The 110,630-nt window shown below is 70.6% G+C and carries 113 protein-coding genes, 1 other RNA gene, 1 pseudogene and 1 riboswitch (2 of these 116 cut by a window edge); of the genes and pseudogenes, 58 read left to right on the forward strand and 57 right to left on the reverse strand.

All coding sequences use genetic code 11. The annotated features are described in order from the left end of the window. From cckA to PKE78_RS08225, 7 genes are all read right to left on the reverse strand, one after another. Positions 1-2,326, reverse strand: partial view of a cell cycle histidine kinase CckA gene (cckA, locus tag PKE78_RS08195; protein ID WP_271200384.1) — the 5' portion only. 197 nt of this gene lie to the left of the window's left edge; only the first 2,326 of its 2,523 coding nucleotides appear in the window; the start codon lies at positions 2,324-2,326; its stop codon lies beyond the left edge, outside the window. Positions 2,327-2,471: 145 nt separating this feature from the next. Further along, positions 2,472-3,533: a flagellar biosynthesis protein FlhB gene (gene flhB / locus PKE78_RS08200; RefSeq protein ID WP_271200385.1), complete on the reverse strand. Its 1,062-nt coding sequence runs from the start codon at positions 3,531-3,533 to the stop codon at positions 2,472-2,474. A 10-nt stretch (positions 3,534-3,543) separates the two neighbouring features. Beyond that, positions 3,544-4,305: a flagellar biosynthetic protein FliR gene (gene fliR / locus PKE78_RS08205; protein WP_271200386.1), complete on the reverse strand. Its 762-nt coding sequence runs from the start codon at positions 4,303-4,305 to the stop codon at positions 3,544-3,546. A 22-nt stretch (positions 4,306-4,327) separates the two neighbouring features. After that, positions 4,328-4,594 (reverse strand): flagellar biosynthesis protein FliQ, encoded by a 267-nt coding sequence (gene fliQ / locus PKE78_RS08210; RefSeq protein ID WP_271200387.1) that lies wholly within the window; start codon positions 4,592-4,594, stop codon positions 4,328-4,330. Positions 4,595-4,605: 11 nt separating this feature from the next. Beyond that, positions 4,606-4,920, reverse strand: a complete 315-nt coding sequence (gene fliE / locus PKE78_RS08215) for a flagellar hook-basal body complex protein FliE (protein ID WP_271200388.1) — start codon at positions 4,918-4,920, stop codon at positions 4,606-4,608. Positions 4,921-4,952: 32 nt separating this feature from the next. After that, positions 4,953-5,363, reverse strand: a complete 411-nt coding sequence (flgC, locus tag PKE78_RS08220; RefSeq protein WP_271200389.1) for a flagellar basal body rod protein FlgC — start codon at positions 5,361-5,363, stop codon at positions 4,953-4,955. 21 nt (positions 5,364-5,384) lie between these two features. Continuing rightward, complete coding sequence (locus tag PKE78_RS08225) at positions 5,385-5,768, reverse strand: flagellar basal body protein (protein ID WP_428981246.1); 384 nt, start codon at positions 5,766-5,768, stop codon at positions 5,385-5,387. A 279-nt stretch (positions 5,769-6,047) separates the two neighbouring features. Between PKE78_RS08225 and PKE78_RS08230 the strand changes: the two genes are divergently transcribed. Then, positions 6,048-7,166, forward strand: coding sequence for a flagellar biosynthetic protein FliO (locus PKE78_RS08230; RefSeq protein ID WP_271200390.1), 1,119 nt, complete (start codon positions 6,048-6,050; stop codon positions 7,164-7,166). Between the two features lie 52 nt (positions 7,167-7,218). Then, on the forward strand, positions 7,219-7,959 hold the full coding sequence (gene fliP / locus PKE78_RS08235) for a flagellar type III secretion system pore protein FliP (RefSeq protein WP_428981258.1): 741 nt from the start codon (positions 7,219-7,221) through the stop codon (positions 7,957-7,959). Positions 7,960-8,197: 238 nt separating this feature from the next. Here fliP and PKE78_RS08240 read toward each other — a convergent pair whose 3' ends face one another. From PKE78_RS08240 to PKE78_RS08250, 3 genes are all read right to left on the reverse strand, one after another. Then, positions 8,198-8,428 carry a hypothetical protein gene (locus tag PKE78_RS08240; protein ID WP_271200391.1) on the reverse strand — a complete coding sequence of 77 codons (231 nt, stop codon included), beginning with the start codon at positions 8,426-8,428 and terminating at the stop codon, positions 8,198-8,200. Positions 8,429-8,578: 150 nt separating this feature from the next. Next, the gene (locus PKE78_RS08245; RefSeq protein ID WP_271200392.1) at positions 8,579-9,358 is read right to left on the reverse strand and encodes a Bax inhibitor-1/YccA family protein; all 780 of its coding nucleotides are present in this window, start codon (positions 9,356-9,358) and stop codon (positions 8,579-8,581) included. Positions 9,359-9,502: 144 nt separating this feature from the next. Next, complete coding sequence (locus PKE78_RS08250) at positions 9,503-10,060, reverse strand: L,D-transpeptidase family protein (protein ID WP_271200393.1); 558 nt, start codon at positions 10,058-10,060, stop codon at positions 9,503-9,505. A 147-nt stretch (positions 10,061-10,207) separates the two neighbouring features. On the opposite strand from PKE78_RS08250, the gene PKE78_RS08255 reads away from it, so the two are divergent. Then, positions 10,208-10,894 (forward strand): response regulator transcription factor, encoded by a 687-nt coding sequence (locus PKE78_RS08255; RefSeq protein WP_271200394.1) that lies wholly within the window; start codon positions 10,208-10,210, stop codon positions 10,892-10,894. A gap of 31 nt (positions 10,895-10,925) precedes the next feature. Beyond that, positions 10,926-11,369 carry a cyclic nucleotide-binding domain-containing protein gene (locus PKE78_RS08260; RefSeq protein WP_271200395.1) on the forward strand — a complete coding sequence of 148 codons (444 nt, stop codon included), beginning with the start codon at positions 10,926-10,928 and terminating at the stop codon, positions 11,367-11,369. Between the two features lie 13 nt (positions 11,370-11,382). Here the strand turns inward: PKE78_RS08260 and PKE78_RS08265 are convergent, their stop codons facing one another. Continuing rightward, on the reverse strand, positions 11,383-13,083 hold the full coding sequence (locus PKE78_RS08265) for a bifunctional diguanylate cyclase/phosphodiesterase (protein WP_271200396.1): 1,701 nt from the start codon (positions 13,081-13,083) through the stop codon (positions 11,383-11,385). A 183-nt stretch (positions 13,084-13,266) separates the two neighbouring features. On the opposite strand from PKE78_RS08265, the gene PKE78_RS08270 reads away from it, so the two are divergent. Continuing rightward, complete coding sequence (locus tag PKE78_RS08270) at positions 13,267-13,632, forward strand: hypothetical protein (RefSeq protein ID WP_271200397.1); 366 nt, start codon at positions 13,267-13,269, stop codon at positions 13,630-13,632. 103 nt (positions 13,633-13,735) lie between these two features. Here the strand turns inward: PKE78_RS08270 and rpmF are convergent, their stop codons facing one another. Together rpmF and mtgA are read right to left on the reverse strand one after the other, a co-directional pair. After that, positions 13,736-13,918 (reverse strand): 50S ribosomal protein L32, encoded by a 183-nt coding sequence (rpmF, locus tag PKE78_RS08275; protein ID WP_271200398.1) that lies wholly within the window; start codon positions 13,916-13,918, stop codon positions 13,736-13,738. A gap of 148 nt (positions 13,919-14,066) precedes the next feature. Then, the gene (gene mtgA, locus PKE78_RS08280; protein ID WP_309299096.1) at positions 14,067-14,753 is read right to left on the reverse strand and encodes a monofunctional biosynthetic peptidoglycan transglycosylase; all 687 of its coding nucleotides are present in this window, start codon (positions 14,751-14,753) and stop codon (positions 14,067-14,069) included. A gap of 164 nt (positions 14,754-14,917) precedes the next feature. Here mtgA and PKE78_RS08285 point away from each other — a divergent pair, with 164 nt between their 5' ends. After that, a complete protein-coding gene (locus PKE78_RS08285) occupies positions 14,918-15,847 on the forward strand; it encodes a polyprenyl synthetase family protein (RefSeq protein WP_271200399.1) in 930 nt (309 codons plus the stop codon). A 6-nt stretch (positions 15,848-15,853) separates the two neighbouring features. On the opposite strand, the gene phaR is transcribed toward PKE78_RS08285, so the two are convergent. Further along, complete coding sequence (gene phaR, locus PKE78_RS08290; RefSeq protein ID WP_271200400.1) at positions 15,854-16,441, reverse strand: polyhydroxyalkanoate synthesis repressor PhaR; 588 nt, start codon at positions 16,439-16,441, stop codon at positions 15,854-15,856. A gap of 324 nt (positions 16,442-16,765) precedes the next feature. Here phaR and PKE78_RS08295 point away from each other — a divergent pair, with 324 nt between their 5' ends. Beyond that, on the forward strand, positions 16,766-17,947 hold the full coding sequence (locus tag PKE78_RS08295) for an acetyl-CoA C-acetyltransferase (protein WP_271200401.1): 1,182 nt from the start codon (positions 16,766-16,768) through the stop codon (positions 17,945-17,947). 97 nt (positions 17,948-18,044) lie between these two features. Beyond that, entirely contained in the window at positions 18,045-18,767 is a 723-nt protein-coding gene (phbB, locus tag PKE78_RS08300; protein ID WP_271200402.1) for an acetoacetyl-CoA reductase, read from the forward strand. A gap of 146 nt (positions 18,768-18,913) precedes the next feature. On the opposite strand, the gene PKE78_RS08305 is transcribed toward phbB, so the two are convergent. Further along, positions 18,914-19,327, reverse strand: coding sequence for an EF-hand domain-containing protein (locus PKE78_RS08305; RefSeq protein WP_271200403.1), 414 nt, complete (start codon positions 19,325-19,327; stop codon positions 18,914-18,916). A 164-nt stretch (positions 19,328-19,491) separates the two neighbouring features. Continuing rightward, a complete protein-coding gene (gene phaZ / locus PKE78_RS08310; RefSeq protein ID WP_271200404.1) occupies positions 19,492-21,075 on the reverse strand; it encodes a polyhydroxyalkanoate depolymerase in 1,584 nt (527 codons plus the stop codon). 135 nt (positions 21,076-21,210) lie between these two features. Here phaZ and PKE78_RS08315 point away from each other — a divergent pair, with 135 nt between their 5' ends. From PKE78_RS08315 to PKE78_RS08355, 9 genes are all read left to right on the forward strand, one after another. Further along, positions 21,211-22,551 carry an ActS/PrrB/RegB family redox-sensitive histidine kinase gene (locus PKE78_RS08315; RefSeq protein WP_428981259.1) on the forward strand — a complete coding sequence of 447 codons (1,341 nt, stop codon included), beginning with the start codon at positions 21,211-21,213 and terminating at the stop codon, positions 22,549-22,551. A 135-nt stretch (positions 22,552-22,686) separates the two neighbouring features. Further along, positions 22,687-22,953 (forward strand): 30S ribosomal protein S20, encoded by a 267-nt coding sequence (gene rpsT, locus PKE78_RS08320; RefSeq protein WP_271200406.1) that lies wholly within the window; start codon positions 22,687-22,689, stop codon positions 22,951-22,953. 691 nt (positions 22,954-23,644) lie between these two features. After that, on the forward strand, positions 23,645-24,088 hold the full coding sequence (locus tag PKE78_RS08325; RefSeq protein ID WP_271200407.1) for a rhodanese-like domain-containing protein: 444 nt from the start codon (positions 23,645-23,647) through the stop codon (positions 24,086-24,088). A gap of 65 nt (positions 24,089-24,153) precedes the next feature. Then, the gene (gene dnaA, locus PKE78_RS08330; RefSeq protein ID WP_271200408.1) at positions 24,154-25,629 is read left to right on the forward strand and encodes a chromosomal replication initiator protein DnaA; all 1,476 of its coding nucleotides are present in this window, start codon (positions 24,154-24,156) and stop codon (positions 25,627-25,629) included. Between the two features lie 215 nt (positions 25,630-25,844). Continuing rightward, entirely contained in the window at positions 25,845-26,594 is a 750-nt protein-coding gene (locus PKE78_RS08335) for an electron transfer flavoprotein subunit beta/FixA family protein (RefSeq protein WP_271200409.1), read from the forward strand. 2 nt (positions 26,595-26,596) lie between these two features. Continuing rightward, positions 26,597-27,538: an electron transfer flavoprotein subunit alpha/FixB family protein gene (locus PKE78_RS08340; RefSeq protein ID WP_271200410.1), complete on the forward strand. Its 942-nt coding sequence runs from the start codon at positions 26,597-26,599 to the stop codon at positions 27,536-27,538. 120 nt (positions 27,539-27,658) lie between these two features. Beyond that, complete coding sequence (locus PKE78_RS08345) at positions 27,659-28,540, forward strand: 3-hydroxybutyryl-CoA dehydrogenase (RefSeq protein WP_271200411.1); 882 nt, start codon at positions 27,659-27,661, stop codon at positions 28,538-28,540. Between the two features lie 76 nt (positions 28,541-28,616). After that, a complete protein-coding gene (locus PKE78_RS08350) occupies positions 28,617-28,811 on the forward strand; it encodes a hypothetical protein (RefSeq protein ID WP_271200412.1) in 195 nt (64 codons plus the stop codon). Positions 28,812-29,011: 200 nt separating this feature from the next. Next, on the forward strand, positions 29,012-30,265 hold the full coding sequence (locus PKE78_RS08355) for a GGDEF domain-containing protein (RefSeq protein WP_271200413.1): 1,254 nt from the start codon (positions 29,012-29,014) through the stop codon (positions 30,263-30,265). A 26-nt stretch (positions 30,266-30,291) separates the two neighbouring features. Here the strand turns inward: PKE78_RS08355 and PKE78_RS08360 are convergent, their stop codons facing one another. From PKE78_RS08360 to PKE78_RS08395, 8 genes are all read right to left on the reverse strand, one after another. After that, complete coding sequence (locus PKE78_RS08360) at positions 30,292-30,477, reverse strand: DUF2065 domain-containing protein (RefSeq protein WP_271200414.1); 186 nt, start codon at positions 30,475-30,477, stop codon at positions 30,292-30,294. Next, positions 30,474-31,391 (reverse strand): protease modulator HflC, encoded by a 918-nt coding sequence (hflC, locus tag PKE78_RS08365; protein WP_271200415.1) that lies wholly within the window; start codon positions 31,389-31,391, stop codon positions 30,474-30,476. Before hflC ends, PKE78_RS08360 begins: the two co-directional genes overlap by 4 nt. Next, positions 31,388-32,671 (reverse strand): protease modulator HflK, encoded by a 1,284-nt coding sequence (hflK, locus tag PKE78_RS08370; protein WP_271200416.1) that lies wholly within the window; start codon positions 32,669-32,671, stop codon positions 31,388-31,390. Before hflK ends, hflC begins: the two co-directional genes overlap by 4 nt. Before the next feature lie 160 nt (positions 32,672-32,831). Beyond that, positions 32,832-33,359: a dihydrofolate reductase gene (locus PKE78_RS08375; RefSeq protein ID WP_271200417.1), complete on the reverse strand. Its 528-nt coding sequence runs from the start codon at positions 33,357-33,359 to the stop codon at positions 32,832-32,834. Next, on the reverse strand, positions 33,356-33,727 hold the full coding sequence (locus PKE78_RS08380; RefSeq protein ID WP_271200418.1) for a hypothetical protein: 372 nt from the start codon (positions 33,725-33,727) through the stop codon (positions 33,356-33,358). The genes PKE78_RS08375 and PKE78_RS08380 overlap by 4 nt, the downstream gene beginning before the upstream one ends. Positions 33,728-33,882: 155 nt before the next feature. Next, positions 33,883-34,371, reverse strand: coding sequence for a GNAT family N-acetyltransferase (locus PKE78_RS08385; RefSeq protein ID WP_271200419.1), 489 nt, complete (start codon positions 34,369-34,371; stop codon positions 33,883-33,885). Continuing rightward, the gene (locus PKE78_RS08390) at positions 34,368-35,162 is read right to left on the reverse strand and encodes a thymidylate synthase (protein ID WP_271200420.1); all 795 of its coding nucleotides are present in this window, start codon (positions 35,160-35,162) and stop codon (positions 34,368-34,370) included. The genes PKE78_RS08385 and PKE78_RS08390 overlap by 4 nt, the downstream gene beginning before the upstream one ends. A 99-nt stretch (positions 35,163-35,261) precedes the next feature. Beyond that, positions 35,262-36,965 (reverse strand): methyl-accepting chemotaxis protein, encoded by a 1,704-nt coding sequence (locus PKE78_RS08395; RefSeq protein ID WP_271200421.1) that lies wholly within the window; start codon positions 36,963-36,965, stop codon positions 35,262-35,264. A 106-nt stretch (positions 36,966-37,071) separates the two neighbouring features. On the opposite strand from PKE78_RS08395, the gene ssrA reads away from it, so the two are divergent. The 5 genes from ssrA to PKE78_RS08420 all read left to right on the forward strand — a co-directional run bounded on the left by ssrA (position 37,072) and on the right by PKE78_RS08420 (position 40,166). Then, positions 37,072-37,429, forward strand: a transfer-messenger RNA (tmRNA) gene (gene ssrA / locus PKE78_RS08400). Positions 37,430-37,516: 87 nt separating this feature from the next. Continuing rightward, positions 37,517-38,035, forward strand: a complete 519-nt coding sequence (locus PKE78_RS08405) for an SspB family protein (RefSeq protein ID WP_271200422.1) — start codon at positions 37,517-37,519, stop codon at positions 38,033-38,035. A gap of 102 nt (positions 38,036-38,137) precedes the next feature. Further along, positions 38,138-39,529: a class II fumarate hydratase gene (fumC, locus tag PKE78_RS08410; RefSeq protein WP_271200423.1), complete on the forward strand. Its 1,392-nt coding sequence runs from the start codon at positions 38,138-38,140 to the stop codon at positions 39,527-39,529. Between the two features lie 71 nt (positions 39,530-39,600). Then, positions 39,601-39,795 carry a DUF4169 family protein gene (locus PKE78_RS08415; RefSeq protein WP_271200424.1) on the forward strand — a complete coding sequence of 65 codons (195 nt, stop codon included), beginning with the start codon at positions 39,601-39,603 and terminating at the stop codon, positions 39,793-39,795. A gap of 65 nt (positions 39,796-39,860) precedes the next feature. Further along, positions 39,861-40,166, forward strand: a complete 306-nt coding sequence (locus PKE78_RS08420) for a ribbon-helix-helix domain-containing protein (RefSeq protein WP_271200959.1) — start codon at positions 39,861-39,863, stop codon at positions 40,164-40,166. Positions 40,167-40,172: 6 nt separating this feature from the next. Here the strand turns inward: PKE78_RS08420 and PKE78_RS08425 are convergent, their stop codons facing one another. After that, positions 40,173-43,787 carry an AsmA family protein gene (locus PKE78_RS08425; protein ID WP_271200425.1) on the reverse strand — a complete coding sequence of 1,205 codons (3,615 nt, stop codon included), beginning with the start codon at positions 43,785-43,787 and terminating at the stop codon, positions 40,173-40,175. Between the two features lie 70 nt (positions 43,788-43,857). Beyond that, entirely contained in the window at positions 43,858-45,261 is a 1,404-nt protein-coding gene (locus PKE78_RS08430; RefSeq protein ID WP_271200426.1) for an FAD-binding oxidoreductase, read from the reverse strand. 151 nt (positions 45,262-45,412) lie between these two features. Between PKE78_RS08430 and PKE78_RS08435 the strand changes: the two genes are divergently transcribed. Continuing rightward, positions 45,413-45,889 (forward strand): acyl-CoA thioesterase, encoded by a 477-nt coding sequence (locus tag PKE78_RS08435; protein ID WP_271200427.1) that lies wholly within the window; start codon positions 45,413-45,415, stop codon positions 45,887-45,889. Between the two features lie 59 nt (positions 45,890-45,948). Here the strand turns inward: PKE78_RS08435 and PKE78_RS08440 are convergent, their stop codons facing one another. After that, positions 45,949-46,332 carry a DUF1236 domain-containing protein gene (locus PKE78_RS08440; RefSeq protein ID WP_271200428.1) on the reverse strand — a complete coding sequence of 128 codons (384 nt, stop codon included), beginning with the start codon at positions 46,330-46,332 and terminating at the stop codon, positions 45,949-45,951. Between the two features lie 286 nt (positions 46,333-46,618). Between PKE78_RS08440 and PKE78_RS08445 the strand changes: the two genes are divergently transcribed. Further along, entirely contained in the window at positions 46,619-48,988 is a 2,370-nt protein-coding gene (locus PKE78_RS08445) for an ATP-dependent helicase (protein ID WP_271200429.1), read from the forward strand. A gap of 4 nt (positions 48,989-48,992) precedes the next feature. Here the strand turns inward: PKE78_RS08445 and PKE78_RS08450 are convergent, their stop codons facing one another. Beyond that, entirely contained in the window at positions 48,993-49,580 is a 588-nt protein-coding gene (locus PKE78_RS08450; protein WP_271200430.1) for a hypothetical protein, read from the reverse strand. A gap of 83 nt (positions 49,581-49,663) precedes the next feature. Here PKE78_RS08450 and PKE78_RS08455 point away from each other — a divergent pair, with 83 nt between their 5' ends. The 4 genes from PKE78_RS08455 (at position 49,664) to PKE78_RS08470 (ending at position 53,744) form a co-directional block, all read left to right on the forward strand. Beyond that, entirely contained in the window at positions 49,664-50,518 is an 855-nt protein-coding gene (locus PKE78_RS08455) for an SHOCT domain-containing protein (RefSeq protein ID WP_271200431.1), read from the forward strand. 126 nt (positions 50,519-50,644) lie between these two features. Beyond that, positions 50,645-51,517 (forward strand): 50S ribosomal protein L11 methyltransferase, encoded by an 873-nt coding sequence (locus tag PKE78_RS08460; RefSeq protein WP_271200432.1) that lies wholly within the window; start codon positions 50,645-50,647, stop codon positions 51,515-51,517. Between the two features lie 48 nt (positions 51,518-51,565). Further along, positions 51,566-51,883, forward strand: a complete 318-nt coding sequence (locus PKE78_RS08465; protein WP_271200433.1) for a hypothetical protein — start codon at positions 51,566-51,568, stop codon at positions 51,881-51,883. 46 nt (positions 51,884-51,929) lie between these two features. Next, positions 51,930-53,744, forward strand: a complete 1,815-nt coding sequence (locus tag PKE78_RS08470; protein ID WP_271200434.1) for an aminopeptidase P family protein — start codon at positions 51,930-51,932, stop codon at positions 53,742-53,744. A gap of 168 nt (positions 53,745-53,912) precedes the next feature. On the opposite strand, the gene PKE78_RS08475 is transcribed toward PKE78_RS08470, so the two are convergent. Then, on the reverse strand, positions 53,913-54,356 hold the full coding sequence (locus PKE78_RS08475; protein ID WP_271200435.1) for a DNA polymerase III subunit chi: 444 nt from the start codon (positions 54,354-54,356) through the stop codon (positions 53,913-53,915). Positions 54,357-54,483: 127 nt separating this feature from the next. Beyond that, positions 54,484-55,995 carry a leucyl aminopeptidase gene (locus PKE78_RS08480; protein ID WP_271200436.1) on the reverse strand — a complete coding sequence of 504 codons (1,512 nt, stop codon included), beginning with the start codon at positions 55,993-55,995 and terminating at the stop codon, positions 54,484-54,486. A 214-nt stretch (positions 55,996-56,209) separates the two neighbouring features. Here PKE78_RS08480 and lptF point away from each other — a divergent pair, with 214 nt between their 5' ends. The 6 genes from lptF (at position 56,210) to rsmA (ending at position 63,892) form a co-directional block, all read left to right on the forward strand. Continuing rightward, the gene (gene lptF / locus PKE78_RS08485; protein ID WP_271200437.1) at positions 56,210-57,343 is read left to right on the forward strand and encodes an LPS export ABC transporter permease LptF; all 1,134 of its coding nucleotides are present in this window, start codon (positions 56,210-56,212) and stop codon (positions 57,341-57,343) included. Beyond that, complete coding sequence (gene lptG / locus PKE78_RS08490; RefSeq protein WP_271200438.1) at positions 57,340-58,440, forward strand: LPS export ABC transporter permease LptG; 1,101 nt, start codon at positions 57,340-57,342, stop codon at positions 58,438-58,440. The genes lptF and lptG overlap by 4 nt, the downstream gene beginning before the upstream one ends. Next, positions 58,437-60,983, forward strand: a complete 2,547-nt coding sequence (locus tag PKE78_RS08495) for an LPS-assembly protein LptD (protein ID WP_271200439.1) — start codon at positions 58,437-58,439, stop codon at positions 60,981-60,983. The genes lptG and PKE78_RS08495 overlap by 4 nt, the downstream gene beginning before the upstream one ends. Positions 60,984-61,104: 121 nt before the next feature. After that, positions 61,105-62,025, forward strand: a complete 921-nt coding sequence (locus PKE78_RS08500; protein ID WP_271200440.1) for a SurA N-terminal domain-containing protein — start codon at positions 61,105-61,107, stop codon at positions 62,023-62,025. Beyond that, on the forward strand, positions 62,022-63,050 hold the full coding sequence (pdxA, locus tag PKE78_RS08505) for a 4-hydroxythreonine-4-phosphate dehydrogenase PdxA (RefSeq protein ID WP_271200441.1): 1,029 nt from the start codon (positions 62,022-62,024) through the stop codon (positions 63,048-63,050). Before PKE78_RS08500 ends, pdxA begins: the two co-directional genes overlap by 4 nt. After that, a complete protein-coding gene (gene rsmA, locus PKE78_RS08510; RefSeq protein WP_271200442.1) occupies positions 63,047-63,892 on the forward strand; it encodes a 16S rRNA (adenine(1518)-N(6)/adenine(1519)-N(6))-dimethyltransferase RsmA in 846 nt (281 codons plus the stop codon). Before pdxA ends, rsmA begins: the two co-directional genes overlap by 4 nt. Before the next feature lie 7 nt (positions 63,893-63,899). On the opposite strand, the gene gmk is transcribed toward rsmA, so the two are convergent. From gmk to PKE78_RS08530, 4 genes are all read right to left on the reverse strand, one after another. Next, entirely contained in the window at positions 63,900-64,571 is a 672-nt protein-coding gene (gmk, locus tag PKE78_RS08515) for a guanylate kinase (protein WP_271200443.1), read from the reverse strand. Between the two features lie 5 nt (positions 64,572-64,576). Beyond that, complete coding sequence (locus PKE78_RS08520) at positions 64,577-65,467, reverse strand: YicC/YloC family endoribonuclease (protein ID WP_271200444.1); 891 nt, start codon at positions 65,465-65,467, stop codon at positions 64,577-64,579. A gap of 133 nt (positions 65,468-65,600) precedes the next feature. Further along, a complete protein-coding gene (locus PKE78_RS08525; protein WP_309299097.1) occupies positions 65,601-67,397 on the reverse strand; it encodes an ABC transporter ATP-binding protein in 1,797 nt (598 codons plus the stop codon). 407 nt (positions 67,398-67,804) lie between these two features. Next, positions 67,805-67,987: a YdcH family protein gene (locus tag PKE78_RS08530; RefSeq protein WP_271200445.1), complete on the reverse strand. Its 183-nt coding sequence runs from the start codon at positions 67,985-67,987 to the stop codon at positions 67,805-67,807. Positions 67,988-68,171: 184 nt separating this feature from the next. Between PKE78_RS08530 and PKE78_RS08535 the strand changes: the two genes are divergently transcribed. Continuing rightward, positions 68,172-68,396: a YdcH family protein gene (locus tag PKE78_RS08535; RefSeq protein WP_271200446.1), complete on the forward strand. Its 225-nt coding sequence runs from the start codon at positions 68,172-68,174 to the stop codon at positions 68,394-68,396. Between the two features lie 6 nt (positions 68,397-68,402). On the opposite strand, the gene PKE78_RS08540 is transcribed toward PKE78_RS08535, so the two are convergent. Further along, a complete protein-coding gene (locus PKE78_RS08540; protein WP_271200447.1) occupies positions 68,403-69,773 on the reverse strand; it encodes an NAD(P)H-dependent oxidoreductase in 1,371 nt (456 codons plus the stop codon). 177 nt (positions 69,774-69,950) lie between these two features. Here PKE78_RS08540 and purE point away from each other — a divergent pair, with 177 nt between their 5' ends. From purE to PKE78_RS08560, 4 genes and pseudogenes are all read left to right on the forward strand, one after another. Beyond that, on the forward strand, positions 69,951-70,457 hold the full coding sequence (gene purE, locus PKE78_RS08545; protein ID WP_271200448.1) for a 5-(carboxyamino)imidazole ribonucleotide mutase: 507 nt from the start codon (positions 69,951-69,953) through the stop codon (positions 70,455-70,457). A 1-nt stretch (position 70,458) separates the two neighbouring features. Next, entirely contained in the window at positions 70,459-71,544 is a 1,086-nt protein-coding gene (locus PKE78_RS08550) for a 5-(carboxyamino)imidazole ribonucleotide synthase (protein WP_271200449.1), read from the forward strand. Between the two features lie 174 nt (positions 71,545-71,718). Further along, positions 71,719-71,937: pseudogene (gene rpsU, locus PKE78_RS08555) on the forward strand (30S ribosomal protein S21); the annotation flags it as partial. A gap of 216 nt (positions 71,938-72,153) precedes the next feature. Then, positions 72,154-73,011, forward strand: coding sequence for a tetratricopeptide repeat protein (locus PKE78_RS08560; protein ID WP_271200450.1), 858 nt, complete (start codon positions 72,154-72,156; stop codon positions 73,009-73,011). A gap of 220 nt (positions 73,012-73,231) precedes the next feature. On the opposite strand, the gene thiC is transcribed toward PKE78_RS08560, so the two are convergent. Further along, complete coding sequence (gene thiC, locus PKE78_RS08565) at positions 73,232-75,085, reverse strand: phosphomethylpyrimidine synthase ThiC (protein WP_271200451.1); 1,854 nt, start codon at positions 75,083-75,085, stop codon at positions 73,232-73,234. Positions 75,086-75,168: 83 nt separating this feature from the next. Further along, positions 75,169-75,278, reverse strand: a riboswitch (TPP riboswitch). A gap of 222 nt (positions 75,279-75,500) precedes the next feature. Between thiC and PKE78_RS08570 the strand changes: the two genes are divergently transcribed. Both PKE78_RS08570 and PKE78_RS08575 read left to right on the forward strand, forming a co-directional pair. Then, positions 75,501-76,163, forward strand: coding sequence for a GntR family transcriptional regulator (locus PKE78_RS08570; protein ID WP_271200452.1), 663 nt, complete (start codon positions 75,501-75,503; stop codon positions 76,161-76,163). A gap of 31 nt (positions 76,164-76,194) precedes the next feature. Further along, positions 76,195-76,998: a phytanoyl-CoA dioxygenase family protein gene (locus PKE78_RS08575; RefSeq protein ID WP_271200453.1), complete on the forward strand. Its 804-nt coding sequence runs from the start codon at positions 76,195-76,197 to the stop codon at positions 76,996-76,998. Positions 76,999-77,064: 66 nt separating this feature from the next. On the opposite strand, the gene PKE78_RS08580 is transcribed toward PKE78_RS08575, so the two are convergent. From PKE78_RS08580 to PKE78_RS08640, 13 genes are all read right to left on the reverse strand, one after another. After that, positions 77,065-77,556, reverse strand: coding sequence for a DUF29 domain-containing protein (locus tag PKE78_RS08580; RefSeq protein ID WP_271200454.1), 492 nt, complete (start codon positions 77,554-77,556; stop codon positions 77,065-77,067). Between the two features lie 71 nt (positions 77,557-77,627). Beyond that, positions 77,628-78,302 (reverse strand): phytanoyl-CoA dioxygenase family protein, encoded by a 675-nt coding sequence (locus tag PKE78_RS08585; protein ID WP_346433366.1) that lies wholly within the window; start codon positions 78,300-78,302, stop codon positions 77,628-77,630. Next, on the reverse strand, positions 78,299-79,702 hold the full coding sequence (locus tag PKE78_RS08590; protein WP_271200456.1) for an NAD(P)(+) transhydrogenase (Re/Si-specific) subunit beta: 1,404 nt from the start codon (positions 79,700-79,702) through the stop codon (positions 78,299-78,301). Before PKE78_RS08590 ends, PKE78_RS08585 begins: the two co-directional genes overlap by 4 nt. An 8-nt stretch (positions 79,703-79,710) precedes the next feature. Next, positions 79,711-80,154: a proton-translocating transhydrogenase family protein gene (locus PKE78_RS08595; protein ID WP_271200457.1), complete on the reverse strand. Its 444-nt coding sequence runs from the start codon at positions 80,152-80,154 to the stop codon at positions 79,711-79,713. Further along, the gene (locus PKE78_RS08600) at positions 80,154-81,296 is read right to left on the reverse strand and encodes a Re/Si-specific NAD(P)(+) transhydrogenase subunit alpha (RefSeq protein ID WP_271200458.1); all 1,143 of its coding nucleotides are present in this window, start codon (positions 81,294-81,296) and stop codon (positions 80,154-80,156) included. Before PKE78_RS08600 ends, PKE78_RS08595 begins: the two co-directional genes overlap by 1 nt. 4 nt (positions 81,297-81,300) lie before the next feature. Then, the gene (locus tag PKE78_RS08605) at positions 81,301-81,585 is read right to left on the reverse strand and encodes an aa3-type cytochrome c oxidase subunit IV (protein WP_271200459.1); all 285 of its coding nucleotides are present in this window, start codon (positions 81,583-81,585) and stop codon (positions 81,301-81,303) included. A gap of 315 nt (positions 81,586-81,900) precedes the next feature. Then, positions 81,901-83,274 (reverse strand): ABC1 kinase family protein, encoded by a 1,374-nt coding sequence (locus PKE78_RS08610; protein ID WP_271200460.1) that lies wholly within the window; start codon positions 83,272-83,274, stop codon positions 81,901-81,903. A 129-nt stretch (positions 83,275-83,403) separates the two neighbouring features. Next, positions 83,404-84,045 carry a class I SAM-dependent methyltransferase gene (locus tag PKE78_RS08615; protein WP_271200461.1) on the reverse strand — a complete coding sequence of 214 codons (642 nt, stop codon included), beginning with the start codon at positions 84,043-84,045 and terminating at the stop codon, positions 83,404-83,406. Beyond that, positions 84,042-85,214 (reverse strand): tRNA 2-thiouridine(34) synthase MnmA, encoded by a 1,173-nt coding sequence (gene mnmA, locus PKE78_RS08620; protein WP_271200462.1) that lies wholly within the window; start codon positions 85,212-85,214, stop codon positions 84,042-84,044. The genes PKE78_RS08615 and mnmA overlap by 4 nt, the downstream gene beginning before the upstream one ends. 88 nt (positions 85,215-85,302) lie before the next feature. Further along, positions 85,303-86,169 (reverse strand): hypothetical protein, encoded by an 867-nt coding sequence (locus PKE78_RS08625; protein WP_271200463.1) that lies wholly within the window; start codon positions 86,167-86,169, stop codon positions 85,303-85,305. A gap of 50 nt (positions 86,170-86,219) precedes the next feature. Then, positions 86,220-86,885 carry a flagellar hook assembly protein FlgD gene (locus PKE78_RS08630; RefSeq protein WP_271200464.1) on the reverse strand — a complete coding sequence of 222 codons (666 nt, stop codon included), beginning with the start codon at positions 86,883-86,885 and terminating at the stop codon, positions 86,220-86,222. A gap of 17 nt (positions 86,886-86,902) precedes the next feature. Continuing rightward, on the reverse strand, positions 86,903-88,117 hold the full coding sequence (locus PKE78_RS08635) for a flagellar hook-length control protein FliK (RefSeq protein WP_271200465.1): 1,215 nt from the start codon (positions 88,115-88,117) through the stop codon (positions 86,903-86,905). Between the two features lie 91 nt (positions 88,118-88,208). After that, positions 88,209-88,346 (reverse strand): hypothetical protein, encoded by a 138-nt coding sequence (locus PKE78_RS08640; protein ID WP_271200466.1) that lies wholly within the window; start codon positions 88,344-88,346, stop codon positions 88,209-88,211. Positions 88,347-88,481: 135 nt separating this feature from the next. Between PKE78_RS08640 and sciP the strand changes: the two genes are divergently transcribed. The 6 genes from sciP to flbD all read left to right on the forward strand — a co-directional run bounded on the left by sciP (position 88,482) and on the right by flbD (position 94,031). Further along, positions 88,482-88,757, forward strand: a complete 276-nt coding sequence (sciP, locus tag PKE78_RS08645) for a CtrA inhibitor SciP (protein ID WP_271200467.1) — start codon at positions 88,482-88,484, stop codon at positions 88,755-88,757. Positions 88,758-88,914: 157 nt separating this feature from the next. After that, complete coding sequence (fliF, locus tag PKE78_RS08650) at positions 88,915-90,585, forward strand: flagellar basal-body MS-ring/collar protein FliF (RefSeq protein ID WP_271200468.1); 1,671 nt, start codon at positions 88,915-88,917, stop codon at positions 90,583-90,585. A gap of 4 nt (positions 90,586-90,589) precedes the next feature. Beyond that, positions 90,590-91,621, forward strand: a complete 1,032-nt coding sequence (gene fliG / locus PKE78_RS08655) for a flagellar motor switch protein FliG (protein ID WP_271200469.1) — start codon at positions 90,590-90,592, stop codon at positions 91,619-91,621. A 27-nt stretch (positions 91,622-91,648) separates the two neighbouring features. After that, entirely contained in the window at positions 91,649-92,308 is a 660-nt protein-coding gene (locus PKE78_RS08660; protein ID WP_271200470.1) for a FliH/SctL family protein, read from the forward strand. Then, positions 92,305-92,655, forward strand: a complete 351-nt coding sequence (fliN, locus tag PKE78_RS08665) for a flagellar motor switch protein FliN (protein ID WP_271200471.1) — start codon at positions 92,305-92,307, stop codon at positions 92,653-92,655. Before PKE78_RS08660 ends, fliN begins: the two co-directional genes overlap by 4 nt. A 14-nt stretch (positions 92,656-92,669) precedes the next feature. After that, positions 92,670-94,031: a sigma-54-dependent transcriptional regulator FlbD gene (gene flbD / locus PKE78_RS08670; protein ID WP_271200472.1), complete on the forward strand. Its 1,362-nt coding sequence runs from the start codon at positions 92,670-92,672 to the stop codon at positions 94,029-94,031. Between the two features lie 12 nt (positions 94,032-94,043). Here the strand turns inward: flbD and rcdA are convergent, their stop codons facing one another. After that, a complete protein-coding gene (gene rcdA / locus PKE78_RS08675) occupies positions 94,044-94,574 on the reverse strand; it encodes a protease adaptor protein RcdA (RefSeq protein WP_271200473.1) in 531 nt (176 codons plus the stop codon). Between the two features lie 333 nt (positions 94,575-94,907). Next, entirely contained in the window at positions 94,908-95,108 is a 201-nt protein-coding gene (locus PKE78_RS08680) for a DUF1192 domain-containing protein (RefSeq protein WP_271200474.1), read from the reverse strand. Positions 95,109-95,303: 195 nt separating this feature from the next. Between PKE78_RS08680 and PKE78_RS08685 the strand changes: the two genes are divergently transcribed. After that, positions 95,304-95,999, forward strand: coding sequence for a DUF1013 domain-containing protein (locus tag PKE78_RS08685; protein WP_271200475.1), 696 nt, complete (start codon positions 95,304-95,306; stop codon positions 95,997-95,999). 253 nt (positions 96,000-96,252) lie between these two features. Here the strand turns inward: PKE78_RS08685 and PKE78_RS08690 are convergent, their stop codons facing one another. Continuing rightward, positions 96,253-98,142 carry a propionyl-CoA synthetase gene (locus tag PKE78_RS08690; protein WP_271200476.1) on the reverse strand — a complete coding sequence of 630 codons (1,890 nt, stop codon included), beginning with the start codon at positions 98,140-98,142 and terminating at the stop codon, positions 96,253-96,255. 190 nt (positions 98,143-98,332) lie between these two features. On the opposite strand from PKE78_RS08690, the gene PKE78_RS08695 reads away from it, so the two are divergent. Both PKE78_RS08695 and PKE78_RS08700 read left to right on the forward strand, forming a co-directional pair. After that, positions 98,333-99,127 carry an EAL domain-containing protein gene (locus PKE78_RS08695; protein WP_309299098.1) on the forward strand — a complete coding sequence of 265 codons (795 nt, stop codon included), beginning with the start codon at positions 98,333-98,335 and terminating at the stop codon, positions 99,125-99,127. Between the two features lie 306 nt (positions 99,128-99,433). Then, the gene (locus PKE78_RS08700) at positions 99,434-100,273 is read left to right on the forward strand and encodes a DUF1206 domain-containing protein (protein ID WP_271200477.1); all 840 of its coding nucleotides are present in this window, start codon (positions 99,434-99,436) and stop codon (positions 100,271-100,273) included. Here the strand turns inward: PKE78_RS08700 and mltG are convergent. From mltG to fabD, 5 genes are all read right to left on the reverse strand, one after another. Continuing rightward, on the reverse strand, positions 100,270-101,508 hold the full coding sequence (mltG, locus tag PKE78_RS08705) for an endolytic transglycosylase MltG (protein ID WP_271200478.1): 1,239 nt from the start codon (positions 101,506-101,508) through the stop codon (positions 100,270-100,272). The two genes, PKE78_RS08700 and mltG, sit on opposite strands and share 4 nt — an antisense overlap. 91 nt (positions 101,509-101,599) lie before the next feature. Beyond that, the gene (gene fabF / locus PKE78_RS08710; RefSeq protein ID WP_271200479.1) at positions 101,600-102,865 is read right to left on the reverse strand and encodes a beta-ketoacyl-ACP synthase II; all 1,266 of its coding nucleotides are present in this window, start codon (positions 102,863-102,865) and stop codon (positions 101,600-101,602) included. A gap of 60 nt (positions 102,866-102,925) precedes the next feature. Continuing rightward, entirely contained in the window at positions 102,926-103,168 is a 243-nt protein-coding gene (locus PKE78_RS08715; RefSeq protein WP_261402796.1) for an acyl carrier protein, read from the reverse strand. Positions 103,169-103,413: 245 nt separating this feature from the next. Continuing rightward, positions 103,414-104,151 (reverse strand): 3-oxoacyl-[acyl-carrier-protein] reductase, encoded by a 738-nt coding sequence (gene fabG, locus PKE78_RS08720; RefSeq protein WP_271200480.1) that lies wholly within the window; start codon positions 104,149-104,151, stop codon positions 103,414-103,416. Positions 104,152-104,167: 16 nt separating this feature from the next. Beyond that, a complete protein-coding gene (gene fabD / locus PKE78_RS08725; protein ID WP_271200481.1) occupies positions 104,168-105,124 on the reverse strand; it encodes an ACP S-malonyltransferase in 957 nt (318 codons plus the stop codon). Between the two features lie 165 nt (positions 105,125-105,289). Here fabD and PKE78_RS08730 point away from each other — a divergent pair, with 165 nt between their 5' ends. From PKE78_RS08730 to PKE78_RS08765, 8 genes are all read left to right on the forward strand, one after another. Then, the gene (locus PKE78_RS08730; protein ID WP_271200482.1) at positions 105,290-105,733 is read left to right on the forward strand and encodes a carboxymuconolactone decarboxylase family protein; all 444 of its coding nucleotides are present in this window, start codon (positions 105,290-105,292) and stop codon (positions 105,731-105,733) included. Positions 105,734-105,830: 97 nt separating this feature from the next. Next, positions 105,831-106,241 carry a hypothetical protein gene (locus tag PKE78_RS08735; RefSeq protein WP_271200483.1) on the forward strand — a complete coding sequence of 137 codons (411 nt, stop codon included), beginning with the start codon at positions 105,831-105,833 and terminating at the stop codon, positions 106,239-106,241. A 279-nt stretch (positions 106,242-106,520) separates the two neighbouring features. Beyond that, positions 106,521-106,982: a 30S ribosomal protein S6 gene (rpsF, locus tag PKE78_RS08740; RefSeq protein ID WP_271200484.1), complete on the forward strand. Its 462-nt coding sequence runs from the start codon at positions 106,521-106,523 to the stop codon at positions 106,980-106,982. Continuing rightward, the gene (gene rpsR / locus PKE78_RS08745; protein ID WP_271200485.1) at positions 106,982-107,230 is read left to right on the forward strand and encodes a 30S ribosomal protein S18; all 249 of its coding nucleotides are present in this window, start codon (positions 106,982-106,984) and stop codon (positions 107,228-107,230) included. The genes rpsF and rpsR overlap by 1 nt, the downstream gene beginning before the upstream one ends. 265 nt (positions 107,231-107,495) lie before the next feature. Next, entirely contained in the window at positions 107,496-108,464 is a 969-nt protein-coding gene (locus PKE78_RS08750) for a DUF2232 domain-containing protein (RefSeq protein WP_271200486.1), read from the forward strand. Positions 108,465-108,500: 36 nt separating this feature from the next. Further along, positions 108,501-109,106 (forward strand): 50S ribosomal protein L9, encoded by a 606-nt coding sequence (gene rplI, locus PKE78_RS08755; protein ID WP_271200487.1) that lies wholly within the window; start codon positions 108,501-108,503, stop codon positions 109,104-109,106. 195 nt (positions 109,107-109,301) lie between these two features. Further along, positions 109,302-109,934: a thioredoxin domain-containing protein gene (locus PKE78_RS08760; protein WP_271200488.1), complete on the forward strand. Its 633-nt coding sequence runs from the start codon at positions 109,302-109,304 to the stop codon at positions 109,932-109,934. 178 nt (positions 109,935-110,112) lie between these two features. Further along, positions 110,113-110,630, forward strand: the start of a protein-coding gene (locus tag PKE78_RS08765; RefSeq protein WP_271200489.1) for a replicative DNA helicase. The gene runs 973 nt beyond the window's last position; 518 of the gene's 1,491 nt are visible here — the first part of the coding sequence; its start codon is at positions 110,113-110,115; its stop codon lies beyond the right edge, outside the window.

Genomic DNA, 110,630 nt, shown 5'->3' on the forward strand with positions numbered 1-110,630 from the left:
TCACCACGTCGGAGACGACGAGCTCGACCTCGGCCGCGTGCGTCTCCATCTGCTCCAGCGCCTCGACGCCGGAGCGCGCCTCCAGCACGGTGTAGCCGCGGGAGGCGAGCGCCCGGGCGCCGAAGGCGCGCACGGCGTCTTCGTCCTCGACCAGCAGCACGGTTCCGCGTCCGGTCATGTCCTGCGGCGCCGCGGCGGCCGCGATGGGCTTCGCCTCCTCCGCCTCAACCGGCACGTGGCGCGGCAGGAAGATGCGGAAGATCGCGCCTTCGCCCGGCTCCGACAGCGCGAACACATAGCCGTCGGTCTGCTTGACGATGCCGTAGACGGTGGAGAGCCCGAGGCCCGTGCCCTTGCCGACCTCCTTGGTCGAGAAGAACGGCTCGAAGATCTTGTCGATGATCTCCGGCGGAATGCCCTCGCCGGTGTCCTCGACGTCGACCATCACGTAGTCCGCCGCCGGAAGCCCGCGATAGCCGAAGGTCGGCGCCTCGGCCGCGGTCACGTTGCGGGTGCGCACCGTCACCGTGCCGCCGTCGGCCATGGCGTCGCGCGCGTTGACCACGAGGTTGATGATCACCTGCTCGAACTGGTTGAGGTCGGCCTTCACCAGCCACAGGTCGCGGCCATGGACGAGCTCGAGCTTGACCTTCTCGCCGAGCAGGCGGGAGAGCAGCATCCGCAATTCGGCCAGCACGTCGCCGAGCCCGATCACCTGCGGCCGCAGCGTCTGGCGGCGCGAGAAGGCCAGCAGCTGCCGCACCAGGCTCGCGGCCCGGTTGGCGTTCTGCTTGATCTGCATGATGTCCTGGAAGGACGGGTCGGTCGGCCGATGGTTCGCCAGCAGCAGGTCGGAATAGCCGATGATGGCGGTCAGCACGTTGTTGAAGTCGTGCGCCACGCCGCCGGCGAGCTGGCCGACCGCCTGCATCTTCTGGCTCTGGGCGAACTGGGCCTCCAGCGCGCGCTGGTCGGTGGTGTCGAGCGCGTAGACCACGGCGGCCTCGCCGTCACCGTCGGCGTCGTCGACGCGGGTCACGAACAGGCGGACGGAGCGGCCGCCCTCGCCCGGCAGCGCCGCGTCCACCGGGGCGACGTCGCCCGCGCCGCCGGCGGCCGCCTCGATCGCGGCGGCGAGCGCGGCCTGGTCGCGATCGCTCGCGAGCGCCGACATGATCGAGCGCTCGCCGGCGTCGCCCTTCAGCCGCTCGCCGATCAGCCTCGCGAACGGCGCGTTGGTCCGCAGGATGCGCCCGCGGATGTCCACGGTCGCGATCGCGAGCGGGGTGTTGTTGAAGAAGCGGGCGAAGCGCACCTCCGCCGCCCGCAGCGGCTCGGAGACGTCGGCGCCCGGCCCGCGGTCGAGCACCAGCGTGCGAGAGGCGCCGGGCGTGCCGTCATGGGCCCAAGCGACGGCGTGCAGCAGCCGGGCCGGCAGCGAGCGCCCGCCGCGCGTCTTCAGGTCGACGTCGATGATCTCGGTCGCGACCGCGCCCGGCTTCGGCGCGAGCGCGCCGACGAGCGCGGCGCCGTCGCCGGCGAGGATCTCGCGCAGCGACAGCGCGCCGCCGCCGACCCGCGTCAGATCCTGGTCGAGCCAGCCGGCGAGCGTGGCGTTCATGTAGACGATCGCGCCGTCGCCCTCGGCCGCGAAGAAGCCCGCCGGCGCATGGTCGAGGAAATCGACCGCGTGCTGCAGCTCCTGGAACACGTTTTCATGCCGCTCGCGCTCGCGGGTCACGTCGGCGACCGTCCACACCGTCTCCACGGCGCCGTCGCGGGTGATCGGCCGCACGCCGATGCGGAACCACGCGCCGCGCCCGTCCGGCAGCGTCACGCGGGCCTCCTCGAAGGCGCGCTTGCCGGCGCGCGCCGCCTGCGACAGCCGGTAGATCGCCTCGGCGACGTCGGCGTTGCCCGCGAAGGCGCGCTCCACCGTGCGCACCGCGCCGGGGCCCTCCGCCCGCGTCAGGTCGAGATAGGCGTCGTTGGCGAACACGATGCGCCCGCCTGCGTCGGTGACGAGCACGCCCTCTTCCGCGGTCGCGGCGATCGCGCGGGCGAGATCGTCGCGCGAGCCGCGGCTCGCGAACTGGATCAGACCGACCGCGCCGGCGAACAGCGCGAACACGCCGACGACCGACAGCGCCGCGAGCAGCGCGAGAATCCAAGGCTGCGCGCTCTCGCCCTTGAGGAACGACACCGCGATCGCGGCGCCCACCAGCGCGCCGGCCAGCAGCACCACGAGCCCGATCGAGCCCGAGCGCCCGCTGCGGTCGATCGGCGGCTCGGCGGACATCGGCCCTCCTTCGGCGACGCTGCTCATGGGAGATCTCGTCTCAATCGCGTTCCGGACCGGCGCCACGCCGACGATTCGTTCGGTCGACGACCCCGCGGCGACCATGCGGCCCCTGCGGCGCCGTTGCAAGAAGGCGTAGGCGCCGTGGGTCGTGGCGCGTCCTGGCGCTCCCTCACCGCCGCTTCCTGCGCATCACGAAGCCGATGACCTCGGCGACGGCCTTGTAGTGCTCGGCCGGAATTTCGCGATCGATCTCGATCGCGGCGTGGAGCGCGCGGGCGAGCGGCGGGTTCTCCACCACCTCGACGCCCGCCTCCTCGGCGATCTTGCGGATGCGGAGCGCGAGCGCGTCGACGCCCTTCGCCACGCAAAGCGGCGCGTTCATGCCCGGCTCGTACTTCAGCGCGACCGCGTAGTGCGTCGGGTTCGCGATCACGACCGTCGCTTTGGGCACCTGCGCCATCATGCGCTTGCGCGAACGTTCGCTGCGGAGCTGGCGGATCCGGGCCTTGATGTGCGGATCGCCCTCCTGCTGCTTGTGCTCCTCCTTGATCTCCTGGATCGACATCTTCAGCCGTTCGTTCCAGCGGCGGCGCTGCCAGATGTAGTCGGCGAGCGCGATCACCGCGAAGACGGCGACCGCCGACACCAGCACGTCGAGCGACAGCGTCTTCAGCGCGCCCAGCATCAGCGCTGGATCGGCGTCGACCAGCGCCGAGACCCGCTGGCGCTCGGGCCAGATCACCATCCAGATCACGACGCCGACGATCGCAAGCTTCAGCAGGCCCTTGAGGAAGTTGACGAGGCTTTCGACCGAGAACAGGCGCTTGAAGCCCGACAGAGGCGAGATCTTCGAAAGCTTCGGCGTGATCGATTCGGTCGAGAACACGAAGCGGTGCTGCACGAGATTGCCGCCGATCGCCGCCGCCATCAGGCAGAGCACCGGCAGGGCGAGCGCGGCGGCGACCGAAAGGCCGACGCCGCCGGCCATGGCGGTGAGGGAGACGCCGTCGGTCCGAAAGCTGTGCGCGTCCGACAGGAACCGCGTCAGCGTCGCGTTGAGGCTGGAGATGGCGCCGTCGCCGAACACCGAGAGCGCGAGCGTCGCGGCGGCGAGGCTGAACCAGGTGCTGACCTCCTGGCTCTTGGCGACGTCGCCGCGCTTGACCGCGTCGTCGAGCTTCTTCTGCGTCGGTTGTTCGGTCTTTTCGCCGCCTTCGTCCTCCCCCGCCACGCCGGTCTCCTCAGCCGCCGGACAGGGCGCGCAGCGTCGCGCCCATGTCGCCGAGGAAGACGCTCATGATCAGCCCGATGACGAGCAGGAGCAGGACGAAGCCGCCCGCGATCGACAGCGGCGTCGCGATGAAGAACACCTGGAGCTGCGGCATCAGCCGCGACAGCACGCCGAGCCCGAGGTTGAACACCAGACCGAAGACCAGGAACGGCGCCGAAAGCTGCACGCCGATGCGGAAGGCGTCGGCGACGCCTTTGAGCGCGAGCTGCGCGGCGTCGCCGGTCGGCGGGATGACTCCGGGGCGAAAGGCATCGTAGCTGCCGGCGATGGCGCCGATCGCCAAGTGATGCAGGTCGGTCGCGAAGATCAGCGCGACGCCGGTCAGGGTCAGGAAGGTGCCGATCAGTGCGCCCTGCTGCCCTTGCGTCGGATCGACGGTGGTGACGAAGCCGAGGCCGAGCTGGTTCGCGATCACGAAGCCCGCGACCGACAGCGAGGACATCACCAGCCGCGCGACGATCCCGAGCACGAGGCCTACGGCGATCTCCGCGGCGAGCAGGCCGAGCAGGCCGACCGGATCATTGGGGTCGATCGCGTACATCGGCCGGGCGAACGGCCAGAACACGAAGGTCAGCAGCAGCGCGATCGTCAGCCGGAAGCGGGCCGAGACGTTCTCCTCGCCAAGCGCCGGCATCAGCATCACCAGCGCGCCGACGCGCGCGAAGATCAGCGCGAAGGCGGCGACGTCGGCGGGGAGGAGATCGATCGTCATCGCGGCCCTTCGGCGGCGCCCGTCAGCCGCCCGAGGCGATCCGCCCCGCCATGCGCGCCATGTGGCCTGCGAGCGCGTCGCCCATGAAGGGTAGCGCGAGAATCATCGCCGCGAACAGGGCGAGGATCTTCGGCACGAACACGAGCGTCATTTCCTGGATCTGGGTCAGGGCCTGGATCAGCGAGACCGCGACGCCGACGATCAGCGTCACCGCCATCAGCGGGCCGCCGACCAGCAGGATGGTCCAGAGCCCGTCGCGGGCGACGTCGAGCACTTCCGCGGCGTTCATGGGGGCGGCCCTCAGATCGGCATGCGCATGACGTCCTCGTAGGCCGCGATCACCTTGTCGCGGACGCTGACGAGGGTCTCGAGCGCGAGCTCGCTCTCGGCGACGGCGGTGACGACGCTGACGACGTCGCCCTTGCCGGAGACGGCCGCGAGCGCGCTCTGCTCGCTCGCCTTGCCCTGCTCGACGACGCCCGCGAGCGCCTGCTGCAGCATGTCTCCGAAGCCGCCCTCGCCGGCCGCCGCCGGCCCGGCGCGGCCGGAGCCCTGGCCGGACGCGATCCCGGCGAGATTGGCGTAGGCGCTGGCGGCCGCGGCGGGAGAGGTCATGGATCAGGCTCCGGGGTGGGGCGAGGCGGGGATCAGGCGCGCAGGATGTCGAGGGTGCGGGCGATCATGCGCCGCGCCGAGCCGACCATGTTGAGGTTGGCTTCGTAGCTGCGCTGGGCTTCGCGCATGTCCATCTGCTCGATCAGCGGGTCGACGTTCGGCAGCCGGACGTTGCCGGAGGCGTCGGCCATCGGGTTGCCGGGCTCGTGGCGGACGCGGAAGTCCGAACGGTCGCGCTCCACGCGCCCCAGCGCGACCACGCGGGCGTCGAGCTCGCGGTCGAATTCCGAGGTCATGGTCGGCACCTTGCGGCGATAGGGATCGCCGCCGGGGGCCGCGGCCGCCGAATCGGCGTTGGCGAGGTTTTCGGCGATGACGCGCATGCGGCCGGCCTGGGCCTTCAGGCCGGAGGCGGCGACGCCGATCGCGCGGGCGAGATCCATGAGCGAGCTCCTCGTCGTCCGTCAGCGCTTGCCGATGGCGATGCGCAGCAGGCCGAGGCTCTTGCCGTAGAGCGTGGCGGCCATCTGGTGGTCCATCTGGTTCTGGGCGGCCTTGGTCATCTGCTCCTCAAGCACCACGGCGTTGCCGTCGGGCGTGCGCTCGAACGAGCCACGCTCCTCGGCGCGGCCGCTCGCGGACGCCGAGGCGAGCGTCAGATGCCCGCGGTTCGTCAGCGCGACGCCGATGCCGCTCTCCTGCGCCGGAAGCGGCGCAAGGTCCTGCGCCCGGAAGCCGGGGGTGCTGGCGTTGGCGACGTTCTCGGCCAGCACGCCCTGCCGCGCCGAATGCCACTGCATCTTGTTCTTCAGCGCGGCCAGCAGCGGAGGTTCGATCGACCCGGTCACCGATGATCTCCCGCTTCGGGTCCAATGGAGCGGAGGCCTTACGCCGCCGCGAGGGCTGAAGGGCGGTTCGCGAATTGCGCGCGCCGCCCGGCAAAATCTGCCGCGCCCATGGTTAATGGACTGTTAAAGACGTTAACTTTCCGTTCACCTTGATCGTGACTTTGTCTATGACGGTTGCGGCCGCGTCGGTCTTGGTGCTCCGGGCGGCCGTCGGCGAGCGACGCCGTGCGGGTCCTCACGGCGCCCGGACCGCGCTTCTGAGATCGAGGGAAAGACCGCGTGCTGAACCAGATTTTCGGCGTCGAGATTCCGGCCCCCGTCGGCTTCATCCTGCTTCTGGTCGCGTTGATCGCCGTGGTGCTGCTGTGCGCCTGGCTGATCCGCAGCTTCGGCGGCAAGCGTCTCGGAGGCTCGGCCGCGACCGGCCGCTCGCGGCAGCCGCGGCTCGGCGTGCTCGACGTGCTTGCCATCGACGGGCGCCGCCGCCTGGTGATCGTGCGCCGCGACAACGTCGAGCATCTGGTGCTGCTCGGTGGCCCGAACGACGTCGTGGTCGAGAGCGGCATCCTGCGCACCCCCGCCGGCTCCGGCCAGCGGGAGCCGATCGCCTTCCCGGCCGAGACGCGGTCTGCGCCGCCGCAGCCGGCGCCCGCCGCCGCACCCGTCCGCGCGCCTCAGCCCCAGCCGGAGCGCGCCCCTGCGGCGCCCCGCGCGCCCGAACCTCCCCGCGCGGCGCAGCCCGCCCCGACGCCGGCGAAGGCCTCCGAGGCCCCGCCCGTCGCTCCGCCCACGCGCGAAACCCCGAAGCCGCAGGCCCCGGCCGCGCCGACCGTGGCACCTGTGGTTCGCCCGGGCGCTGCCGCCGCTCCCGCAGCGCCGCGCCAGGCTCCTCCGGTCGACGCTCCGACGCCCGCTCCGGCGCAGCCGGCGGCCCCGAAGCCCCAGCCCGCCGCCGCCGCTCCCGTCGCCTCCGCGATCCCCGCCCCTGCCGTGCAGCCCGCCGCCGCCGCGCCGCGGTCGAGCGAGATCGCCGACCGGCTCGCCGCTGCGCTCAAGCGCCCGGTGACGCCGGTCAACGACGCGCCGAAGACGGCGCCGGCCGCGCCCAAGGTCGAGGCGCCCAAGGTCGACGCGCCGAAGAGCGACGAGCCCAGGCCGGCCGCAGCCGCTGCGCCCGCTCCGAGGCCGGCCGCTCCTGCCGCCGTAGCCGCCGCTCCGGCGCTTGCAGGCCCCGCTCCGGCGCCGGCCGCCCCGAAGCCCCCCGCCCCCGCCGTGAAGCCGGAGCAGCGCGCGGCGCCGGCGCCCGCGCCGAAGACCGACGACGAGGATCCCCTCGCCTCGCTCGAAGCCGAGATGGCGAGCCTCCTCGGCCGGGACCTGAGCAAGCCGCAGCCGTGACGACGCCCCGAACCACGGCACCGGCGCTCCGCCGCGCGGAGCCGTGACGGGAATCGCGAACCGCGCCACGGCCGCGGTCGCCTTCGGGTTCGCGCTGGCGCTCGTCGCCGCGCCGGGAGCGGCGCTCGCCCAGTCGGTCACGCTCGATCTCGGACAGGGCGGCGGCGTCAGCGAGCGGGCGCTTCAGCTCGTCGCGCTGATCACGGTGCTGAGCCTCGCGCCGTCGATCCTGATCATGGTGACGTGCTTCACCCGCATCGTGGTGGTGCTGTCGCTGCTGCGCACGGCGATCGGCACCCAGACCGCCCCACCGAACACCGTCGTCACGGCGCTGGCGCTGTTCCTCACCGCCTTCGTGATGGCCCCGACCTTCCAGGCGGCCTACGACCAGGCGATCGCGCCGCGCCTCGCCGGCCAGATCGACGACGCCACCGCCTTCCAGCGCGGCGTCGCGCCGTTCCGCACCTTCATGCTGGCGCATGTGCGCGAGAAGGACCTGGCGCTGTTCCAGGAGCTGTCGCGCGAGCCGACTCCGGAAGGGCCGGAGGCGGTGTCGCTCCGGGTGCTGGTTCCGGCCTTCATGATCTCCGAGCTCCGGCGCGCCTTCGAGATCGGCTTCTTGCTGTTCGTGCCGTTCCTCGTCATTGACCTCGTGGTGGCCTCGGTGCTGATGTCGATGGGCATGATGATGCTGCCGCCGGCGATCGTGTCGCTGCCGTTCAAGCTCATCTTCTTCGTGCTGGTGGACGGCTGGAACCTGATCGCGGGCAGTCTGGTGCAGAGCTACGGCTAACGCCACGCCCTGTCAGTTGAAGCGCGGCGTCATGGTCCGGCTTGAACGGACCATCCATGCCCGGCGTAAAGCTCGGCGCCCACGGTGGGTCCTCCGGTCAAGCCGCAGGACGACGAGCGGATACGGCGGCGCTCCATCGGCGGCCGCGATGCGGCCCGGTTTCGCCACACGCCGTTGAACGACGCTCCCCACGCCCGCGCAAAAAGGCAGCCCGCTTGGCGCCGGGAACCCCAGACGCTCAGTCGTCGGCGATCCAGCCCCGGCGGCGGGCGTGGCGGATCTCGTCGCGCGGGGTGACGGAGCCGATCCTGCGGTCGGGCACGGCGACCGGCCGGGAGCCCGCCAGCGCGTCGTAGTCCTCATAGGTGTCAACGGCGAGCATCGCGGCGTAGAACGGCGCTCGCGGGTCGTCCCGCTCGGCGTGCTCCCGCAGAAGCGCCTCCTTCACGCGGATGAAGCGGCCGCTCAACGGACCCTGGCCTCCCGACATCTGGCTCCCTTCTACCCTCGGCCCCGGCGCGCACGCGAAGAATCCCGCCGAACGCAAAGAGCCCCGGCGTCGCCGCCGGGGCCCCTCGCAACCTCCGGCCTCAGGAAAGACCGGAAACCGTCGAACCGATCACTCGCGGTTGCCGAACAGCGACAGCAGCATCGTGAACAGGTTGATGAAGTTCAGGTAGAGCGACAGCGCGCCCATGATCGCCGACCGGCTGAGCGTGTCGCCGTCATAGCCGCCGTAGTAGCTTTCCTTGATGCGCTGGGTGTCATAGGCGGTGAGGCCCGAGAACACCAGCACGCCGACGACCGACACCACGAACTGCACCATGGTCGAGCCGATGAAGATGTTCACGAGGCTCGCGATCACGATGCCGAACAGACCCATGATCAGGAAGGTGCCCATGCCCGACAGGTCGCGCTTGGTCGTGTAGCCCCAGAGGCTGAGCGCGCCGAAGGCGGCCGCCGTGATGAAGAACACGCGCGCGATCGAGGCGCCGGTGTAGACGAGGAAGATCGACGACAGCGACAGGCCCATCAGGCCCGCGAAGACGTAGAACGCGATCTGGCCCGCCGCCGGCGACATCTTGTGGAGACGCGCCGACAGGAAGAACACCATGCCGAGCGGGGCGAGCATGACGACCCACTTCAGCGGGCTCGCGAACAGCGCGTAGCCGAACTGGGTGAGCTGCATGCCGCGCGCCGTAGCGACCGCCGAGGCGGGGTCGCTGGTGACGGAGAGCATGAACGCGCCGATCGCGGCGAAGCCCGTGATGGCGAGGCCGAGCGACATGTAGTTGTAGACGCTCAGCATGTAGGAGCGCAGACCCTGGTCGACGACGGCCGACGTGGTCGCGCCTCCGACAGCCGTGCGGCCCCAAGCGTTGCGTTGGAAGTCGGACATAGTCTGAGTTCCTCAATGATCCTTCAGAACCGCCGCACACCGGCGATCTCTTGGGCGATGATATGGTGAGGGCCGGCGCGCGCACAAGTTCGCGAGCCCCCGGTCGTGCTGACATCTTCGTCAGGTCGACGCCGCGGGCGCCGGTCAGTGCTGGCGGCGGCGCGGCCTCGGCGGCGCGCCGACGCGCAGGACCGTGCCCGGCCCCATGAGCGCGATCAGCCGGCGGAGCTTGCCGGGCGCGACCGCGACGCAGCCCGCGGTCGGCGTGAAGCCGGGCCGAGCGGCGTGCAGGAAGATCGCGCTGCCGCGGCCCTGGCGCGCCGGGCGGTCGTTCCAGCCGAGCTCGACCACAAGGTCGTAGAGGCCGTCGTCGCGCCACATCCGCTCGTGGGACGCGGCGAACGGCGTCCGCACGAGGCGGTTGTAGAGCCTGTGCCCAACGGCGTCGCACCAGCCGTCGTCCGGGCGGATGGCGCGGGTCGGGGCGGCCGTCGACGGCCGCCGTCCCCGGTCCGGCCGCCAGAACACCCGCCGCACGGCGAGATCGCCGCGCGGCGTCGCGCCGTCGCCCTCGCGCTTGTCGACCACGACGCCGGCCGGTCCCAGCGCGCAGGGCAGGACGAACGCCCCGGCGGCGAGTCGCCCCCGCGCCCGCGCCCCGGGCAGCGGCCGGACGGCGATGATTCTAAGCGGATGTCGCATGGCGGGATCGGGTCGTGGCGGTCAGAATGGCGTGAGGCGTGGCGTGATCATGCCCGGCGGCGGCCCGTTCACCTTGCCGAGCGCGGGGTACGTGCTCTAGTTCACGCGGCAGTAACGCGGCGGAACTGCATCGGAGATGACCCCTGAATGGCCACCAAGCGCAAGATACTCGTAGTCGATGACGACGCCGATCTCCGCGGCGAGCTCACCGAACAGCTTAACCTGCACGACGAGTTCGAAGCGGATTCGGCCGAAACGGCCAGCATTGGTCTGGCCAAGGCGCGCGCGGACCATCTCGACCTCGTGCTGATGGACGTCGGCCTGCCGGACATCGACGGTCGCGAGGCGGTGAAGATGATGCGCCGCGACGGCTTCCGCGGGCCGGTCATCATGCTCACGGGGCAGGATTCCGACGCCGACCAGATTCTCGGCCTCGAGGCCGGCGCCAACGACTATGTGGCAAAGCCGGTGCGCTTCGCGGTGCTGCTCGCCCGCATCCGCGCCCAGCTCCGCAGCCACGAGGCGAGCGAGGACGCGGTGTTCGCGGTCGGGCCCTACACGTTCAAGCCCGGCGCCAAGATGCTGGTGACAGACAAGAACGGCCGCATCCGCCTGACCGAGAAGGAAACCGCGATCCTGCGCTACCTCTACCGCGCTGGCCCCGCCGTGGTCGGGCGCGAAACGCTTCTTCAGGAAGTCTGGGGGTACAATTCGGGCGTGACGACTCACACGCTCGAAACGCACGTTTATCGGCTAAGACAGAAGATCGAGGCCGATCCGTCGAATGCGCGTCTGCTCGTCACGGAGGCCGGGGGCTACAAGCTCGTTCCCTGAGACGAGCTGACGACGCGCGTGCGGGGTTCGATTGGCGCTTGAGGACGACATCCGGACGCTCGGCCGCACGCCTTTGCTCGACGAGCTCGGTCGCGAGGCGCTGAGGCTCATCGCGTTTTCCGCCGACCGGATCGACCTCGCCGACGGCGCCGTGCTGTTCAGCGAGGGCGATGACGCCCCGGGCGCGTTCGTCGTGGTGTCCGGGTTCGTCCGGCTGACGCGGTCGAACGGCGCCAGCCGGCGCGTCGGCGAAGGCGCTCTGATCGGCGAACTCGCCCTGCTGTGCGAGACCCGCCGGCCCGCGACGGCTGCGGCCGAGGGGCCGGCCACGGTCTACCGGATAGCGCGCACGCTGTTCGCTCGGCTGTTCGACGAATATCCGGAGCTGGCGCGCAAGCTGCGCGCCAGGATCGCGGCGCGGGTGACGACCAACGCCGAGGACCTCAAGGCGATCGAGGCGGCGCTCCGGCGCTGAGGCCTCAGCCGCGTCACGCCCGCTGCGGCGCGGCGTCCGACCGCAGCGACGGCGCGGCGAGCAGCGAGCCCTGCAGATAGGTCGCGCCCCAGGCGGTCAGCATCTCGGCGACGGCCTCCGTCTCGACCTGCTCCGCCACCGTCTCGAACCCGAGTTCGCGCGACAGCGCCAGCAGAGCCCGGACGAAGGCGCCGCTGTCGGCCGAACGGCCGAGATCGCGGACGAACGACCCGTCGATCTTCACCAGGTCGATCGCGAGCTCCTTCAGCGCCTTGAACGAGGTGTGGCCGGTGCCGAAGTCGTCGATCGCGACCTTCACGCCGAGCGCCCGGAGCTCGGCGACGAAGCGCGACGTGGCGACGAGGTCGGCGATCGCCGCGGTCTCGGTGATCTCCACCATCATCCGCTCGGCGAGATCGGGGCGCAGCGTGAACCACGAGGTCAGCGCGTCCATCCAGCTTTCATCGTTGGTGGTCGACGCCGAGATGTTGACCGCAAGCCGGATGTCAGGGTCGGCCGCGAGCTTGCGGATCGCGAGGTCCAGCACGCGGTGGTCCAGCATGTGGACGATGCCGACCTCCTCCGCCGCCTCCACGAGCGGGCCGCCCGAGATGATGTCGCCGCCGTCGGTGCGCACGCGCACCAGCGCCTCGCTCCAGACCGCCTCGCGCGTGTCGGCGCGGAACACCGGCTGGAACGCGAGCGCCACGCGATGGGCGTTGAGCGCCGCCACCAGTTCGTCGGCGAGCCGCACATGGGCGCGGCGCGCGGCCTCCCGCTCGGGATCGGGCGCGTAGATGCTGAAGCCGGAGGGAGCGGCGCTCGCCCGGTTGAGCGCGGTGCGGGCGCGCGACACGAGCTCGGCCGTGTCGCGGGCGTGGCGGGGCGCGACCACGGCGCCGACCGCGACCCGCACCGAAACCGGGCCGAACTCCGTCGCCATCGGCTCCTCGTTGACGGCGGCGAGCAGGCGGCGGCCGGCGACCTGAAGGTCGGCGGCGTCGCACTCCTGCAGCACCACGCCGAAGGTCGAGGTCGAGAACCGGCCAAGCGAATCGCCGCCGCGCATGGCGCCGCGAAGCCGCCGCGCGACCTCGACCACGGCGCGGTCCCCGATGTCGAAGCCGTAGGCGTCGTTGATGGCGCCGAGATTGACGAGCGCGGCGAGCGCGAAGGACGAGGAGGTCTGCATCCGCGCGCCGGCCGCAAGCGCGCTCGCGGCGATCTCGATCAGCCGCGCTCGCGCGAGCTGCCCGGTGAGCGGGTCGAACCGCGACATGGCGGCGACCTCGGCCGGTCGCTCCTGATGGTCGCCGAGACGCCGCACCACGCCGACGACGCGTTGCGGACGGCCGTCGGCCCCGGCGTACCAGCGCCCGCGATCCTGGAGCCAGAGCCGCTGCGCCCGCCCGCCGCGCAGGAGCGGGTACTCGATCTCGAACGGAACGCCGGCGCCGTCGTCGGCCTGCGAGGCGCCGAACACCGCCGAGCGGCGGGTGGTCAGCGCCTCGGGGTCCAGCAGGGTTTCGAAACGGGCCGCCTCGTCGATACGGACCGAAGGCGGCAACTGGAGCAGATGTCGCGCATTGGCCGTCCACTCCAGGCGGTCGGACGCGACGTCCCAGTCATAGGCGGCCTCACCGACGGCCGACAGCGTGTCCTCGAGGGACAGCGGCCGGGCGTCTCGGGTCGCGGCCGTTTCGACATTCGGCATTCGATCGACCCATGACTCGCGTGGACGAAGAATCGCTGCCCTGGACTCTAACGAAACTTCCTCTAGCTTTCCTGCAGGTGATCGCGGCGCAAGCCAAATGGTTTATGTTCGGTTAACAGATCTGCGGTCAGGCGAGGAATTCAAACCTCACTCAAAGTATGACAGACGTCCGGTGGTGAATTGATGCTGATGATCAGCGGCCCATCTGGTGTGACCCGGCCCGCCCGCGTGGAGCGGCCCCGCAAGGCCGCCGACGCCGCGGACCACGGCGTCGAGCCCGTCTCGCCATCGGAGGACGCGCCGGCGACCCCGAAATACGGCCGACGCGCGACCGACGCGCCGACGCCGGAGGCCCGCCCGACGGCCTCCCCCGAGCCCGCCGCCCCCCGCTCCTACGCGCCGCTCGTCGCGCAGCTGATCGCGGGCAAGCTCGGCGTTCCGCAGACCCGCCAGCGTCGCCGCGGACCCGTCGCGGACGCCATCACCGCCTATCGCCGGACCCGCCGCGCCGTCGCGCGCGCGCCGCACGGGTTCGAAACCAAGGCCTGACGGCGCTTCGCCAAAGCGCACGCAAAAAAGCCGGCCCTCGGCAGGGCCGGCTTTTTTGTCGATGGCGCGAAGTCCTGAACGGAGCCGCCTGCAGGCGGCCGGGTCAGGCCTCCTTCGGCGTCAGGATCTGACGGCCGCGGTACATGCCGGTCTTCAGGTCGACATGATGCGGGCGGCGGAGCTCGCCGGAGTCCTTGTCCTCGACATAGGTCGGGGACTTGAGCGCGTCGGCCGAACGGCGGAAGCCGCGCTTCATCGGGGAGGTCTTTCGCTTCGGAACGGCCATAGTCAAAAACTCCGTCGGATCGGGCCGCAGCGCTCACGCGCGCGCAAAGGTCGTTGGGCGGGGCGCTTTCGCCTCGCCGTCAAGCGCGGGCTTATAACGGCATCGCGACGCGAACGCCAGAGCCAATCCCGCGACGCCCGCTCGCAGGCTATCGCGCCAGACAGCCGGTAAGCGCGGCGGCCGCTCGCGCCCGCCGCACGATGACCGCCGCGTGCGACGACGCCTGACGGTTCGGGCGCCGCGCGTCGCGGACGATCGGGTTCGGCAGCGCCGCGGCCATCACGGAGGCTTCCCGCGCCGTCAGCGCGCGCGCGCTCTTGCGGAAGGCCCGCCGCGCGCCGGCCTCGGCGCCGAACACCCCGTCCGGCCCCCACTCCGCGATGTTCAGATAGACCTCCATGATCCGGCGCTTGCTCCAGACCAGCTCGATGCCCTGGGCCAGCACGATCTCCAGCGGCTTGCGGAGGTACGGCGCGCCCTGCCAGAGGAACAGGTTCTTCGCGACCTGCATGGTGATGGTCGAGGCGCCGCGCCGCGGGCCGTTGTCCCCGCCCTCGCCGAGCACGAGCCGCACGGCCGCCCAGTCGACGCCGCCGTGCTGGCAGAAACGGGCGTCTTCGGAGACCACGACGGCCCGCGGCAGCGTCGCCGCGATCTGGTCGAGCGGCATCCAGACGCGTTCGACCGGCCTCAGCGTCAGCCAGCGCGCGACCATCAGCGTGGAGACCGGCGGAACGACCGCGTAGACGAGCGTCAGTACGAGCGGCGCCGCCGCGAGCAGCGTCAGGGCGATCGCGACGAACCGCAGCCATGGCGTCCTGCGGCCCAGCCTCAACGGCCCCCCGCTCGATATCGACGCCATCGGCACCCGTCGCCTCGTGAGAGCCGCAATGTAGCAGAGCGGAACCGCCGCGCCACCGGCCGACCATCGTGATGACGCCGACTTGACGAGGCCGCGCCCTTGAGGCACGGCCGGGCTCCGCACACGAGGTCTCCCCCATGGCCCACTCCGCCGTCGAGCGCCGGCTGTCCACGATCGCAGCGTCCGTCGAGGCCGCGCTCGACGGCGTCCTGAGCCTCGAGGCCGGCGCGGGCGAAACCGCCCGCCCCGCCCGGCTGGTGGAGGCCATGCGCTACGCCATGCTCGGCGGCGGCAAGCGGTTGCGGCCGGCCCTTGTGGTGCTCACGGCCGAGATGCTTCGCGCCGACACGGCCGGAGCGCTGCGGGCCGGGCTCGCGGTCGAATGCGTCCACGGCTACAGCCTTATCCACGACGACCTGCCGGCGATGGACGACGACGCCCTGCGGCGCGGGCGCCCGACGTTGCACCGCGCCTTCGACGAGGCCACCGCCATTCTCGCGGGCGACGCGCTGCTGACGCTCGCCTTCGACCTGCTTGCGGCCCCGGCGACCCATCCGGACGCGCAGGTCCGCATCGGCCTGGTCTCGGAGCTGGCGCGCGCGGCGGGCGTCGGCGGCATGGTCGGCGGGCAGATGCTCGATCTCGCCGCCGAGGGGCGCTTCTCGGGTGCGCCCGCCGAACCGCAGGACGAAGCCGCGGTGCTGCGCCTGCAGGCGATGAAGACGGGCGCCCTGATCGCGGCGCCGATCGTGATGGGGGCGGCGCTCGGCGGCGCGACGCCGGAGCAGCGCGTGGCGCTGGCCGCCTACGGCCGCGCGCTGGGGGCGGCGTTCCAGGTCGCGGACGACCTGCTCGACGTAGAGGGCGAGGCGGCGACCGTGGGCAAGGCCACGGGCAAGGACGCCGCCGCCGGCAAGGCCACGCTGGTGGCCGCGCTCGGCGTCGACGGCGCGCGGCGGCGCCTCGCGGACCTCACCGCGCAGGCTGGCGACGCGCTGTCGCCGTTCGGCGCGGACGCGGAGGGTTTGCGCGACCTCGCGCGCTTCGTGGCCGAGCGCCGCGCCTGACCGGGCCTAGCTGTTCGAACCCGCGACCTTGTCGAGCCGGGCGCGCATCTCCGCCATCTCGCGACGAAGCTCGTCGAGATCGAGGCTCGGCTTCTCCTCGCGCGCAGGCGTCGCCTGCTCCGGCGTGGAGGTCGCCTCCGTCTGTCCGGGGAAGGCGGTGAACATGCGGAACGCGCGCTCCATGATGGCGACGTTGGTCCGCATCTGCTCCTCGACCGCGGACTGGAAGGTCGCGCCGCCGAACGTCCCAAGGCTCGCGCGCATCTTGTCCTGGTCGCGCGTCAGAGCGCCCATCGACAGCTCCAGATACTTCGGCACGATGCTCTGGATGCTGTCGCCGTAGAACCGGATCAACTGCCGCAGGAACGTGATGGGCAAGAGATTCTGGCCCTTGTTCTCCTGCTCGAAGATGATCTGCGTCAGCACCTGATGGGTGATGTCGTCGCCGGACTTGGCGTCGACGACGTGGAAATCCTCGCCCTTTTTCACCATCGCGGCGAGGTCTTCGAGCGTGACGTAGGTGCTCGTGCCGGTGTTGTACAAACGGCGATTGGCGTACTTCTTGATCGTAATCGGATCGGTCGTGCTCGGCATATCGCCCTGATCTCCGCGCGTCTGGCGGCCTTTTTCTTCGGCTTCTTCGGCGTTCCTCCCGCGGCGCGGCACGCTCAAGCCGGCCGAGGCCCTTGGACGATAAGGCGATAATGAGGCGTCGGCTAGATTTTTGTGCAGTGCGGAGCCTTCAAGCCCGCTCTATGCTCCGAAAGGCTTAGTCGTCCAACGCCGCCGCTAGTCCATTCGGCGATTCGCGAGGCGAATCGACCTAGGTCGTCTTGACGTCGCGAACGGCGGCTACCGATAACCAGCACTCTTTCGGCCGTGCAGCGCGGTCGGCATCGAACGTGCGGAGGACTGAACATGGCCGAGACCGACGTCGTGATCGTGGGCGCAGCCCGCACCGCGGTCGGCGCCTTCAACGGCGCGCTGAGCTCGCTCCCCGCCCATGAACTCGGGAAGATCGCCATCAAGGCGGCGCTGGAGCGCGCCGGCGTGGAGCCGGGGGAGGTCTCCGAGACAATCCTCGGGCAGGTGCTGACCGCCGCGCAGGGGCAGAACCCGGCCCGGCAGGCGTCGATCGCGGCCGGCATCCCGATCGAGGCGGCGGCCTGGGGCATCAATCAGGTGTGCGGCTCGGGCCTGCGCGCCGTGGCGCTCGCCGCCCAGGCGGTCGCGCAGGGCGACAGCGCCTTCGTCGTCGCCGGCGGCCAGGAGAGCATGAGCCAGTCCGCCCACGCCGCGCACATGCGCTCGGGCACGAAGATGGGCGACGTCAAGTTCATCGACACGATGATCAAGGACGGCCTGTGGGACGCCTTCAACGGCTACCACATGGGCACAACCGCCGAGAACGTCGCGCAGAAGTGGCAGATCACCCGCGAGCAGCAGGACGAGTTCGCGGTTGCCTCGCAGAACAAGGCCGAGGCGGCGCAGAAGGCCGGCCGGTTCAAGGACGAGATCGCCCCGGTGACGATCTCGTCGAAGAAGGGCGACGTCGTCGTCGACCAGGACGAGTACATCCGCCACGGCGCGACCCTCGACAGCGTCGCCAAGCTGCGCCCGGCCTTCTCGAAGGACGGCTCGGTGACCGCCGGCAACGCCTCGGGCATCAACGACGGCGCCGCCGCGCTGGTGGTGACCTCGGCGTCGGCCGCGGCGGCGAAGGGCCTGAAGCCGCTCGCCCGCATCGTGAGCTGGGCGCAGGCCGGCGTCGACCCGTCGGTGATGGGCTCCGGCCCGATCCCGGCCTCGCGCAAGGCGCTCGAGAAGGCCGGCTGGTCCATCGACGACCTCGACCTGATCGAGGCCAACGAGGCCTTCGCCGCGCAGGCCTGCGCGGTGAACAAGGATCTCGGCTGGGACGTCTCGAAGGTCAACGTCAACGGCGGCGCGATCGCGATCGGCCATCCGATCGGCGCGTCGGGCGCCCGCGTGCTGGTCACGCTGCTGCACGAGATGATCAAGCGCGACGCCAAGAAAGGCCTCGCCACGCTCTGCATCGGCGGCGGCATGGGCATCGCCCTGACGGTCGCCCGCGACTGAAGACGCCCTCGCGATAGCCGGCCGCCACGGCGGCCGGCCGGTTCCTTCACGGGCGGGGACAACGCCCGAACCCATTGTGATTCCTGGGAGGCATGACATGGCACGGACGGCGCTCGTCACCGGCGGCACGCGCGGCATCGGCGAGGCGATTTCCATCGCCCTCAAAAAGGCCGGCTACAACGTGGCCGCCACCTACGCGGGCAACGACGAGAAGGCGAACGCCTTCAAGGCGGAGCACGGCATCGCCGTGTTCAAGTGGGACGTCGCCGATCCGGACGCCTGCGCGGCCGGCGTGGCCCAGGTCGAGGCCGAGGTCGGCCCGATCGACGTGCTGGTGAACAACGCCGGCATCACCCGCGACTCGATGTTCCACAAGTCCACGTTCCAGCAGTGGCGCGAGGTTATCAGCACCAACCTCGACTCGATGTTCACGATGACGCGGCCCGTGATCGAGGGCATGCGCGAGCGCGGCTTCGGGCGCATCATCAACATCACCTCCATCAACGGCCAGAAGGGCCAGATGGGCCAGGCCAACTACTCCGCCGCCAAGGCCGGCGTGATCGGCTTCACCAAGGCGCTGGCGCAGGAAAACGCCAAGAAGGGCGTGACCGTGAACGCCATCGCCCCCGGCTACATCGCGACCGAAATGGTGATGGCGGTGCCGGAGAAGGTGCGGGACTCGATCATCGCCACGATCCCGGTCGGCCGCCTCGGCGAGAGCGACGAGATCGCGGAGGCCGTGGTCTATCTCGCCGGCGAGAAGGCCGGCTTCGTGACCGGCTCCACGCTGACCATCAACGGCGGCCAGTACATCGCCTGACGCCCGCCGGCCCTTTGGGGGCCGGACAAACGAAACGGCCGGGTCTCCCCGGCCGTTTTTTGTCCGCAGCGCCATGACGCGCGGCGCGGCGGCGGTGGACCGATCCCTGGATCCGCGGACAGCGAAGCCCGACCGGCCGGAACCGCTTACTTGACGATCATCACGACCACGCCGCGGCCGGCCTTGGAGTCGAGCTCGGCCGCCGTGAGCTTGCCGTCCTTGTTCTTGTCGGCGGCGTTGAAGCGCTTGCGGGCGATCGACAGCCACTCGTCCATCTCGAGCGTGTCGTCGCCGTCCTTGTTGGCGCGCTTCCAGTCGGCCGCGGACAGCCGGCCCTCGGTCTCGTCCGGCTCGAGGGTCGAGTCGCCGTCCGGATTGATCTCCGCGTAGAGCTTGCTCGCGAGGTGGATGACCTCGGCGATCTCGAGCGTGTCGTCGCCGTCCTTGTTGTAGGTCTTGAGGACCTCGGCGCCCGTGACGGTCTTGGTCTGGGCGTAGGCGGGCGCGGCGACGAACATCAGAGCGGCTGCGCCCATGACGAGGCGGCTGGCGGTCTTCATCTTGGCTCTCCAAATAATAATAAGATCAACGGCTCAGCACATCGACGTCCGTTGATGCACCACGCTGCTCTAGCTGGCGCGGCAAAATAAGAAAACAATAAAAAATGGGACTCATCCCCTTCGCGCCTTCCGGACGACGGCGAAGGGGACCAAATCGGCTGGCGTCAGTCCGACCGCGCGAGATCCGACGCCTGTTCGACCCACTTGTCGCGCGCGATGCGTCCAGGCGGCGTCATCTTCGCGTCGAGAGCCTCGCGCTCCGGGCCGTCGAGCCGGGCGATCTGCCAGAAATGGAAGATGCCCTCCTCGTTCAGCAGCTTCTGCAGCTTGGGGCCCACGCCGGCGATCTTGGTGAGGTCGTCGGCCGGACCCTTGGGCTCATCCAGCCGCGCCGGCTCCGCGGTCTTCGCCGCCTTGGCGGGGCGGGCGAGGCCCGGCTCGTTCGACAGGATAAAGTCGTGAATGCGCGGCGCGATCTCGGAGCGGAAGCGCGAGCCGTTGAACACGCCGTAATGGCCGACGCGCTCCTGGAGATAGTGCACGCGCTTGTCGTCGCTGAGATTGGAGCAGAGCTTGTGCGCGGCCTTCGTCTGCCCGACGCCCGAAATGTCGTCGCGCTCGCCCTCGACCGTCATCAGCGCGCAGCGCGTGATCTTCGAGCAGTCGACCGGCTTGCCGCGATGGGTCATCTCGCCCTTCGGCAAGGCGTGGCGGATGAAGACCGTGTCGACCGTCTGCAGGTAGAACTCGGCGGTCAGGTCCATCACCGCGAGGTACTCGTCGTAGAACTCGCGGTGCTTCCCGGCGTTGTCGCCGTCGCCGTCGACGAGATGGTTGAAGAATTCGGTGTGCGCGGTGACGTGCCGGTCGAGGTTCATCGACACGAAGCCGGTGAGCTGCAGGAAGCCGGGATAGACCTGCCGCATCAAGCCCGGATTGGGCCAGGGCACGATGGTGATGACGTTGCGCCGGAACCAGTCGAGGCCGCGCTCGTGGGCGAGGTCGTTGACCGCCGTCGGATTCTCGCGGGTGTCGATCGGCCCGCCCATCAGCGTCATGGAGCGCGGCACGTAAGGATCGTTCTCCGCCTCCATCCGCGCGATCGCCGCGAGCACCGGCACCGCCGGCTGGCACACCGCCATGACGTGGCAGTCGCCCTTCAGGAAGCGGAAGATCGAGATCAGGTAGTCGATGTAGTCGTCGAGGTCGAAGGCGCCGTCCGACAGCGGCACCATGCGCGCGTCGGTCCAGTCGGTGATGTAGACCTCGTGGTCCGGCAGCATCGCCTCGACCGTGCCGCGCAGCAGGGTGGCGTAGTGCCCCGACATCGGCGCGACGATGACCAGGTTCGGCTGCTTGCGCGCGTTCGCTCTCCGATTGCGCTCGAAATGGACGAGGTCGCAGAACGGGCGGCTCCACACGCGCTTCTCGGTCACCTCGACGCGCTCGCCGCGCGCAAGCGTGGTCGGAAGGCCGAATTCAGGCTTGCCGTAGCGTCGGGTGGCGCGCTCGAACACCTCGCAGAGCGCGCTGACCTTGCGGCCCCAATCCGTATGCGCGATTGGGTTCGCGGGATTCTTGAAGTACAGCTTTCCGGCGTCGGCGAGGGCGCGGGCGGGACCAAGGGAGGACTGCGCCGCCTCATAAAGCCAGTAAAGCGGCAGGGAGGTCGCCGATCCGCCCCAGTCGGCGTAGACGGGCGCGCCGCCGAACTCTCCGATTCCGCTTTCCTTGGAGCTGCGTGGCATCGGTAAACCCTCGCCGATTGTGCGGCGCATCATAGCGTCGGAGCCTCAAGATTCCGCTGATCTCGCGTCGCGTCAATGGGCCCATCGTCTGCGGCGTCGCAGCGTAGCCTCCTCCCTGAAAACCGGAAAGCCCGCCTGGTGACGTTCCCCCTCTCTCCCCCGCGCGATCGCCTGCTGAACCAGCACCAGCTCCGGCTGGACACGCTGATCCGTCTGCGCTGGCTCGCGATCGCGGGCCAGAGCGTCGCGGTCGTCGCCGTGCATGTGGCGTTCGGCTTCCCGCTCCCGCTCGCGGCCTGCTTCGCCTTTATCGCGATGTCGGCGCTGCTGAACGTGGTTCTGCGGCTTCGCTACCCGGTGAGCCACCGGCTGTCGCCGCCCGCCGCCTGCGCGTTGCTCGCTTACGACGTGCTGCAGCTTGCGGCGCTGCTGTTCCTGACGGGCGGGATGGAGAACCCGTTCTCGATCCTGTTCCTCGCGCCGGTGATGATCTCGGCGACGGCGCTCCCGCCTCAAACGACCGCCATTCTCGGCGCCCTGGTCATGGGTTGCGCCACGATCCTCGGCGTGGCGCACCTTCCCCTGCCCTGGACGGCTCCGCAGCCGCTCGAGATGCCGTTCCTTTATGTGGCGGGGATCTGGACCGCGCTGTTGCTCGCGCTCGGCTTCATCGGCGCCTATGCGTGGCGCGTCGCGGAGGAGGGCCGAGAGCTCAGCCAGGCGCTCGCGGCCACCGAACTCGTGCTCGCGCGCGAGCAGCATCTGTCCGCGCTCGACGGGCTGGCCGCCGCCGCCGCCCACGAGCTCGGCACCCCGCTCGCCACCATCGCGCTGGTGTCGAAGGAGCTAGAGCGGGCGCTGGCGCCGGGGCCCCACGCCGACGACATCGCCCTCCTGCGCGAGCAGGTCGCGCGCTGCCGCGAGATCCTGAAGAAGCTGACCTCCCTCGACGAGCACGGCGCCCCGTTCGACGTGCTCTCCATGAGCCACCTGCTCGAGGAGATCGTCGCTCCGCACCGCAATTTCGGCGTCGCGTTCGAGGTCGCCCTCACCGGCGACCCCGCGATCGCGCCGCGGTGGCGACGCAATCCGTCCGTGCTTTATGGACTGGGCAACATCGCCGAGAACGCGGTCGACTTCGCCAAGGAGCGCGTGCGGCTGGCGGTGCGCTGGGACGACGATGAGGTGGCGATCGAGATCGCCGACGACGGTCCGGGCTTCGCGCCGGAGGTGATGACCAAGATCGGCGAGCCTTACATCTCCACCCGTTCCGACAGCCACGTCCATGACGTGGAGGCCGGCGGGCTCGGGCTCGGCTTCTTCATCGCCAAGACCCTGCTGGAGCGGTCCGGTGCTACCCTGGTGCTCGGCAACGCGGCCCCCCCGGCCTCCGGGGCCGTGGTGCGCGCGATCTGGCCGCGGGCGCGCTTCGCTGCGGTCGCGGACGCGACCGGCGCGATCGAGCGCCATGCGTGATCCCCGCGCCGTTGACGGCGCCGGCGACTGTTGCTAGGAGACCGGCTCCGCGGCGGGCGAAAGCTCGCCCACAGACGTTCGTCGACGCGCCCTCAGAGCCGCGCGTCCACCGCAGATAAAAGGAACGAGACGCCCATGGCCAACACGCCGTCGGCCAAGAAGGCCGTTCGCAAGATCGCCCGCCGCACCAAGGTGAACGGCGCGCGCCGCAGCCGGGTCCGCACCTTCCTCCGCAAGGTCGAAGAGGCCATCGCCTCCGGCCAGCCCGAGGAAGCCAAGACCGCTCTTCGCGCGGCCGAGCCGGAGATCATGCGCGCCGCCCAGAAGGGCGTGCTGCACAAGAACACCGCCTCGCGGAAGGTCTCGCGCCTCGCGGCTCGGGTGCGCTCGCTCAGCGCCTGATAACGACGCTTCCACGTCGCTCGAAAACCCGGCCATGCGCCGGGTTTTTTCGTTTGTGACCCTTTTGAGACGCAGGGCTTGATCGTCGCGGCGCGCGCGAATCCGTATTGACTCGCGGATTCCGGAGCTTCCCGCCGCAACCGCTTCCAGCGTCGATTGATGAGCAGAAAAAGCTTTTCGTTTTCAAACATTTACGGGCAAGTCGCGTGGGAGCCCCCGGAATCTGAAGCTGCGCCGATGTGAATCACAGACAGCGCAAAAAGAATCTCGCGGCGCCCTGTGCGGAGGCGCGGGGCGCGACGTCAATTCGATTTTGCTGGCTATGCAGAGGTTTGAGCAAAGCGGTCCGGCGCCCATGGCGACGGCGTCATCCGATTCGCGCCCGCGCCGCGCCGATTCGCAGCTCCCCCACCCGTTGCGCGCCCTCGGACCCCTGTGTATCTTCCAAAGCCATGGAGAGACGCCGCAACTACTTCTTCCCCGCGGACGAGGATAAGATGGCGAGCTTTCAGAGAAACAGCGACGGCGGGCTTTGTTTCGCAGTCGTCTGATTCATTCTCAGTAGTAAAACCTCATACCAATGCACCGGCGTATCAGCGGCTTTGGCGCTAGCGATAACACGCGCCTGGCGTAAGCGTATGCGCAACCTGGACAGAGAGGCGCTCGGCGCACTGCCGGCGAAGAGATTTCTATGGTCGAACCGCGCGGATCCTATGCTGGCGACGTCGCTCCGCGCGACGCCTGGGAGAGCCTGGAAACGGACCCCGCCGCAGCCCTGGTCGACGTCCGCACCAGCGCGGAGTGGTCGTTCGTGGGCGTGCCGGACCTGTCCCCGGCCGGCAAGCGCGTGCTGCTTCAGGAGTGGCAGCGCTTCCCGTCGATGCAGATCGATCCCGGCTTCGCGGAGGCCGTGGCCGAGACGCTGAAGTCCGCGGGCGCGACCGAGGACACGCCGGTCTACTTCCTCTGCCGCAGCGGCGCGCGCAGCCAGGCGGCGGCCGCCGCGCTCGCAGCCCTCGGCTGGACACGCGCCTACAATGTCGCCGGCGGCTTTGAAGGCCCGCTGGACGGCGAACGCCGCCGCGGTTCGGTCGCCGGCTGGAAGGCCGACGGCCTTCCCTGGGTCCAGAGTTGAACGCCGTCGCGTCCGCCGTCCGTCACTCATCTGATCGCCGCACCGAAAATTCCCGGAGATGTCCGATGCTTCCTGCGCAGTCCGAACGTTTTGCGGCCGCGTCTCCGGCGATTGGCGATGACGAGGGCCACGAGGCGGCCTGGCGGCGGGCGACCGCGCGGCTGCGCGCGGAGTATGGCGACGACGTCTATCTCAGCTGGTTCGGGCGCATCGCGCTCGACCGCGTCGAGGACGGCGTGGCGCATCTGACGGTGCCGACCCGCTTCCTTAAGAGCTGGATCCAGTCGCATTACGCCGACCGGATCACCGTGGTGCTCTCGGAGGAGGCCCCGGAGGTCGACCGCATCGCGCTCGGCGTCCGGGTCGCCGCGCCCAAGCTCGCCGCGAGCGGCGGCGACGTCATCGTCGCTCCCGCCCCGCGGATGGAGCAGCAGGAGGAGCGCGCCTCGGCCCCGATCCCGACGGGCTTCGCTCAGTCGCGCGACGGCCAGCAGCGGCTGACCGGCTCCCCGCTCGACAAGCGCCTCACGCTCGACACCTTCCTCGTCGGCCGCTCGAACCAGCTCGCTCACGCCGCCGCGCTTCAGGTGGCGAGCGCCAAGGCCGGCGATCCCGTCACCTTCAACCCGCTCGTGATCCACGCCGCGGTCGGCCTCGGCAAGACCCACCTGCTGCAGGCGACCGCCCACGCGGTCGAGGCGACGGGCCGGCGGGTCATGTACCTCACGGCCGAGAAGTTCATGTTCGACTTCGTGGCCTCGCTCAAGGCGCAGACCGCGCTGACCTTCAAGGAGCGGCTCAGGGCGATCGACCTCCTGATCATCGACGACCTGCAGTTCCTGCAGGGCAAGACCGTGCAGCAGGAGTTCGGCCACACGCTGAACGCGCTGCTCGACGGGCGCCAGCAGGTGATCGTCGCCGCCGACCGGGCGCCGTCCGAGCTTGAAAGCGTCGATGAGCGCCTGCGCTCGCGCCTCGCCGGCGGCCTGACGCTCGAGATGGGCGCGCTCGACGAGGGCCTGCGCGCCAAGATCCTCGAAGTTCGGATCGAGGCGGCCCGACGCCTGCATCCGAAGTTCGACGTGCCGGCCGACGTGGTCGCCTATGTCGCCCGCATCATCACCGCGAACGGCCGCGATCTCGATGGCGCGGTCAACCGGCTGCTCGCCCACAACACGCTGACGGGCGCTCCGATCAGCGTCGAGATGGCGGAGACCGCTCTGCGCGACCTCGTGCGGCAGGTCGAGCCGAAGCGCGTGAAGATCGAGGACATCCAGCGGATCGTCGCGCGGCACTACAATGTCAGCCGCGCCGACCTGCTGTCCTCGCGGCGGACCCAGACCGTGGTGCGTCCGCGCCAGGTCGCTATGTACCTTTCGAAGCAGATGACGCTGCGCTCGCTGCCCGAGATCGGGCGGCGCTTCGGCGGTCGCGACCACACCACGGTGCTGCACGCCGTGCGCAAGATCGACGAGCTGGTCAAGACCGACATCGCGCTCAGCGACGAGATCGAGCTGCTGAAGCGGATGCTGCTCGACTGAGGCCTCGGCGCCGGCCGCGCCCGTCGTCCCTTGCGCCGCGGCCGGCGCGTTTTCTCCAAGCGCCTCTTTGACTTTCGGATCAGATCGACCGCCTTTCGGCGCGTTGACTTCGCAGGCGCCGCACCCCTACTGTCCGCCCCGGTCAGCGGCGCGCCACCCTCGATCTTCGGCGCGGCCCAGCGGGCATCGGCAGCGAATCCGAGGTGAACGACGCGATGAAGGTTCTCGTCCCGGTCAAGCGAGTGGTCGACTACAACGTGAAAATCCGGGTGAAGCCGGACGGGTCGGGCGTCGAGCTTGCGAACGTCAAAATGTCGATGAACCCGTTCGACGAGATCGCGGTCGAGGAAGCGCTGCGCCTCAAGGAGGCCGGCAAGGCGACCGAAGTGGTGGTCGTCTCCGTCGGTCCGGCCCAGGCGGCGGAAACCATCCGCACCGGGCTCGCCATGGGCGGCGACCGCGGCATTCTGGTGAAGACCGATCAGCCGACGGAGCCGCTCGCCGTCGCCAAGATCCTCGCCAAGATCGTCGAGGAGGAGAAGCCGGGCCTGGTCGTGATGGGCAAGCAGGCGATCGACGACGACTGCAACCAAACCGGACAGATGCTCGCGGCCCTGCTCGGCTGGCCGCAGGGCACCTTCGCTTCGAAGGTCGCGCCCGGCGGCGAGAGCGTGGAGGTCACCCGCGAGGTCGACGGCGGTCTCCAGACCGTGTCGCTCAAGCTGCCGGCGGTGGTCACCACCGACCTGCGCCTGAACGAGCCGCGCTACGCCTCGCTGCCCAACATCATGAAGGCGAAGAAGAAGCCGATCGACGAGAAGTCCGCGGCCGATCTCGGCGTCGACCTCACGCCGCGGCTCGAGGTGCTGAAGACGACCGAGCCGCCGAAGCGGCAGGCCGGCGCCAAGGTCGGCTCCGTCGCCGAGCTCGTCGCGAAGCTCAAGTCCGAAGCGGGAGTGATCTGACCATGGCGACCCTGCTCCTCGCCGACCACCACGAGGACCACCTCGGCGACGCCACCGCCAAGGCGCTGACCGCGGCCAGGGCGCTCGGCGCGCCCGTGCACGTGCTGATCGCCGGCAAGGCCCCGCGCGGCGCGGCGGACGCCGCCGCCAAGCTCGAGGGCGTCGAGAAAGTGCTGCTCGTGAACGGCGAATCCTACGGCCACGGCCTCGCGGAGCCGTTCGCGGAGCTCATCCTCGGGCTGATGGGCTCCTACGACGCGCTGGTGGCCTCCTCCTCCACCACGGGGAAGAACATCCTGCCGCGCGTCGCCGCCAAGCTCGACGTGATGCAGATCTCCGACATCACCAAGGTCGAGGGCCCCGACACGTTCGAGCGCCCGATCTACGCCGGCAACGCGCTCCAGACGGTCAAGTCGAAGGACCCGAAAAAGATCATCACCGTCCGCACGGCCTCCTTCGCGCCGACCGGCGACGGCGGCTCGGCCACGGTCGAGGAAATCTCGGCCGCGGCCGACCCTGCGCTGTCGAGCTTCGTGGGCGAGGACCTCACCAAGTCCGACCGGCCGGAGCTCGGCTCCGCCAAGGTCGTGGTCTCGGGCGGGCGGGCGCTCGGTTCGGCCGAGAAGTTCAAGGAGGTGATCGAGCCGCTCGCCGACGCCTTCGGCGCCGCGATCGGCGCGAGCCGGGCCGCGGTGGACGCGGGCTACGCGCCCAACGACCAGCAGGTCGGCCAGACCGGCAAGATCGTAGCCCCCGAACTCTATGTGGCCCTCGGCATCTCCGGCGCGATCCAGCATCTCGCCGGCATGAAGGACTCGAAGGTCATCGTCGCGATCAACAAGGACGAGGACGCGCCGATCTTCCAGGTGGCGGATTACGGCCTGGTGGCCGATCTCTTCACGGCGGCGCCGGAGCTGCAGGCGGAGCTAGCCAAGGCCAAGTGACGAGCCGCAGCGCCGGAAGAACCCTTTTCCGGCGCTGGTTTTGTGCGTTGCAATAACTATACTGATCAGGTGCGCCGTATGTGGCGCGCCAAGACACCAAGAAACGGCCAGGCGGATCACATGGCGACGGAGATTGGCAGGATCGGCGTGATCGGCGCCGGCCAGATGGGCAGCGGCATCGCGCATGTCTGCGCGCTCGCAGGCCTCGACGTCTCCTTCAACGACATCGACCAGAACCGGATCGCCGCGGCGATCGAGCGGATCGACCACAACATCAAGCGCCAGGTCGGCAAGGGCGCCGTCACCGACGCGGACCGCGCGGCCGCCCTCGCGCGCATCCACCCCGTAAGCTCCTACGCCGACCTCGCGGACTGCGATCTGGTGATCGAGGCCGCGACCGAGGACGAGCAGATCAAGCGCAAGATCTTCTCGGAGCTCTGCCCGACGCTGAAGCCCGAGACGATGGTCGCGACCAACACCTCGTCGATCTCGATCACGCGGCTCGCCGCCTCGACCGACCGGCCGGAGCGCTTCATCGGCATTCATTTCATGAACCCGGTCCCGGTGATGCAGCTCGTGGAGCTCATCCGCGGCATCGCGACCGAGGACGAGACCTTCGACAGCGCGCGCGCGCTGATCGACAGGCTCGGCAAGACGGTCGCCGTCTCGGAAGACTTCCCGGCCTTCATGGTCAACCGCATCCTGCTGCCGATGATCAACGAGGCGATCTACACGCTCTACGAAGGCGTGGGCTCCGTCGACGCCATCGACACCGCCATGAAGCTCGGCGCCAACCACCCGATGGGGCCGCTGCAGCTCGCGGACTTCATCGGCCTCGACACCTGCCTGTCGATCATGCAGGTGCTGTACGAGGGGCTCGCGGACAGCAAGTACCGCCCCTGCCCGCTGCTGGTGAAGTATGTGGAGGCCGGCTGGCTCGGGCGGAAGACGCAGCGCGGCTTCTACGACTACCGCGGCGCCGAGCCGGTCCCGACCCGCTGATCGATCGCTCATCACGTTAGCTTCGCGTTAATCCGGGCGCCTCAAAATCCTTCCCCACGCCGTGAGGAGGGACGCCATGGAGATCGGTTCGCTTGCGGCCTCCGCCGTCGCCACGTCGGCGCAGCAAACCCGCGACGGCTTCACCATCGCCGCGCTCAAGATCGCCAACGAACAGCAGCAGGCGGTCGCCGGTCTGGTCGCCCAGGTGGCCGAAACGGTGAAGGCCCAAACGCCCGACGGCGTCGGCCGCCTGCTCGACGTCAGCGCCTAGCTCGCGGCTGGGGCCGGCCCGGCGTCGTTCCGACGCCGATCCCACCGCATGACCGAGCGACGCCCGCGCGTCGCGCCCTTCGGCCGACCACGCTTGACGGCCGCGCGGCCGACCGTCGGCGGCTAACCCTGGGACGTGGCCCGCCGTTTGCTCAGCCGCAACGGGCGACCAGACGTAAACAGGCGGCCATGACGGATCGCATGACGAGATCGGAAGCCGAGGAACGGGCGGCGCATCGCGACGCGGTCCCGTCGGATCCGGGCTTCGCAGAGGCGATCGAAGCTCTCACACGCGTGCGGACGCGAGAGCTGCGCCTGCCGCCCGCGATCCACGCCGCGTTCCGGCAGGCGACCTGGCAGAGCCGCAAGAAGATCATCCGCGCCTGGCTGGTCTCGATCGCGCTCCTCAACGCGCTGTGCCTTCCGCTCGACCCGCTGCTGGCCGACGAGCAGGCCCTCGGCGCCTTCGCCGCGGCGCGGTTCGGGCTGACCATGTTCCTGCTGGCGGCGGCGTGGCTGATCCACGCCATGGCGAAGCCGGGGCTCGAGGGCGTGATCATGATCGCCTGCTGCGCGGCGGTCATGGTCGTCGCCGGCGCGACCGGCCTGCGCTACGGGCCCGAACTGACGGAGCGCTACATCGTCCACGCCGCCTTCGTCGCGGGCAGCGGCGTCATGGTCACGCGCATCGCATGGCGCGACACTCTTATCCTGACCGGCGTCTCGATCGCCCTGTTCTGCGGGTTCCTGCTCCAGATCCCCGATCCCCCGCTGTCGATGAACGCGGCGGCGCAGATGGCGCTGTTCTATGGCGGCGGCCTCGCAGGCCTCACCTTCGCGCGCCGCGCCCACGACCGGCTGCACTACCGCGTCTTCGTGCTGACGATGAGCGAGCGGCTCAAGATGCGGGAGATCGAGGCCATGAACAGCCGGCTGTTCGCCATGGCGCGGACCGATCCGCTGACCTCGCTGTCGAACCGGCGCCATTTCGACGAAGTGTACGGCGCCCTCAGGATCGGGGCCGACGAGCGCTCGACGATCGGTCTGTTCATGATCGACGTCGATCGCTTCAAGCAGCTCAACGACGAACTCGGCCACGCCGCCGGCGACGAACGGCTCGCGGCGGTCGCCGGTCTGATCCGGTCGGAGCTCCGGGAGGGGGTCGACTTCGTCGCGCGTTTCGGCGGCGAGGAGTTCGTCGTGCTGCTGCCGGACGTCGTGCTTGAGGAAGCCCGCGCGATCGCCGAGCGGGTGCGCGCCAGCGTCGAGAACCGGGCGCTTCTCAATCCGGGCGGCCTCGCGGGCGTCGTGACGGTGAGCATCGGCGTCGCAGCGGCGCCGCCGGGGCGGCTCGAACGCCTGGTCGAGGAGGCGGACGCCGCGCTCTACGCGGCCAAGCAGCGCGGCCGCAACCGCGTCGAGCTGGCGGCGGGAGCCGCCGTGGAGACCGCCTGACGCCACGGCGGCCTACGCCCTTCCCGTCATCCCCTCACGAACCAGACTACGACGAGCCCGATGACGGCGCAGCCGACGCCGAGGGTCCGCAGCGCGCCGTCGTCGGTCTCGAGAATGTGGGCGCAGGATCTCTTCGCCGCCGCGGGAAAGCCCGCGAACAGGACGCCCTCGATCACGAGCACGAGACCGAGGGCGGCGAAGAAGTCGATCATTGCGGCGCGGGCGTTCCAGCCGGCGCCGCCGGCCGGGCCGGCGCGGGCAGGCCGCCCGACTGCTCGAAGAAGCGGAAGAAGGCGCTGTCGGGCGCCAGCACCAGCCGGGTGCCGGACCTCATGCTCTTCTCATAGGCGTCCATCGACCGGGAGAACGCGAAGAACTCCTGGTTGGCGCCGAAGGCCTCCGCGAGAATGCGGGTCTTCTCGGCCTCGCCCTCGCCGCGCAGAACCTCGGCGTCACGGTTCGCCTCGGCCACGATGACCTGCGCGTCGCGATCGGAGCGGGCGCGGATGCCCTGCGCCTGCTCGGCGCCGCGGGCGCGGATCTGGGCCGCCTCCTGCGCGCGTTCGGACTGCATGCGCTCGAACACCGCCTTGGAGTTCTGCTCCGGGAGGTCCGCGCGACGGATGCGGACGTCGACGATCTGGATGCCGAACCGGTCGGCCTCGCGGTTCGCCTGGTCCCGGATTCGCGCCATGATCTGGTCGCGCCGGTCGCGCACGATCTGCTCGAAATTGTTGGAGCGGATGGCTTCCAGCAGTGCGTCGGTCAGAACGTTGGTGAGACGGGCGTTCGCCTGCTCGATCGTGCCGACCGCCTGCCGGAACCGCAGCGGGTTGGTGATCCTGTAGCGAGAGAAGGCGTCGACCACGAGACGCTTTTGGTCGTTCGCGGTCGCCTCGCGCTCAGGCAGGTCAAGATCGAGGATGCGCTTGTCGATGCGCACCACCGTCTCGATGAACGGCACCTTCACGTGGAGGCCGGGCTCCGTGACGGTGTCGACCGGCTGGCCGAAGCGCAGAACGATGACCTGCTCGGTCTGGGCGACGGTGTAGAGCGCGCTGTAGCCGGCCACGAGAGCGGCGACCGCGACGAAGGCGAGGAAGCCGCCGAGAATGTTGCGGTTCACTGGTTCGCTCCCCCGCCTGCCGCGCCTGCGCGCGGCGCCTGCTGCTGGCGTTGCTGTTGCTGTTGGCCGCCGAGTTGGTCGAGCGGCAGGAAGGGCACCACGCCCTGGCCCGAGGCCTTGGGATCGATGATCACCTTGTCGACCGCGCCCATCACGCGCTCCATCGTCTCGATGAAGATGCGCTCTCGGGTCACTTCCGGCGCTTTGGTGTACTCGGTCACGACCTGCGAGAAGCGCGAGGCCTGGCCCTGCGCTTCGGCGACGGTGGCGGCCTTGAAGCCTTCGGCCCGCTGCAGCGTCTGGGTCGCCTGGCCGCGCGCTTCCGGCACGATGCGGTTGGCGTAGGCCTGCGCCTCGTTGGTGAGGCGGATGCGGTCCGCCTGCGCCACCTGCACTTCGCGGAAGGCGCCGATGACCTCGCCAGGAGGCGCGATCTTCTGGAGCTGGACCTGGGCGATGTCGATGCCGGCGTCGTAGCTGTCGAGCGTCTTCTGCATCAGCTCGCGCACGGCCGCCGCGGTGACCGCAGCCGACTGCACCTCCTCGGGCTTGCGCACCGGCTCGACCGGCGGAGCGCCGGGCGTGGTGGGCTGCGCCGTGACGTCGGTCTCGGGCGTGCCTTCGGTGAGGATCTGCTGCAGGCGCGACCGTCCCACCACCTCGCGCATCGCGCTTTCGGCGACCGCCTTGATGGTGCTTTCGGGGTTTTGAAGGTTGAACAGGTAGGCCGCCGCGCCGCTCGGGCGTCCGGCGGCCGGGTCGGCCGGCTTGATCATCCACACGACCGAGAAGTTGACGTCGACGATGTTCTCGTCGCCCGTCAGCATCAGGCTTTCCTGAGGCACTTCGCGGCTGGTGGGCGAGCGCGCGCTGCCGCTCGCCGCGGTGCGCATGCCGACCTCGATCGAATTCTGGGTCGTGACCTTGGGCGTCAGAACCGTCTGTATCGGGTAGGGCAGATGGTAGTTCAGGCCGGCCTGGGTGGTGCCGGTGTAGCGGCCGAAGGTCAGCACGATGCCTTCCTCGTCCGCCTCGACCCGGTAGAAGCCTGAGACGGCCCAGGCGACCACCGCGACCGCCACGAGCGCGAGCACGCCGCGGCCGCTGCCGCCGCCGCCGGGCAGCACGCTGCGCAGGCGTTCCTGGCCGCGGCGGATCAGGTCCTCCAGATCGGGCGGGTTAGGCCCCCCCTGCTGCTGGGGACCCTGCCCCCACGGGCCGCCGGGCTTGTTGCCCCACGGTCCGCCGCCGCCACCGCCACTCTGGTTGCTCCAGGGCATCGAACGTCCTTTTGGCTGGCGGTCCCGAGGGAGCCGCACGACCTCACGAGCCGCGCTTATAGGCGACCGCTCCCCGCCATTCAACGCGAAGAGACTCTTAGCGCCACGCGAGGTGGCGCCGCGCTCGCGCGAAATCAATCCTTCGCGACGACGCAGCCGATCACGAGCGCTTCAGCCCGCGCTCGCGCACAAGGTCCCGGAAGGTGAAGGCGAACTCGTCGCGCGGACCGGCGGCGTGCGCTTCTCGGAAGGTCTCGCGCCATTGCGCGGGGTCGTAGTCGGGGAACAGCACGTCTCCGTCCGGGGCCGCGTCGATCTCCGTCAGCCGCATGCGCTCGGCGAGCGGCAGCGTCAGCGCGTAGATCTCGCCGCCCCCGGCGCTGATGATCTCTTCCGCGCCCATCTCCTCCGCGAGCGCCTCGGCGAGGCCGAGCGCGTCCTGGAGGTCGTGGGCGACGTGGACGCCGGGCTCGCTGAAGGAATGGTCGCGCGTCAGCACGATCGTCTGCCGGCCGGGGAGCGCCCGGCCGATCGCCTCATGGTTGCGGCGGCCGACGATGAGCGGCTTGCCCATCGTCACCGCCTTGAACCGCTTCAGGTCGCTCGAGATCCGCCACGGCATGTCGTTGTCGCGACCGATCACGCGGTTGCGGGCGACGGCCGCGACGATGACGATCGGGAGGGTCAATTGATCGGGCGGCCGCGCAGGCAGAGCGGCGTCCAGAGAGCCTGAACCGTGCGCGTGTCGTCGGCGCCGAGCGTCTCGATCGCGGCGTCGCCGGCGTTGTAGCGGTAGACAAACCGCACCAAGCTCGGCTTGTCGCGGCCGACATAAATCGTCGCCTGGCCGCACACGGCCTCGTCCTTGCCGTTGGTGCGGCGGCGGAAGTTCTCGAAGCCGAAGCGCGCCGGCTGTCCGGCGTAGGCCGACTTCAGCTTGGCGCGCAGCGTCTCTTCGGTCTGCGCGAACAGCTGCGGAGTGCTCTGCGCCAGCGCGACCGTCGCCCCTGCCATGACCATCACCGCGGCGGCCGCGGTCCGTGCCCAGAAAAACATCGTCGTCCGTCCTCGCCCTCGCGCGATCTCGCGCGACATCCCTCGCCGCGGTCGCGGGTCGAGTCGCCGCCCGCCCGCAACGTTCTTTCGCGATACACGTTCCGATCCTTCGCCGCCATGGCTTAAGGCTCGCCTAAGCGTCGCGTGATCGGCTCTCACCCCCGCCTCGCGCGGCCGAGAGCCGCCAGCGCCTCGCCGTCGAGCCTGTAGCCGGTCCAGCCCTCGACCGGGCGCGCGCCGAGCCCCTGATAGAACGCGATCGACGGCGCGTTCCAGTCGAGCACGGACCATTCCAGCCGACCGAGCCCCCCGTCGCGGCAGCGTTCGGCGAGACGCGCGACCAGGGCCTTGCCGAGGCCCCGCCCACGGAACTCCGGACGCACGAACAGATCCTCGAGATAGATGCCGTGCCGGCCGCGGAAGGTCGAGAACGTGTAGAACCAGACCGCGAAGCCCGCCGGCGCGCCGTCCCATTCGACGATCTCGCAGAACGCGCGGGGCTGCGGCGCGAACAGCGCGGCGGCGATGTCCGCCTCGGAGGCTTCGACCTCATGGGTCAGCTCCTCGTAGACCGCGAGCTCGCCGATCAGCGCGTAGACAAGGCCGGCGTCCGAGGGGACGGCGGCGCGAAGCGATGCGCTCACACCGCCACCGGCGCCTTGATGGCGGGATGGGGGTCGTAGCCCTCGAACGCGACATCGTCGAAGCGGACGTCAAACACCGATCGCACGGCCGCGTTGAGGCGCAGCTTCGGCAGCGGGCGCGGCTCGCGCGCCAACTGCTCGCGGGCCTGGTCGAGATGGTTGAGGTAGAGATGGGCGTCGCCGAGCGTGTGCACGAAATCGCCCACGGCGAGCCCGGCCTCATGGGCGACAAGGTGAGTCAGCAGCGCGTAGGACGCGATGTTGAACGGCACCCCGAGGAAGACGTCGGCCGAGCGCTGGTAGAGCTGGCAGGACAGCCGGCCGTCGGTCACGTCGAACTGGAACAGGCAGTGGCACGGCGCGAGCGCCATGGCCGGGACGTCGGCCGGGTTCCAGGACGAGACGATCAGCCGGCGCGACGACGGGTTGCGCTTCAGCTCCGCCAGCACGTCCTTCATCTGGTCGATGGTCCGCCCGTCGGGGGCGGCCCAGGAGCGCCACTGCCGGCCGTAGACCGGACCGAGCTCGCCCGAGGCGTCGGCCCACTCGTCCCAGATCGTGACGCCGTTCTCCTGCAGGTAGCGGACGTTGGTGTCGCCCGCGAGGAACCACAGCAGCTCGTGGACGATCGACTTCAGGTGCAGCTTCTTCGTCGTGACGAGCGGAAAGCCTTCCGTCAGGTCGAAGCGCATCTGGGCGCCGAACACCGACAGGGTGCCGGTGCCGGTGCGGTCGTCCTTGCGGACGCCCTCTTCGAGGATCCGCCGGAGAAGGTCGAGATAGGTCTGCATGCCCGGGCCGTGGCGCGTGTGTCAGCCGGGGCACCATAGCACCGAGGGCGTCCGCGTCAGCGGGCGCCCTCCGATGCGTCCACAGCTCTCGCGCCGAGGTCAGGCGGCGCGCACCTCGTGCAGGAAGTCATCGACCTCCTTGCCGAGCTGCGAGGACTGCTGGGCGAGCTCGCCCGCCGCGATCCGGAGCTGGCCGGCGCCGGCGCCGGCCTGATCGGCCGCGATCCGGACCTCGTCCATGTCATGGCTGACGCGCTGCGTGCCGCGGGCGGCCTCGCTGACGTTGCGCGCGATCTCGTTGGTGGCGGCCTGCTGCTCCTCCACCGCGGCGGAGACGCTGGTCGCGATCTGGTGCACCTCGCCGATGGTGACGCCGATGCCCTCGATCGCCAGGACGGTCTCGCGGGTCGCGGCCTGGATCGCGTTGATCTGCGCCGTGATCTCCTCGGTCGCCTTGCCGGTCTGGCCGGCGAGCTGCTTGACCTCGGCCGCGACGATCGCGAAGCCGCGGCCGGCCTCGCCCGCGCGCGCCGCCTCGATGGTGGCGTTGAGCGCGAGCAGGTTGGTCTGCTCGGCGATCTCGCGGATGAGCTGCACGAACTGGCCGATCTTGTTCGAGCCGTCGACGAGCTGACGCACGCAGGCGTGAGCGCTGTCGACGTTCGCCACCGCGGCGGAGGCCGCCTCCGTGGTGCGGGCGACCTGCGAGCCGATCTCGCCGGCGCAGGCCGCGAACTCCTCGGCCGCGGCCGCCACCGCGTTGACGTTGGCCGCGGTCTCGTTGGCGACGGCGAGCACGGCGCCGGACTGCGCGTTGGTCTGGTCGGCGTTGGCCGCGAGCGAGCGCGAGGTGACCTCGAGCTCCTGCGCCGCCGCCGCAAGCTGCTGCACCAGTTCGCCGACGCTGCCCTGGAAGCGGCCGGCGAGCCCGTTCATTTCGGCGCGGCGGCGCTCGACGCGCGTGCGCTCGTTTTCCGCCTGTTCGCTGCGCATGCGCTCGGCGTCGCGCATCTCGCGGGCGAACACCTCCATGCTGCGGGAGATGTCGCCGACCTCGTCCTTCGAGGCGCGGGCCGGCGGCAGATTGAAGTCGCCGGCGGCGAGCTTGCCGAGCGCCGCGGCGACCTGCTGCAGCGGAGCGGCGATCTGCCGGTTAGCCATCACGCCGGCGATCGCGAGCGCCAGGCCGGTGCCGCCGAAGGCGACCAGCAGGATCAGGGTGAGCCGCTCGGAGTAGAGCGCGTCGGAGCGCTCATGGACTTCCGCGACCGCCTTCTGGCTCCGCTCGGTCATCGCGTCGACGCTGGCCTGGAACGCCCGGCGGTTTGCGCGATTCGCCTCGTTGTTGCCCTGCTCGTTGGCCGCCTGGGGCGAGACTTCGACGCCAAGCCGCGCGGTCTCGGTGCGGAAGGTCTTGAACCCGGCGGCGCTGGCGGTCACGGCGTCGAACAGGCCGCGGTCGGCCTCCGGCACGGTCGGCGCCCAGCTCGCCAGCAGCGCGTCGATGTCGGCGAGGCCGGCGAGGATGCCCTCGCTGAATTTCTTGGCGTCCGCCGTGCTGTCGGCGCCGTAGACGCCGCGCGATTCCATGACGACGCGCGTCACCAGGCGGTTCAGCCGCTCGCTGTTGAGCGCCTGCTCGGCCGCATTCTTCACGCCGTTGAGCGAGTCCTCCATCGCGCGCAGGGACGACAGGCCGATGGCCGCCGTCAGCAGGGCGACGACGCCCAATCCGCCCACCAGCATGAAAATCTTCGACCGAATGCGCACGACCGTCTGCCCCCTGCCGCGGGTCCCGCCCAAGCGCGGACTCCGGTGCGCGCAGGCTAGCGCCACATCCTTAAGAATTGATCGACGGTTGAAAGACCTCGTTAGCGAAAACGATCCGCGGGACCTGCGACGCGCTGGGGGGCTTTCGGTCCGCCGCCCACGCGCCTATATTCATCGGCGTCGGGCTTGCCCGACTATGGTGATAAACGGTCGCCGCAATAAACCCTTCGGACCCGGGGGCAGCACCCGGCGCCTCCACCCAAGCCCATGGTTCGCCGTGGGTTTCGGCGGGGGCGAAACAGGATCGACGGGGGCGTAAAGGGCGAGCTTTCCCCCGGCATGGCACCGCCGTTATCGGGCTCAATCTATAGTTGCCAACGACAACTATGCTCAGGTTCGTCTGGCCGCGTGAGCGGTCCGATTGACCAAATTCAAGTCCTAAGGGGTTAGCTCTTTTAGGCGGGGTTCGGAGGTACCTGGCAACAGAAACCTCCACTTCTCCTTATGCGCCGGCGCCCCCGAATTTCCGCCTGCGACAGCCGGCGTGGTGTTTCCCCGGCGTCGAATCCGGTTATGTGGCAGACATGACGACCGAGCAGACGCCGCCCGCCCAGGACTTCATGCGCTATGATCTGCTGACGCAGAAGGCGCTGCGCGGCGTCGTGCGCGACGTGCTGTCCCGGGTCGCCCGCGAAGGCACGCCCGGCGAGCACCACTTCTACATCTCCTTCCGCACCACCGATCCGGACGTGAAGCTCTCGAACCGCCTGCGCGAACGCTACCCTGCCGAGATGACGATCGTGCTCCAGCACCAGTTCTGGGACCTCGAGGTCACGGACTACGGCTTCGAGGTCGGCCTGTCGTTCGGCGGCGTACCGGAGAAGCTCGTGGTGCCGTTCGAATCAGTCACCGGCTTTTTCGACCCGTCGGTCCAGTTCGGATTGAAGTTCGACAATCCGGACGCGATCGAGAGCGAGGACGCGGTCGAGACCGACGCCGAGAAGCCGACCCAGGCCGCGGCGGAGCCGGACGACGCCGCCGGAACGACCGCCGCGGACGGCGGCGCCGAAGTCGTAAGCCTCGACAAGTTCCGCAAGAAGTAAGCCTCCCCCGCATGGCGTGACGCAGCGCGAAGGCGCGTGCTAAGCACCGGACCGCGGCGCGTTGACGCGCCGATCCGGTCCAATCAGCACGAGAGCCGCGCCATGACGTCGACCCGCACCGAGACCGACAGCTTCGGGCCGCTCGAGGTCCCCGCCGACAGGTATTGGGGCGCGCAGACCCAGCGTTCGCTGCAGAACTTCAAGATCGGCGGGGAGACCATGCCGAAGCCGCTCATCCGGGCGCTCGGCGTGGTGAAGCGCTCGGCGGCGCTCGCGAACCGCGAGCTCGGCGTCCTGAAGCCGGAGCTCGCCGACGCGATCGCGAGCGCGGCGCAGGAAGTGATCGACGGCAAGTTCGACGACCACTTCCCGCTGGTGGTCTGGCAGACCGGCTCCGGCACCCAGTCGAACATGAACGCGAACGAGGTGATCTCGAACCGCGCGATCGAGATCCTGGGCGGCGAGCTTGGCTCCAAGACGCCGGTGCATCCGAACGACCACGTCAACATGAGCCAGTCGTCCAACGACACCTTCCCGACCGCGATGCACATCGCCGCGGCCGAGGAGATCGAGAACCGGCTGATCCCCTCCCTGAAGCACCTCGAAGACGCGCTCGACGCCAAGGCGAAGGCGTTCGAGCACATCATCAAGATCGGCCGCACCCACACCCAGGACGCGACGCCTCTGACGCTCGGTCAGGAGTTCTCGGGCTACGTCGCGCAGATCCGGCTCGGCGTCGCGCGCGTGAAGGAAGGGCTCCAGCACCTCTATCCGCTGGCCCAGGGCGGCACGGCGGTCGGCACCGGCATCAACGCCAAGATCGGCTTCGCGGAAAAGTTCGCGGAGAAGGCGGCCGAGATCACCGGCCTGCCCTTCGTCACCGCGCCGAACAAGTTCGAGGCGCTCGCCGCCCACGACGCCTATGTCTACGCCCATGGCGCGCTGAACGCCGTCGCCGCCGGACTGTTCAAGATCGCGAACGACATCCGCTTCCTGGGCTCCGGTCCGCGATCAGGCCTCGGGGAGCTGATCCTGCCGGAGAACGAGCCGGGCTCGTCGATCATGCCGGGCAAGGTCAACCCGACCCAGTGCGAGGCGCTGACGATGGTTTGCGCTCAGGTGTTCGGCAACAACGCCGCCGTGACCTTCGCCGGCAGCCAGGGCCATTTCGAGCTCAACGTGTTCAAGCCTGTGCTCGCCTACAACATGCTGCAGTCGATCCGGCTGATCGCGGACGCCGCGGTCAGCTTCGCCGACAACTGCGTGGTGGGGATCGAGGCCGACGAGACGCGCATCGCCGACCTGATGGGCCGTTCGCTGATGCTGGTGACGGCGCTCGCGCCCACCATCGGTTACGACAACGCCACCAAGGTCGCGAAGACCGCGCACAAGAACGGCACGACGCTGAAGGAGGAGGCCGTCAAGCTCGGCTTCGTCACGGCCGAGGAGTTCGACCGCGTGGTGCGCCCGGAGACCATGATCCGCCCGGGCTGAAGCGCGGCCATCGGGCGCCGCGCCGTCTCGGCGCTCGATTTCCTGCGCGCGGGCGTGTAAAACGCGCCGCGATGGCTGACATCGTCAATCTGCGCCAGGCGCGCAAGCAGCGGAAGCGGGACGAGAAGGAGGCGGGGGCCTCCCAGAACCGCATTCGTTTTGGCCGCAGCAAGGGCGAGAAGGCCGCTGAGACGGCGCGGCGCGAGCAGGCGGCGCGGCTTCTCGATGGGCACCGCCGAGAGAATGGGGGCGACGCAGACGCATGAACCGGGTTTCCGAAGCCATCGATCTCGCCGAAGCCAACGCCCCGCGCGCAGGCGAAGGCATCCTGATGACCGACCTCGGCGCCGCCGCCGGGCTCCCGGACGCCGGCTTCGTCGGCGGCGAGGTCTCGAGCCCCGACATCGTCAAGCGGTCGATCGTCGTCGCCGGCCACAAGACCAGCGTCAGCCTCGAGGACGCCTTCTGGCACGCGCTGAAGGACATCGCGCGCGAACGCGGGCAGTCGCTGCGCAGCCTGGTTGCGGAGATCGACGCCGGACGCAAGGGCGGCAACCTCTCATCGGCCGTGCGCCTGCATGTGCTTGACCACTACCGCCGCCGGGCGGGCGCCGCGGCGAGCGTCGCCGGCGTCTGAGCCGCCTCAGCGAAGCTGCGGCGGCGGAGCGCCCGTCAACGGATCGGGCGACGCCGCGGCCCCGCCGGGCGGGGTGATGTCGATCGCGGGGGGCAGCGCCGGTGCCCCGGGGCCGGTCTCGGGACGCTGCGGCGCCTGAAGCGCGGCGCGGGCGCGTTCCTCCGCCTCGCGCCGCCGCCGGTCCTCCTCGGCCCGCGCGCGCTCCTCGTCGGCGCGCCGCTTCTCCTCCGCCCGCCGCTTCTCCTCGGCCGCCGCCCGTTCGCGCGCGATGCGGGCGCGCTCGCGCATCTCCGCCTCCATCGCCTCGATGCGCCGGGTTTCGCGCTCGACCGCCCGCACCGACAGCCAGCCGGTGAGCGCGGTCGCGTCGATCCGCCGTTTCGGCGTCGCGAGCGGCCCTTCGAAAATGACCGTCGCGGCCTGCGGGGCGTCGAGCCGGCGGGGCGCCACGCCGAGCGTCGCGTCGAGCGTGAGCCGCGACAGATCGAGGCTCGTCGCGCCGCCGAGCCGCGCCGGCCCCCCGCCGTCGTCCAGCGCGCCGGTGCGGACCACGCCGCCGGAGACCGTGAAGGGCGCCGACGCCCGCGCGAGGACGAGATCGCCGCCCGCGAAGGCGCGGTCGAGTTCGGCCGCGATCTTCGCCGCCTCGAGCGGCAGGCCGGCGATCACCCTGGGCTCGATCCGGTCGAGGGCCGCCGGGTCGAGCCTGCGCACCACGCCGTCGCGCAGCGAAATCTGGCCCGCGCCGGACAGCGTCGCGACGATCGCCCCGAGCGTCCGGCCGGAGCCTTGGACGTCGGCCGCGACGTCCAAGGCTCCGGCGACGGGAGAGGCCGGCGCGGACAGACCTGCGAGCCGCTCCACACGTGCGCCGGTCAGCGTCGCCCGCAGCGCGACGGTCGCGTTGGCGTCGGGCCGCCCGACGTCGAGCGACGCGTCGAGCCGGCCGCCGGCGAAGGCGGCGGAAAAGTCGCGGATCGCCATCGAGCCGGGCCGGGCCCCGAAGGTGAAGCGCGCCTCCGTCGCGGCGCGGCCGGGCGCGAGATCCACGGATTTCGCCGTCACCGCGACGCTGCCCGCGAGGCCCTGGATCGGCGAGGGGCCGAACGGCTGCGACGGCCAAACCGGGCGCTTGGCGCCGGCCGCGGGCGCGAGCGCGTCCGGCGACAGCGCGACGCCGAGGATGGCGGCCAACGGCAGCTCATTGAACGCCAGTTCGCCCTCCGCGCCGCGGCGCGGATCGCTCGGGGCGGACAGCCGGCCGGAGACCGCCCGGCCCGCGATGGCTCCCTTGAGCCCGTCGAGCGCGACGCCGTCGCGGCCGAGCGAGACGCGCGCCCCCAGCTCGACGGGAATCGCAGGCGCCGCGCCCGGCACGAGCCGGCCCAGCGCCTCCAGCGCCCCGGTGACGTCGCCGGAGGCGAGCGTCGCGTCGGCGGCAGCGGTCCAGGCTCCGCCCTCCGCCGCGGCCGCCTCGCCGCGCCCGGCGAGATCGAGGCCGAGCGCGCGCACGCGGGCTTCGCCCGCCATCCGCCGCGCCGGAACGCCCTTCAGGCTCAGGCTGATCTCGCCGCCCTCGGCCTGCGCGACCGGGCTGAGCGCAAGCCCTGCGAGCGCCGCGAGCCGGCGGCCGTCCGGGCTCGTCAGCCGCGCCGTCAGCTCGGTCTCGGCGTCGGGCGAGAAGGCCGGCGCGGCGTAGCGCGCCTCGATCGCGCCGCCGGCGAGGCCGCCGGTCACGGTCGCCGCGCCGCCGTCCTCGGCGATCGTCACGTCGATCGACAGCTTCACCGGCGCGAGCGCGGACGACCGCGCTTCGATCGCGGCCACGGCCGGCTCCGGCAAACCGGCTGCCCGCGCGAGCGTGAGAAGGCCGCGGAGATCGACGCCCTCGATGTCGAAGGCGAGATCGCCGTCCTGCGCGCCCGCCGCGATTCGGCCGGCGCCGGACACCTTGACGCCGCCGGCGTCCCCGACGAGCAGCTTGCGGACGTCGAGCCCGTTCCCGTCGACGGTGGCGTCGATCTCGACGTCCTCGAAGGCCACGCCCAGCAGCCTCAGCGCCTTCGCGTCGAGCGCCAGCATCAGGTCGACGCCGCCGCCCCCGCGCGCCGCCGATCGGATCAGCCGGTCGAGCCCGAGCGCGTCGAGATCCAGCCGGTCGGCGCTGAGCGCAGCCTCGACGCGCTCGCGTTCGCCCCGCTCCGCCGCGCGCCAGGCGATGCGTCCGGAGCTTGCGGCGCCGTCGGCCGTCACGCGGGCGTTCTCGACGGTGAGCCCGCCGATGCGCGCGGTGACGTCGCCTTTGACGGCGAGCTTGCGGACCGCCGCCCGCCCGCCGGCCGCGCCGCCTTCGAGCCACCGCCGGAAGGCACCGAGGTCGCCGGTCGAGAAGTCCACGGACCCTGCGAAGCCCGGGGCCTGCCCCATGAAGGCGATCGCGCCGCGGGCGCCAAGCGCGGCTTCGCCCGGAAGCTGCGCGCTCAGGCGGCCGATCCGCCAGGCGCCGTTGTCGCTGACGAGTTCGGCGCGCAGCCCGCGCACCACGTCGCCAGCGAGCAGAAGCCCGCCGAGATCGAGCGTCACGGCGCCGTCGAGCGCGGGATGCGCCACAGGTCCCAGCCGCTGCAAAAGCGCCTCGATCCGCGCGGCCGGCCCGCCGGCGCCGAGGTCGAGGCTGCGGTCGAGATCGATCTGGCGGGAGGCGAGCGCGAGATCGAAGCGCGGCGCGGGGCCGAGCGTCAGCGCGCCCTCGCCGCCGAGCCGGACCGCCCGCTCGTCGGGGCCGTAAACGGCGTCGATCGCCTCGAACCCGAGCCGGGCGGGATCGCCCGTCACCTTCGCGGCGAGCCGCCACGGCGGGGCCTTCGCCGCCGCCTGCTCCGGGGTTTCGCCCTCCCCCGGTCTCGGGGCCGGCCGCGCGACCACCGCCTGACCCTCGAAGCGCGGCTTCGCGCCGACCGTCAGAAGGCCGTCGGCGTCGAAGGTCTCGGGTCGTCCGTCGATCGTCGCCGCGAGCTTGAGCCGCAGCGCGCCGGCCGCGTCGGCGCGCCCCGTCGACAGCTTCAATGCGGTCCTGCCGAGCGGCGTGGCCGCCGCGCCTTCGAAACGGAACGGTCCTTTGAGCGAACCGGCCTCGGCGATCCCGGTCAGCCCGGTCACGGCGAGGCGGCCGGCCGGCGCCGCGACGTCGATCCGACCGTCGACGATCTCGGCCCGCTCCAGCGCGATGCTGGTCTCCTGCGCTGCCGAGGCGCCGCCGGGCCACTTCACCGCGCCGTCGGCCCCGACCGTCAGCGACAGCCGCGGCCGCACGATCCTGACGCTCTGCGCGACCACGTCGCCGCGGAGCAACGGGCCGACGCCGAGCGTGATCTCGATCTCCGCGGCCTGAAGCCGGGCGTCCGCCGCGCCCGCCGCCACGTCGCGAAAGCGCACATAGGGGCTCGGCAGCAGCCGCGCGTCGACCGCGCCGGACACGGTCACCGGCGCGCCGACGATCCGGCTCGCCTGCCGCTCGAAGTCGGCGCGGTAGGAGTCCCAGTCGACGAACCACGGCCCCACCAGCGCGGCGACGAGCGCAAGCACGAGCGCGAGCCCCAGTCCGGTGAGGGTGTTGTTCACGTGAAAGCCTATGTCCGTCCGGCGTTTGGCGGCCGCCCCGCGCGGGCGATCTTATATGCCGCGAGGCGGCTCAAGGAGTCACGATCTTGCCGGGATTCATGATGTTCAGCGGATCGAGCGCCCGCTTGATCGCCCGCATGGCGTCGAGCGCGCCGCGCCCGTGCTCGGCCTCGAGATACTTCATCTTGGCCTGTCCCACACCATGCTCGCCGGTGCAGGTGCCGCCCATGGCGATCGCCCGCTCCACCAGGCGGCCGAGGAAGGCTTGTCCCGTCGCGACCTCCGCGGGGTCCGACATGTCGAACAGCGGCTGGCAGTGGAAATTGCCGTCGCCCACATGGCCAACGATCGGCGAGACGACGCCGGAGCGCGCGATGTCGCGCTTGGTCTCCGCGACGCATTCGGCGAGCCGCGAGATCGGCACGCAGACGTCGGTCGGCACGCAGCGCGCGCCCGGACGCAGCGCGAGCGCCGCCCAGAATGCGTCGTGCCGGGCCGCCCAGAGCCGGGTGCGGTCCTCCGCCCGGGTCGCCCAGTCGAACGGCCCGCCGCCGAGCTCGCCCGCGATCTCGCCGAAGCGGGCGGACTGCTCCTTCACCCCCTCCTCCGTGCCGTGGAACTCGAGGAACAGCGTCGGGACCTCCGGCAGCGCGAGCTGCGAATAGAGGTTCACGGCGCGGATCTGCACCTCGTCCAAGAGCTCGATGCGCGCGACCGGCAGCCCCGACTGGATCGTCGCGATGGTCGCGTCGCAGGCGGCCTCCACGGTCGGGAACGGGCAGACGCCGGCCGCGATCGCCTCTGGAATCCCCTGAAGCCGGAGCGTCAGCTCGGTGATCACGCCGAGCGTGCCCTCCGCGCCGACCAGAAGCCGGGTCAGGTCGTAGCCGGCCGAGGACTTCCGCGCCCGGCCGCCCGTGCGGATGATCTCGCCGGACGGCAGCACCGCCGTCAGGCCCAGCACGTTGTCCTTCATGGTGCCGTAGCGCACCGCGTTCGTGCCGGAGGCGCGGGTCGACGCCATGCCGCCGAGGCTCGCGTCCGCGCCGGGATCGATGGGGAAGAACAGGCCCTGGTCGCGCAGATTCTCGTTCAGGCGCTTGCGGGTGACGCCGGGCTGGACGACCACGTCGAGATCCTCGGCGTGGACGGCGACAACCGCGTCCATCCGCGCGGTCGAGATCGACACGCCGCCATAGGGCGCGTTGACGTGCCCCTCGAACGAGGTGCCGGTTCCGAACGGCACCACCGGCACGCCATTGCCTGAGCAGACCGACACGATCTCGGCGATCTCCTCGGTCGTCTCGGGAAACACGACCGCGTCCGGCGGCTGCGGCTCGACCCAGGTCAGGGTGCTGGCGTGCTGCTCGCGCACCGCCTGCGAGGCGGAGAACCGCGGGCCGAACCGGGCGGCGAGACGTTCAAGCGCGGCGCCGAGCGCATCGGCTTCGGGACGGGCGGCGAGAGCGGGCATGGGAGCGGACGGAATCCTTTAAGGCGACGCCACGGGCGGCGCGACCATAGGAGCATTCGCGCCCGGCCGCGACATCCGGCCCGCGGCTCGCTTTCGCGCGGCCGCTGTCGTAACCCTGCGGCGCCGATCGCAGTCCGAAAGCCCCGACCGCATGACCGACCCCGCCTTCGTCACCCCGCCGCTCGCGATCGAGACCTCCTATCTCGACCACAACGGCCACGTGAACATGGCCTATCATCTGGTGCTGGCGGACACGGCGCTCGACCTCGCCTTCTCGGCGTTCAAGGCCGGGCCGGAGTTCGGCCAGCGCGGCCTCACCACCTTCGCGGGCGAGATGCATGTGCGCTACCTCGCCGAGATGAACTTCGGCGACGAGATCGTGGGACGTGTCATCCTGATCGAGTCCGACGCCAAGCGGGCGCGCTGGGCGGTCGAACTCGTGCGCCGGCCGGACGAGACGGTGGTGACCACGGTCGAGGGCGTGTCGCTCGTGGTCTCGCTCGAGACGCGGCGCGTCGCGCAGTGGCCGGACGACGTGCGCGCGCTGATCGAGGCCACCGTCGAACGCTGCCGCCCGGCCGCGGCGGAGCTCGACTGGCTTGGCCGCTCGGTCGGAATGCGCCGCTGACGCAAAAACCCCGCGCCGTGGGCGCGGGGTCTGTGTTCGGCCGATCGGGGCCGTTCAGCTCATTCGACGACTTCGACCACCTGGCGGTCCTCGTCGACGATGTAGCGCTTGTCGTTGACGATAGTGTAGCTGTAGTCGCTGTCCGGCACGCGATAGACCTCGACGGTCTCCGGCAGCGGCTTACCCACGACGACTTCGCCCTGATAGACGACGGACGGGCGCTGCTCCTGAACGACGTAGGTGCGGACCTGCTTCGGCGGCGCGATCAGGGTGCCGGCCACAGCGCCGGCGACGCCGCCGACCGCGGCGCCTACGGGACCGCCCACGACTGCGCCGGTGACCGCGCCGCCGGCGGCGCCGGACACCGTGCCTTCCTGAGCGAAGGACGCGGCCGGGACGGCGAGGGCGAAGGCGGCGCCAAGAACGGCTGTGCGGATGCGCATGGACTGAAGTCTCCTCATGTTGATCGGCGAAGCAACGCCGCGCACGTGGATTTGGTTCCTTGCCTCAGTGCGATTCTGCTTCCGATGAAAAGTTACGGGAAAGCGCAGGCGACGACGTCCGTGCCTTTACATGAGCGAATGCTTCCCAAGCCGCTTGTCCGCAGGCGCCAGCGCCCTAAGCGCGGCGCGCGCTCGCATTTCGGACCTTCCGGCGCCATTTTGTTCTCCTAGACGATTTGAGTCGCGCAGCGGCTCGCCGCGCGTCCGTCCGGAGCTTATCGACGCCTTGTCCGACTTCCACGACCGCCCGTCCGACGACCTGACGCTGCCCGCGCCCCGCGCCGGCGGGATCGCCGCGCGCGCGTCCGCCGCGCTCCGTCCCGCCGGCGCGCCGGATTATCTGCAGGGCTTGAACCCCGAGCAGCGGGAAGCGGTGGAGACGCTCGACGGCCCGCTGCTGGTTCTGGCCGGCGCCGGGACGGGCAAGACCCGCGTGCTCACCACGCGCATCGCCCACATCCTGGCGCTCGGAAAGGCGCGGCCGTTCGAGATCCTCTCGGTCACCTTCACCAACAAGGCCGCGCGCGAGATGCGCGAGCGGGTCGGCAAGCTGCTGGGCGAAGTGGCCGAAGGCATGCAGTGGCTCGGAACCTTCCACTCCATCGGCACCCGCATCCTGCGCCGCCACGCCGAGCTCGCCGGCCTGTCGTCGAGCTTCACGATACTCGACACCGACGACCAGATCCGCCTGCTGAAGCAGGTGCTCGCCGCCGAGAACATCGACGACAAGCGCTGGCCGGCGCGCCAGCTCGCCTTCGCCATCGACGGCTGGAAGAACCGCGCGCTCTCGCCCAAGGACGTGCCGGCGGGCGAGGCCCAGAGCTTCGCGGCCGGCCGCGGCGCCGAACTCTACGCCATCTACCAGGCGCGGCTGAAACAGCTGAACGCGGTCGATTTCGGCGACCTGCTGCTGGAGCCGATCCGGCTGTTCCGCGACCATCCGGACGTGCTGGAGCAGTACCACCGCCGGTTCAAATACATGCTGGTGGACGAGTATCAGGACACCAATGTCGCGCAGTACCTGTGGCTGCGGCTGCTGGCGAAGGGCTCGACCAACCTCGCCTGCGTCGGCGACGACGACCAGTCGATCTACGGCTGGCGCGGCGCGGAGGTGGAGAACATCCTGCGGTTCGAGAAGGATTTCCCGGGCGCGAAGGTGGTGCGGCTGGAGCGCAACTACCGCTCCACCGGCCACATCCTGAACGCCGCCTCCCACCTGATCGCGCACAACCAGGGCCGGCTCGGCAAGACGCTGAGGCCGCAGACCGAGCTCGGCGAGAAGGTCACGGTCGCGGGCGCCTGGGATTCCGGCGAGGAGGCGCGCCAGATCGGCGACGAGATCGAGGCGCTGCAGTCCAAGGGCCACAAGCTCGACGAGATCGCGATCCTCGTCCGCGCGTCGTTCCAGATGCGCGAGTTCGAAGAGCGCTTCATCACGCTTGGCCTGCCCTACCGCGTCATCGGCGGCCCACGCTTCTACGAGCGCGCCGAGATCAGGGACGCCCTCGCCTATCTCCGCGTCGTCGCGAGCCCGGCGGACGACCTCGCCTTCGAGCGGATCTACAACACCCCGAAGCGGGGCCTGGGCGACGCGGCGCTGAAGCAGATCGTGGAGGTCGCGCGCGCCGAAGAGATTCCGCTGCTGGAGGCCGCGCGCCGGCTGCTCGACGGGCCCGACCTGAAGCCGAAGCCGCGCGCGACCTTGAAGGAGCTGGCGCAGTCGTTCGATCGCTGGTCGGGGCTCGTCGACAAGATCCCCCACACCGAGCTCGCCGAGCAGGTGCTGGAGGAGAGCGGCTACACCGACATGTGGACCAAGGACCGCTCGGCGGAGGCGCAAGGGAGGCTCGAGAACCTGAAGGAGCTGGTGCGCTCCATGGAGCCGTTCGAGAACCTGCGCGGCTTTCTGGAGCACATCTCGCTCGTCATGGACGCCGACCGCGGCCCGAGCGAGGACGCGGTCACCATCATGACGCTGCACGCCGCCAAGGGGCTCGAGTTCGACACCGTGTTCCTTCCGGGATGGGAGGAAGGCCTGTTCCCCCACCAGCGCTCGCTCGACGAGAGCGGCCGCGCGGGGCTGGAGGAGGAACGCCGCCTCGCCTATGTCGGCGTCACCCGCGCGCGCAGACGGGCGAAGGTGTGGTTCGCCTCCAACCGGCGCATCCACGGCATGTGGCAGTCCTCGATCCCCTCGCGCTTCCTCGACGAGCTGCCGGAGGCCGACGTCGATGTGATCGAGGCGCCGGCGACCTTCGGCGGCGGCGGAATGGGCGGCTCCTATGGCGCGAGCCGCTTCGACCGCGCCGAGCCATTCAAGTCCACCTACGACACGCCGGGCTGGCGGCGCGCGCAGGAGAACCGCGGCCCCGCCTCCCCCGGCCCCGGCGCCCGCCGCGGCGGGCCGGTGACAATCGAAGGCGAGCTGGTCGCATCCTCGACCGCGACGTCCGCAGGTTTCCCGACGGGCGCCCGCGTTTTCCACCAGAAGTTCGGCAACGGCACCGTGGTCGAGGTCGACGGAAACAAGCTTACCGTCGCCTTCGACAAGGCCGGCCACAAGCGCGTGGTGGACAGCTTCGTGAAGGCGGCTTGAGCGTTCACCGTCGGCGCGGCCGCGGATCGAACCAAGGCGCGGGCTCGCAGAGCCTCCCAAGCTCGGACTTAAGCTCGGCGGGTGCGCTGAAGTGGTAAAGTTCGATCCGATCGTCGTGCGACAGCTTTACGATCGTTCGGGTTTTGTCCGTTTTGAGCAGCGTGTCCCAGCCAAGATAGAGCGCGACCGCGATAAACTCGCGCAAATCTGCGCTTTCGCCCCGGCCGAAGAGATGGCCCGGCGCCTCGCCCAACGTTCGGGTCGCGCCATGAGCCGTCCGCCATGCGACGTATCGGCTCCAGTCGGGGCGGACGACGTTTTCGCCGGTGTGATCGCCGAGCGCTCGGCGACAGACCCAAGCGGTGCATGTCAAGAAATCACCGAGATGAACTACGAGCGCGCCGGCGATCTCTTCGGCGTTTCGGACGCGGCTTTGGTAGCTGAAGGCCGACCAGCTCATGCGGCTCGCGGCTCGGGAACCGTCGATCAAGCCGTCTTCATCAAAGCCGCGCTTTCGGAACTCGGCTGCGGAATCGGCTTGTAAAAGAAACGAAACCATCAGCTTTTGAAAGATCGTTGCGCTCGTCATCATGAGGCCGATCAAGGCTGGCCACAAGCGTGGCGATCCGTGGGTTCGTGGCCCATATGACGTCGGACAACCGAGGGACTTCCACGATGCACGCGCTCTGGACTGACGAGGCCTCGACGGCCATCGGCGAGATCGCCCGGCGGCACGGATTCTCCGACGAGGCCGGCCGTGCGATGGCCGACGCGCTGTCCGCGGGCTCCGGGTCCATGGCGCAGTTCGGCCACCATGAGCTTGGCGGCATGGGACAGTGGTCGCGCGGCGGCATGCTGATGATCGGCGACATGTTCAACCACGGTCTGAAGGCGCGCGTCGGCGGGCTCGCCGACGACCTGTCCGCCGCCATGGCGAGCGGCGCGATCACGGCTCGGCGGCCGGCGCCCGGACAGTCGTCCCTGGGCTTCGCCAACTGGTGGCCCGAGGAACTCGGCGTCCCGTCCGCGACTGGCGCGCAGAACGGACAGCGCTACGCGGTGTTTCCGGGAACGGGACGGCTTGCGATCGAGCGCGACGGCCGGGTGCGGATCTATGACGTCGGGGACCACAACATCGGCGGCGCCGGCCAGCAGCAGGGCGGCGGCGACAGCCTGAGCTTCTCGACCGACCGCGGATCGATCGGCGTGCACGATCTCCGGGAGGTCGGCGCGGCGACGGTCGAGCCGGACCGGGCCGCCGACGTCGCCCCGTCGCCGAGGTCGGAGCCTGAGCCGCAGCCGTCGTTCGCGCCGGCCCCCTCGACACCGTGGACGCGCGAAACCGAAGGCGCCGCCGCACCGGCTCCCTCCGCGCGTCCGGACGAGCTTCGGACGGCCGCCGCGCGACCGTCTGACGCGGCGAGCGACCCGATCGAGCTGATCCGCAAGCTCGCGGCCCTCAGGGACGCCGGCGTGCTGACCGACGACGAATTTCAGGCGAAGAAGACCGAGCTGCTCGCGCGCATCTGAGCGTGCGGCCGTCGCGCCCGGATCGCGCGCCGCGGTTTCCCATCGCGGGCGGACCGGCTATGGCTCCCGCACAAGGCCGGGACGCGCTGTCACGGCTCCGCGCACGCGCTGAAGGTCCCACTTCCCATGTCCACCCCCCTCGTCCGCCTGCGCCTCGACGAGGCGACCGCCAAGCGCGTCGCCGACGTGCTGGAGGACGCCTTTCCGTTCGGCGAAGCCTCGATCGCCGCCTTCGAGGTGACGAAGGACGACTGGTCGGTCGAGGTCTATGGCGGCCCGGAGGCGACGGCGGACGAGCTCGCCGCCGCCCTGCGCGAGGCGCTGGGACCCGAAAGCGCCGGCCTGCGCATCGAGGCGGACGCGATCGAGGAGGCCGACTGGGTGGCGAAGAGCCTCGCAGGCCTCGCGCCCGTGCCCGCCGGCCGCTTCGTGGTGCACGGCTCCCACGACCGCGACAGGGTCCCGGCCGACGTCATCGGCATCGAGATCGAGGCGGCGCTCGCCTTCGGCACCGGCCACCACGGCACCACCCGCGGCTGCCTGCTCGCGATCGACGAGCTGCTGACGGAGCGTCGGTTCGAGCGCGTGCTCGACCTCGGCTCCGGCACCGGCGTGCTCGCGATCGCGATCGCGCTGGCCCAACAGTCGCCCGTGCTCGCGACCGACATCGACGAGACCTCCGCCCGCATCACCGGCGAGAACGCCGAGGCGAACGGCGCCGGCGCCTTCGTGGAGTCGATCCACGCCACCAGCTTCGACCATCCGGCCTTCGCCGAACGCGGGCCGTTCGACCTGATCGTCGCGAACATTCTCGCCGGCCCGCTGGTCGAGCTCGCGCCCGACGTGAAGCACCATCTCGCGCCGGAGGGCCGCGTGGTGCTGTCGGGGCTGATGAACCACGAGGAGGAGCGCGTGCTCGCGGCCTATGTGGCGGAAGGCCTCGCGCTTGTGGGATCTCGCCAGCTGGAAGGCTGGTCGACGCTGGTGTTCAAGGGGTGAGCCGCGCTCTCGCCCATGATGCGCTAAGCATGAAACGCGGGATCTGAGATGAGCGCCAAGCCGAAGCGCGGTCCCGAACGCCGGGTGATGTATGTGGAGAACAAGAACGGCACGATCGAGGGCGTCGGCGCCCGGATCGGCTGGGTCGAATTCTCGAAGTCGGGCCAGACGATCTACTATCGCGGACTGATGCTGCAGAAGGGCGTCGTGCCCCGCGGCAACTGCTTCGACGTCGTCACGGGCGAGACGTACTGGGTGTCGGACGTCAAGAAGCGCGGCTCCAACGCGCATCCTGATAACCCCAACCTTGAGGTTGAGGTCGATCCCGACGCCTTGGACGAGTATCGAAGGATCCGATCGAGGTGACCGCGTACGGCTCCGCCGTCATCGATCATGCGCACGGGCTGACCTCATGTTCGAAGCGAAGTTCCAGACTTTCGACGAGACCGCCGATCCCTCGCAGGGGGCGCCGCGCCTCGCCGCGCTCAGGGCGAGGCTGGCCGCGCAGGGGCTCGACGGCTTCCTGCTGCCCCGCGCGGACGAGCACCAGAACGAGTACCTGCCGCCCTCGGCCGAGCGCGTCGCCTGGCTCACCGGCTTCACCGGCTCGTTCGGCTTCGTGGCCGTGCTCGCCGACCGCGCCGCGCTGTTCGTGGACGGGCGCTACACCGTTCAAGCGCGGACGCAGGTCGACCCCGCCGCCTTCACGGCCGTGAACGTGAGCGACACGCCCCCGGGCGAATGGCTGAAGCGGAACCTGAAGGCCGGCGCTCGCGTCGGCTACGACCCGCTGCTGCACACCCTCGAGGGGCTGGAGCGGCTGGAGAAGGCCGCCGAGCACGCCGGCGCCGAGCTGGTCGCGATGCGCGAGAACCCGGTCGACGCAATCTGGGCCGACCGCCCCGCCCCGCCGCTCACGCCCGTCGTGGCCCACGACCCCGCCTTCGCCGGCGAGACCGCGGAGAGCAAGCTCGGCCGCATCGCCGAGGAGCTCGCCAAGGCGCGGGCCGACGCGCTGCTGGTGACGGACGCCCACGCGCTCGCCTGGGCGTTCAACATCCGCGGCGGCGACGTCGCGCACACGCCGCTGCCGCTCGGCTTCGCGCTGATCCCCGCAGAGGGCCGCGCAACCGTGTTCCTCGACGGCCGCAAGCTCTCGAACGCGGTCCGGGCCGAGCTTGAAACCCTGGCCGAGGTGGCGGAGCCCCAAGCGCTCGACGCGGCGCTGGAGCGGCTGTCGGGCAGGACGGTTCGGGTCGACGCGTCGTCGGCCGCCGCCGCCTTCGGCCGCAGACTGGAGACCGCCGGCGCGAAGCTGCAGCGTGGCCCCGACCCGATCGCGAAGCTCAAGGCGGTCAAGAACGCCGTCGAGATCGAGGGCGCGCGCGCGGCCCAGCTCCGCGACGGGGCGGCGCTCTGCCGTTTCCTCGCCTGGCTCGACGCCGAGGCGCCGAAGGGGACGCTGGACGAGATCGGCACCGCGGAAGCGCTCGAGAGCTTCCGCCGCGAGACCGGGCTGCTGAAGGACGTGTCGTTCCCGTCGATCTCGGCGGCCGGCGAGCACGCCGCGCTGCCGCACTACCGGGTGACGCGGGCGAGCAACGCGCGGCTGACGCCGGGCTTCTACCTGATCGACAGCGGCGCGCAGTACGAGGACGGCACCACCGACGTCACCCGCACCGTGGTGATCGGCTCCGCGACCGAGGAGATGAAGGACCGCTTCACCCGCGTGCTGAAGGGGCATGTCGCGATCTCGACCGCGGTGTTTCCAAAGGGCGTCTCCGGCGCGCAGATCGACGCCTTCGCGCGGCGGCCGCTGTGGGAGGCGGGCCTTGACTTCGATCATGGCGTCGGCCACGGCGTCGGCTCGTACCTGTCGGTGCACGAGGGGCCGCAGCGCATCTCGAAGCTCGGGACCACGCCGCTGGAGCCCGGAATGATCCTCTCCAACGAGCCCGGCTACTACCGCGAAGGCCATTACGGCATCCGCACCGAGACGCTGGTGCTGGTGGAGCGCCGGGCGATTCCCGGCGCCGAGCGCGAGATGTACGGCTTCGAGACCCTGACGCTCGCGCCGATCGACCGCCGCGCGATCGCTCCCGGCCTGCTGACGGTGGAGGAGCGCGGCTGGCTCGACGCGTACCACGCGCGGGTGCTGGCGGAGATTGGGCGCCTTGTGGACGCCGAGACGCGGGCTTGGCTGCAAGCCGCCTGCGCGCCGCTGTAACGGGCGAGGCTGACGCGCGGCGGCGCCGTCCCTTGTCCCGGCCTTGAGCCGGGACCCAGACGCGCCGCGATCGACAAAGATGCTCGACGACCGGATGCGGTTCGTTTTGCGACGCCGGCGGCTCTGGATCCCGGCTCGAGGCCGGGACAAGGCGTCGAGCCCCCCGCGCTACGCCTGCTTGCGCCAGCGGCCGTCGTCGTCCTGCCGCCAGTAGGTCAGCGCGTGGCCGGCCTCCTTCAGCGTCTTCCACTGCGCGCGGGCGGCGTCGACGGCGTCGGGGTCGTGGCCGTCGAACATGATCAGCGCGCGCTCGTAGGCGCCGAGGTCCGGCGGCGCCGCGCCGTCCACCAGCACGCGCACGGCTGCGCCGTTGGGATTGCGGTCGGAGGTGGTGAGCCAGACGGTCTCGTCGGCGCCGTCCGCCTCCGCGCCATGGGGCAGGAAGCTTTCGTCGGCGTAGGTCCACAGCGCGTCGTCGAGCGCCGCGACGCGCTCGGGCGCGGCGGCCTGCACGACCACCTTCCACTTCCGCTCCAGGCACTTCTCCAGCAGCGCCGGCAGCGCCTTGGCGAGCGGATGGGCGGTGAGGTGGTAGAAGAGGACTTCGGTCACTTCGGCCCATCCGTCATCCCGGACGGCCGTCAGGCCGAGCCGGGATCGTCGCCAGGAAGAGGCGCGTCAGGCGGAGGACGATCCCGGCTCTCGGCTTACGCCTCGGCCGGGATGACGACCAGGCCGTTCACTCCTCGTAGTAATCCTTCACGAGCCGGTCGAGCAGCCGCACGCCCCAGCCCGAACCCCAGCTGCGGTTGATGTCGCTCGCGGGGCTGCCCATGCCGGTGCCGGCGATGTCGAGATGCGCCCAGGGCGTGTCGTTGACGTGGCGCTTCAGGAACTGGGCGGCGGTGATCGAGCCGCCGTGGCGACCGCCGGTCTGCTTCATGTCGGCGAACCTCGAGTCGATCAGCTTGTCGAACTCAGGGCCCATCGGCATGCGCCACACCTTCTCGCCGGTGGCGAGGCCGGTCTTGTAGAGGCGCTCCGACAGTTCATCGTCGTTCGAGAACAGGCCGGCGTTGTCTACGCCGAGCGCGACGAGGATCGCGCCGGTCAGCGTCGCGAGGTCGACCATGAACTTCGGCTTGAAGCGGTCCTGCACGTGCCAGAGCACGTCGGCCAGCACGAGCCGTCCTTCCGCGTCGGTGTTGATGATCTCGATGGTCTGGCCGGACAGGCCGGTGATGATGTCGCCGGGGCGGTAGGCGCCGCCGTCCGGCATGTTCTCGACGCAGCCGATCGCGCCGATCACGTTGACCTTGGCCTTGCGGGAGGCGAGCGCGTGCATCAGGCCGACGACGCAGGCGGCGCCCGCCATGTCGCCCTTCATGTCCTCCATGCTGGCGGAGGGCTTGATGGAGATGCCGCCGGTGTCGAAGATCACGCCCTTGCCGACGAAGGCGACGGGCTGCGCCGCCTTATCCTTCGCGCCGTTCCAGCGCATGATCGCGACCTTGCTCTCCTGCACGGAGCCCTGGCCGACGGCCAGCAGCGCGCCGAAGCCGGCCTTCCTCAGCTCCTTCTCGCCGAGGATCTCGACCTCGACGCCGAGCTTCTCGAGCGCCGCCGCGCGTTTGGCGAACTCGGTCGGCGTCAGCACGTTCGGCGGCTCGTTCACCAGCGTGCGGGCGAGCTCGACGCCCTCGGCGAGGCCCTCCTTCAGCTTCCAGGCCTTCTTGGCCGCGGACTCGTCCCCGACGGCGAACGTGACCTTCGCGAGCCGGCCGCGCTCGTCGTCCTTCTTCTTGGTCTTGTAGACGTCGAAGGCGTAGTCGCGCAGCCGGACGCCGAGCGCGATGTCGGCGACCGCCTCGGCGGCGAGAGCGCCTTCCGCCGTTTCGGCGATCACGGTGACCTCGGTCGCGCCCGAGGCGACCCTGCCGCGGATCTGGCCGCCGAGCTTGACCCAGTCGGTCGGCTCCTTGCCGTCGCCGAGCCCGACGACGATCAGCCGCTCGACCCCGTCGAGCGCCGGCGCCAGCAGCTCGAAGCCCGAGCCCTGCGCCGCCTTGAACCGTTCGGCCGCAGCCGCACGGCCCAGCGCGTCGCGCGCCGGCGCGACAGCCGCGGTCGTCGCGGGACCGAAGGCGAGGTCGGGGCCGGCGAGCGCGACCACGACGCCCGAGACGTCGGCGTCGGGCTTCTGGAACGCGATCTTCAGCGCGCCGCTGGGGGCGTCCGCGGACTTGGCCATGGGGACGAAGGCTCCTTGAGAAACGAAGGCGGGCGGAGGGAGGCCCGTGGGCTAAGCGTCGGCGTCACATCTATACGACAGGTCCGCCGCCTTCCAGCGTCCGCGACCGCGTCGCGCAGACGGCGCGCTTGCGTGGACGCGCGATCCGGCCTTCAAGTGAACGTGGGAGACGCGTTCACGGCCGCCGCGGCGGCCGTGCGCCTGGTCAGACGGTATGCCGCTTGTCGAACGCTACATCTTCGGGCTGACGGCCAAGGCCTTCATCGGGATCCTCGTGATCCTGACGGCCGTGATCTGGACCACGCAGGCGCTGCGCGAACTCGACCTGGTCACCGCCAAGGGCCAGACGATCTGGATCTTCTTCGCGATCACCGGCCTGACGATCCCGTCGCTTTCCGTGATTCTCGCGCCGGTCGCGCTGTTCGGCGCGGCCGCCTGGGCGCTGAACCGGCTGAACGGCGATTCGGAGATCGTGGTGATGAGCGCGGCCGGCGTCGGTCCGGGCCGTCTGCTGCGGCCGCTGCTCGTGCTCGCCCTGATCGTGTCGATCTTCGTCGGGCTCATGAGCGTGTGGGCGATCCCGGAATCGCTGCGCCTGCTCCGGACGCAGCTCACCCAGGTCCGCGCCGACGTGGTCGCCAACATTCTGCGCGAGGGCCAGTTCACCCGGATCGAGAACAACCTCGTCGTCCATGTCCGCGAGCGCCGCGGCGGCGCGCTGCTCGGCATTTTCGTGCAGGACGCGCGCGACGCGCCGCAGGAGGTGACCTACCTCGCCGAGCGCGGCCAGATCGTTGAGGAGCGGGGCTCGACCTTCCTCGTGCTGGAGGACGGTTCCGTGCAGCGGCGGGAATCCGCGGCCAAGGACCCGGCGATCGTGGTGTTCCAGCGCTACGCCTTCGACCTCTCGCCGTTCACGGGCGCGAGCGAGGTCACGTCCTATAAACCGCGCGAGCGTTACACCTCAGAGCTGATGTCTCCGGACGCCAACGACAGCGCCTACAAGGCGCAGCCGGGGCGCTTCCGGGCGGAGCTTCACGAGCGGCTGGTCAATCCGCTCTATCCGGTCGCGTTCATGCTCATCGCCTTCGCCGCCCTCGGCCGCCCACGGACGACGCGTCAGAGCCGGGCGACCGCGATCCTCGCGGCGATCGGGGCGGTGGCCGCGACCCGCATCGCCGGGCTCGGCGTGACCAATCTGCTGGTCTCCAGCGCCTGGGCCGTGGCCGCCGTCTACGCGCTGCCGATCCTCGCCGGCGCGGCGGCGCTGGGCTTCGCCTTCCGGCGGCCCCGCGCGGCGGGTCCGCGCTCCGGCGCATCCGGCGCGGTCACGGCGGCGCGCGCATGAGCACGGGGGTCAACGCCGTCACCGGCACGCTCGCGCGCTACCTCGCGGCGCGGGTCGCGACGACGATCGTCGCGGTGATCGCGGGCTCGCTGCTGCTCGTCTTCGTCATCGACTTCATCGAGTTGCTCAGGCGCGCGGGCGACGCCTCCAACGCCTCGATCGCGACGATCGCCAACCTCTCGCTGCACCGCGTGCCGGCGATCGTGGAGCGGGTGCTGCCCTTCGCCGTGCTGTTCGGCGCCCTCGGCGCCTTCGTCATGCTGAGCCGCCGGCTGGAACTGGTGATCGCGCGCGCAAGCGGGGTCTCGGCTTGGCAGTTCCTGACGCCCGCGGTCGCGGTGGCGACGCTGGTCGGCGTGGTCGCGACCGCGGCTTTCAACCCGATCGCCGCGCACATGCAGGACCGCGCCGAACGCATGGAGAGCCGGCTGTTCGGCGCCGGCGGATCGACCTCGACCCAGGCGCGCTGGATCCGCCAGCGCAGCATGGATGGCCAGGCCATCATCCGCGCCAGCTCCGCCTCGAGCTCCGGCGTCACGCTGAACGGCGTGACCGTGTTCAGCTTCACGCCCGACGGCGAGTTCCGGGAGCGAATCGAGGCCCGCACCGCGCGGCTCGTCGCCGACGCATGGGACCTGGACGAGGCGCGCGTCATAGCGGTCGGGCGCGAGCCCCAGGTGCTGCCGCGCTACCGACTCGCGACGAATCTCTCCGCCGCGCAGGTGCGCGAGACCCTCGGCGCGAAGACCATGGTGGGCTTCTGGAACCTGCCCGAGGCCATCGCGCTCGCAAGCCGCGCCGGGCTTTCGCCGCTCCGGCACGAGCTTGAACTGCAAGAGCTTCTCGCCCGTCCGGCCCTCTTGATCGCGATGGTGCTGATAGCGGCGACGGTCGCGCTGCGCTTCTTCCGCTTCGGCGGCGTGGCGCGGACGATTCTCGGTGGCGTGGCCGCAGGCTTCGTGCTTTATGTCGTCACCGAGTTCGCCGACGATCTGGGGGCGGCGGGCTTGATGCATCCCGTTGCGGCGGCCTGGCTGCCCGCGATCGTCGGATGTCTTATGAGCGTCACCGTGTTGTTGAATCAGGAGGACGGATGACGCTCGCTACGCGCCGCTCCGCTCTCCATCGCGCGCGGAAGGCGCGGCCTGTCGCCGTGCTGACGTCCCGCATCGCAGCGCTCTCGCTTCTTGGCTCCGCCTCGCTGCTCGCGCTCGGCGCGACCGCGTCCGCGCAGGTCGCGAACGAGTTCATCCCCGCCCCGCCCAAGCAGCAGAACGCCAAGTCGCGCGGGCTGCCGAACGCCCTCGGCGGCGGCGCCGTGGTCGACGGCGGCTCGCTCCAGCGCCGCGATCCCAACGCGCGGATGCTGATGGAGGCGAAGGAGCTCGTCTACGACTACAACACCGAGGTCGTGACCGCGGTCGGGCCGGTCGACATCTACTATGACGGCCGCGCCCTGCAGGCCGAGCGGGTGATCTACGACCAGAAGAAGAACCGCGTGCGGGCGGCCGGCAACGTCAAGCTCACCGAGCGCGACGGCACCATCGTTTACGCCGACAGCCTCGACCTGACCGACGACTTCCGCGACGGATTCGTCGATTCGCTGCGCGTCCAGACCACCGACCGGACGCGCTTCGCCGCGGCCCGCGGGCGTCGCGAGGAGGGCAAGCTCTCGGTGTTCGACCGCGGCGTCTACACCGCCTGCGAGCCCTGCCGGGAGAACCCCGAGAAGCCGCCGCTCTGGCAGATCAAGGCCAAGCGCATCATCTTCCGCGAAGACGAGAAGATGGTCTATTACGAGGACGCCACCTTCGAGCTGTGGGGCCATCCGATCGCGTGGCTGCCGTTCTTCTCGCATCCCGATCCGTCGGTGAAGCGCAAGTCCGGGTTCCTCGCGCCGAGCGTCGGGCACGCCTCCGACATCGGCTACACGATCGAGACGCCGTACTTCTGGGCGATCGCGCCCAACATGGACGCGACGCTGTCGCCGATGTTCACGTCCAAGCAGGGCGTGATGATGAAGGGCGAGTTCCGGCACCGCCTGATCGACGGCGCCTACTCGATCCGGGCGGCCGGCATCCACCAGCTTGACGCGGACGAGTTTAACGACAAGCTGGATTCGTCTGACCCCAACAGCCTGACGGTCGGTCCCGGCGACAAGAAGAACCGCTGGGCGTTCTCGACCGAAGGCCGGTTCGACATCAACGACAAGTGGGCGTTCGGCTGGGACGTCAACCTGTACTCGGACAAGTGGGTGCGCGGCGACTACAGCCTGTGGGGCAGCAGCCGCACGGCGGTCTCCACGCTCTACCTGCAGGGCCAGGGCGACCGCAGCTGGTTCGACCTGCGCGGCTACCATTTCTACGGCATGACCCGCTTCGACCGGCAGGACCGCCTGCCGAACGTCGCGCCGGTGCTCGACTACAACTACGTGTTCGAGGATCCGGTCCAGGGCGGCGAGCTCGCCTTCAACCTCAATGCGACCAGCCTCTACCGCGAGGAGAGCGAGTACCGCCGCGGCCGTCTCGGCGTCGGTCCGCGCAACGACGTCGCCGTGATCGGCGCCGCGGGCACCTACAGTCGCCTCTCCGCCGACGCGCAGTGGCGCCGCCGCTTCATCGACCCGATCGGGCAGGTCTGGACGCCGTTCGCCTTCGTGCGCGGCGACCTGATCTACACGAACCCGGACGACGACGCCCGGCTCGGGCCGTTCCTCGACAATGGCCAGGACGCGCTGCTGCGCGGCATGGCCGGCGTCGGGCTCGAATACCGCTACCCTTTCGTCGCCCAGAGCAGCTACGGCACCCACCAGATCGAGCCGATCGCCCAGATCCTGCTGCGTCCGAACGAGACCAACATCGGCGACCTGCCGAACGAGGACGCCCAGAGCCTGACCTTCGACGACACCACGCTGTTCGCCTGGGACAAGTTCTCCGGCTACGACCGCGTCGAGGGCGGCAGCCGCGCCAATGTGGGGCTGCAGTACACGCTGACGACGAACAGCGGCGCGATGTTCAACGTCATGTTCGGCCAGTCCTATCACCTGTTCGGCCGCAACTCGTTCGAGAAGGGCGGGCTCGACGCCACCCGCACCGGACTCGATTCGGGCCTTGAGACCACGCGGTCGGACTACGTCGCCGGCTTCACGATCGTGCCGACCACGAACTTCGCGATCGGCACGCATTTCCGCCTCGACGAGGACAGCTTCGCGGTGCGCTCCGCCGAGATCGAGGGCCGCGCCACGCTCGACCGCTTCCAGGCCAACGTCGCCTACGGGCGCTACGACAGGCAGGCCAAGCTCGGCTACGACGACATCCGCGAAGGCGTGCTCGCCGGCGCCCGGGTGTTCGTCACCAAGGACCTCTATGTCGGGGGCGGCGCCCGCTACAACTTCGACCGCAACGAATTCGACCGCACCCAGGTCGGCTTCGGCGTCAACAACATCCAGGACTGCATCTCGCTCGCGTTCGACTACATCCGCGAATACGACGTCGACACCAGCGCGAGCCGGCTGGACTCGATCGACCACCGGTTCCTGCTGCGGGTCGATCTGCGGACGCTGGGCTCGGTCAGCGCCTCCACGAGTTCGTCGTCGGACGTCTTCGACAGCGAATCCAGCCGCGCCAACACCCTTCAGTGAACGGCCCCGACGGGCGTCGCGGTTGACGCAGGCGCCGTCGCGCCGGAAAAAGACGCCGTTGCTGCGCGTGGTTTCGTGGGGAGGCCGCGCGACGCCGGGGATCAAGTGGGACCGCCTAGCCATGTCGACGCGTCTTCGTCTGTTCGTCGCCCTAGCCTGCCTGGCCGCCGCGGCCGCGCCCGCCCGCGCCCAGTCGGTCGCGGTGGTCGTCAACGGCCAGCCGATCCTGTCGAGCGAGATCAAGAGCCGGGCGGCGCTGATCGCGCTCGCCGGCGGCGGCAAGGGCGGCGGCGTCGCGGCCGCCCGCGATGAGCTGATCGACGAGAAGCTGAAGGTCGCTGAGGCGAAGCGCTACGGCATGGAGGCGAGCGACGCGCAGGTGGACGCCGCCTTCGCCTCGATCGCGCAGCGCACCAAGCTCACCCCGGCCCAGTTCACGCAGGCGATCGGCCAGCGCGGCGTCAGCGCGCAGACGCTGAAGAGCCGGCTGAAGGCGGAGATGACCTGGGCGATGCTCGTGCGCCGCAAGTTCGCGGCGCAGGCCGCCGCCCGCGAAAAGACCGCCATCGCCTCCGCCGCCAACCGCGGCGGCCAGATCGACAACCGCGCCATCCAGTACACGCTGCGCCAGGTGATCTTCGTGCTGCCGAAGGGCGCGACCGAGGCCCAGGTGAACCAGCGCCGAACCGAGGCCAACGCCGCCCGCGCCCGCTTCCCCGGCTGCGACCAGGCGGTGCAGTTCGCGACCAGCCTGCGCGACGTCGCCGTGAAGGAGCCGGTGACGCGCTCCTCCGCGTCGCTCGGCAAGGAGCTCAACGACAACCTGTCCAAGGTCAAGCTCGGCTCCCTGACCGCGCCGGAGCGCGGCGAGCAAGGCCTCGAGATGATCGCGGTCTGCGAGCGCAAGGACATCGCCGACGACAACATCCTCCGTCGCCAGGCCATGGACGACACCGGCGGCAAGGAGCTCGAGGAGCAGGCGAAGAAGTATCTGCAGCAGCTCAAGTCGCGCGCGATCGTCCAGGTTCTCAGCCAGGGATGACCGCGCCCGCCGACCTCGGCCGTCCGCTCGCGCTCAGCATGGGCGAGCCGGCCGGGATCGGACCGGACCTGGCGCTCAGGCTCTGGAGCGAGCGCCGCGCCCGCGCGACGCCGGCCTTCGCCGCGCTCGGAGACCCCGCGGTCTACGCGGAGCGCGCCGCGCTGCTCGGGATCGATGTCCCGATCGCGGAAGTCGAGCCCGAGGCCGCCGCCGCCGTGTTCGCCGAGCGCTTCCCCGTGACGCCCGTCGGCCGCCGCTGCCGCGCCGAGCCCGGCCGCCCCGACCCCCGCGACGCCGAGACCGTGGTCGCCGCGATCCGGGTCGGCGTCGAGCTGGTCCACGCCGGGCGCTGCGCCGCGCTCGTCACCGCGCCGATCGCCAAAGCCCCGCTCGCCGAGGCCGGCTTTCCGCATCCCGGGCACACCGAATATCTCGGCCATCTCGCCGCGACGCTGTGGGGCGCGCCCGCCCGCGCGGTCATGCTGCTGTGGGCGGAGGAGATCGCGGTCGTGCCGGTCACGGTGCATGTGCCGCTTAACCAGGTTCCGGCGCTCCTGACCGAAGACGAGATCGTCGAGACCGGCCGCATCGTCGCGCGCGACCTGCGCCGGCGCTTCCGCATCGACGCGCCGCGGCTCGCGGTCGCCGGCCTCAACCCGCATGCGGGCGAGAGCGGCCTGCTCGGCCCCGAGGACGAGGCGGTCGTCGCCCCGGCCGTCCGCCGGCTGAAGGCTGAGGGGATCATGGCCACCGGCCCGCACTCGGCCGACACCATGTTCCACGCCGCGGCGCGCGCCCGCTACGACGCCGCGCTCTGCATGTATCACGACCAGGCGCTAATCCCGGTGAAGACGCTGGCGTTCGACCGCGCGGTGAACGTGACGCTCGGCCTGCCCTTCGTGCGCGCCTCGCCCGACCACGGCACCGCCTTCGACATCGCGGGCACGGGCGTCGGCGATCCCGCGAGCCTGCTCGCGGCGCTCGTCCTCGCGCGGCGGCTGTCGCGGGAGCCGGCGCTCGCGTGAGCGCGATCGACGATCTGCCGCCGTTGCGCGACGTCATCCAGCGGCACGACCTCGCGCCGAAGAAGTCGCTAGGCCAGAACTTCCTGCTGGACCTCAACCTCACCGCGCGCATCGCCCGCACCGGCGGCCGCCTGGAGGGCGTGACGGTGGTCGAGGTCGGGCCCGGCCCCGGCGGCCTGACCCGCGCGCTGCTGGCGGAGGGCGCCGGACGGGTCATCGCGATCGAGAAGGACGCCCGCGCGCTTGGCGCCCTCGCCGAGATCGCCGCGCGCTATCCCGGCCGACTCGACGTGGTCGAGGGCGACGCGCTCGAGGTCGACATGGGCGCGCTCGCGGGCGACGGCCCGGCGCGGGTGATCGCCAACCTGCCCTACAACGTCGCGACGCCGCTGCTGCTGGGATGGGTCGCGGCGGACCGCTGGCCGCCTTGGTGGGACGGGCTGACGCTGATGTTCCAACGCGAGGTGGCCGAGCGCATCGTGGCGCGGCCGGGCGACGGCGCCTACGGCCGGCTGGCGGTGATGTGCGGCTGGCGCTGCGAGGCGAAGATCGCCTTCGACGTGAACCCGCAGGCCTTCACCCCGCCGCCAAAGGTGGTGTCCTCCGTGGTGCGGCTGGAGCCGAGGCCGCAGCCCCTGCCCTGCGCGGTCAAGGCGCTCGAAACCGTGACGCAGGCCGCCTTCGGCCAACGCCGCAAGATGCTGCGCCAGAGCCTGAAGAGCCTCGGCGACCCTTCGGCGCTGCTCGACGCCGCCGGGATCGAGCCGACCCGCCGGGCCGAGGAGATTCCGGTCGAGGGCTTCGTCGCGCTCGCCAACGCCTGGGTCGCGACGCGGGCCTGACCGGCCGTCAGATCAGCGTCTCGGCGAGTTCGGCCGCCAGCCGGTTGGCGAACTCGCCGGTCTCCACGCGACGGGAGCGCCGAAGCCGCTCCGCCTCGAGGATCGAGCGGATCTCGTTGAAGCAGCGATCGAGGTCGTCGTTGATGACGACGTAGTCGTATTCGGTCCAGCGCGCGATCTCGACCGCCGCGTTCCTCAGCCGGCGCAGGATCACCTCGGGGGCGTCCTCGGCGCGCCTCTCCAGACGGTGGCGCAGTTCGGCCGCGGAAGGAGGCAGCACGAACACGCTCGCTACGTCGTCCGGCATCGCCTCGCGCGCCTGCAGCGCGCCCTGCCAGTCGATGTCGAACAGGATGTCCTGTCCGCGGGCGAGCGCGTCCTCCACCGGCTTGCGTGGGGTGCCGTAGCTGTTGCCGTGCACCGTCGCCCATTCCAGCAGTTCGCCCGCGTCGCGCATCGACTCGAACTGGCGCTGGCTGATGAAGTGGTAGTGGACCCCGTCGATTTCGCTGCCGCGGCGGGCGCGGGTCGTGACCGAGATCGAGACGTTCAGCCCCTCGGCCTTGTCCATCAGGGCGCGCGTCAGCGTGGACTTTCCGGCGCCCGACGGCGACGACAGCACGAGCACGACGCCCCGGCGGACCATATCCTTCTTGGCGACTGCAGGTTCGCTCGTCATCGCGCTCACTCCACGTTCTGGACCTGCTCGCGGAACTGCTCGACCACGGCCTTGAGCTCGAGGCCGATCGCCGAGAGGCTGCGGTCGTTGGCCTTGGCGGACAGGGTGTTCGCCTCGCGGCCGAGCTCCTGCGCCAGGAAATCGAGCTTGCGGCCGACGGCGCCGCCCTCCTCCAGCAGCTTGCGCGCCGCGGCCACGTGGGCCGCGAGCCGGTCGAGCTCCTCGCGGATGTCGGCGCGGGAGGCGAGCAGCGCCGCTTCCTGATGGAGGCGGTCGGGGTCGAGCGCGGGACTGGCGCCGAGCAGCGCGGCCACCTGTTCGGCGAGCCGGGCGCGCACCGCCTCGGGGCCGCGCGCGGGGCAGGCGTCGGCGCGCGCGGTGAGCTCGGCGATCGACGACAGCCTTTCGGCGAGCACGGCGTCGAGCGCCGCGCCCTCGGCGGCGCGCATGGCGGCGAGCTCGTCGAGCGCGCGTTCGAAATCGGCGAGCGCCGCGGCTTCGAGCGCCGCGCGCTCCTCCGGCGATTCGTCCGCCTCCACGAGCTCGACCACGCCGCGCTGCGCCAGCAGGCCGTCGATCGTCGGCGGCGCGGCGTCCGGCAACCGGGCCGCGATCGCGGCCGCGGCGGCGAGCACCGCGGCGAGCGCCGCCTCGTTGACGCGCGCCTCCACGGCCCGCGCGGAGCCGGCGAAGGTCAGCGTCGCATGAGCGGTCCCGCGCTTGAGCCGCGCGGCCGCGGCGGCGCGGGCCGCCGGCTCGATGGCGTCGAAACCCGGCGGGGTGCGCAGCCGCAGGTCCAGCCCCTTGGCGTTGACGCTGCGGATCTCCCAGGTCCAGCGGGCGTCGCCGAGCCCGCCCGAGACGCGCGCGAAGCCTGTCATGCTGGCGATCGGCATGGGCCGGGGGTCCTTCGGTCGGAAGCGCACCGGAACGATGGCGGGATAGGCTTGTGGACCGCGGCCGCAGCCCTCGTCAATCGCGGGTGGCGACCGCCGAGCCCCGAGAGCCCGCGCAGCCGCCGCCCGGCCGTCAGGCCGCGACGACCTCAGCCAGTTCCCCGGTCTGGCGCTCGAACAGGCGGCGGTAGATCCCGCCATCGCGCGCGACCAGCGCGTCGTGGTCGCCCTGCTCGACGATCCGGCCGGCGTCGAACACCAGGATGCGGTCCATGGCGCGCACGGTGGACAGCCGGTGCGCGATGACGACCGTGGTGCGGCCGACCATCAGCCGCTCGATCGCCTCCTGGATCGCCGCCTCCGATTCCGAATCGAGGCTCGACGTCGCCTCGTCCAGAATCAGCACGGGGGCGTCGGCGAGGAAGGCGCGGGCGATCGCGACCCGCTGGCGCTCGCCGCCCGAGAGCTTGACCCCGCGCTCGCCGACCAGCGTGCCGTAGCCCTTCGGCAGCTTCGAGATGAAGCCGTGGGCGTTGGCGAGCCGCGCCGCGCGCTCGATCTCCGCCATCGTCGCGCCCGGTCGGGCGTAGGCGATGTTCTCGGCGAGCGAGCGGTGGAACAGCGTCGGCTCCTGCGGGACGATCGCGATCTGCGCCCTGAGCGACGCCTGCGTCGCCTGCGCGACGTCCTGCCCGTCGATCGTCACCCGGCCGGCGGTCGCGTCGTAGAGGCGTTGGACCAGCTTGACGAAGGTGGTCTTGCCTGACCCGGAACGGCCCACGAGACCGACCCGCTCGCCGCCCTCGATCACGACCGAGAGGTCGCGGTAGAGCGGCGTCGCGTGCCCGGAATAGTGGAACGTCACGTTCTCGAACGCGATCCGCCCCTGCCCGACCACGATCGGCGCCGCGCCCGGCCGGTCCTCTACGCCGACCGGAACGCCGTGCAACTCGACCAGCTCCTGCAGGTCGTTCACCGCGCGCTGAAGGTCGGCGACATGCATGCCGACGTCGCGCAGATAGCCGTGGATCACCGCGAACATCGTGAGCAGGAAGGCCGCGTCGCCCGCGCTCGCCTGCCCCGTCCACCACAGCCAGACGCCGAGGCCGAGCGTCGCGGCGCGCAGCAGCATCAGGATGAGGTTCTGCAGCACGCCGTTCCAGGTGCCGCGCCGCCAGGTCCGCGTCGTCCGCCGACTCCACTTGTCCATGACGAAGCCGAGCCGGCGCTCCTCCCGCGCCTCGGCGCCGAAGGCCTTCACCACCGCGTTGCAGGTGACGGCGTCGGCCATCACGCCGCCGAGCCTCGTGTCCCAGGCGTTCGAAAGCTGCGCCGCCGGCGCGACCCACAGCAGCGAGATCGAGACCGTCGTCGCGACATAGGCGACGGCGCCGACGAGGGTGACGAAGCCCATCAGCGGCCAGTGCGCCGCCAGCACCGCGGTGGATGCGACCAGCACCAGCAGCGATGGCGCGAGCGCCATCAGCAGCAGGTCGTTGAACTGGTCGATGGCCCACATGCCGCGCGTGACCTTGCGCACCGTGGAGCCCGCGAAGCTGTTCGCGTGCCAGTCGGTCGAGAGCCGCTGCACCCGCGCGAAAGCTTCCGCCGCGGCGTCCCTCATGATGGTCTGCGTCATCGGGATGACGGTCATGAAGGCGAGCGCGCGGAAGCCCGCGATCATCGCCGACAGCGTGACGATGGCCGCGAACGACCACAGCGCGGCGTCGAGCCCCGCGTCGCGGTCGGCGCTCGCGAAGGCGTCCACCAGCCGCCCCGCGAACACCGGGATGGCGACGTCGGCCAGCGTCGCGAGCGCGATCGCGCCGGCGATCAGCCCCACGCGGCCGGGCTGGCGGGCCCAATGCTCGAAAACGAAACGCATGGAGCGCGCGAACGGCGCGTCCCTGAGGGAAGTCGAAACGGTCATGACGGCTCCCGGCCGCGCGAGGACGCGGGCCGGCTCCTGAAACAAAGCGCGGAGGCGTGCATCCGCGACGGCGACGTGCCGACGCGGCTATCACGCCACGCAGTGAAACATCACGGATGAAGCGAAGGAAATTCGGCGGGCGCCGCGGCGGGCCGCGCGCAGATCTGGCCTAGCGGCGGGGCGGCCGGCCGGAGGCGGCGAAGGCGATGATCGCTGTCATGCACGTCCCTCCAGACCAAAGGTTCAAGCCGAATGGCTACGTAAATACCCGTAAGCGAATCGCTCCGCAAGCCGCGCCGCGCGCGATCCTCGGGACCTGTCGCCATTATGCATCAGACATGAAAACGCCGCCGGCCCTGCAGGTCGACGGCGCATCGTAGCGAAGATGAGTGGGGCTTCGTGGAAGGCTAGTGGACCGTAGCCGCCGTTGGGGCCAGCCTTACGATCTCATCCTTGATCCGCAATTTCTTGCGTTTCAGCGTCGTAACCTTGACATCATCCGTATTCGGATGAGCGAGTTCCAGTTCAATCTCACGCTCGATGGCGCGATGCTTCTTCTCCAGCTCAACAAGATGCGACTCGATGGACATGAAGCACGTCTCCCTCGTCTGGTCTTGACGTCATGAGCATGTCACGAACGACCGGCCCTGTCGAACCTTCTTGCGCGTCGACTTTAGATCACACTTGCGCGACTCCCAGGCCGCCCTTGCCCGGCGCCGGCCGCCCGGCGATACTCCGCCGGAACGGCGCGTGGCGTGGCATGGACGGGGGTCGATGGCGAGACGGGAAGACGACGCGCGGGCCGAAGAGCTGGCGGCGCGGGAAGAGCTTGCCCGCCTGAAGGAGGAGCACCGCGATCTCGACACCGCCATCGAGGCGCTCGAGCGCGTCGGCGCCGGCGACCGGCTGCAGATCCAGCGCCTGAAGAAGCGCAAGCTGGGGCTCAAGGACCGGATGTCGTTCCTCGAGGACCAGCTCACGCCCGACATCATCGCCTGACGGCGGTCACTCCGCCGCTTTCGCCGCGCCGGCCGCCCAGCGCTCCATCGCGCGGCGCGTCGAGACGGCGATCCCGTCCCCGATCGCGACGTCGTCCCAGCCGAGCACGGCGCCTTCCGCGACGTCGCGGACAAGCCGCACGCCGTGGGCGAGCCCGATCGGCAGCGCGCCGCGCGCGAGCGAATCCTCGGCCCGCATCAGCTTGCCCCAGACGGTGAAGCCGCCCTCGCCGTCGAGCGTCTCGCCGGCGCGGAGCGGCTTCTTGGCGCAGGCGGCGACGTCGGCGCGGAAGCCGGTCGGGGCGCCGGTCGCCTCCCCGCGCAGCGCGGCCGCGGCGACGCTGACGCCGAGCTCCAGCCCGATCAGGTGCGACGGCCGGTGCAGCGAGGCGTAGCGGCCGGACGGATCGACGCTGACCCCGTACTCGCGAAAGCACCTGCGGGCGTAGTCGCCCCGCGGGCCCTCGTCCGCCGGCTCGAACACCACATAGACGCCCCAGCGCAGGTCGTTCATGACCTGCCGCCCGTCGCGCTCCAGGCTCGACACCACCTCCACCATGCCGGCCTCCTCCAGCACGCCGCCGGCCGCCCGCGGCCTCAACGTCTGGGCGAGGTCGTGCGCGCCGCAGGGCGGAAAGGCGAGTCCCTCCTTCGGAGCCTTGAGCCCGGTGGCGTTGGCGATCGCCGCCATCTCGATCGCCGACTTGGTGCCGTCGAGGAAGGAGTTGAACATCTGCGCGTTCATGCCCGCGCGTTCCGCCTCCTCGGCCCTGAGGCCGTAATGGTCCCACACCGTGTCCGGCGTCGAGGCGTGGTAGGCAGGCAGGTACTTGGTGCCTTTGCCCGCCGCCACGACCCGGAAGCCGCAGGCCTCCGCCCAGTCGACCATCTCGCAGACCAGCGCCGGCTGGTCGCCATAGGCGAGCGAGTAGACCAGGCCTGCGCGCGCGAACGCGTCGGCGAGATAGGGGCCGGCGAGCACGTCGGCCTCGACGTTGACCATGACCATGTGCCGGCCGTTCTCCGCGGCGAGCAGAGCGTGGCGGCAGCCGGCGGCGGGGCTGCCGGTGGCGTCGATCACGACGTCGAGACCGTCGGCGCGGATCAGCGCCTCGGAATCCTCGGTCAGCATCACGCCGCCGCCCTTGCGCGCCGCCTCGAACGAACCGGCGACGGCGGCTTCGGCGTCCCAACCGGTGGCCGCCAGCGCGGCCTTCGCCCGCGCCACGGAGAGATCGGCGATCCCCATGAGGTGCAGCCCCGGCGTCGTGCGGACCTGCGACAGGAACATGGAGCCGAACTTGCCGGCCCCGATCAGCCCGACCCGGACCGACCGGCCTTCGGCGGCGCGGCGGCGCAGCTTTGCGGCGAGGTTCATCGACGCATCCTCCCTTTTCGACGTTTCCCGCGGACGCCTCTGCGGGCGGCTCGCACGCCCGAGCAGACCCGTCCCGGCCCGCCGCGTCAACGCGCCACGATCCTAAGGCCTGCTTGCGCGCAGGCGCCGCGGCGCCTATCGTCCGGCCATCCCTTCTCACGCACGGAGCTACGAACGATGGTCGCGGAAGACCGCGCCGAGGCGGCCCCTGTCGCCATCGTCATGGGCAGCCAGTCCGACTGGGCGACCATGAGCCACGCCTCCGAGACGCTGAAGGCGCTCGGCGTGGCGCACGACGCGCGCATCGTCTCCGCGCACCGCACGCCCGACCGGCTGGTCGCCTTCGCGAAGGGCGCGAGGGACGAAGGCTTCCGGGTCGTCATCGCCGGCGCGGGCGGCGCCGCCCACCTGCCGGGCATGGTCGCGGCGATGACGCCGCTGCCGGTGTTCGGCGTGCCGGTGCAGTCGCACACGCTGTCCGGCCTCGACAGCCTGCTGTCGATCGTCCAGATGCCCGCGGGCGTTCCCGTCGGCACGCTCGCGATCGGCCGCGCCGGCGCGGTCAACGCCGCCCTGCTCGCCGCCTCCGTGCTCGCGCTGACCGACGCGGGCCTCGCGGAGCGGCTCGACGCCTGGCGCGCCGCCCAGACCGACGGCGTGGCCGACCGGCCCACGGAGTCCTGACATGACCGAGACGCCCCTCGCCCCCGGCGCCACGATCGGCATTCTCGGCGGCGGCCAGCTTGGCCGCATGATCGCGCTCGCCGCGGCCCCGCTCGGGCTCAAGGCGCACGTGTTCTCGCCCGATCCGCACAGCCCCGCCTTCGACGTCGCGGCCGAGCGCACGATCGCGAACTACGACGACGAGGCCGCGCTCGCGCTGTTCGCCGACAGCGTCGACGTCGTGACCTACGAGTTCGAGAACATTCCGGCCGCGACCGCGGAGCTGGTGTCCTCGCACAGCCCGCTTTTCCCGGACGCCCGCGCGCTCGCGACCACGCAGGACCGGCTGACCGAGAAGACCTTCCTGCGCGACCTCGGCCTGCCGACGCCCGCTTTCGCGGAGGTGCACGACCGCGCCAGCATGGCCGCCGCCGTCGGCGCGATCGGCCGGCCGGCGGTGCTGAAGACGCGCCGCTTCGGCTATGACGGCAAGGGCCAGGTGCTGGTGCGCGAGGGCCTCGGCCTCGACCAGGCGCTCGCCATGATGAACGGCCAGCCGGCGATCCTCGAGGCCTTCGTGCCGTTCCGCGCCGAGGTGTCGGTGGTGGCGGCGCGCGGGCGCGACGGCTCGTTCGCGGCTTTCGACGTGGTCGAGAACCGCCACGAGAACCACATCCTGCGCTCCTCCCACGTCCCCGCGGCGATCAAGCCGGAGACGGCGGCCTCCGCTGTCGCGATCGCGCGCAGGATCGCCGACGCCTTCCAGTATGTCGGCGTGTTCGCGGTCGAGATGTTCCTTGTCGAAGGGCCGACCGGCGAGAAGGTCGTCGTCAACGAGATCGCGCCGCGCGTCCATAATTCCGGCCACTGGACCATCGAGGGCGCCGAGACCAGCCAGTTCGAGCAGCATGTGCGCGCCGTCGCCGGCTGGCCGCTGGGCTCGACCGCGACACGCGGCCGGGTGGTCATGACCAACCTGCTCGGCGCCGAGGCGAACGGCTGGCGCGAGCTGCTGGCCGAGCCCGGCGCGGCCGTCCATCTCTACGGCAAGGGCGAGCCGAAGCCCGGCCGCAAGATGGGCCACGTCACGCGCGTGACGATCGGCTGACGCCTCGCGCGCATAAGGCCTCGATCCGCGTAGACAACCCCTGAGCCCTCTGGTAAACGCTTCGCCGACGATGGCGGCGTTCGCACACCAGCGGGCGTCGGCCTTTTGTTTTTTGCTTCCGGCGCCGTCCGCGGCGACCGTCCGCCCAGAGACAAACGCTACCCGAGGCACGACGTGCAGGTTCTCGTCCGCGACAACAATGTCGACCAGGCCCTGAAGGCCCTGAAGAAGAAGATGCAGCGCGAAGGCATCTTCCGCGAAATGAAGCTCCGCGGTCATTATGAGAAGCCGTCCGAGAAGAAGGCGCGTGAGAAGGCGGAAGCCGTCCGTCGCGCCCGCAAGCTGGCCCGCAAGCGCGCGCAGCGCGAGGGCCTGCTGCCGATGAAGAAGAAATGATTCGCTGAGGGCGACCGGCGCCGGCTTCCGGCGCTTGACGTCTCGCGACGTGACTGCGATGCGCCCGTTGGATCCGTCCGGCGGGCGTTTTTGCGCCTTGAGGGACACGCTCCGGCCCGCGCCGCCGGCAGCAGGGGCTGCGGACGCAATCTCGCCGCAATCCGCCTGTGTCTGACGGCTCTTGGGCTTGGCGCGCGGTAAGGTGGTGAGGACATGCAGGGTTCGGGTTCGGGCATTCTGGCGCGCCGCGGCGCGTTTCTCGTGGCGATGCTCGCGCTCGCCGGCTGCGAATCCATGGGCCCCTCGGCCGCGACGCTCGAGCCCGAGGCCTACGCCGCCCGGCAGAGCGACCTCGGCTCCCTGACCCAGGTCGTGCAGTCGAACCCCGGCGACGCCGAGGCCTGGAACATGCGCGGCTCCGCCTACGCCCGGCTTGGCCAGTACGACAACGCGATCGGCGACTTCAGCCAGGCGATCCGCATCAACAGCGGCATGGCCAAGGCCTACGCCAACCGCGCGCTCGCCTTCCGCTCGCAGAACAAGACCGCCGAGGCGATCGGCGACTACAACCGCGCGATCGAGGTCGACCCGAACTACAGCCCGGCCTTCGTCGGCCGCGGCAACCTCTACCGCTCGACCGGCCGCACCGACGCCGCGCTCGCCGACTTCGACCGCGCGATCGAGCTCGACCGCAACAACGCCCAGGCCTGGCACAACCGCGGCCTGATTCATCAGGCGCAGGGGCGCCACGACGACGCGATCGACGACTTCACCAAGTCGACCGCGATCGCGGTGACGGCGCCGGAGCCCTATGTCGGCCGCGGCATGAGCTATCTCGCGCTCAACGACGCCGCGGCGGCGCTCGACGACTTCAACACCGCGCGCACGCTGAACCCGAAATACATCGACGCCTGGATCGGCCGCGGCCTCGCCTTCGAGCGCCAGAACGAGCTGCTGAAGGCCCGCGCCTCGTTCGCGCAGGCGCTCAACATCGACCGCAACGACAAGCGCGCCAACGAAGCCTTCAAGCGCGTCGGCGGCGTCGCGGGCGCGACCTACACCGAGCGCTGAGCGGTCGGCGCCGCTGAAGAAAAAAGAAGGGCCGGAGCGACGCTCCGGCCCTTCTTTTTTCTGGCTCCGACCTGCCGACGCGGCGCGCGACCGTCATGCCCGGCGAAGCCGGGTATCCACGACTTCCGAGGACACCGACTTCGGCGCCGAAGTCGTGGATGCCCGCAAAGATGCGGGCATGACGGCGTGGATCCGCGCGCCGGCGGAATCGGCGCGCGGCTTACTCCGCGGCGTCGACGTAGAGCTTGCCGCCGCCCTGCAGGAACTCGGCCGACTTCGCCTTCATACCCTCTTCCGCCTCGAAGGTGACGTTCTGGGCGCGGACTTCGGCGCGCAGGTCCTGCGTGATCTTCATCGAGCAGAACTTCGGACCGCACATGGAGCAGAAATGCGCCACCTTGTGCGCGTCCTTCGGCAGCGTCTCGTCGTGGAAGGCGCGGGCGGTGTCGGGGTCGAGCGAGAGGTTGAACTGGTCCTCCCAGCGGAAGTCGAACCGCGCGCGGCTGACCGCGTCGTCCCGGATCTTCGCCGCCGGATGGCCCTTGGCGAGGTCGGCCGCATGGGCCGAGATGCGGTAGGTGATGACGCCGGTCTTGACGTCGTCGCGGTTCGGCAGGCCGAGATGCTCCTTCGGCGTGACGTAGCAGAGCATGGCGGTGCCGAACCAACCGATCATCGCGGCGCCGATGCCGGAGGTGATGTGGTCGTAGCCCGGCGCGATGTCGGTGGTGAGCGGCCCGAGCGTGTAGAACGGCGCCTCGCCGCAGACGGCGAGCTGCTTGTCCATGTTGGCCTTGATCTTGTGCATCGGCACGTGGCCGGGGCCCTCGATCATGACCTGGCAGCCCTTGTCCCAGGCGATCTTGGTGAGCTCGCCCAGCGTCTCCAGCTCGGCGAACTGCGCGGCGTCGTTGGCGTCCGCGATCGAGCCCGGCCGCAGGCCGTCGCCGAGCGAGAACGAGACGTCGTACTTCCGCATGATGTCGCAGATGTCGCCGAAGCGCTCGTAGAGGAAGCTCTCGCGATGGCCGGCGAGGCACCAGCGCGCCATGATCGACCCGCCGCGCGAGACGATGCCGGTGACGCGGTCCGCCGTCAGCGGCACATGGGCGAGGCGCACGCCGGCGTGGATGGTAAAGTAGTCAACCCCCTGCTCGGCCTGCTCGATGAGGGTGTCCTTGAACACCTCCCAGTCGAGCTTCAGCGGATCGCCGTCGACCTTCTCAAGCGCCTGGTAGATCGGCACCGTGCCGATCGGCACCGGCGAGTTGCGGATGATCCAGGAGCGGATGTTGTGGATGTTGCGGCCGGTGGAGAGGTCCATGACCGTGTCCGCGCCCCAGCGGATCGCCCAGACCAGCTTCTCGACCTCTTCCGCCGCGCCCGAGGTCACCGCCGAGTTGCCGATGTTGGCGTTGACCTTGACCAGGAAGTTGCGGCCGATCGCCATCGGCTCGAGTTCGGGATGATTGACGTTCGCCGGGATGATGGCGCGGCCGCGGGCGATCTCGTCGCGCACGAATTCCGGCGTCACGAACTCCGGGATCGACGCGCCGAAGCTGTCGCCGTCGGCGTGGCGGACGCCGGCGCCCTCCAGCGCCTGCTCGCGGGCGAGGTTCTCGCGGAACGCCACATAGACCATCTCCTCGGTGATGATCCCGGCCTTCGCGAACTCGTACTGGGTCACCATCTGGCCGTTCGCGGCCTCGCGGATGACGCGCGTCGCCGGGCACGGAGCGACCAGCTTGTCGGCCGAGACGTTGCCGTTGTCCTCCGGCTTCACCGCGCGCCCCGGGGCGATGTCGAGCCCGCGCTTGGCGATCCAGTCTTCGCGCACCGGCGCCAGACCGGCGGCGAGGTCGATCGCGACGTCGGTCTCGGTGTAGCGGCCCGACGGATCGTAGACCCGCACCGGCGGCTCGTTCGGATCGCTGAGCGTGATCTCGCGGAACGGCACCCGAAGCTCGGGATGCGACTTCGGCGAGGCGTAGACCTTGCGCGAGCCGAAGATCGGCCCGGTGGTGACGCTTTCGGGCGCGGCCTTGGCGTCCTTCGGCGGAATATGGACGTTCATGGGGATCCCCTCCTCGATGTTCTCGTTCGGGAGATCCGGGGTGTCGCGAAACGTCTGGGAGGCGTTCGGCAGCTTGCGCCGGCTCGGCCTTCGGTTCCCGTCCCTTCGCCGGCATGACCCGGATCAGGTTCTAAGGGATCGGCGTGCCGCCATCTCAGCCCCGCATCGCAGCGGGACGCCCCTCGGACCGGGGCCGAGGTTATGAGCTTGGAATCGTTCTGTCGAGCCCGGAGGCGCCGGCGTCGCGGCGTGCGCTCGCCGCGTCCCGCCCCTCTCCGCGTCCCGCCCCCCTCCGTCACTCCGGCCTCCGGGTTACGCCTTCCGCCCCCTACCCGCGCCTCCCTCGCGCGCGAGCCGTTTGCCAACCGCGCTCCGTCGAGTTAATATTTTGGAATTCCGAATTCGGAATTCTGATATGCAGCCACTTGCGACCTCGCCGAACCTGATCTCGCAGACCTATGACCGCATCCTCGAGGCGATCGTCGACCGCAGCCTGCCGCCGGGCGAGCGCATCCGGCAGCATGAGCTCGCGGAGCGGCTCGGCGTGTCGCGCCAGCCGGTCAGCCACGCGCTCCACCTGCTGCGCGGCCAGGGCCTGCTCGCCGACAGCGGGCGCAAGGGCTTCCAGGTGACGCCGCTCGACGGCGTCCGCATCCGGCAGCTTTACGAGGTGCGCGGCGCGCTCGACGCGCTCGCGGCCCGGCTCGCGGCGGAACGCGGCGCGGACGGCGCGGCGCTCGAACGCGCGCTCGACGCCGGGGCCGCCATCACCGCGCGAACGCCGCTCGCCGAGCAGATCGCCCGCGACGCGGACTTCCACCGCGCGCTCTATCGGCTCTCGGGCAACCCGGCGATCGAGGAGACGGTCGGCCCGCAATGGCCGCACATGCGCCGCGCCATGGCGACGGTGCTCGCCGATCCCGACCACCGCGCCCGCGTCTGGGCCGAGCACGCCGCGATCGCCGATCGCGTGCGCGCCAGAGACCCGGACGGCGCGGAGGCCGCGGCGCGCGACCATGCGCTCGGCGCGGGACGAACCATGGAAGAGCGGCTCAGCACGCTGCGCGACGCCGCATAAGCCCGAACACAAGCAGCGGCAGGAGGAAGCGATGAAGCTCACAGAGGACCAGCTCGCGCAATTCCACGAGGACGGCTGGCTGTTGCTGCCGGACCTGTTCACGCCCGAGGAGGTGGACCTGCTCCGCCGCGAGGCGGTCGCGATCTACGACGAGCACCGCCCCGAGGTCTGGCGCGAGAAGGACGGCGCGCCGCGCACCGCCTTCGCCGCCCACACCTACAACGAGGCCTTCCGCCTGCTCGGCGCGCACCCGCGCATGATCCGGCCCGTCGAGCAGGTGTTCGGCGAACATGTGTATCTGCACCAGTACAAGATCAACGCCAAGTCCGCCTTCACCGGCGCGGTCTGGCAATGGCACCAGGACTACGGCACCTGGAAGCGCGACGACGGCATGCCGGAGCCGCGCGCCATGAACATCTCGATCTTCCTCGACGAGGTGATGCCGATCAACGGCCCGCTGATGCTGGTGCCGAAAAGCCAAACGGCCGGCGACCTGAAAGCCAGCCACGACCTCGAGACCACCTCCTACCCGCTCTGGACGCTGGATGAGGAGACGGTCACTCGGCTGGTCGCGGAAGGGGGCATCGTGGCGCCGACGGGCCGGCCCGGCAGCATGCTGATGTTCCACGGCAATCTGGTGCACGGCTCCGCCGGCAACATCACGCCCTACCCGCGCAAGATCGTCTATCTCACGCTCAACGCCTGCTCCAACTACATCCGCACGCCGACGCGGCCCGACTTCATCGCGCACCGCGACTTCGCGCCGATCCAGTGCGTCGAGGACGACGCCCTCGTCCGGCTCGCGCGGAGCCAGAGCCGGCAGGCGGCGGAGTAGGAGTTGGCGCACGAAGCGCCGCCGACGGCGGAGCCGGAACGTCGGACTAGTGGCCGCCGGCGTCGCTTACGAGAGGATCGCCGCGGCCAGCTTCGCCGCCGTGGCCCTCGGATCGAAATCCTCGGATGCGACGCTCTCGAACGTCACGGGGCAGGTCTCGGGAAACAAAGGCAGTATTTGCCCCCGGTCCGCGAAATCCGCCCTCGCTTCCTTCACCGCCCGACGCCAGACGGCGTCCATGTCGATCCGGCCGCGCATGGACGGCGCGAGCCGATCGATCATATCGCTCTGAAACGTGCGAATCTCGCCAAGCCAGTGAACCACCGGATCGGCGTCGCCGTCAGCGGCGATCTTCACCAGATGACGGAGAATGTTCCGCAGGTGACTGCGGACCGTATCGAACTCCGACCGCCCCACGCTCTCGATCTCCTCGGCGACGTTCTCCAGATCGAGCTCGTTCGGCAGGCCGCGCGCCCGTGTCTTGAGGTCGCGCAGAAGCGCGGCCTGACGTTCGGACCAGAGCAGGATGTCGGCATCGTAGTCGGCGACGTCGCTCATGACGCGGCTCCTCGACCGGAAATGTCGCGTTGGACCTTTGGAAAAGCAAGCTTGGGCCACTGCCCGCGCGGCTACTCCATCGCCCAGCGCAACGGCGGCGGAAGCGGCTCCGGGGCGTAGTCGACGTGCAGCACGCGCCGCGGTGAGGTCGACCGGGAGCGTCCCGAGGCATGGAGAGCGAGTAGCCGCATGGCGAGCACGTCGCCGGCCTCGCCGGTCGCGATGAGCTCTGGCGCGGCCTTCGCGCGATCAGCGACCTCGGCCGCCGGAACGCGCCCGAGACGATGGGAGCCGAGCGCGATACTCACCGGCCCCTGATCGGAGCCGCATGGGTCGACGAACAGCCGCAGCGTCAGCATGCCGTCGAGAAGCTCCGCCGGCGGCTCCACATGAACGACGCCGCCTTTCACGCTCCAGGGCCCGTAGCCCTCGACGTCGCGCCGCTCGGCGACCGCGATCGTGCGGTCCTGATGCCAGGGCGTGATCCAGTTGTCGGCCGCGGTCTTATCGAATTGCACCACCCGCACGGGTCGCATCTCGCGTCCCGAAAGCGCCGTCGCCAGCGCTCCGAGCGCGCCGGCGGGAGCGATCAGACGTTCGATCGCGCTACCGGGAAGGGAGCCTCGCGTCCCGCGGAGGCCTTCCGTGAACTCACGCGCGATCCCGGCGATCTCGTCGCCGGAAACGACACGGCGGACGACGCAAGCGCCGTCCGCCGTCAGTTGCTCGCGAAGACCCGAGCTCACAGACTCTTGACGATGGCCTCGGTGACCTTCTTCGCGTCGCCGAACAGCATCATGGTGTTGTCGCGGAAGAACAGCTCGTTCTCCACGCCGGCGTAGCCCGCCGCCATGCCGCGCTTGATGAAGAGCACGGTGCCCGCCTTTTCCACGTCGAGGATCGGCATGCCGTAGATCGCCGAGGTCTTGTCGGTCTTGGCCGCCGGGTTGGTCACGTCGTTCGCGCCGATGACGAAGGCGACGTCCGCGCCCGAGAACTCCGAGTTGATCTCGTCGAGCTCGAACACCTCGTCGTAAGGCACCTGCGCCTCGGCGAGCAGCACGTTCATGTGGCCCGGCATGCGGCCCGCCACCGGATGAATGGCGTACTTCACCTCGACGCCTTCTTCCTTCAGCTTGTCGGCCATCTCGCGCAGCGCGTGCTGGGCCTGCGCCACCGCCATGCCGTAGCCCGGCACGATGATGACCTTGGACGCGTTCTTCATGATATAGGCCGCGTCCTCGGCCGCGCCCTGCTTCACCGGGCGCTGTTCGCCACCGCCCGCCGCCGCTCCGCCGCCGGCCGCGGCGTCGCCGCCGAAGCCGCCGAGGATGACGGAGATGAAGCTCCGGTTCATGCCCTTGCACATGATGTAGGACAGGATCGCGCCCGACGAGCCGACCAGCGCGCCGGTGATGATCAGCGCCAGATTGCCGAGCGTGAAGCCGATGCCGGCCGCCGCCCAACCCGAATAGGAGTTGAGCATCGACACGACCACCGGCATGTCCGCGCCGCCGATCGGGATGATGATCAGGAAGCCAAAGGCGAGCGAGGCCAGCACGATGAGCCAGAACACGAAGTGGCTCTCGGTCAGGCAGAACACGATCACGAGCACCACGATCAGCGCCGCAAGCCCGGCGTTGATGAGGTGGCGCATCGGCAGCAGGATCGGCGTGCCGGACATCCGGCCGTCGAGCTTGGCGAAGGCGATCAGCGATCCGGTGAAGGTGATCGCGCCGATCGCGACGCCGAGCGCCATCTCCACCAGCGATTGGACGTGGATCGCGCCCGGAAGCCCGATGCCGAAGGCGTCGGGGGCGTAGAGCGCCGCCGCCGCCACCAGCACGGCGGCGAGGCCGACGAGCGAGTGGAACGCCGCCACGAGCTGCGGCATCGAAGTCATGGCGATGCGCTTGGCGGTGAGCGCGCCGATCGCGCCGCCGACGCCGAGGCCGGCGATGACGAGGACCCAGCCGCCGACGCCGTGCGGCGGCGAGACGAACAGGGTGGTCAGGATCGCGAGCGTCATGCCCGCGATGCCCATGGCGTTGCCGCGCCGCGAGGTCGCCGGGCTCGAAAGCCCCTGCAGCGACAGGATGAACAGGACGCCGGCGATGAGGTAGAGGATCTGGACGAGGTCGGTCATCGGTCCCGTCAGCCCTTCTTCTTGTACATGCCGAGCATGCGCTGGGTGACGAGGAACCCGCCGAAGATGTTGATCGAGGCGAGCACGAGGGCGACGAAGCCGAAGCCGCGCGCCCACCAGGGACCGGAGCCGCCGGCGAGGTCGACGCCGACCGCGAGCAGCGCGCCGACCACGATGACGGAGGAGATGGCGTTGGTGACCGCCATCAGCGGCGTGTGCAGCGCGGGCGTCACGCTCCACACCACGTAGTAGCCGACGAACACGGCGAGCACGAAAATCGCGAGCCGGAACACGAACGGGTCGATCACCCCGCCGGACGCGCCGTGCAGCGCGGCGCCGGCGGCGTCGGCGATCTGGTCGGCGTAGCCCTGAGCCGCGGCTGCGGCTTCGCGGGCGGCGTCGGCCGCGGCCTGAGCGCGGTCCGCGGCTTCTTCGGGAGACAGGACGGCCATCAGTTCGCCTCCGCCAGTTTCGCGATCGGATGGATGACGGCGCCGTCGCGGGTGAGCGCGGTCGCCTTGACGAGCTCATCGTCCCAGTTGACGGCGAGCTCCTTGGTCTCTTTGGAGATCAGAGTCTCCAGGAAGGACGACAGGTTCTTGGCGTAGAGCGCCGAGGACGAGGCGGCGAGACGGCCGGGAACGTTGAGGTGCCCGACGATCTTGACGCCGTCGATCTCGACGACCTCGCCCGGAACCGCGCCCTCGACGTTGCCGCCGCGCTCGACCGCGAGGTCGACGATCACCGAACCCGGCTTCATCGACTTGACCATCGCCGCCGTCACCAGACGGGGCGCCGGACGGCCCGGGATGAGCGCCGTGGTGATGACGATGTCCTGCTTGGCGATGTGGGCCGCGGTCAGCTCCGCCTGCTTGGCCTGGTACTCGGCCGACATCGGCTTGGCGTAGCCCGCCGCGGTCTCGGCCTGCTTGAACTCCTCGTCCTCGACCGCGATGAACTTGGCGCCGAGCGAGGCGACCTGCTCCTTGGCGGCCGGACGGACGTCGGTCGCCGAGACGACCGCGCCGAGACGGCGGGCGGTGGCGATGGCCTGGAGGCCCGCGACGCCCGCGCCCATGACGAAGGCCCGGGCCGGCGGAACGGTGCCGGCGGCGGTCATCATCTGCGGCATGGCGCGGCCGAACTCGGCCGCGGCGTCGATCACCGCGCGGTAGCCCGCGAGGTTCGCCTGGCTGGACAGCACGTCCATCACCTGAGCGCGGGTGATGCGGGGCATCAGCTCCATGGCGAAGGCGGAGACGTTCGCGGTGGCGAGCGCCGCAATGGCGTCGGCTTGGCCGTAGGGGTCCATCGTGCCGATGACGAGCGCGCCGGGCTTCAGGCCCGAAAGGCTCTCAGGGGTCGGGCGGCGCACCGTCAGCAGCACGTCGGCGCCGGAGAGCGCGTCGGCGCGCGAGGCGGCGATCTGGGCGCCGGCCTCCTCATAGGCGGCGTCGATGACGCCCGAGCTGAGGCCTGCGCCCGTCTCGACGCTGATCTCGGCCCCGAGGCCCTTCAGCTTCTTGACGACGTCAGGCGTCAGAGCGACCCGAGGCTCGGCCGGGTCGAGTTCCTTCGCAACGGCGATCTTCATCGGTTCAGACGATGTACCAGAGCGCGACGACCAGCAGCGCCGACAGGCCGATCGGAAGGATGGTGCCCTTCTCGCTCAGCGCGCCGATCACGCCGCCGACGATCGACAGCACCACGCCGAAGCCGCAGAGCCACCAGTGGCCGGTCGTGCCGCCGATCGCGAGCGAAATGACGATCAGAACCGCCATCGCCGTGCCGATCTTGGAGAGCTTCATCACGGCGGCGTAAGTGCGCTCATGCTCGGCGTAGTCGTTGCCTGTAGCGGTCGCGTATTCCGTAATGCCGGCCATGATGTCGGTCCCTCTTTGCGTTCTAATCGGCGCTTGGACTTCCGCATTTATCGGAAACGCCGAGGGGTGGCAATTCCCTTTCAGCCTCTGGCATGCCAAATACCAAAAATCTTCAGACAAGCTGAACTGCTGATAATTGAGGCTTTTGAGCGGACTCCCTGAATCTCCAGCGCCGTCGCTCGCGCCCCGCTTCGCGGGCGCAGCATCGCCATCGCGAATGGCTTATGCTGCGGGGCGGAAAACCACGGCGAAAGCGCCCCGTCAGCGTCCGGTCACCGAGACCTGCACGGCGGCGGACCGCACGCGCGAGAACCGTCAGGCTCGATCCGTGAGGCCCGCGGCCGCCATCGCCTGCGCCTGTCGGGCGGCGACGCGTTCGACCGTGAAGTCCGCGATCGCGTCCTCGAACAGACGGCGGAAGTTGAGCTCCGCCCTCAGGTGCAGGAACACGCCGCCGAGGCCGATCGCGGCGCGGTCCATGAAGACGAACTCGCGCGGGATGCGGATCGGGCCCTTGCGCTTCAGCTCCTGATGCACGCGGAACGCTTCGGCCCGGCCATAGGCGCCGGGCGACACGCCGTCGGCGATGGTGCGGACGCGGTCGTCCAGCAGCGGGCCGTAGATGAAGCGCGCCCAGATGTTGAGAACGTCGATCAGCTCGCGCTTCAGGCCGCGGAAGCCCCAGGTCTCGTAGGCGTGGACGACACGCTGCTCGTCGCCGTCGCGCAGGCCCTCGTAGAGATCGACCACGCCGCCGACGAAGGCCGGCGGGAAGATGCGGACGCAGCCGTAGTCCAGCAGGTTTACGCCTTGCGGCTCGCCGCCCTCGTCGAAGGCGGCGTAATTGCCGAGGTGGGGGTCGCCGTGGATCACGCCATGGCGCGAGAACGGCCGCCACCACGCCTTGAACATCGCGACGGCGAGCCGATTGCGGATCTCAAGCGAGGCCTCCTTGTGGACGAGCAGCCGCCGCCCCTCCAGCCAGTCGAGCGTGAGCAGCCGGCCGGTGGACAGCTCGCTCCAGACGCCGGGCACGCGCACCTCCGGCGTGTCGTTGAGCATCAGGCGGTAGAGCGCGGCGTGCTTCGCCTCGCGGCGGTAATCGAGCTCCTCGCGGATGCGCGCGCCGATCTCCTCCACGATCTCGGAGGTGTCGATCGCGCCGTCGAAGCGGCGGCGCAGGTCGAACAGCAGCGCGAGCTGGCCGAGGTCGGCCTCCACCGCGGAAGCCATGTCCGGGTATTGCAGCTTCACCGCGAGCGGGGAGCCGTCCGGCGCGGCGGCGCGATGGACCTGGCCGAGCGAGGCCGCAGCCGCCGGCTCGCGCTCGAACGAGCCGAAACGGCTCAGCCAGTCGGGCCCGAGCTCGGCCGCCATGCGCCGGCGCACGAAGCCGTAGCCCATCGGCGGCGCGTCGGACTGGAGCTGCGCCAGCTCTTCCGCGTATTCGGGCGGCAGGGCGTCGGGAATGGTGGCGAGAAGCTGCGCCACCTTCATGATCGGCCCCTTCAGCCCGCCGAGCGCCGCGGCGAGATCCGCCGCCCTGCCCGCCCGCCCCGTGGCGCGGCCGAGAAGCTGGGACCCGGCGATCCGGGCCGCGACCCCGCCGACATTGACGCCCACGCGCGCATAGCGCGTCGCGCGGGCCGTGAAGCGGTTGCGTTCGAGATCGCGGTCGGACGGGGGCATGAAGGGCTTTCGGTGCGGGGCGGTCCAAGCGCTAAAGGTGGGATGCGAACGCGCGGTTCCCAATCACTTGGACGATATCCGCCCCGCCTTCCCGGTCCGGGATCGGAGAGCCGGCCGGCCCCGGCCGCGTCACCCCGCCCGCTTGATGCGGATCATCTTGAAGAACGGCGCCGGGAAGATCGACGTCACCTCGACGACGCTCATGTCGGGAGTCGTCGCGGCCCAGGCGGCGAGGCGCGAGACCTTGAAATCGGTGGACCAGCCGACCGTCTTCACGATCGGCGCGAGCGCGGTCTCGATCTTCATGAGCGGGCCGTCCTCGGCGCCCATCTTGGACGCCACGACGATCTCACCGCCCGGCTTCAGCACGCGGCGCATCTCCGACAGCGCGGCCTCGGGGTCCGGAACCAGCGTGATGACGAAGGGCACGGTGACGGCGTCGAAGGTCGCATCAGGCAGGCCGAGCCGGCAGGCGTCCATCACCGAGAGGCCGCGCACCTGGGTCAGGCCCTGCGCCACGACCTTCTCGCGCGCCTTGGCGAGCATATGCTCCGAGAGGTCGACGCCCACGACGCGCGCCGTCGGCGGGTAGTAGCGCAGCACGAGGCCCGTGCCGACGCCGACCTCGAGGATGTCCGGCCCGCAAGCGGCGGCGGCCGCGGCCGCCTTCTTCTGGCCGTCGGCCAGGAACCGCACATAGACCTTGTCGTAGAATTTGGCCCAGACTTCGTAGGCCTTCTTCTGCCCGGCAAGATCGTACTGAACGCTCATCGCGCCGCCTCGCTGACCGACAGCGCCGGCGCGCGGACGCGCTCCGGAGCCCGGATGATCCCGCCGCCGAGAACCCGGTCGCCGGTCGCGTCGTCATAGAACACGCAGGCCTGCCCCGGCGCGACGCCGCTCTCGCCCGCGAGCAGCTCGACCTCGGCCTCGCGGGGGCCGAGCGCCCTGATCCGCGCGGGCGCCGCGGGCCGGGTGGAGCGCACGCGGGCGCGCGCCGCGAGCCCTTCCGCCGGCAGGTCCCCGAAGGCCCCGTCGCCGAGCCAATTGACGTCGCGGACGCGGACGACGCGCGTCTCCAGCGCCTCGCGCGGGCCCACCACCAGCGTCTTCGCCGCGGCGTCGATGCGCACGACGTAGAGCGGCTCGCCGACCGACAGCGCGAGCCCGCGCCGCTGCCCGACGGTGTAGCGCAGCACGCCCTCGTGGCGCCCGAGAACGCGGCCGTCGAGATGGACGATCGGGCCGGGCTCCGAAGCGCCGGGCTTCAGCTTCTCGATCACGTCGGCGTAGCGGCCGTTCGGCACGAAACAGATGTCCTGGCTGTCCGGCTTGTCGGCGACGATCAGGCCGAGCTCGCGGGCGATCTCCCGCACCTCCGCCTTCGGCAGCCGCCCGAGCGGAAAGCGCAGCAGGGCGAGCTGCTCGGGCGTCGTGCCGTAGAGGAAGTAGCTCTGGTCGCGGTCGGCGTCGGCGGGGCGGAACAGGCCGCGGCCGCCGCCCGGCAGCGCGCGGCTCTCGATGTAATGGCCGGTGGCGAGCGCCGCGGCGCCGAGCTGCTTCGCGGTGTCGAGCAGGTCGACGAACTTGACGGTCTGGTTGCAGGCGACGCAAGGAATCGGCGTCTCGCCGTCGAGATAGCTCTGCGCGAACGGGTCGATCACCGCCTCGCGGAACCGGCTCTCGTAGTCGAGCACGTAATGCGGAATCCCGAGCGTCTCGGCCACGCGGCGGGCGTCGTGGATGTCCTGGCCCGCGCAGCAGGCGCCCTTGCGGGCGGTCGCCGCGCCATGGTCGTAGAGCTGCAGCGTGACGCCGACGACGTCGTAACCGCCGCGCGCCAGCAGCCCGGCGACGACCGAGGAGTCGACGCCGCCCGACATCGCGACGACGACGCGCGTCACGGCGGGCGGTCCCGGCAGTTCGAGGTCGACGGTCATCCGGCGGACAGGCTCGCATTCGTTCGTTGCAGGCGGCGGACCACCTCTTATCTGGCGACGTCCTATGAAGGAAGCATGTCGCTTCGCCTCACCGGGCGCGCACCAGCCGCACGGGCTCGAACCCGGCGCGCTTCTTCCAGGTCAGCAGCCCCTCGCCGCCGTGCTCGGCCGCGCCGTAAAGCACGACGCGGACGCCTGCGGCGAGCGGGTCGCCGCTCTCGATCAGCCAGCGCATGATCTCGACATGCAACAGCCACATGACGCCGGCCTCGAGATGGTCGGCGTGGCCCATCAGGTCGGTGTAATGCGCGAGCTCGCCGACGCGCGTGAGCTTCATATAGGCTACGAGGCGCTCGTCGACCGTGACGGCGCCCTGCATGTGGCCCGGCTCCGCCACGAACACGCCGAACCACAGCGACCAGCGCTCCGGGTTCTCCGGCGCCTTGAGGCGGATCGGACGCATAGCGGGCGGGGCGATGTCCTCCGGCGCCAGGAACCAGTAGTCGAGCACGGGCCCCGCCGCCCGGACGGGCGTCGAGGTCTTCACGCGGTGGATGTCGTAGACGTGGCGGCGCAGCGGGAAGCGGTGGAAGGCGTAGCCGGCCTTCAGCGCCTTCCTCACCTTCGGCAGCGTGCGCGACGAGCGCTTGCGGAGCGCCCGCTCGAACGCGGCCATGTCCTCGAACCGGGCGAGATCGACCGCCATCGGCGTCAGCCTGAGCCGGCGCGCCAGCGGCCCGGCGCCGCCGACCGGCTCCACATAGCGCCCGACGATGTCCCTCGCGCCTCCCTCGACGGGACCGCTCGCGCCCTGGACGTCGACCAGGACGACCGGAGGCGCCTGCTCGCCGGCGACAAACGCCGCGAGGCGCGCGCGGCGTCTGCGGAGAGCGATCAGCGGCTCTCCGACGCCATGATAGAGCGCCATGACCGGCGCCTTCAGCCACTTCGCCATCGCCAAGAGCTGTCGCCGCTCGGCCGCGCCGAAGCAAGAGCGGAAGAAGCCTAGTTCGCCGCCGCGGTCCTGATGTGCTTCAGCGAGGACAGGGGCACGCGCAGGTCGCCGATGGTCAGCACCGCGGTCCCGGTGGTGAGGTCGACGCCGTCGACCGTGCCGGCGATCTCGGACGTCACCGAAACCGTCGATCCCGCCGCGTCCTTCGCCGTGACGACGATCGAGTAGAGCCCTTCCGGAGCGTCCGCGCCGGACGTGGTCTTGCCGTCCCAGGTGAAGTCCTGGTCGCCATAGTCGAGGTCCACCGTCCGGGTCGCCACCAGCGCGCCGCTGGCGTTGCGGATCTCGACCGTCGCGCTCGCGGCGGAAGGGGCGTTCAGCTTCCAGGTCGCGGCGCCGTCGTCGAGCAGCGTGGTGTCGCCGTCCGCCGTCACCGACTTGCCCACGAGGCCGAGCGCGGTCGCGGCCTGCGAGGTCTGGGTCGCGGCCAGAAGGGCGCCCAGCGTGTCGTTGGTCTGGAGCTGCTGCTCGACGCCAGCGAACTGCACCAGCTGCTGGGTGAACTGGTTGGTGTCGAGCGGGTCGAGCGGGTTCTGGTTCCTGAGCTGCGTCGTCAGCAGCGTCAGAAACGTGTCGAAGTTGCTCGCGAGCGTCGACCGCGACGTGGTGGTCGCGGATGTCGCGCTGGTCGAGCTGCCGGTCGCGTCGACGGGCATGGCGGTCGTTCCCTTCTTCAGACCCGAAGGTCGAGCGCCGAGGCGGACCGCCTCATCGCGGCGTAGGCGAGCGGAGCCGCAAGCGCGGCGCCCTCGTCGATGGCGTCGTTCCGGCCGGCCGGCGCGAGCGAGGCCGCGCGCTCCCGCGCCCAGCCGCCGCCGTCGCGCAGTTCGAAGGCGAGGCCGTCGCCGGCGAGCTGGAAACCGGCCTGCTGCAGCGAGCGCGCAAGCTCGCCGGCGTCCTGCTTAAGCATCGCCAGCGTCTCCGGCCGCTCGACGACCAGCCGGGTCGAGACCTTGCCGTCGCTCGCGATGTCGAGCCGGACGTCGATGCGGCCGAGATCGCCGTCCTCGAGCTGGACGTCGAACCGGGTGCGGCGCGCGCCGGAGGCCGCGGGCGCCGCCTGCGTCGCCGCGACCACGGCGGCGGACACCTGCGCGGCGGCGCTCGGCGCGGTCTGCGACGACGCCTGAACCGCCTTCGCGGCGGTCTCGAAGCCCGAGGCTCCGGTCGGAATCTGGTCCGCGATCTTCGCAGCCTGCCCGGCCGCGCTTCCGCCGCCGGACGCGCCGTCGTCCTGGGCGGAGGCGTCGTGATCGCTGGAGGCCTCCGCGACCGGCTTGGCGGCGGCTTCGATCTCTGGGGCAAGGGCGTCGGCGTCCGCGGAGGCGTCGGAACCTGCGGATGCGGGCGCCGGCGGCGACGGCTGGGCCGCCGCGGCGATCGGGACAGGGGACTGCGCCACAGGCTGGCTCGCGGCCGGTTTGGTCGGGCTGGTCACGGCGTCGGCGACGTCAGGCTGACCGGCATCGTCGACGGCCTGCGTTCCCGCCGCCTCGATCTCGTCCACGAAGCCGCCGACCACCTTCAGGACGACGGGGGCGGACGCCGCCGCATTGGCCGTCCGCTCCGCTGCGGCGGCGCCGGACGTCTGCGGCTTCACGACCGCCGTCTCGGGAGCGGGCCGGGCCTCCTTAGCGTCGCCGGCCGCCGGTTCGGCGAGCGCGAGCGTCGGTCCGGCGCTTTCGCCGGCCCCCTCGCCTCCGGCGGCGTCGGCCGGCGCGGGCAGGATCGCCGACTGCGCCGCCACCAGCACGGCGGCCGGCGACGACCCGGCCTCGTCGCGATCGGAAAGCTCATCGATAGACGAATTCGATTCGGCGCCGGCGGTGGCGGACGCAGGCCCCTCCGCGGTCTCCGACGCCGCCAGCACGTCCGCGAAAGCGCCCACGGTCCCCGACGCCGGCGTCGTCGGGGCAGGCGCGGCGGTTCTGGGAGCGGCGGCGGAGACGGCGATCATGAGCGAGGGGCACCCGGGTGGTTCAGTCCCAACTCGCAATCCGCATGCCACCGGAGAATCCAACAGGATCAACGCGCAGGCCTTCGCGGCGCCCGGCGTTTTCTGCCCTTCGGCGGAAAATTTTGCCCGCCTCCAAGTGACGTTGCAGCAGGTCAGACATCACCATTCGTTAGTATTTGAATTACTTCTCATTAACGATTGGAAATCGGTCGAAATCATCTTTTCCGCTTAGCCAAATGTTAAATCGGGACGCCTAACGTTGCTACAGACGGGTCAGATGCGTGTGAGAGTACCGATGACCGAAATGCAACGTGGACGCGCCAAGTATGTGATCGGGCCGGACGGAAGTCCGCTCACGGTCGCCGACTTGCCGCCGTCCGACACAAAACGGTGGGTGATCCGGCGCAAGGCCGAGGTCGTCGCCGCCGTGCGCGGGGGGCTTCTCAGCCTTGAGGAGGCCTGCCAGCGCTACACGCTGACGGTCGAGGAATTTCTTTCCTGGCAGGCGTCGATCGACCGCCATGGCCTCGCAGGGCTCCGCACCACGCGCATTCAACAGTATCGCGCCTGACCGCATAAAGTCTTCGCGTACGTCCGCGCCGGCCCTCGTGGCCGGCGCCATCGTTTCCGGCGCCCTCTCAGGCGGGGCATTAACGACCCGTTTACCATGCGCCGGGCAATTCTTGCCGGGTGGCGCCGGTTCGCAGCGCCCTTTCGGGAGAGGCTCGTTGGGCGGCGCCGTTGCATTCCTGCGTACGTTCGGGCCGGGCCGCATCGCCGCGATGCTGGCGGTCGCGATCGCCCTGATCGGGTTCTTCGCCTTCACGATCGTGCGGTTCACGCAGCCGCAGATGTCGCCGCTGTTCAGCGACCTGTCGCTGCAGGACTCATCGGCCGTGATCAAGGAGCTCGAGCAGCGCGCGGTGCCTTACGAGCTGCGCCAGGACGGGGCGTCGATCCTTGTGCCGAAGGAGCAGATCGCCAAGCTGCGCATGGGCCTCGCCGAGAAGAGCCTGCCCGCCGGCGGCGGCGTCGGCTGGGAGATCTTCGACAAGAGCGACGGCTTCTCCGCGACGAGCTTCGTCCAGAACGTCAATCACCTGCGCGCGCTCGAGGGCGAGCTCGCACGGTCGATCCGCTCGCTGAACCGGGTCGAGGCCGCGCGCGTCCACCTCGTCATTCCGGAGAAGCCGCTGTTCGCACGCGACGCGCCGCAGCCCTCGGCCTCGATCGTGATCCGCGCGCGCGGCGAGCTCGAAGGCGGCGAAATCCGCGCCATCCGTCATCTCGCCGCCTCCGCGGTGCAGGGGCTGAAGCCGGAGAAGGTGTCGCTGGTCGACGAGAGCGGCCGGCTGCTCGCCGACGGCTCCGGATCGGAGGACGGCGCGGGCGGCTCCGGCGACGAGCGCACCGCGACGCTGGAGCGGCGGCTGCGCGAGCGCGTCGAGGCGATCGTCGGACGCGTCGTCGGGCGCGACCGCGCCCGCGTCGAGGTCCGCGCCGAGATGGACACCACCAAGTCCACCGTCACCGCCGACAGCTTCGATCCGGAAAGCCGCGTCGTCCGCTCGACCCAGACGCGGGAGGAAAGCTCGCAATCGTCGGAGGCCGGCGACCAGGCCGTGACGGTCGGCGCGCAGCTGCCGAACGCGCAAGGCGCCGCCGCCGCGCAGAGCCCGCAGAACCGCGACGCCTCGAACAAGACCGAGGAGGTGGTCAACTACGAGATCTCGCGCACCACCCGCACCGAGGTGAAGGACGGCGCCCGGCTGAAGCGGCTCTCGGTCGCGGTGCTGGTCGACGGCGTCTACGGTCGCGCCGCCAATGGCGACGTCTCCTACGCGCCGCGGCCGCAGGAGGAGCTCGACCGGATCGGCGCGCTGGTGCGGGCCGGCGTCGGCTTCGACCAGGCCCGCGGAGACGCGGTCGAGATCGTGAACCTGCGCTTCGCCGACCTGCCCGGCGCGACCGACGCCGGCGCGGCGCCGGGCCTGTTCGATCTCACTCGCGAGGACATCATGCGCTGGGCGGAGCTCGCCGTGCTGGCGCTGCTGACCGTGCTGGTGCTGTTCGTGGTGGTGCGCCCGCTGCTGCGGAAGGCGCTGTCGCCCGAGACCACCCTCACCACCACGCGCACGCTGGTGGTCGGAGCGCCCGGCGACGCGGCCACCGCCGCGCTCGCAGGCCCCGGCGAGACGCCCGCCCTCGCCGGCCCCGCCGGCGCCATGACGACGAGCGGCGGCCAGGGCCAGGAGCCCGGCACCGCGCGGATGATCGCCGCGGCCGAGATCGCGGGCCGCGTCCAGGCCGAATCGATGCAGCGCATTGGCGAGCTGGTGAAGAACAACCCGAACGAAACCCTGTCGATCATCCGGCAGTGGATGCAGGAGCCCGCGTAAGATCATGGCTCAGGCCGTCGCAACCCGGGGCGCCGCCCCCCGCGCTCTCGCCGGCATCGACCGCGCCGCCGTGCTGATGCTCGCGCTCGGCGAGGAGCACGGCGCCTCGATCTGGCCGCAGCTCGACGACGACGAGATTCGCGCGCTGTCCTCGGCCATGTCGTCGCTCGGCCCCGTCGACATCGAGACGGTCGAGGGGCTGCTGATGCAGTTCGTGTCGAACCTCTCCACCGCCGGCGCGCTGATGGGCACCTTCGACAGCACCGAACGGCTGCTCGCGAGGCTGCTCCCGAAGGAGCGCGTCGGCGCGATCATGGAGGAGATCCGCGGGCCGGCCGGCCGCAACATGTGGGAGAAGCTCTCCAACGTGCAGGAGGCGGTGCTCGCGAACTACCTGAAGAACGAATACCCGCAGACGGTCGCGGTGGTGCTGTCGAAGATCCGCGCCGAGCATTCCGCGCGCGTGCTCGCGATACTGCCGGAGGACTTCGCGCTCGACGTGGTGCGCCGGATGCTCGCGATGGAGGCGGTGCAGAAGGACATCCTCGAGCGCGTCGAGCAGACCCTGCGCTCGGAGCTGATGTCGAACCTGTCCCAGACCTCGCGCCGCGACGCCCACGAGCAGATGGCCGAGATCTTCAACTCGTTCGACCGGCAGACCGAGACCCGCTTCCTGACCAAGCTGGAGGAGGCGTCGAAGGACAGCGCCGAGCGCATCAAGCAGCTCATGTTCACCTTCGACGACCTTCAGAAGCTCGACGCCGCCGGCGTCCAGACGCTGCTGCGCGACGCGCCGCGCGACAAGCTGGCGGTGGCGCTGAAGGGCGCGAGCCAGACGATGCGCGACTTCCTCATGGGCTACATGTCGAGCCGCGCCGCCAAGATGCTGATCGACGACATGGAGGCGATGGGGCCGGTGCGGCTCAAGGACGTCGACGACGCGCAGTCCGCCCTGGTCGGCCTGACCAAGGACCTCGCCGCGAAGGGCGAAATCCGCATCTCCAAGAGCAAGGGGGAGGACGAGCTTGTCTACTGATCCTCTCCCCTTCGGGCGGAGCGCCGCGTGACCGCCAAGCCCGCCCGCTTCCTGTTCGATCTCGACTTCGGCGCGCCGCCGCCGGCGCCGGCCGCGGCTCCGGTCGTGCCGCTCGCGGACCATGAGGCCGCGCTTGCCCGCGCCGAGGCCTCCGCCTTCCGCCGCGGCGAGGCCGAGGGCCGCAAGGCGATGCGCGACAGCGACGCCGCGCGCCTGACGGCCGCGATCGAGACGCTCGGCGCCCAGCTCGCCATGTCGATCGCCGACGCCGACGCGCGCGCGCTCCAGATGCAGCGCCAGTCGGTCGAGCTCGCCCTCGCCCTCGCCCGCAAGCTCGCGGGGGCCGCGGTCGCGCGCGCGCCGCTCGCCGAGATCACCGCGGCCGCCGAGGCCTGCTTCCTCGAGCTGCGCTCGGCCCCGCACGTCGCCGTGCGCGTCGCGCCCGACCTCGTCGAGACGGTCAAGACGGAACTCGGCGCGATCGCCCATGTCCGCGGCTTCGCGGGCCGCCTCGTCGTGCTTGGCGATCCCGAGGTCGCGACCGGCGACGCCCGGCTCGAATGGGCCGACGGCGGCGTGGTGCGGGACGCCGGAGCGGTCCTGCGCGCTATCGAGGCCGCGGTCGCCCGCCACTTCGCGCCGGCCGGCCCGCCGGACGTCACCACTTCGGAAGGAGCCGACGCATGAGCGCAGGCAAGGAAGTTCCCCTGCCGGAGTTGAACGCGGGCGAGATCGACCTCGTCGACACCAGCCGCCGGCGCGCCGAGGACACGACGGACGCCCGCGTCGCAGCCGAACTCGAAGCGGTGTTCGACGTGCCGGTCTCGGTCTCGGCCGTGCTCGGGCGGTCGCGCGTCGACGTCGGCGAGCTGCTGCGACTCAAGCCCGGCTCGATCCTCGAACTCGACCGCAAGGTCGGCGAGGCGATCGACATCTACGTCAACGACCGGCTCGTCGCCCGCGGCGAAGTGGTGCTGGTCGAAGAGCGGCTCGGCGTGACGATGACCGAAATCATCAAGCCCGACCGCGCCTGAACGGAGGACGACCCATGCGGCTCACCATCGTCGGCCAGCTCAAGGGGCAGCTCACCGCGGCCACCCGGATCGCCATGGACCGCGGCGCGGCCGTGACCCACGCCGAAACCATCGACCAGGCGATGCGCAGCCTGCGCGCCGGCCGCGGCGCCGATCTGATCATGATCGACGTCGCGCTGCCCGTGCGCGAGCTCACCGAAGCGCTGAAGGCCGAGCGCTTCCACGTGCCGGTGGTCGCCTGCGGCGTCGACAACGACGCGCGCGCCGCCGTCGCGGCGATCCAGTCGGGCGCGCAGGAGTACATCCCGCTCCCGCCCGATCCGGAGCTGATCGCGGCGGTGCTCGCCGCCGTCGCCGACGACGCGCGCGACCTCGTGTTCCGCGACCCCGTCATGGCCTCCGTCGTCCAGCTCGCGACCCAGGTCGCGGCCTCGTCGGCGAGCGTCCTGATCACCGGCGAGAGCGGCTCCGGCAAGGAGATGCTGGCGCGCCACATCCATGCCCGCTCGCCCCGCGCGGCCAAGCCGTTCGTGTCGGTCAACTGCGCCGCGATCCCCGAGCAGCTTCTGGAAAGCGAGCTGTTCGGCCACGAGAAGGGCGCCTTCACCGGCGCCTCGGCCCGCCGCATCGGCAAGTTCGAGGAGGCCTCCGGCGGCACGCTGCTGCTGGACGAGATCTCCGAAATGGACGTCAGGCTGCAGGCGAAGCTGCTGCGCGCGCTGCAGGAGCGCGTCATCGACCGCGTCGGCGGCGCGAAGCCGGTGCCGGTCGACATCCGGGTGCTCGCGACCTCGAACCGGGTTCTGGCGGACGAGGTGCGCCGCGGAACATTCCGCGAGGACCTGCTCTACCGGCTGAACGTCGTGACGCTCAAGATCCCGCCGCTCCGCCAGCGGCCGGGCGACATCCTCGAGCTCGCCACGCATTTCGCGAAGAAGTACGCGCAACTCAACGGCGTCGGGATGCGCCCGCTGTCCGCCTCGGCGCGGACCGAGATCGTGCGCTGCGCCTTCCCCGGCAACGTGCGCGAGCTGGAGAACATGATCCACCGCGCGGTGCTGCTCGCGAGCGGGCCGGAGATCGGGCCGGAGGCGATCCTCAGCCCCGAGGGCGCGCCGATGGCGCCGCGCGGCGCGGACCCGGCGTCGCGGGCTGCGGAAGCGGCCGAGACCATCACGCGGAACTTCGTCGGCCGCACGGTGGCGGACGTCGAGCGCGAGCTGATCCTCGACACGCTCGGCCATACGCTCGGCAACCGCACCCACGCGGCCAACATCCTCGGCATCTCGATCCGCACGCTGCGGAACAAACTGAACCAGTACGACGACGAGGGCTTCGCGATCACGCCGCCGCAGGGCGGGGTCGCCGCGGCCTGAACGGTCGCGGCGTCAGCGGCCGACGCCGAAGGCCTGCCGCAGGAGTTCGAGCTGGCCTTCGAGCGGGTTGCGCGACGGCTCCTCGGCCCTGACCTTGCCGTCGAGCTGCACGTCGAGGATCTGCACGCGCTCCTGAAGCCGCGCGGTGCGGTCGACCAGATCGCGAAGCCGCTCCGGCAACCGTTCGAACACGTCCCGCGGAAGCGTCGAGGCCACCGCCGACAGCCGCACCTTGAGCTTCTCCTCGCGCGCCTGGTCGAGCGACATCTCGCCCTCGTTCACCGCGCGCTGCACCAGGAGCCAGGACGCGATCTGCATCAGGCGCGTGGTGAGGCGCATGCTCTCGGTGGCGTAGGCGATGGACTCGGCGCGGCCCAGCTCGCGGGATTCGCCGCGGCCGTCGCCGTCGAGATAGGCCGCGGTCTCCTCGACAAGCGCCATGCCCTCGCGGAACAGCGCCGTGAACGCCGCGGAGCCGACCAGACGCACGCCAAGCGAAACGGGTTCGGACGGAGCCTCGGTACGCTCGGACCTGTCGATCATGATCGGACAACCTCTCTCGGGAACGCGCGCTCAAGCCGGCGAGAAGCCTTAGCCTTCGGGCAGCGTCGCATCAACGACAGGGGTTGGGCAATCGTCGCGCCAACAGACGGCTTTTCCACCGGCCGCGCCCCGACGTGGCGAAGAGACCGTTAACGCGGACAAAAAAAGGCCGCCGGAAGCGGCGGCCTTAAGTCCATGACAGGGAGGCGTCACAAAGAGTGGACAGGAACCACTCGGAATCCAGAAAACTGGACAGCACATTAATCGCTTGAAAAGGTTAACGCCGCCTTAACGATGCCGGAGACCGTTCGGAAGCCAGCGCGGCGCGGCCGATCAACTTCGGAAGATCGCGTCGGCCGCGCTGCGATGGGACGATTTCGCGGCGATCGTCGCTTCGACCCGGACGATCTCCGCCTTCAGCGCGGCGACCCGCTCCACAAGCTCGTCGACCGACAGGCGGCCAAGGTCCTGCCCGATCGCATGCGGCGTCGACGCGGCGGCGGGTTTTGGAGCGTCGTCATCGAAGACCGGCATGGCCGTCCTCCCATCGGCTCGTTTTCGGACGCCGAACGTGCCGCATCGGGACGGGCCGGCGCAAGCGGTCCCAAGGACGGACATGCGTTGCAAGGATAGCGGCCCCGGCATATAAAGCCCGCAACCCCCGTCATCGAGATAACGGTCAGGGCTCCGCCGCACCCCGGCGGTCGGAGCGAGAGGAGCATTGCACCCATGTCGAACGCGCCGCTGATGCCGAAGGCGACCGCGGTCTGGCTCGTCGAGAACACCTCGCTGTCGTTCGCCCAGATCGCCGATTTCTGCAAGCTGCACGAGCTCGAGGTCAAAGCCGTCGCCGACGGCGAGGCCGCGCAGGGCATCAAAGGGCTCGACCCGATCACCTCCGGCCAGCTCACCCGCGAAGAGATCGAGAAGGGCCAGAACAACCCGGACTACCGGCTCCAGCTCGCGGTCTCCAAGGTGCGCCTGCCGCCGGTGAAGCCCCGCAAGGGCCCGCGCTACACGCCGGTCTCGCGCCGGCAGGACCGGCCGAACGCGATCCTCTGGCTGGTCCGGAACCACCCGGAGCTCAAGGACACGCAGATCATCCGCCTCGTCGGCACCACCAAGTCGACGATCGCCGCCATCCGCGACCGCACCCACTGGAACGCCGCCAACCTCGCGCCGGCCGATCCGGTGACGCTTGGCCTGTGCTCGCAGATCGACCTCGACTTCGAGGTGGCGAAGGCCGCCAAGGCCAATCCCGAAGCGGTGCTCCGCAAGGAAGAGGACAACGAGACGCTGCTGCCGGCCGAGGTCACGACCGGCGACGACGCCTCGTCCGAGCGCGAGCTCGATGTCCAGAGCGTGTTCGCGAAGCTCAAGCAGCTCAAGCGGGACGACCAAGACGAGGACGACGACGGCCGCTGAGGCCGAGTTTCGGCGTCATCCCGGCCGGAGCGCGAACGAAGAGCCGGGATCGCGGCCCTGCGTCAACGGCCGCGGGTTGGGCTGCCGCTCCGGCTCGCCAGGTGAGCCTCGTCGTCCTCCGGCTTGACCGGAGGACCCACCGCCGGCGTCGAACTCCACGCCTGACATGGATGGTCCGGTCAAGCCGGACCATGACGATGAGGCGAGGCGAAGACCGCCGGCCTTGCGGCCTCGTCCGGGACGACGCCTCGTATCACCGCCGCGCCGCGAGCGCGTCGCCGATCTCGTCCAGCGTCGCCGGGTCCTCGATGGTCGCGGGCATGGCCCAGTCCTCGCCGTCGGCGATCTTCTGGATCGTGCCGCGCAGGATCTTGCCGGAGCGGGTCTTGGGCAGGCGTTGGACGGTGAGCGCGGTCTTGAACGCCGCGACCGGGCCGATGCGGTCGCGCACCAGCGCGACGATCTCGCGCTCGATGTCCGCCGGCGTGCGGTCGACGCCCGCCTTCAGCACCACGAAGCCGGTCGGCGACTGGCCCTTGAGCGGGTCCGCCACGCCGACCACGGCGCATTCCGCCACGTCCGGGTGGCTCGCGATCACCTCCTCCATGCCGCCGGTCGAGAGCCGGTGGCCGGCGACGTTGATGATGTCGTCGGTGCGGGCCATGAAGAAGACATAGCCGTCCTCGTCGACGAAACCGGCGTCCGAGGTCTGGTAGTGGCCGGGAAAGCCCTCGAGATAGGCGGAGCGGAAGCGGTCGTCGGCGTTCCACAGCGTCGGCAGGCAGCCCGGCGGCAGCGGCAGCTTGATGACGATGTTGCCGAGCGTTCCGCGCGGCGCCTCCTGGCCGTCGTCGGTCAGCACGCGCACGTCGTAGCCCGGCATCGGCACGGTCGGCGAGCCGAGCTTGACCGGCAGCCGCTCGAGCCCGATCGGGTTCGCGACGATCGGCCAGCCGGTCTCGGTCTGCCAGCAATTGTCGATCACGGGGACGCCGAGCAGCGTCTCCGCCCACTGGATGCTGGGCGGGTCCGCCCGCTCGCCGGCGAGGAACAGCGCGCGCAGGCGGGAAAGGTCGTATTTCGCCGCCTCCCGGCCCTCCGGGTCCTCCTTACGGATGGCGCGCAGCGCCGTCGGCGCGGTGAACAGAGCCGCCACGCCATGCTCGGAGACGACGCGCCAGAACGCGCCCGCGTCCGGCGTCCCGACCGGCTTGCCCTCGTAGAGCACCTTGGTCGCGCCGATGATCAGCGGCGCATAGACGATGTAGGAGTGGCCGACCACCCAACCGATGTCGGAGGCGCAGAAGAACGTCTCGCCGGGATTGAGGCCGTAGACGGCCTTCATCGACCAGGCGAGCGCGACAAGATAGCCACCGGTGTCGCGCACCACGCCCTTTGGCGTCCCCGTGGTGCCGGAGGTGTAGAGGATGTAAAGCGGATCGGTCGCAGCGACGGGCGCGCAGGCCGTTGTCCGCCCTTCCGCCGCGGCGCGCAGGGCGGCCCAGTCGTGGTCGCGCCCCGGCGTCAGCTCGGCCTCGAGCTCCGGCCGCTGCAGCAGGACGACCGCGTCCGGCTTGTGGGAGGCGGCGGCGATCGCCTGGTCGAGCAGCGGCTTGTAGGCCACCTTCCGCGTCGGCTCGACCCCGCAGGAGGCCGTCAGCACCACCTTGGGCGCCGCGTCGTCGATGCGCTTGGCGAGCTCGGCCGCCGCGAAGCCGCCGAACACCACGGAATGGATCGCGCCGAGCCTCGCGCAGGCGTACATGCCCACCAGCGCCTCCGGCACCATGGGCATGTAGATCACCACGCGGTCGCCCTTCGCGACGCCGAGGTCCTGCAGCACCGCGGCGAAGGCCGAGACCTCGTCGCGCAAGCCCGCGTAGGTGTAGCTGCGCTTCGATCCGGTGACGGGGCTGTCGTAGATCAGCGCGGTCTGTCCGCCCCGCCCGGCGTCGACGTGGCGGTCGAGCGCGTTGTGGCAGGCGTTGACGACCCCGTCCGGGAACCAGCGGCCATAGGCGCCCTGACCGGCGTCGAAGGCGCGGGTCGGCGGCTCAAACCAGTCGATTGCGCCGGCCGCCTCGAGCCAGAAGCTCTCGCGATCGGCGAGCGATCGCGCGTGCAGGTCGCCGTAAGCGCCCATGGACCCAATTCCTCCCGGATAGCCGCGTCTTCGTCGCGCCGCTTCCCGCACCACTTTTAGGGCGATCCGTCGCCTCCGTCATCGCGGCCGTGCGCAACGTACGGTACGCAATTAACCGCAGGGTAACTCGATGCCTCGCAGTCTGCGCGTGCAGCGCCCGCCGTGCGGCGGAGCCAAATACGAGCAAAGCATGCGCACCGGCCTGGAGTCTTTCGATCTGCTCGCGAACGCGGGCTGCGCCGGCTGCCGCCAGCCCTTCGCGATCGACATCGCCATGGCCTTCCAGCCCATCATCGACGTGACCGACGGGAGCGTCTTCGCCTACGAGGCGCTGGTCCGCGGCGCGAACGGCGAAGGCGCGGCCGCGGTCCTCGCGCACGTCACGCCGGACACGCGCTTCGCCTTCGACCAGCTCTGCCGCCGCACCGCCGTGGAGGCGGCCGCCCGGCTGGGGATCCAATCGCTGGTCAGCATCAACTTCATGCCGAACGCCGTCTACGAGCCGGCGCTCTGCCTCGGCACGACGCTCGCCGCCGCGCAGCGGCACGGCTTCCCCATCGACAACATCATGTTCGAAGTGACGGAAGGCGAGAAGATCGAAGACCGGCCGCATCTCACGCGGATTCTCGCCGAATACAAGCGGCAGGGCTTCACCACCGCCATCGACGATTTCGGCGCGGGGCACTCCGGCCTGAACCTGCTCGCCGAGTTCCAGCCCGACGTCGTGAAGCTCGACATGGACCTGATCCGCGGCATCGACGGCAGCCGCGTGCGGCAGGCGATCCTCGCCAGCATGATGAGCTTGGCCGAGGCGATCGGCATGAGCGTCGTGGCCGAGGGGATCGAGACCGTGGAGGAATACGCCTGCCTCAAGTCCATGGGCGTGACTTTGATGCAGGGCTATCTGTTCGCGCGCCCGGAGCTTGGGCGTCTGCCCGCCGTCGTCCTGCCGGAGACGCCGCGGGCCCACGCCGCGGTGGCTTGAAAGAGCAGAGGGGCCGCCCTTGCGGACGACCCCTCCCATCTTCAATCGCGGCCGTGAAAGACCTCCGCGACCGCCTGAATCAGGCGCGCACCCCAGCCGAAGCCGAGATCCAGGTCACGGCGCTCTCCGAGCGCTGATCAAGACGATGAGACACCGGATCACCTCCTTTCGGTTGTTGACGACACCGAAAGTATGAGGCGGCGGAACGAGTCGGGCAAGGGGGCTTCGGGAGCGCCGCGGCCCTCCGTGCGACGATCGCGCGTGCCTGCGCCTTGAAGCGCGGCGCCGCCGCCCGATGATCGTGCCATGGATCTTCGCCGCTCGTCCCGCATCGAAACGCTCGCCCGCCTCGGTTTCGCCGCCAGGGGTCTCGTCTATTGCCTAGTCGGAGGCCTCGCCGTGCTGGCGGCCATCGGGGTCGGCGGTTCGACCGGCGGCAGCCGGAGCGCGCTGCTGGTCCTGCTGGAGCAGCCGTTCGGCGCGGCGATCCTCGCCGCCGTCGGCGCCGGCCTCGTCTGCTTCGCGGCGTGGCGCATCACCAGCGCCGTCACCGACGCCGACGGCCGGGGCGACGGCGCCAAGGGCCGCGGCGTCCGCGCGCTGCAGGCGGCGAGCGGCGTGGTCTATCTCGGCCTCGCGGGCACCGCCATCGGCCTCGCCGCCGGGCGCGGCGGCGGAGGAGGAGGCGAAGATCAGGCGGCGCAGGACTGGACCGAATGGGCGCTCGCGCAGCCGCTCGGGCGCTGGGCGATCGCGGCGATCGGGCTTGGGGTCGTCGCCGGCGGACTTGGCTACGCCTGGAAAGCGTGGCGCGGCGACGTGGTCAAGCGGCTCTCCGTCCCGTCGGACGCGATGAGCTGGGTGACGGCGGTTGGGCGCGCGGGCTACGCCGCGCGGGCCGTCACCTTCGTGCTGATCGGCGGCTTCCTGGCGCTCGCCGCCTGGCGCGCCGACTCCGAAGAGGTTCGCGGCCTCGGCGGCGCGCTGCAGGCGCTGCGCGCGCAACCCTATGGCTGGGTCCTGCTCGGCCTCACCGCGGCGGGCCTGTTCGCCTTCGGCCTGTTCGGCTTCGTCCAGGCGCGCTACCGCCGCATCGACGCCCCCGACCTCGACGACGCGCGGGCCGCGCTGCGCAAGGTCGTCTAGCGGCGCGGGGCGGTGGAGCCGGGAGCCGCGGCGGAGCCGCCTTCCGGCTCGGGAGCGGCCTCGTCCGGCGCGGCCCGGTCGGTCTGCGCGCCGCGGGCGCGCTCGACCTGGCGCCAACGCTGGACGTTGCGATTGTGCTCCGCAAGCGTCGCGGCGAAGGCGTGGCCGCCGGTGCCGTCGGCGACGAAGTACAGCTCGCCGGACGTGTCGGGGCGGGCCGCGGCCTCCAGCGACGCGCGGCCGGGATTTGCGATCGGCCCGGCCGGCAGTCCGTTGATCACATAGGTGTTGTAGGGCGTGCGCGACTGGATGTCGGTGCGCGTGAGGCTGCGCCCCAGCGTGCCGCGGCCGCCGACGAGGCCATAGACGATCGTTGGATCGGACTGGAGCCGCATGCCCTTGCGGAGACGGTTCACGAACACCGCCGCCACCCGCGTCCGCTCCGCGGCGACCCCGGTCTCCTTCTCGATCAGCGAGGCCAGCACCAGCAGGTCGTCCGGCGTCTTCACCGGCACGGAGGGATCGCGCCCGCGCCAGACCTCCTCGAGCGCGGCCTTCTGCGACTGGCGCATGCGCGCCAGCACCTGCTCGCGCGACGTGCCACGCATGACCCGGTAGGTCTCCGGCAGCAGCGCGCCTTCCGGGGGGATCTCCTTGACGTCGCCGGTGAGCAGATCGATGTCGCGCAGCCGGTCGACGATCTGGAGACTGGTCAGGCCTTCGGGGATCGTGATGGCGTGCTCGATCGACCGGCCGGAGGTCAGGATCTCCATCGCCTCGCGCATCGAGACGCGGGCCGGGAAGGCGTATTCGCCAAAGCGCAGCCGGTCGTTGGCGCGGTAGAGCCGCACGCCGGCCTCGAACAGCTTCGGATGGTCGATGACGCCCGCGGCGGCGAGCGAGGCGGCGATGTCGGAGACGCCCTGGTTCCGCGGCACCATGACGGTGGTCTCGGCCGCGAGCGGACCAGGCGCGTCGAAGGTCGACTTGCCCCAGTAGAACGCGCCGCCGACGCCGAGCGCCAGCAGCGTGAGGAAGGTGAAGACGCCGCTGAGATAGCCCACGAGCGCGCTCTGGCGGCGGGAACGGCGCGGCGACGGAGGAGCCGGCGGCGTGGTCGGGCCGGACGCCTCCCCAGACGCGCGGGCCGAAGGCCGGCGCGCGTCGGCGTCGTTGGCGGGCGCCGGGGCGGGCGTGGTGGTCCGCGGTCCGGAGGGCGTTCCCTCGGTCGTCACCGTCGCGTGCCTCCTCTGCGCCCCGCCGCGCGGGGCAGAATTCCATGCGCGGCGACTTTACGTGCGATTGTGGCGAAACCCGACCGATCGCTCAGGCGTGATGACGACGGAACACCAGCGACGCGTTGGTGCCGCCGAAGCCGAAGGAATTCGACAGCGCGATCTCGATCGGCATCGGTTTGGCGGCGCGAGGCACGAGGTCGATCGGGGTCTCGACGGAGGGATTGTCGAGATTGAGCGTCGGCGGCGCCACCTGGTCGCGGATCGCCAGCAGCGAAAAGATCGCCTCGACAGAGCCCGCAGCGCCGAGCAGATGCCCGATCGCGGACTTCGTCGACGACATCGTGATCTTGCCCGCGGCGTTCCCGACCAGCCGGGTGACGGCGCCGAGCTCGATCTCGTCGCCGAGCGGCGTCGACGTGCCGTGGGCGTTGATGTAGTCGATCTCGCTCGCCGAGACGCCGGCCCGCTTCAGCGCGGCCGACATGCAGCGGTACGCCCCATCGCCGTCCATCGCGGGAGCGGTGATGTGGAAGGCGTCGCCGGACAGGCCGTAGCCGATGACCTCGCCGTAGATCTTGGCGCCGCGCGCGATGGCGTGCTCGCGCTCCTCGAGCACCACGATCCCGGCGCCTTCGCCCATGACGAAGCCGTCGCGGTCGCGGTCGTAGGGACGGGAGGCGCGGGTCGGCTCGTCGTTGAAGCCAGTCGACAGCGCCTTGCAGGCCGCGAAGCCCGCGACCGCGATGCGGCAGACCGGGGACTCGGTCCCGCCCGCCACCATCACGTCGGCGTCGCCGAAGGCGATCAGCCGGGCCGCGTCGCCGATCGCGTGCGCGCCGGTCGAGCACGCGGTCACGACCGCGTGGTTCGGGCCCTTGAGCCCGTGCCGGATCGAGACCTGGCCCGAGGCGAGGTTGATGAGGCGGCCGGGAATGAAGAACGGCGAAAGGCGCCGTGGGCCCTTGTCCCGCAGCACGTGCGCCGCTTCCTCGATGCCCTGCAGGCCTCCGATGCCGGAGCCGATCAGCACGCCGGTGGCGTACTTCTCGTCCTCGGTCTCGGGCTTCCAGCCGCTGTCCTCGAGCGCCTGGGTCGCGGCGGCCATGGCGAAGACGATGAAGTCGTCGACCTTGCGCTGCTCCTTGGGCTCCATCCAGTCGTCGGCGTTGAAGGTCCCGTCGGACCCGTCGCCGCGCGGAATGACGCCTGCGACCCGCGCCGGAAGGTCGTCGACCTGGAACTGGTCGATCGCCTTCAGGCCGCTCTCGCCGGCGATCAGCCGCCGCCAGACGGTCTCGACGCCCGAACCGAGCGGCGTCACCAGACCGAGACCCGTAACGACGACGCGTCTCACCGCGCCGTCCGTCGGAACCGACGTCCTTGCATCATGCCCGCCGTGCCGCGCGCGCGCAGGTCAAGCCTGCGCGGCGTTCTTCTCGAGGAACTTGGTGGCGTCGCCAACCGTCAGGATCGTCTCCGCGGCGTCGTCCGGGATCTCGCAGCCGAACTCTTCCTCGAAGGCCATGACGAGCTCGACGGTGTCGAGGCTGTCGGCGCCGAGGTCGTCGATGAAGCTCGCGTTCTCGGTGACCTTCTCGGCGTCCACGCCGAGATGCTCGACCACGATCTTCTTCACGCGTTCGGCAATGTCGCTCATCTACCTAATCCTTCGGTGGTTCTACGTTCGGAAGATCGCCTCGCAGGAACATTCGGACCCGACGGCGTCGTCATGGACACGAATCTTCCGAGAGGCTTTTTGAAGGCGGAACGCGGTCCCGGCAACGACTTTCTAAAACCGCCCCCGCGGGACCCGTTAAGCTTTTGGTCGCCCACCGCCTCTCGCAGGCCGCGGGTCTGGTATCATGTCCCCCCCGCCCGCGCCAGTCGGGGCCGGGGGCGTCCTCAGATCATCGCGATGCCGCCGTTGACCTGCAGCGTGTGGCCCGTGACGTAGGCCGCCTCGTCGCTCGCGAGATAGACCGCCGCCGCCGCGATCTCCGCGCCCTGGCCGAAGCGGCCGAGCGGGATGTGGGCGAGCGAGGCCTCCTTCTGCTTCTCGTTCAGAGCGTCGGTCATCGGGCTCTCGACGAAGCCCGGCGCGATGCAGTTCACGGTGACGCCGCGGCTCGCGACCTCGGCCGCGAGCGACTTCGACATGCCGATCAGCCCGGCCTTCGAGGCGGCGTAGTTGCCCTGCCCCGGATTGCCGGTGACGCCGACGACCGAGGTGATGCCGATCAGCCGGCCGCGGCGGCGCTTCACCATGCCCCGGAGCGCGGCGCGGTAGAGGCGGAAGCCGGCGGTCAGGTTGACCTGGATCACGTCCGCCCACTCCTCGTCCTTCATCCGCAGGAAGAGGTTGTCGCGGGTGATGCCGGCGTTGTGCACCAGCACGTCGAGCGAGCCGAGAGCGGCCTCCGCCTGTCCCGGCAGGGCGTCGACGCTCGCCGCGTCCTTCAGGTTCGCCTGCAGCACGTGGACGCGCTCGCCGAGCTCGTCGGCGAGCGTCTGCAGCGCGTCGACGCGGGTGCCGGAGATCGCGACCGTCGCGCCTTGCGCGTGCAGCGCCCGCGCGATGGCCCCGCCGATGCCGCCGGTCGCGCCGGTGACGAGGGCCGTGCGGCCCGTGAGGTCGAACATGCTGGTTCCTTCCCGGTCAGGACGCGCCGAAGGCGCCGTCCGTCTTGAGGCGTTCGATGTCGTCCGGGGAGCCGACGGCTTCGCCCGTCGCCCCGTCCGCGATGCGCTTGACGAGGCCCGACAGGACCTTGCCGGCGCCGATCTCGATGAAGCGCGTGACGCCGGCGCCGGCCATGAAGCCGACCGATTCGCGCCAGCGCACTGCGCCAGTCACCTGCTCCACCAGCCGCTTGCGGATGTCCTCCGGGTCGGTCAGCGGGCTCGCGGTGACGTTGGCGACCAGCGGGGCCTTCGGCGCGACGATCTTCACGCCGGCGAGCGCCTCGCGCATCACGTCGGCGGCCGGCTGCATCAGCGCGCAATGGAACGGGGCGGACACGGGCAGCAGCACCGCGCGCTTGGCGCCCTTGGATTTCGCGATCACCAGCGCGCGCTCGATCGCGGCCTTCGCGCCCGAGACCACCACCTGGCCGGGCGCGTTGTCGTTGGCGGCCTGGCAGACGTCACCCTCGGCGGCTTCCGCCGCCACCGCGCGCGCCGCCTCGAGATCGAGCCCGAGCAGCGCCGCCATGGCGCCCTCGCCGACCGGGACCGCCTTCTGCATGGCGTCGCCGCGGATGCGCAGCAGGCGCGCGGCGTCGGACACCGTGAGGCTGCCGGCGGCCGCGAGCGCCGAATACTCGCCGAGCGAATGGCCCGCGACGAAGGCGGCGTTGCGCGCCACGTCGAGCCCGGCCTCGGCCTCCAAAACCCGCAGCGTCGCGAGGCTCACCGCCATCAGCGCCGGCTGGGCGTTGGCGGTCAGCGTCAGCTTGTCCTCGGGCCCCTCGAAGATCGTCGCGGACAGGCTCTCGCCCAGCGCCGCGTCCACCTCCTCGAACACGGCGCGGGCGACGGCGAAGCTGTCGGCGAGCGCGCGGCCCATGCCGACCTGCTGGCTTCCCTGCCCGGGGAAGATCAAGGCTATGCTCACGTGACGGCGTTCCCCACGGGTTTCTGTCGCGGCGTGCAAAGCAGGCCCGCGCGGGGGCGTCAAGGCTGCGGGCGGCCGAATTGACGGCGGCTCTGGCCCAAAACGACCATTTCTCCGTTAGCCTGCGCCGCGCATCTCCTGACATCCCGCCGAAGAGGATCCGCCATGACCGACGAGCCGAGCGACGCCCAGGAGAGCCGGCAGGAGAGCCGGCACGCGCGGGGCCTGCGGATGCTCAAGGCGATCCATCCGCAGGTGGGCGAGCGCGTGGTCGACGGCGTGGCCGCGGTCTCGCCGGACCTCGCCCGCTGCCTCGTGGAGTTTCCCTTCGGCGACGTCTACGCCCGCCCAGGCCTCGACCTGCGCTCGCGCCAGATCGCGACGATCGCCGCGCTCGTCACCCTCGGCGGGGCCGAGCGCCAGCTCAAATGGCACGTGCGCGGCGGCCTCAACGTCGGCCTGAACCGCGACGAGATTCTCGAAGTCATCCAGCAGATGACGATCTACGCCGGCTTCCCCCGCGCGCTGAACGCCCTCACGGCGGCGCAGGAGGTGTTCGAGGAGATCGAGGCGGAAGCGGCGGAGGAGGCCCGGCAGGACGACGCGTGACACGACCGCCGGTCGAGATCCACGTCTCCTTTCCGACTTCGCTTTACGCGCGTATGTAGACATAGTGTTCAGCCGTAGAGCGCCACTGATCGAAGCCATGAACCCCGCCACCGCCATCAGCGCCGTATCGGCCGTCATCCTCGCCGTCGCGACCGCCTTCATGGGCGCGGCGACGACGGCGATCTGGGATCAGGCGGTCAAGCTCGGCCAGATGGACGCCAAGCTCGACGCCTTGCAGGCGGCTTCGCAGAAAATCGACGGGCGCGTCGCCTCGATCGACGACCGGCTGACCGAACGAGAAGTTGATCCCATGACGTTGCTCGCGCGCGTCGGCGTCAATGTTCAGGCCGAGTTCGTAGGCGTCCGGGTGAAGGACTCGCTGTTCATCCTTCCGAAGTCCGAGGCGGCGCTTGAGGGCCTCCTCGCCGGCGGCTATCTCGAGAAGCAAATCAGCCCGATGATAAAGGCCTTCGAGGTTGTTCCTGCCGCGAAGGACAGGGACGGCTGACCCGTTTGCCGGCGGCGCCTTCCGCCTGAACAGGGCTCTGGCGTTGATCGCCAGGGCGGAACCCCCGCCCCACTCTTGCCTCCCCGCCGCTCATCCTCTATACGGCGCGCTTCGCGTCGTTCGGCTGGGGGCTGAACGGAGGGTTCGGGCTTGCCCGATCAGGATCGTAAAAGGTCCGTCCTCCCGTGTCTCCGCCTTCGAGAATCTGTTCGGGCCTTCGCGGGCTCGGAGGGCTTCGCGCCGGACGGCAGAATCCACCGCAAGAAGGTTCAAGCCCTCATGCCGCTTTACGAACACGTCTTCCTGGCGCGCCAGGACGTGACCGCGCAGCAGGTCGAGGCTCTCACCGAACAGTACAAGGCCGTGCTCGAAGGGCTCGGCGGCGAGGTCAAGAAGACCGAGTACTGGGGCGTGAAGCCGCTCGCCTACCGCATCAAGAAGAACCGCAAGGCGCACTACACGCTGCTCAATATCGACGCGCCCGCCGCGGCCGTCGCCGAGCTCGAGCGCCAGCAGGGCATCAGCGAGGACATCCTCCGCGTGCTCACCCTCAAGGTCGAGGAGCTCGAGGAAGGCCCGTCGGCCATGCTCCAGCGCCGCGACCGCGACGATCGCGACGACCGCCCGCGTGGCGGCGGCCGTGACGGCGAGCGTGGCGGCGGGTTCCGCCGCGAGGGCGGGGACCGTGGTCCGCGCCGTGACGACCGCGGCCCGCGCCGCGACGAGCAGGGAGCCGAGTGATGGCCATCGCAGCGTCCGGCGGCCAGCGCCGCCCGTTCTTCCGCCGTCGCAAGACCTGCCCGTTCTCCGGCGCCAACGCCCCGAAGATCGACCACAAGGACGTGCGGCTCCTGCAGCGCTACATCTCCGAGCGCGGCAAGATCGTGCCTTCGCGCATCACGGCGGTCTCCGCCAAGAAGCAGCGCGAGCTGGCCCGCGCCATCAAGCGCTCGCGCTTCCTCGGCCTGCTGCCCTACGTCATCAAGTGATCTGAGGCGGCGAACGCCCGCCTCAGATCATGCCCGGCCCCTTCGGCCGGGCATCCACGACTTGCCGTGGAGCCCGACGCCCAAGTCGTGGATGCCCGCGAAGATGCGGGCATGACGGCGAAACGAACGTCCCGGACCGCGGCTTAGCCTCTGTCCGGGACGGCGACGCACTTCCCAGGCGGCGTCTCCGGACGTCGCCGTTGGGCGGGACCCACCCCGCCCTAACCGCGGCCTCCGGGCTCGCGGGACAGCCGGAACGAACGCGATGACGCCGCCCCTGATCCTGATCGGCCTCGGAGCCGGACTCTCGTCCGCGCTTCTCTACGCCTCGGCGACGTCGGGCTCCCCGCTCGCGCTCATCCTGTTCTACGTCGCGCCGCTGCCGATCCTGCTCGCCGGGCTCGGCTGGCGCCACCACGCCGGACTGATCGGCGCCGTCGTCGCGGCGCTCGCGATCGGGCTCGTGTTCGGGCCCTGGGCGGCCACGTTCCACTTCGTCATGATCGGCGCGCCGTCCTGGTGGCTCGCCTATCTCGCGCTGCTCGCCCGCCCCGGCGCGACGGAGAGCGCGACCGAATGGTACCCGATCGGCCGCCTCGTGCTGTGGGCGTCCGTGATCGGCGCCACGCTGATCGCGCTGACCATCCCTCTGGTCGGCGCGTCGCTCGAAGAGTACCGGGCGACGCTGAAGGCGCTGTTCGAGCAGGCGCTGCAGAGCGACCGGCCCGGCGCGCCGCAGCTTCCGGCCGAGAACCGCGACGCGATCATCAATCTGATGACGGCGCTGCTGCCGATAATGGCGGCGGCGATGTGGACCATCGTCTCGCTGGCGAACCTGTGGCTCGCCGGCCGCATCACCCGCGCCTCCGGGCGGCTGACCCGGCCTTGGCCGGACCTGCCCGGCCTGACCTACCCGCGGCAGGCGACGCTCGCCTTCCTCGGGGCGACCGCGGCGTCGCTGCTGCCCGGCCTCGCGGGCTTCGCGGCGGAACTCTACGCCGCGACCTTCCTGGTCGCCTTCGCCCTGCTCGGCCTCGCCGTGGTGCACACCACGACGCGGGTCGCGCCGACGCGCGGGCTCATCCTCTTCGGCGTCTACGCCCTGCTCCTGATCCAGCCCTGGGTCGGCGTCTTCCTCGCCGCCCTCGGCGTGGCGGAGCAGACGGTCGGCGTCCGCAAGCGCTTCGGACCGCCGCCGGGCCCGCCGCCCACGGCGACCGCTCCCAAACCCTGAACCATCACGACATCGACGAACTCAAGGAACGCTCCCATGCAGGTCATCCTCCTCGAACGCATCGCCAAGCTCGGCCAGATGGGCGACGAAGTCCGCGTCCGCGACGGCTACGCCCGCAACTTCCTGCTGCCGAACCACAAGGCGCTGCGCGCCAACGACGCCAACCGCAAGAAGTTCGAAGGCCAGCGCGCCCAGCTCGAGGCCCGCAACCTCGAGCTCAAGCAGGAGGCCGAGGCGGTCGGCGCCAAGGTCGACGGCACGAGCGTCATCCTCGTCCGCCAGGCCGGCGAGACCGGCCAGCTCTACGGTTCGGTGTCGGCCCGCGACGTGGCCGAGGCGCTGACCGCCGCCGGCTTCTCCGTCGGCCGCAACCAGGTCGTGCTCAACACCCCGATCAAGTCGATCGGCATCCACTCCGTGCCGGTGCGGCTGCATCCGGAGGTCGAGGTGTCGGTGCAGGTCAACGTCGCCCGCTCGACCGCGGAGGCCGAGCGCCAGGCTCAGGGCGAGGACCTGACCCAGCGCGAGGAAGGCCCGGCCTTCGAGACCTTCTCCGAGGACGACGACGACGACCGCCGCGGCCGTCGCGACCGCGACGACGCGCCGGCCGACGAAGCCGGGGACGAGGACGAGGCGCGCTGAGCGCGGCCTGATCCTTCTTTTGCTTCGCGACTTGCGAACGCCCGGCCCAGCGCCGGGCGTTTTCGTTTGGCCCGCGCGGCCGAGGGGTTAAGCCTCGCCGCGAACTTCACCGGCTGTCGCCAGCGCCTGCTTGATTTCGCCGCCCGCGCGCGGCTTAACCTGCGCGCCCTGCGCCCTCATACGGGAACGACCTCCATGACCCTGCTCGCCCGTCGTTCCCTGCTTCTGCTGCCGGCCGCAGCCGTTCTGGCTCAGGCGGTTCCGGCCGCGGCGCAGACCCCGGCCGAGAAGGCGCTCGCCGAATCCGGCCCGCTGCCGGAAAACTCGTTCGGCTCGGCCTCGGCCCCGGTCACGGTGATCGAGTACGCCTCACTCACCTGCCACCGCTGCCGCGACTTCCACCTCAAGACCTGGCCGGCGGTGAAGCAGAAATACGTCGACACCGGCAAGGTGCAGTTCGTGTTCCGGGAGTTTCCGCTCAACGCCCTCGACGCCGGCGGCTTCATGCTGGCCCGCTGCGCTGGCGAGAAGCGCTGGCATGCGGTCGTCGACATGCTCTACCGCACCGACGACGCCTGGGCGCACGCCCCTGACCCGCTCGAAGGTCTCCGCAGCCTGATGCGCCAGTTCGGCATGGGCGCGGAGCAGGTGAACGCCTGCCTGTCGGACCAGGCCATGCTTGACGGCGTCAACGCCGTCGCGCGCCGCGGCGCGGTCGCGGGCGTCACCGGCACGCCGACCTTTTTCATCAACGGCGCCAAGGCCTCGGGGATGATGACGATCGACGAGTTCTCCACGCTGATCGACCCGCATCTCGCGGCCCGCTGAACCGCCCGCCCCCGCGGCCTCGGCGCGTCAGTCAACCGGCGTCCGAAGCTTTCTGCGCCGCCCTGTGTGAATCGGGGGCGACGGCGGATTCCGTCCGGTCTGATCCCGCTTCGTTCTCGCCAGGCGGCGCGCCGTGTTAAGCTTCGGTCAACCACCCGCAGCCCAAGACGCCCGCACCATGGCCCTCGCCGATTCCCTCGCCCGCCGCCTGATCGATCCCGAGCCGCAGTACCGGCTCGCGCCGTCGAACGTCGAGGCGGAGCAGGCGCTGCTGGGCGCGCTGCTTGTGAACAACGACGCGTTCTGGCGCGTCTCCGACTTCCTCGAGCCGGCGCATTTCTACGAAGGCCTGCACCAGAAGATCTACGAGATCGTCACCAGCCTCGTGCGGGCCGGCAAGGCCGCGACGCCCGTCACGATCAAGACCTTCCTGCCGACCGACGTCGATCTCGGCGGCATGACGACGGCGCAGTACCTCGCCCGGCTGGCGGCGGAGGCGACCACCGTCATCAACGCCGAGGACTACGGCCGCACGATCTACGATCTCGCGATCCGGCGCTCGCTGATCGGCATCGGCGAGGACCTCGTCAACGAGGCCTACGACGCCGCGGTCGACGCCACGCCGCGCGACCAGATCGAGGACGCCGAGCGCAAGCTGTTCGCGCTCGCCGAATCGGGCCGCTACGACGGCGGCTT

The organism is Methylopila turkensis (assembly GCF_027922325.1).
Lineage (GTDB): Bacteria > Pseudomonadota > Alphaproteobacteria > Rhizobiales > Methylopilaceae > Methylopila > Methylopila turkensis.

Coding starts and splice junctions, on each gene's coding strand:
- PKE78_RS08360 (WP_271200414.1), bottom strand. CDS start 30,477: ATGATCGACTTCTTCGCCGCCCTCGGTCTCGTGCTCGTGATCGAGGGC.
- phaZ (WP_271200404.1), bottom strand. CDS start 21,075: ATGCCACGCAGCTCCAAGGAAAGCGGAATCGGAGAGTTCGGCGGCGCG.
- PKE78_RS08440 (WP_271200428.1), bottom strand. CDS start 46,332: ATGCGCATCCGCACAGCCGTTCTTGGCGCCGCCTTCGCCCTCGCCGTC.
- PKE78_RS08245 (WP_271200392.1), bottom strand. CDS start 9,358: ATGTCCGACTTCCAACGCAACGCTTGGGGCCGCACGGCTGTCGGAGGC.
- PKE78_RS08685 (WP_271200475.1), top strand. CDS start 95,304: ATGTCGAACGCGCCGCTGATGCCGAAGGCGACCGCGGTCTGGCTCGTC.
- PKE78_RS08415 (WP_271200424.1), top strand. CDS start 39,601: ATGGCTGACATCGTCAATCTGCGCCAGGCGCGCAAGCAGCGGAAGCGG.
- PKE78_RS08465 (WP_271200433.1), top strand. CDS start 51,566: ATGAGCGCCAAGCCGAAGCGCGGTCCCGAACGCCGGGTGATGTATGTG.
- PKE78_RS08460 (WP_271200432.1), top strand. CDS start 50,645: ATGTCCACCCCCCTCGTCCGCCTGCGCCTCGACGAGGCGACCGCCAAG.
- mnmA (WP_271200462.1), bottom strand. CDS start 85,214: ATGACCGTCGACCTCGAACTGCCGGGACCGCCCGCCGTGACGCGCGTC.
- PKE78_RS08625 (WP_271200463.1), bottom strand. CDS start 86,169: ATGGCGAAGTGGCTGAAGGCGCCGGTCATGGCGCTCTATCATGGCGTC.
- PKE78_RS08700 (WP_271200477.1), top strand. CDS start 99,434: ATGGATCTTCGCCGCTCGTCCCGCATCGAAACGCTCGCCCGCCTCGGT.
- sciP (WP_271200467.1), top strand. CDS start 88,482: ATGACCGAAATGCAACGTGGACGCGCCAAGTATGTGATCGGGCCGGAC.
- lptF (WP_271200437.1), top strand. CDS start 56,210: ATGCCGCTTGTCGAACGCTACATCTTCGGGCTGACGGCCAAGGCCTTC.
- PKE78_RS08325 (WP_271200407.1), top strand. CDS start 23,645: ATGGTCGAACCGCGCGGATCCTATGCTGGCGACGTCGCTCCGCGCGAC.
- PKE78_RS08340 (WP_271200410.1), top strand. CDS start 26,597: ATGGCGACCCTGCTCCTCGCCGACCACCACGAGGACCACCTCGGCGAC.
- lptG (WP_271200438.1), top strand. CDS start 57,340: ATGAGCACGGGGGTCAACGCCGTCACCGGCACGCTCGCGCGCTACCTC.
- dnaA (WP_271200408.1), top strand. CDS start 24,154: ATGCTTCCTGCGCAGTCCGAACGTTTTGCGGCCGCGTCTCCGGCGATT.
- rpsF (WP_271200484.1), top strand. CDS start 106,521: ATGCCGCTTTACGAACACGTCTTCCTGGCGCGCCAGGACGTGACCGCG.
- gmk (WP_271200443.1), bottom strand. CDS start 64,571: ATGACGAGCGAACCTGCAGTCGCCAAGAAGGATATGGTCCGCCGGGGC.
- fliR (WP_271200386.1), bottom strand. CDS start 4,305: ATGACGATCGATCTCCTCCCCGCCGACGTCGCCGCCTTCGCGCTGATC.
- PKE78_RS08435 (WP_271200427.1), top strand. CDS start 45,413: ATGACCGACCCCGCCTTCGTCACCCCGCCGCTCGCGATCGAGACCTCC.
- PKE78_RS08760 (WP_271200488.1), top strand. CDS start 109,302: ATGACCCTGCTCGCCCGTCGTTCCCTGCTTCTGCTGCCGGCCGCAGCC.
- flbD (WP_271200472.1), top strand. CDS start 92,670: ATGCGGCTCACCATCGTCGGCCAGCTCAAGGGGCAGCTCACCGCGGCC.
- phaR (WP_271200400.1), bottom strand. CDS start 16,441: ATGCCGAGCACGACCGATCCGATTACGATCAAGAAGTACGCCAATCGC.
- PKE78_RS08730 (WP_271200482.1), top strand. CDS start 105,290: ATGACCGACGAGCCGAGCGACGCCCAGGAGAGCCGGCAGGAGAGCCGG.
- thiC (WP_271200451.1), bottom strand. CDS start 75,085: ATGAACGTCCATATTCCGCCGAAGGACGCCAAGGCCGCGCCCGAAAGC.
- PKE78_RS08405 (WP_271200422.1), top strand. CDS start 37,517: ATGACGACCGAGCAGACGCCGCCCGCCCAGGACTTCATGCGCTATGAT.
- PKE78_RS08355 (WP_271200413.1), top strand. CDS start 29,012: ATGACGAGATCGGAAGCCGAGGAACGGGCGGCGCATCGCGACGCGGTC.
- PKE78_RS08630 (WP_271200464.1), bottom strand. CDS start 86,885: ATGCCCGTCGACGCGACCGGCAGCTCGACCAGCGCGACATCCGCGACC.
- phbB (WP_271200402.1), top strand. CDS start 18,045: ATGGCACGGACGGCGCTCGTCACCGGCGGCACGCGCGGCATCGGCGAG.
- PKE78_RS08680 (WP_271200474.1), bottom strand. CDS start 95,108: ATGCCGGTCTTCGATGACGACGCTCCAAAACCCGCCGCCGCGTCGACG.
- PKE78_RS08305 (WP_271200403.1), bottom strand. CDS start 19,327: ATGAAGACCGCCAGCCGCCTCGTCATGGGCGCAGCCGCTCTGATGTTC.
- rplI (WP_271200487.1), top strand. CDS start 108,501: ATGCAGGTCATCCTCCTCGAACGCATCGCCAAGCTCGGCCAGATGGGC.
- PKE78_RS08265 (WP_271200396.1), bottom strand. CDS start 13,083: ATGCCGAATGTCGAAACGGCCGCGACCCGAGACGCCCGGCCGCTGTCC.
- fliN (WP_271200471.1), top strand. CDS start 92,305: ATGAGCGCAGGCAAGGAAGTTCCCCTGCCGGAGTTGAACGCGGGCGAG.
- fabG (WP_271200480.1), bottom strand. CDS start 104,151: ATGTTCGACCTCACGGGCCGCACGGCCCTCGTCACCGGCGCGACCGGC.
- PKE78_RS08750 (WP_271200486.1), top strand. CDS start 107,496: ATGACGCCGCCCCTGATCCTGATCGGCCTCGGAGCCGGACTCTCGTCC.
- PKE78_RS08600 (WP_271200458.1), bottom strand. CDS start 81,296: ATGAAGATCGCCGTTGCGAAGGAACTCGACCCGGCCGAGCCTCGGGTC.
- PKE78_RS08420 (WP_271200959.1), top strand. CDS start 39,861: ATGACCGACCTCGGCGCCGCCGCCGGGCTCCCGGACGCCGGCTTCGTC.
- rcdA (WP_271200473.1), bottom strand. CDS start 94,574: ATGATCGACAGGTCCGAGCGTACCGAGGCTCCGTCCGAACCCGTTTCG.
- PKE78_RS08735 (WP_271200483.1), top strand. CDS start 105,831: ATGAACCCCGCCACCGCCATCAGCGCCGTATCGGCCGTCATCCTCGCC.
- PKE78_RS08335 (WP_271200409.1), top strand. CDS start 25,845: ATGAAGGTTCTCGTCCCGGTCAAGCGAGTGGTCGACTACAACGTGAAA.
- PKE78_RS08550 (WP_271200449.1), top strand. CDS start 70,459: ATGACCGAGACGCCCCTCGCCCCCGGCGCCACGATCGGCATTCTCGGC.
- fliQ (WP_271200387.1), bottom strand. CDS start 4,594: ATGAACGCCGCGGAAGTGCTCGACGTCGCCCGCGACGGGCTCTGGACC.
- PKE78_RS08590 (WP_271200456.1), bottom strand. CDS start 79,702: ATGACCGACCTCGTCCAGATCCTCTACCTCATCGCCGGCGTCCTGTTC.
- PKE78_RS08570 (WP_271200452.1), top strand. CDS start 75,501: ATGCAGCCACTTGCGACCTCGCCGAACCTGATCTCGCAGACCTATGAC.
- fliG (WP_271200469.1), top strand. CDS start 90,590: ATGGCTCAGGCCGTCGCAACCCGGGGCGCCGCCCCCCGCGCTCTCGCC.
- PKE78_RS08695 (WP_309299098.1), top strand. CDS start 98,333: ATGCGCACCGGCCTGGAGTCTTTCGATCTGCTCGCGAACGCGGGCTGC.
- PKE78_RS08640 (WP_271200466.1), bottom strand. CDS start 88,346: ATGTCTGACCTGCTGCAACGTCACTTGGAGGCGGGCAAAATTTTCCGC.
- fumC (WP_271200423.1), top strand. CDS start 38,138: ATGACGTCGACCCGCACCGAGACCGACAGCTTCGGGCCGCTCGAGGTC.
- PKE78_RS08495 (WP_271200439.1), top strand. CDS start 58,437: ATGACGCTCGCTACGCGCCGCTCCGCTCTCCATCGCGCGCGGAAGGCG.
- PKE78_RS08595 (WP_271200457.1), bottom strand. CDS start 80,154: ATGGCCGTCCTGTCTCCCGAAGAAGCCGCGGACCGCGCTCAGGCCGCG.
- PKE78_RS08350 (WP_271200412.1), top strand. CDS start 28,617: ATGGAGATCGGTTCGCTTGCGGCCTCCGCCGTCGCCACGTCGGCGCAG.
- flgC (WP_271200389.1), bottom strand. CDS start 5,363: ATGGATCTCGCCCGCGCGATCGGCGTCGCCGCCTCCGGCCTGAAGGCC.
- PKE78_RS08540 (WP_271200447.1), bottom strand. CDS start 69,773: ATGAACCTCGCCGCAAAGCTGCGCCGCCGCGCCGCCGAAGGCCGGTCG.
- PKE78_RS08500 (WP_271200440.1), top strand. CDS start 61,105: ATGTCGACGCGTCTTCGTCTGTTCGTCGCCCTAGCCTGCCTGGCCGCC.
- PKE78_RS08455 (WP_271200431.1), top strand. CDS start 49,664: ATGCACGCGCTCTGGACTGACGAGGCCTCGACGGCCATCGGCGAGATC.
- PKE78_RS08690 (WP_271200476.1), bottom strand. CDS start 98,142: ATGGGCGCTTACGGCGACCTGCACGCGCGATCGCTCGCCGATCGCGAG.
- PKE78_RS08520 (WP_271200444.1), bottom strand. CDS start 65,467: ATGCCGATCGCCAGCATGACAGGCTTCGCGCGCGTCTCGGGCGGGCTC.
- PKE78_RS08450 (WP_271200430.1), bottom strand. CDS start 49,580: ATGATGACGAGCGCAACGATCTTTCAAAAGCTGATGGTTTCGTTTCTT.
- PKE78_RS08605 (WP_271200459.1), bottom strand. CDS start 81,585: ATGGCCGGCATTACGGAATACGCGACCGCTACAGGCAACGACTACGCC.
- purE (WP_271200448.1), top strand. CDS start 69,951: ATGGTCGCGGAAGACCGCGCCGAGGCGGCCCCTGTCGCCATCGTCATG.
- PKE78_RS08380 (WP_271200418.1), bottom strand. CDS start 33,727: ATGTTTTTCTGGGCACGGACCGCGGCCGCCGCGGTGATGGTCATGGCA.
- PKE78_RS08610 (WP_271200460.1), bottom strand. CDS start 83,274: ATGCCCCCGTCCGACCGCGATCTCGAACGCAACCGCTTCACGGCCCGC.
- PKE78_RS08285 (WP_271200399.1), top strand. CDS start 14,918: ATGGCCCACTCCGCCGTCGAGCGCCGGCTGTCCACGATCGCAGCGTCC.
- PKE78_RS08715 (WP_261402796.1), bottom strand. CDS start 103,168: ATGAGCGACATTGCCGAACGCGTGAAGAAGATCGTGGTCGAGCATCTC.
- PKE78_RS08295 (WP_271200401.1), top strand. CDS start 16,766: ATGGCCGAGACCGACGTCGTGATCGTGGGCGCAGCCCGCACCGCGGTC.
- PKE78_RS08470 (WP_271200434.1), top strand. CDS start 51,930: ATGTTCGAAGCGAAGTTCCAGACTTTCGACGAGACCGCCGATCCCTCG.
- rpsR (WP_271200485.1), top strand. CDS start 106,982: ATGGCCATCGCAGCGTCCGGCGGCCAGCGCCGCCCGTTCTTCCGCCGT.
- hflK (WP_271200416.1), bottom strand. CDS start 32,671: ATGCCCTGGAGCAACCAGAGTGGCGGTGGCGGCGGCGGACCGTGGGGC.
- PKE78_RS08530 (WP_271200445.1), bottom strand. CDS start 67,987: ATGTCCATCGAGTCGCATCTTGTTGAGCTGGAGAAGAAGCATCGCGCC.
- PKE78_RS08390 (WP_271200420.1), bottom strand. CDS start 35,162: ATGCAGACCTATCTCGACCTTCTCCGGCGGATCCTCGAAGAGGGCGTC.
- PKE78_RS08575 (WP_271200453.1), top strand. CDS start 76,195: ATGAAGCTCACAGAGGACCAGCTCGCGCAATTCCACGAGGACGGCTGG.
- PKE78_RS08270 (WP_271200397.1), top strand. CDS start 13,267: ATGCTGATGATCAGCGGCCCATCTGGTGTGACCCGGCCCGCCCGCGTG.
- rpmF (WP_271200398.1), bottom strand. CDS start 13,918: ATGGCCGTTCCGAAGCGAAAGACCTCCCCGATGAAGCGCGGCTTCCGC.
- rpsT (WP_271200406.1), top strand. CDS start 22,687: ATGGCCAACACGCCGTCGGCCAAGAAGGCCGTTCGCAAGATCGCCCGC.
- PKE78_RS08480 (WP_271200436.1), bottom strand. CDS start 55,995: ATGGCCAAGTCCGCGGACGCCCCCAGCGGCGCGCTGAAGATCGCGTTC.
- PKE78_RS08255 (WP_271200394.1), top strand. CDS start 10,208: ATGGCCACCAAGCGCAAGATACTCGTAGTCGATGACGACGCCGATCTC.
- PKE78_RS08535 (WP_271200446.1), top strand. CDS start 68,172: ATGGCGAGACGGGAAGACGACGCGCGGGCCGAAGAGCTGGCGGCGCGG.
- fliE (WP_271200388.1), bottom strand. CDS start 4,920: ATGACCTCTCCCGCCGCGGCCGCCAGCGCCTACGCCAATCTCGCCGGG.
- PKE78_RS08430 (WP_271200426.1), bottom strand. CDS start 45,261: ATGCCCGCTCTCGCCGCCCGTCCCGAAGCCGATGCGCTCGGCGCCGCG.
- PKE78_RS08560 (WP_271200450.1), top strand. CDS start 72,154: ATGCAGGGTTCGGGTTCGGGCATTCTGGCGCGCCGCGGCGCGTTTCTC.
- PKE78_RS08345 (WP_271200411.1), top strand. CDS start 27,659: ATGGCGACGGAGATTGGCAGGATCGGCGTGATCGGCGCCGGCCAGATG.
- PKE78_RS08525 (WP_309299097.1), bottom strand. CDS start 67,397: ATGACCGTTTCGACTTCCCTCAGGGACGCGCCGTTCGCGCGCTCCATG.
- PKE78_RS08250 (WP_271200393.1), bottom strand. CDS start 10,060: ATGCGACATCCGCTTAGAATCATCGCCGTCCGGCCGCTGCCCGGGGCG.
- PKE78_RS08580 (WP_271200454.1), bottom strand. CDS start 77,556: ATGAGCGACGTCGCCGACTACGATGCCGACATCCTGCTCTGGTCCGAA.
- PKE78_RS08615 (WP_271200461.1), bottom strand. CDS start 84,045: ATGAGCGTTCAGTACGATCTTGCCGGGCAGAAGAAGGCCTACGAAGTC.
- pdxA (WP_271200441.1), top strand. CDS start 62,022: ATGACCGCGCCCGCCGACCTCGGCCGTCCGCTCGCGCTCAGCATGGGC.